Annotated in this window: 95 protein-coding genes and 3 tRNA genes; 29 read left to right on the top strand and 69 right to left on the bottom strand. The window is 53.5% G+C overall.

Features of this window, described 5'->3' with window-relative positions; genetic code table 11:
- Positions 1-718: 718 nt before the first annotated feature.
- From cysQ to cysG, 6 genes are read right to left on the bottom strand one after another with little or no spacing between them, the layout of a single operon-like run.
- Positions 719-1,462, bottom strand: coding sequence for a 3'(2'),5'-bisphosphate nucleotidase CysQ (cysQ, locus tag SPK40_RS19025; protein ID WP_330961547.1), 744 nt, complete (start codon positions 1,460-1,462; stop codon positions 719-721).
- 15 nt (positions 1,463-1,477) lie between these two features.
- A complete protein-coding gene (gene cysC / locus SPK40_RS19030) occupies positions 1,478-2,095 on the bottom strand; it encodes an adenylyl-sulfate kinase (RefSeq protein WP_248144879.1) in 618 nt (205 codons plus the stop codon).
- A 24-nt stretch (positions 2,096-2,119) separates the two neighbouring features.
- Positions 2,120-3,847, bottom strand: a complete 1,728-nt coding sequence (locus SPK40_RS19035) for an SLC13 family permease (RefSeq protein ID WP_330961548.1) — start codon at positions 3,845-3,847, stop codon at positions 2,120-2,122.
- 6 nt (positions 3,848-3,853) lie between these two features.
- Entirely contained in the window at positions 3,854-5,278 is a 1,425-nt protein-coding gene (gene cysN / locus SPK40_RS19040; RefSeq protein WP_330961549.1) for a sulfate adenylyltransferase subunit CysN, read from the bottom strand.
- An 11-nt stretch (positions 5,279-5,289) separates the two neighbouring features.
- Positions 5,290-6,198, bottom strand: a complete 909-nt coding sequence (gene cysD, locus SPK40_RS19045) for a sulfate adenylyltransferase subunit CysD (RefSeq protein ID WP_330961550.1) — start codon at positions 6,196-6,198, stop codon at positions 5,290-5,292.
- Positions 6,199-6,211: 13 nt separating this feature from the next.
- Positions 6,212-7,624, bottom strand: coding sequence for a siroheme synthase CysG (gene cysG / locus SPK40_RS19050; RefSeq protein WP_330961551.1), 1,413 nt, complete (start codon positions 7,622-7,624; stop codon positions 6,212-6,214).
- 406 nt (positions 7,625-8,030) lie between these two features.
- Between cysG and SPK40_RS19055 the strand changes: the two genes are divergently transcribed.
- From SPK40_RS19055 to SPK40_RS19065, 3 genes are all read left to right on the top strand, one after another.
- Positions 8,031-9,986 carry a bifunctional 2',3'-cyclic-nucleotide 2'-phosphodiesterase/3'-nucleotidase gene (locus tag SPK40_RS19055; protein ID WP_330961552.1) on the top strand — a complete coding sequence of 652 codons (1,956 nt, stop codon included), beginning with the start codon at positions 8,031-8,033 and terminating at the stop codon, positions 9,984-9,986.
- 90 nt (positions 9,987-10,076) lie between these two features.
- Positions 10,077-10,652, top strand: a complete 576-nt coding sequence (locus SPK40_RS19060) for a Crp/Fnr family transcriptional regulator (protein WP_330961553.1) — start codon at positions 10,077-10,079, stop codon at positions 10,650-10,652.
- 73 nt (positions 10,653-10,725) lie between these two features.
- Positions 10,726-11,190 (top strand): GNAT family N-acetyltransferase, encoded by a 465-nt coding sequence (locus SPK40_RS19065; RefSeq protein WP_330961554.1) that lies wholly within the window; start codon positions 10,726-10,728, stop codon positions 11,188-11,190.
- A 39-nt stretch (positions 11,191-11,229) separates the two neighbouring features.
- Here the strand turns inward: SPK40_RS19065 and SPK40_RS19070 are convergent, their stop codons facing one another.
- Positions 11,230-11,907 carry a LysM-like peptidoglycan-binding domain-containing protein gene (locus SPK40_RS19070; RefSeq protein ID WP_330961555.1) on the bottom strand — a complete coding sequence of 226 codons (678 nt, stop codon included), beginning with the start codon at positions 11,905-11,907 and terminating at the stop codon, positions 11,230-11,232.
- A gap of 137 nt (positions 11,908-12,044) precedes the next feature.
- On the opposite strand from SPK40_RS19070, the gene SPK40_RS19075 reads away from it, so the two are divergent.
- Together SPK40_RS19075 and SPK40_RS19080 are read left to right on the top strand one after the other, a co-directional pair.
- The gene (locus SPK40_RS19075) at positions 12,045-12,665 is read left to right on the top strand and encodes an FKBP-type peptidyl-prolyl cis-trans isomerase (RefSeq protein WP_248144870.1); all 621 of its coding nucleotides are present in this window, start codon (positions 12,045-12,047) and stop codon (positions 12,663-12,665) included.
- 176 nt (positions 12,666-12,841) lie between these two features.
- Complete coding sequence (locus tag SPK40_RS19080) at positions 12,842-13,330, top strand: DUF2780 domain-containing protein (RefSeq protein WP_330961556.1); 489 nt, start codon at positions 12,842-12,844, stop codon at positions 13,328-13,330.
- A 158-nt stretch (positions 13,331-13,488) separates the two neighbouring features.
- On the opposite strand, the gene SPK40_RS19085 is transcribed toward SPK40_RS19080, so the two are convergent.
- The 7 genes from SPK40_RS19085 to dusA all read right to left on the bottom strand — a co-directional run bounded on the left by SPK40_RS19085 (position 13,489) and on the right by dusA (position 20,553).
- The gene (locus SPK40_RS19085; protein ID WP_248144869.1) at positions 13,489-14,250 is read right to left on the bottom strand and encodes a phosphoadenylyl-sulfate reductase; all 762 of its coding nucleotides are present in this window, start codon (positions 14,248-14,250) and stop codon (positions 13,489-13,491) included.
- Positions 14,243-15,934, bottom strand: a complete 1,692-nt coding sequence (gene cysI, locus SPK40_RS19090) for an assimilatory sulfite reductase (NADPH) hemoprotein subunit (RefSeq protein ID WP_330961557.1) — start codon at positions 15,932-15,934, stop codon at positions 14,243-14,245. The genes SPK40_RS19085 and cysI overlap by 8 nt, the downstream gene beginning before the upstream one ends.
- A complete protein-coding gene (locus tag SPK40_RS19095; RefSeq protein WP_330961558.1) occupies positions 15,934-17,754 on the bottom strand; it encodes an assimilatory sulfite reductase (NADPH) flavoprotein subunit in 1,821 nt (606 codons plus the stop codon). The genes cysI and SPK40_RS19095 overlap by 1 nt, the downstream gene beginning before the upstream one ends.
- A 155-nt stretch (positions 17,755-17,909) precedes the next feature.
- Positions 17,910-18,143 carry a hypothetical protein gene (locus SPK40_RS19100; RefSeq protein WP_036755575.1) on the bottom strand — a complete coding sequence of 78 codons (234 nt, stop codon included), beginning with the start codon at positions 18,141-18,143 and terminating at the stop codon, positions 17,910-17,912.
- A gap of 109 nt (positions 18,144-18,252) precedes the next feature.
- Positions 18,253-18,909, bottom strand: a complete 657-nt coding sequence (locus SPK40_RS19105; protein ID WP_330961559.1) for a TIGR04219 family outer membrane beta-barrel protein — start codon at positions 18,907-18,909, stop codon at positions 18,253-18,255.
- A 131-nt stretch (positions 18,910-19,040) separates the two neighbouring features.
- Positions 19,041-19,289, bottom strand: coding sequence for an envelope stress response protein PspG (pspG, locus tag SPK40_RS19110; protein ID WP_248144865.1), 249 nt, complete (start codon positions 19,287-19,289; stop codon positions 19,041-19,043).
- Positions 19,290-19,524: 235 nt separating this feature from the next.
- Positions 19,525-20,553, bottom strand: coding sequence for a tRNA dihydrouridine(20/20a) synthase DusA (gene dusA, locus SPK40_RS19115; RefSeq protein ID WP_330961560.1), 1,029 nt, complete (start codon positions 20,551-20,553; stop codon positions 19,525-19,527).
- Between the two features lie 313 nt (positions 20,554-20,866).
- On the opposite strand from dusA, the gene SPK40_RS19120 reads away from it, so the two are divergent.
- Entirely contained in the window at positions 20,867-21,040 is a 174-nt protein-coding gene (locus SPK40_RS19120) for a S24 family peptidase (RefSeq protein ID WP_442957594.1), read from the top strand.
- A gap of 200 nt (positions 21,041-21,240) precedes the next feature.
- On the opposite strand, the gene SPK40_RS19125 is transcribed toward SPK40_RS19120, so the two are convergent.
- Complete coding sequence (locus tag SPK40_RS19125) at positions 21,241-22,242, bottom strand: DUF4917 family protein (protein ID WP_330961561.1); 1,002 nt, start codon at positions 22,240-22,242, stop codon at positions 21,241-21,243.
- 891 nt (positions 22,243-23,133) lie between these two features.
- Here SPK40_RS19125 and SPK40_RS19130 point away from each other — a divergent pair.
- Positions 23,134-24,099: a GlxA family transcriptional regulator gene (locus tag SPK40_RS19130; RefSeq protein ID WP_248144236.1), complete on the top strand. Its 966-nt coding sequence runs from the start codon at positions 23,134-23,136 to the stop codon at positions 24,097-24,099.
- 51 nt (positions 24,100-24,150) lie between these two features.
- Here SPK40_RS19130 and SPK40_RS19135 read toward each other — a convergent pair whose 3' ends face one another.
- The 20 genes from SPK40_RS19135 to SPK40_RS19230 all read right to left on the bottom strand — a co-directional run bounded on the left by SPK40_RS19135 (position 24,151) and on the right by SPK40_RS19230 (position 49,763).
- Positions 24,151-25,128, bottom strand: a complete 978-nt coding sequence (locus tag SPK40_RS19135; RefSeq protein ID WP_330961562.1) for a hypothetical protein — start codon at positions 25,126-25,128, stop codon at positions 24,151-24,153.
- On the bottom strand, positions 25,125-25,742 hold the full coding sequence (locus SPK40_RS19140; RefSeq protein ID WP_330961563.1) for a protein kinase domain-containing protein: 618 nt from the start codon (positions 25,740-25,742) through the stop codon (positions 25,125-25,127). The genes SPK40_RS19135 and SPK40_RS19140 overlap by 4 nt, the downstream gene beginning before the upstream one ends.
- Positions 25,742-29,197: a type VI secretion system membrane subunit TssM gene (tssM, locus tag SPK40_RS19145; RefSeq protein ID WP_330961564.1), complete on the bottom strand. Its 3,456-nt coding sequence runs from the start codon at positions 29,195-29,197 to the stop codon at positions 25,742-25,744. Before tssM ends, SPK40_RS19140 begins: the two co-directional genes overlap by 1 nt.
- Position 29,198: 1 nt before the next feature.
- Entirely contained in the window at positions 29,199-30,341 is a 1,143-nt protein-coding gene (icmH, locus tag SPK40_RS19150; RefSeq protein WP_248144240.1) for a type IVB secretion system protein IcmH/DotU, read from the bottom strand.
- A 6-nt stretch (positions 30,342-30,347) separates the two neighbouring features.
- Entirely contained in the window at positions 30,348-31,664 is a 1,317-nt protein-coding gene (gene tssK, locus SPK40_RS19155) for a type VI secretion system baseplate subunit TssK (RefSeq protein WP_248144241.1), read from the bottom strand.
- Positions 31,664-32,149 (bottom strand): type VI secretion system lipoprotein TssJ, encoded by a 486-nt coding sequence (tssJ, locus tag SPK40_RS19160; RefSeq protein WP_371929354.1) that lies wholly within the window; start codon positions 32,147-32,149, stop codon positions 31,664-31,666. Before tssJ ends, tssK begins: the two co-directional genes overlap by 1 nt.
- Entirely contained in the window at positions 32,146-33,078 is a 933-nt protein-coding gene (locus tag SPK40_RS19165; protein ID WP_330961565.1) for a type VI secretion system-associated FHA domain protein, read from the bottom strand. Before SPK40_RS19165 ends, tssJ begins: the two co-directional genes overlap by 4 nt.
- A 34-nt stretch (positions 33,079-33,112) precedes the next feature.
- Complete coding sequence (locus SPK40_RS19170; protein WP_248144366.1) at positions 33,113-33,814, bottom strand: transporter substrate-binding domain-containing protein; 702 nt, start codon at positions 33,812-33,814, stop codon at positions 33,113-33,115.
- Between the two features lie 23 nt (positions 33,815-33,837).
- Positions 33,838-34,977 (bottom strand): ABC transporter substrate binding protein, encoded by a 1,140-nt coding sequence (locus SPK40_RS19175; protein ID WP_330961566.1) that lies wholly within the window; start codon positions 34,975-34,977, stop codon positions 33,838-33,840.
- The gene (locus SPK40_RS19180; protein WP_330961567.1) at positions 34,974-37,232 is read right to left on the bottom strand and encodes an MFS transporter; all 2,259 of its coding nucleotides are present in this window, start codon (positions 37,230-37,232) and stop codon (positions 34,974-34,976) included. The genes SPK40_RS19175 and SPK40_RS19180 overlap by 4 nt, the downstream gene beginning before the upstream one ends.
- Before the next feature lie 3 nt (positions 37,233-37,235).
- On the bottom strand, positions 37,236-38,396 hold the full coding sequence (locus SPK40_RS19185; RefSeq protein ID WP_330961568.1) for a D-alanine--D-alanine ligase family protein: 1,161 nt from the start codon (positions 38,394-38,396) through the stop codon (positions 37,236-37,238).
- 160 nt (positions 38,397-38,556) lie between these two features.
- Positions 38,557-41,166, bottom strand: coding sequence for a type VI secretion system ATPase TssH (tssH, locus tag SPK40_RS19190; protein WP_330961569.1), 2,610 nt, complete (start codon positions 41,164-41,166; stop codon positions 38,557-38,559).
- An 8-nt stretch (positions 41,167-41,174) separates the two neighbouring features.
- Positions 41,175-42,158: a type VI secretion system baseplate subunit TssG gene (locus tag SPK40_RS19195; protein WP_330961570.1), complete on the bottom strand. Its 984-nt coding sequence runs from the start codon at positions 42,156-42,158 to the stop codon at positions 41,175-41,177.
- On the bottom strand, positions 42,140-43,933 hold the full coding sequence (tssF, locus tag SPK40_RS19200) for a type VI secretion system baseplate subunit TssF (protein WP_330961571.1): 1,794 nt from the start codon (positions 43,931-43,933) through the stop codon (positions 42,140-42,142). The genes SPK40_RS19195 and tssF overlap by 19 nt, the downstream gene beginning before the upstream one ends.
- On the bottom strand, positions 43,926-44,342 hold the full coding sequence (gene tssE / locus SPK40_RS19205; protein ID WP_330961572.1) for a type VI secretion system baseplate subunit TssE: 417 nt from the start codon (positions 44,340-44,342) through the stop codon (positions 43,926-43,928). Before tssE ends, tssF begins: the two co-directional genes overlap by 8 nt.
- Positions 44,339-45,700 carry a type VI secretion system contractile sheath domain-containing protein gene (locus SPK40_RS19210; RefSeq protein WP_248144250.1) on the bottom strand — a complete coding sequence of 454 codons (1,362 nt, stop codon included), beginning with the start codon at positions 45,698-45,700 and terminating at the stop codon, positions 44,339-44,341. Before SPK40_RS19210 ends, tssE begins: the two co-directional genes overlap by 4 nt.
- A 48-nt stretch (positions 45,701-45,748) precedes the next feature.
- Entirely contained in the window at positions 45,749-47,230 is a 1,482-nt protein-coding gene (gene tssC, locus SPK40_RS19215) for a type VI secretion system contractile sheath large subunit (RefSeq protein ID WP_248144251.1), read from the bottom strand.
- Positions 47,230-47,739: a type VI secretion system contractile sheath small subunit gene (gene tssB / locus SPK40_RS19220; protein ID WP_036755496.1), complete on the bottom strand. Its 510-nt coding sequence runs from the start codon at positions 47,737-47,739 to the stop codon at positions 47,230-47,232. Before tssB ends, tssC begins: the two co-directional genes overlap by 1 nt.
- A gap of 70 nt (positions 47,740-47,809) precedes the next feature.
- Positions 47,810-48,328 carry an Hcp family type VI secretion system effector gene (locus SPK40_RS19225; protein ID WP_248144252.1) on the bottom strand — a complete coding sequence of 173 codons (519 nt, stop codon included), beginning with the start codon at positions 48,326-48,328 and terminating at the stop codon, positions 47,810-47,812.
- 31 nt (positions 48,329-48,359) lie between these two features.
- Entirely contained in the window at positions 48,360-49,763 is a 1,404-nt protein-coding gene (locus SPK40_RS19230) for a type VI secretion system protein TssA (protein ID WP_330961573.1), read from the bottom strand.
- Between the two features lie 970 nt (positions 49,764-50,733).
- Here SPK40_RS19230 and SPK40_RS19235 point away from each other — a divergent pair.
- From SPK40_RS19235 to SPK40_RS19245, 3 genes are read left to right on the top strand one after another with little or no spacing between them, the layout of a single operon-like run.
- Positions 50,734-52,725: a type VI secretion system Vgr family protein gene (locus SPK40_RS19235; protein ID WP_330961574.1), complete on the top strand. Its 1,992-nt coding sequence runs from the start codon at positions 50,734-50,736 to the stop codon at positions 52,723-52,725.
- Complete coding sequence (locus SPK40_RS19240; RefSeq protein ID WP_330961575.1) at positions 52,725-53,288, top strand: DUF6931 family protein; 564 nt, start codon at positions 52,725-52,727, stop codon at positions 53,286-53,288. Before SPK40_RS19235 ends, SPK40_RS19240 begins: the two co-directional genes overlap by 1 nt.
- 8 nt (positions 53,289-53,296) lie before the next feature.
- Positions 53,297-53,593 (top strand): PAAR domain-containing protein, encoded by a 297-nt coding sequence (locus tag SPK40_RS19245; protein WP_248144256.1) that lies wholly within the window; start codon positions 53,297-53,299, stop codon positions 53,591-53,593.
- Between the two features lie 63 nt (positions 53,594-53,656).
- Here SPK40_RS19245 and SPK40_RS19250 read toward each other — a convergent pair whose 3' ends face one another.
- Both SPK40_RS19250 and SPK40_RS19255 read right to left on the bottom strand, forming a co-directional pair.
- On the bottom strand, positions 53,657-54,517 hold the full coding sequence (locus tag SPK40_RS19250) for an MBL fold metallo-hydrolase (protein ID WP_330961576.1): 861 nt from the start codon (positions 54,515-54,517) through the stop codon (positions 53,657-53,659).
- A gap of 19 nt (positions 54,518-54,536) precedes the next feature.
- Entirely contained in the window at positions 54,537-55,733 is a 1,197-nt protein-coding gene (locus SPK40_RS19255; RefSeq protein WP_330961577.1) for a hypothetical protein, read from the bottom strand.
- A 260-nt stretch (positions 55,734-55,993) separates the two neighbouring features.
- Here SPK40_RS19255 and SPK40_RS19260 point away from each other — a divergent pair.
- The 4 genes from SPK40_RS19260 (at position 55,994) to SPK40_RS19275 (ending at position 58,472) form a co-directional block, all read left to right on the top strand.
- Positions 55,994-56,090: transfer RNA gene (locus tag SPK40_RS19260), tRNA-Leu, on the top strand.
- Positions 56,091-56,135: 45 nt separating this feature from the next.
- A complete protein-coding gene (locus SPK40_RS19265; protein ID WP_248144259.1) occupies positions 56,136-57,053 on the top strand; it encodes a hypothetical protein in 918 nt (305 codons plus the stop codon).
- Positions 57,054-57,452: 399 nt separating this feature from the next.
- Positions 57,453-57,549, top strand: a tRNA-OTHER gene (locus tag SPK40_RS19270).
- Between the two features lie 197 nt (positions 57,550-57,746).
- Positions 57,747-58,472 (top strand): hypothetical protein, encoded by a 726-nt coding sequence (locus SPK40_RS19275; RefSeq protein WP_330961578.1) that lies wholly within the window; start codon positions 57,747-57,749, stop codon positions 58,470-58,472.
- Positions 58,473-58,559: 87 nt separating this feature from the next.
- Here SPK40_RS19275 and yqfB read toward each other — a convergent pair whose 3' ends face one another.
- From yqfB to SPK40_RS19295, 4 genes are all read right to left on the bottom strand, one after another.
- On the bottom strand, positions 58,560-58,877 hold the full coding sequence (gene yqfB / locus SPK40_RS19280) for a N(4)-acetylcytidine aminohydrolase (RefSeq protein ID WP_330961579.1): 318 nt from the start codon (positions 58,875-58,877) through the stop codon (positions 58,560-58,562).
- Positions 58,874-59,284: a hypothetical protein gene (locus SPK40_RS19285; RefSeq protein ID WP_330961580.1), complete on the bottom strand. Its 411-nt coding sequence runs from the start codon at positions 59,282-59,284 to the stop codon at positions 58,874-58,876. The genes yqfB and SPK40_RS19285 overlap by 4 nt, the downstream gene beginning before the upstream one ends.
- A 73-nt stretch (positions 59,285-59,357) precedes the next feature.
- On the bottom strand, positions 59,358-59,741 hold the full coding sequence (locus tag SPK40_RS19290; RefSeq protein WP_330961581.1) for a hypothetical protein: 384 nt from the start codon (positions 59,739-59,741) through the stop codon (positions 59,358-59,360).
- Between the two features lie 37 nt (positions 59,742-59,778).
- Positions 59,779-60,102 carry a hypothetical protein gene (locus SPK40_RS19295; protein ID WP_330961582.1) on the bottom strand — a complete coding sequence of 108 codons (324 nt, stop codon included), beginning with the start codon at positions 60,100-60,102 and terminating at the stop codon, positions 59,779-59,781.
- 376 nt (positions 60,103-60,478) lie between these two features.
- Between SPK40_RS19295 and SPK40_RS19300 the strand changes: the two genes are divergently transcribed.
- The 7 genes from SPK40_RS19300 (at position 60,479) to SPK40_RS19330 (ending at position 74,539) form a co-directional block, all read left to right on the top strand.
- The gene (locus tag SPK40_RS19300) at positions 60,479-64,114 is read left to right on the top strand and encodes a DUF4132 domain-containing protein (RefSeq protein WP_330961583.1); all 3,636 of its coding nucleotides are present in this window, start codon (positions 60,479-60,481) and stop codon (positions 64,112-64,114) included.
- Between the two features lie 77 nt (positions 64,115-64,191).
- Complete coding sequence (locus SPK40_RS19305) at positions 64,192-67,845, top strand: DUF4132 domain-containing protein (protein WP_330961584.1); 3,654 nt, start codon at positions 64,192-64,194, stop codon at positions 67,843-67,845.
- Positions 67,846-67,953: 108 nt separating this feature from the next.
- Positions 67,954-69,051: an ATP-binding protein gene (locus SPK40_RS19310; RefSeq protein ID WP_330961585.1), complete on the top strand. Its 1,098-nt coding sequence runs from the start codon at positions 67,954-67,956 to the stop codon at positions 69,049-69,051.
- Positions 69,044-71,458 (top strand): DUF5682 family protein, encoded by a 2,415-nt coding sequence (locus SPK40_RS19315; protein ID WP_330961586.1) that lies wholly within the window; start codon positions 69,044-69,046, stop codon positions 71,456-71,458. The genes SPK40_RS19310 and SPK40_RS19315 overlap by 8 nt, the downstream gene beginning before the upstream one ends.
- Positions 71,455-72,573: a VWA domain-containing protein gene (locus tag SPK40_RS19320; RefSeq protein WP_330961587.1), complete on the top strand. Its 1,119-nt coding sequence runs from the start codon at positions 71,455-71,457 to the stop codon at positions 72,571-72,573. Before SPK40_RS19315 ends, SPK40_RS19320 begins: the two co-directional genes overlap by 4 nt.
- Complete coding sequence (locus tag SPK40_RS19325) at positions 72,549-74,234, top strand: hypothetical protein (RefSeq protein ID WP_330961588.1); 1,686 nt, start codon at positions 72,549-72,551, stop codon at positions 74,232-74,234. Before SPK40_RS19320 ends, SPK40_RS19325 begins: the two co-directional genes overlap by 25 nt.
- Positions 74,231-74,539 carry a hypothetical protein gene (locus SPK40_RS19330; protein ID WP_330961589.1) on the top strand — a complete coding sequence of 103 codons (309 nt, stop codon included), beginning with the start codon at positions 74,231-74,233 and terminating at the stop codon, positions 74,537-74,539. The genes SPK40_RS19325 and SPK40_RS19330 overlap by 4 nt, the downstream gene beginning before the upstream one ends.
- A 76-nt stretch (positions 74,540-74,615) precedes the next feature.
- Here the strand turns inward: SPK40_RS19330 and SPK40_RS19335 are convergent, their stop codons facing one another.
- Entirely contained in the window at positions 74,616-76,187 is a 1,572-nt protein-coding gene (locus SPK40_RS19335; protein ID WP_330961590.1) for a S8 family peptidase, read from the bottom strand.
- 517 nt (positions 76,188-76,704) lie between these two features.
- Between SPK40_RS19335 and ypfJ the strand changes: the two genes are divergently transcribed.
- Entirely contained in the window at positions 76,705-77,595 is an 891-nt protein-coding gene (gene ypfJ, locus SPK40_RS19340; RefSeq protein ID WP_330961591.1) for a KPN_02809 family neutral zinc metallopeptidase, read from the top strand.
- 97 nt (positions 77,596-77,692) lie between these two features.
- Here ypfJ and SPK40_RS19345 read toward each other — a convergent pair whose 3' ends face one another.
- Positions 77,693-77,851, bottom strand: coding sequence for a hypothetical protein (locus SPK40_RS19345; RefSeq protein ID WP_248144274.1), 159 nt, complete (start codon positions 77,849-77,851; stop codon positions 77,693-77,695).
- 140 nt (positions 77,852-77,991) lie between these two features.
- Here SPK40_RS19345 and zur point away from each other — a divergent pair, with 140 nt between their 5' ends.
- From zur to SPK40_RS19360, 3 genes are all read left to right on the top strand, one after another.
- Entirely contained in the window at positions 77,992-78,438 is a 447-nt protein-coding gene (gene zur / locus SPK40_RS19350) for a zinc uptake transcriptional repressor Zur (RefSeq protein ID WP_248144275.1), read from the top strand.
- Between the two features lie 36 nt (positions 78,439-78,474).
- Positions 78,475-78,939 carry a chemotaxis protein CheX gene (locus SPK40_RS19355; protein WP_036755449.1) on the top strand — a complete coding sequence of 155 codons (465 nt, stop codon included), beginning with the start codon at positions 78,475-78,477 and terminating at the stop codon, positions 78,937-78,939.
- Positions 78,940-79,187: 248 nt separating this feature from the next.
- Positions 79,188-79,397, top strand: a complete 210-nt coding sequence (locus SPK40_RS19360; protein WP_036755448.1) for a cold-shock protein — start codon at positions 79,188-79,190, stop codon at positions 79,395-79,397.
- Between the two features lie 76 nt (positions 79,398-79,473).
- Here the strand turns inward: SPK40_RS19360 and pgi are convergent, their stop codons facing one another.
- The 4 genes from pgi to SPK40_RS19380 form a co-directional block, all read right to left on the bottom strand.
- A complete protein-coding gene (gene pgi, locus SPK40_RS19365) occupies positions 79,474-81,126 on the bottom strand; it encodes a glucose-6-phosphate isomerase (RefSeq protein ID WP_330961592.1) in 1,653 nt (550 codons plus the stop codon).
- Positions 81,127-81,514: 388 nt separating this feature from the next.
- Complete coding sequence (locus SPK40_RS19370) at positions 81,515-81,976, bottom strand: EVE domain-containing protein (RefSeq protein ID WP_330961593.1); 462 nt, start codon at positions 81,974-81,976, stop codon at positions 81,515-81,517.
- Between the two features lie 2 nt (positions 81,977-81,978).
- A complete protein-coding gene (locus SPK40_RS19375) occupies positions 81,979-82,356 on the bottom strand; it encodes a VOC family protein (protein ID WP_330961594.1) in 378 nt (125 codons plus the stop codon).
- A gap of 64 nt (positions 82,357-82,420) precedes the next feature.
- A complete protein-coding gene (locus tag SPK40_RS19380) occupies positions 82,421-83,122 on the bottom strand; it encodes a helix-turn-helix transcriptional regulator (RefSeq protein ID WP_330961595.1) in 702 nt (233 codons plus the stop codon).
- A gap of 218 nt (positions 83,123-83,340) precedes the next feature.
- Here SPK40_RS19380 and SPK40_RS19385 point away from each other — a divergent pair, with 218 nt between their 5' ends.
- Positions 83,341-83,760 (top strand): secondary thiamine-phosphate synthase enzyme YjbQ, encoded by a 420-nt coding sequence (locus SPK40_RS19385; protein ID WP_330961596.1) that lies wholly within the window; start codon positions 83,341-83,343, stop codon positions 83,758-83,760.
- On the opposite strand, the gene SPK40_RS19390 is transcribed toward SPK40_RS19385, so the two are convergent.
- Positions 83,741-84,853 (bottom strand): GNAT family N-acetyltransferase/peptidase C39 family protein, encoded by a 1,113-nt coding sequence (locus SPK40_RS19390; RefSeq protein ID WP_330961597.1) that lies wholly within the window; start codon positions 84,851-84,853, stop codon positions 83,741-83,743. The two genes, SPK40_RS19385 and SPK40_RS19390, sit on opposite strands and share 20 nt — an antisense overlap.
- 75 nt (positions 84,854-84,928) lie before the next feature.
- Here SPK40_RS19390 and SPK40_RS19395 point away from each other — a divergent pair, with 75 nt between their 5' ends.
- Positions 84,929-86,395, top strand: a complete 1,467-nt coding sequence (locus SPK40_RS19395; protein WP_248144283.1) for a RimK family protein — start codon at positions 84,929-84,931, stop codon at positions 86,393-86,395.
- 142 nt (positions 86,396-86,537) lie between these two features.
- Here the strand turns inward: SPK40_RS19395 and alr are convergent, their stop codons facing one another.
- Together alr and SPK40_RS19405 are read right to left on the bottom strand one after the other, a co-directional pair.
- Positions 86,538-87,617, bottom strand: coding sequence for an alanine racemase (gene alr, locus SPK40_RS19400; RefSeq protein ID WP_330961598.1), 1,080 nt, complete (start codon positions 87,615-87,617; stop codon positions 86,538-86,540).
- 23 nt (positions 87,618-87,640) lie between these two features.
- Complete coding sequence (locus SPK40_RS19405) at positions 87,641-89,041, bottom strand: replicative DNA helicase (RefSeq protein WP_248144285.1); 1,401 nt, start codon at positions 89,039-89,041, stop codon at positions 87,641-87,643.
- Positions 89,042-89,356: 315 nt separating this feature from the next.
- Here SPK40_RS19405 and SPK40_RS19410 point away from each other — a divergent pair, with 315 nt between their 5' ends.
- Positions 89,357-90,094, top strand: a complete 738-nt coding sequence (locus tag SPK40_RS19410) for a DUF481 domain-containing protein (RefSeq protein WP_330961599.1) — start codon at positions 89,357-89,359, stop codon at positions 90,092-90,094.
- A gap of 90 nt (positions 90,095-90,184) precedes the next feature.
- Here SPK40_RS19410 and rplI read toward each other — a convergent pair whose 3' ends face one another.
- From rplI to SPK40_RS19500, 18 genes are all read right to left on the bottom strand, one after another.
- On the bottom strand, positions 90,185-90,637 hold the full coding sequence (gene rplI / locus SPK40_RS19415; RefSeq protein ID WP_036755427.1) for a 50S ribosomal protein L9: 453 nt from the start codon (positions 90,635-90,637) through the stop codon (positions 90,185-90,187).
- A 35-nt stretch (positions 90,638-90,672) separates the two neighbouring features.
- Positions 90,673-90,900: a 30S ribosomal protein S18 gene (gene rpsR, locus SPK40_RS19420; protein WP_002539422.1), complete on the bottom strand. Its 228-nt coding sequence runs from the start codon at positions 90,898-90,900 to the stop codon at positions 90,673-90,675.
- A 16-nt stretch (positions 90,901-90,916) separates the two neighbouring features.
- Positions 90,917-91,219, bottom strand: a complete 303-nt coding sequence (gene priB / locus SPK40_RS19425) for a primosomal replication protein N (RefSeq protein WP_330961600.1) — start codon at positions 91,217-91,219, stop codon at positions 90,917-90,919.
- A 7-nt stretch (positions 91,220-91,226) separates the two neighbouring features.
- A complete protein-coding gene (rpsF, locus tag SPK40_RS19430; protein WP_248144288.1) occupies positions 91,227-91,613 on the bottom strand; it encodes a 30S ribosomal protein S6 in 387 nt (128 codons plus the stop codon).
- Positions 91,614-91,854: 241 nt separating this feature from the next.
- The gene (gene rlmB / locus SPK40_RS19435; RefSeq protein ID WP_248144289.1) at positions 91,855-92,592 is read right to left on the bottom strand and encodes a 23S rRNA (guanosine(2251)-2'-O)-methyltransferase RlmB; all 738 of its coding nucleotides are present in this window, start codon (positions 92,590-92,592) and stop codon (positions 91,855-91,857) included.
- Positions 92,592-95,135, bottom strand: a complete 2,544-nt coding sequence (gene rnr / locus SPK40_RS19440; RefSeq protein ID WP_330961601.1) for a ribonuclease R — start codon at positions 95,133-95,135, stop codon at positions 92,592-92,594. Before rnr ends, rlmB begins: the two co-directional genes overlap by 1 nt.
- Positions 95,136-95,393: 258 nt before the next feature.
- Positions 95,394-96,020 (bottom strand): flagellar protein MotX, encoded by a 627-nt coding sequence (motX, locus tag SPK40_RS19445; RefSeq protein WP_330961602.1) that lies wholly within the window; start codon positions 96,018-96,020, stop codon positions 95,394-95,396.
- Positions 96,021-96,210: 190 nt separating this feature from the next.
- On the bottom strand, positions 96,211-97,509 hold the full coding sequence (locus tag SPK40_RS19450) for an adenylosuccinate synthase (protein WP_330961603.1): 1,299 nt from the start codon (positions 97,507-97,509) through the stop codon (positions 96,211-96,213).
- 122 nt (positions 97,510-97,631) lie between these two features.
- The gene (locus tag SPK40_RS19455) at positions 97,632-97,826 is read right to left on the bottom strand and encodes a DUF2065 domain-containing protein (RefSeq protein WP_248144293.1); all 195 of its coding nucleotides are present in this window, start codon (positions 97,824-97,826) and stop codon (positions 97,632-97,634) included.
- Positions 97,827-97,921: 95 nt separating this feature from the next.
- A complete protein-coding gene (gene hflC / locus SPK40_RS19460) occupies positions 97,922-98,920 on the bottom strand; it encodes a protease modulator HflC (protein ID WP_330961609.1) in 999 nt (332 codons plus the stop codon).
- A 2-nt stretch (positions 98,921-98,922) separates the two neighbouring features.
- On the bottom strand, positions 98,923-100,077 hold the full coding sequence (gene hflK / locus SPK40_RS19465; protein ID WP_330961604.1) for an FtsH protease activity modulator HflK: 1,155 nt from the start codon (positions 100,075-100,077) through the stop codon (positions 98,923-98,925).
- 55 nt (positions 100,078-100,132) lie between these two features.
- On the bottom strand, positions 100,133-101,422 hold the full coding sequence (hflX, locus tag SPK40_RS19470) for a ribosome rescue GTPase HflX (protein WP_248144295.1): 1,290 nt from the start codon (positions 101,420-101,422) through the stop codon (positions 100,133-100,135).
- A gap of 25 nt (positions 101,423-101,447) precedes the next feature.
- Positions 101,448-101,714: an RNA chaperone Hfq gene (gene hfq / locus SPK40_RS19475; protein ID WP_036755395.1), complete on the bottom strand. Its 267-nt coding sequence runs from the start codon at positions 101,712-101,714 to the stop codon at positions 101,448-101,450.
- An 86-nt stretch (positions 101,715-101,800) separates the two neighbouring features.
- Positions 101,801-102,736 carry a tRNA (adenosine(37)-N6)-dimethylallyltransferase MiaA gene (miaA, locus tag SPK40_RS19480; protein WP_330961605.1) on the bottom strand — a complete coding sequence of 312 codons (936 nt, stop codon included), beginning with the start codon at positions 102,734-102,736 and terminating at the stop codon, positions 101,801-101,803.
- Positions 102,729-104,843, bottom strand: a complete 2,115-nt coding sequence (gene mutL, locus SPK40_RS19485; RefSeq protein WP_330961606.1) for a DNA mismatch repair endonuclease MutL — start codon at positions 104,841-104,843, stop codon at positions 102,729-102,731. The genes miaA and mutL overlap by 8 nt, the downstream gene beginning before the upstream one ends.
- Before the next feature lie 14 nt (positions 104,844-104,857).
- Positions 104,858-106,555 (bottom strand): N-acetylmuramoyl-L-alanine amidase, encoded by a 1,698-nt coding sequence (locus SPK40_RS19490; RefSeq protein WP_330961607.1) that lies wholly within the window; start codon positions 106,553-106,555, stop codon positions 104,858-104,860.
- Positions 106,556-106,559: 4 nt separating this feature from the next.
- The gene (gene tsaE, locus SPK40_RS19495; protein WP_248144299.1) at positions 106,560-107,024 is read right to left on the bottom strand and encodes a tRNA (adenosine(37)-N6)-threonylcarbamoyltransferase complex ATPase subunit type 1 TsaE; all 465 of its coding nucleotides are present in this window, start codon (positions 107,022-107,024) and stop codon (positions 106,560-106,562) included.
- Positions 107,025-107,038: 14 nt separating this feature from the next.
- Positions 107,039-108,544, bottom strand: a complete 1,506-nt coding sequence (locus tag SPK40_RS19500) for an NAD(P)H-hydrate dehydratase (protein ID WP_330961608.1) — start codon at positions 108,542-108,544, stop codon at positions 107,039-107,041.
- Between the two features lie 186 nt (positions 108,545-108,730).
- Here SPK40_RS19500 and queG point away from each other — a divergent pair, with 186 nt between their 5' ends.
- Positions 108,731-109,864: a tRNA epoxyqueuosine(34) reductase QueG gene (gene queG, locus SPK40_RS19505; protein WP_330961610.1), complete on the top strand. Its 1,134-nt coding sequence runs from the start codon at positions 108,731-108,733 to the stop codon at positions 109,862-109,864.
- A gap of 786 nt (positions 109,865-110,650) precedes the next feature.
- Here queG and SPK40_RS19510 read toward each other — a convergent pair.
- Positions 110,651-110,726: transfer RNA gene (locus tag SPK40_RS19510), tRNA-Gly, on the bottom strand.
- Positions 110,727-110,830: the final 104 nt, after the last annotated feature.

The following is a 110,830-nucleotide window of genomic DNA, read 5'->3' on the forward strand; positions in this document are numbered from 1 at the left end:
CTTCAATTAGAATTTTGTTGCCTTTCCGAAGAAAAGCGGCTCAGTGATTACTGATAAATTGACTGTGCCGGTAACCCTTTCGAAAAAGTGCTACCAATTGGTCACTCAGTTCACTGATAAAATCTTTTTGACTGTATCATTGTCGAGTGCCCACACAGATTGCATGGTCAAATTGTTAAAGAACGTTGACTCAACGTTTATCTCGTTGGTCAGAGGCTGCGTATAATACCGAGCCTTTTTTCTTAGTCAAGCATTATTTTTAAAATAATTTTCAAAAACCTTCTTAACCAAGCCCTCACTAAGGAAAACATCAAAGTTTAAAGCTTTGAATCAATTCTCAAGTGAGGATGCGCATTTTTCAAAAAGAAAAAACACTGTCAACCAGATTTTTCTCTATTTTTGCGCTCCTTTCAGTTCACCACAAGTTATACACAAGTTACGAAGAACTTATTCAAACACTGTCTTGCCCTGTCAGTGAGGCGGCATTATAGGGAGTAATTCAGATGCAGCAAGTGTTTTTTTATTATTTTATTACGAAAGGCGATCTTTTGACCCGAACCAGCCAAAAAACACAGAAAAGCAGCAATAACGGTATTCAGAAAGAAAACGACGCGTTTTGTACGAGTCCAGAGATGCAGATATTCCCGCTATATAGAGACTGATAAAGGAGAGGTTCAATACAAAAAAGTCCGCCGTGATACCCGGCGGACAGAGTCGATTACTTGTAAGAAACAAGAAAGAAAGGATTCAACAACTCCTCACGATGATATTGCAGGGGTGCGTCGTTCAATAAAGTGACCTTCGCGCCTGCACTTTCTGCGATACACTGCCCTGCAGCGGTATCCCACATCATGGTTGGTCCCAAACGCGGATAGAATTGTGCCCGTCCTTCAGCAACCAGGCAGAACTTCAGAGATGATCCCACTTCCGTCATCTTATGCTGGCCCAGCTTTTCCAAAAAGTCAGCCATATCCGGGCTGGGATGAGAGCGGCTTCCGACCACTGTCGGGACGATTGCTTCTCTGGTTCGGATCGGTTCACGTCCGCCTTTTGTTTGCATCCAGGCTTGATGACTGTCGCCCAGCCAGGATTTATCCAGCGCCGGCGCATGGACAACCGCCAGTACCGGCCTTCCCTGCTTTATTAATGCAATATTCACGGTGAACTCTCCGTTTCTGCGGAGGAACTCTTTCGTTCCGTCCAGCGGATCCACCAGCCAGAAGGATTCCCAGTGTTGACGCTGTTCCCATTCGGTATGGGCCGACTCTTCAGAAAGAATGGGGATCTCAGGGGTCAGTTCTGACAAGTGACGAACAATCACTGCGTTCGCGGCCAGATCCGCTTCCGTCACAGGGCTACTGTCTGCCTTTTCTTCAACCTGAACATTGCTGTGATAGAAATCCATAATGACTTGCCCGGCTTCCAGGGCAATCTGGTAAACAGACTCCAGTAGTGCGCTCACGCTTGACTCCTTGTCTTATATAATACGGCGTTGCTTTAACGCTTCCATGCACAGAGTGACCAGCGTATCCACTGATGTATCTCCCGCGTGAAGATGAATCTCTGGCGTTTCAGGCGGCTGATACTCCGAGTCGATGCCGGTAAAATCTTTAATCTCACCAGCCCGGGCTTTTTTATACAGACCTTTCGGATCCCGCTTTTCACACTCGGCTAATGGTGTATCAACAAAAACTTCGATGAACTCGCCTTCAGGCAAAAGATCCCTTACCAGTTGACGTTCAGCACGGTGAGGAGAAATAAATGCGGTCAAGACGATCAGTCCGGCATCCGCCATCAGTTTTGCCACTTCACCGATGCGGCGGATATTCTCTTTCCGATCCTCTGATGAGAAGCCGAGATCCTTACACAGCCCATGACGAACGTTATCACCATCCAGCAGGTACGTATGAAATCCCTGACCCGCAAGACGATTTTCCAATGCGCCTGCAACTGTCGACTTGCCTGCACCACTCAATCCGGTAAACCAGAGCACACAAGGTTTCTGATTTTTCAACTGAGCACGCTGTGCTTTATCTGTCTGGTGATTGTGCCAGACCACGTTTTCATTTTCATGGGATTGAACGACAGCGGTCATTGTACACTCCGTTGCTAAAACACATTAAAAAGGGAAAAACTGCGGGATCAGGGTCAGTACGACCGCTGAATACATAATAGAAAAAGGCAGTCCGATTCTCAGATAGTCACGCAGTTTGTAATTACCTACGGTATAAACGAGCAGATTCGTCTGGTAACCATAAGGTGATATAAAGCTGGCGCTGGCCCCAAACAGAACGGCCATAATAAACGGCATCGGATCAACACCGTAACTCAGTGCCAGGCTGTAAGCCAACGGGAATGATAAAGCCGCGGCTGCATTGTTGGTTACCAGCTCGGTCATCAGTAAGGTCAGCAGATACACGGCCACTAACCCGCCGTAAACACCCCAGCCGTTAAAAGATGTCATCATCAGGTTACCCATCCGCTCAGACAGGCCGCTGGTCAGCATTAACTGCGCTAACGATAATGCTGAACCAACAATGACAACAATATCAATTGGGAAGCGACGGCGAATTTCAGCAAAACTGATAATGCCGGTTGCCAGCAGAACCAGCAGATAACCAGCCAGCCCTTTAATCAGCGGCAGAATATCCAGTAAAGCGGCTGCGATGACGGCAACGAAACCACCCAAAACCGCCATGCTTTTTGAACTGTCCAGACGGGCGCTGGAGTCCAGGCCATTAATCAGAACAAACTCGCGGTTCAGCGTTTGTTTTTTCTCCTGAAAGGTCTTCCCGGGAACAATCACCAGCGTATCTCCCGGATGCAGCTCTATATTGCCTAACCCGCCCGCCAAACGTTCATGCCCGCGACGAATCGCAACTACAACAGCATCAAAGCGCTCACGGAACCGGACATCTTTGAGAGATTTACCCCGGATCCCCGCGGAATGACTGACAATCACTTCCATCATCGACTGACCATTCAGATGATGCTGGCCGAATAGCTTTAACCCTTCAATTTCCTGCAGAGTTGTGACACTTTCGACATCGCCGCAAAACAGCAGATTATCACCGGCGTGCAATACCGTATCCGGACAGACGGGCGCAATGGTTTGGCCATCCCGGATAATTTCAGCCAGAAACAGACGTCGCAGGGCACGCAAACCATTTTCTGCCACCGTTTTCCCGGCCAGCGGTGAAGTCTCAGTGATCCTGGCTTCCAGAAAATAAGGCAGTTCATCCTGATTGCTGTCGTCATAATTCGGCAGCAGGTGGCTCAAAGGCACCAGAACCGCCAGACCAGTCAGTAAAACCGCCAGCCCGATCATCGAAGGGGCAAAAAATCCCAAACTGGGTAAACCCGCATCTTCAACGAAGCTGTTAACGATTAAATTTGTCGAGGTACCAATCAAAGTCAGGGTACCGCCTAAAATGGCGGTATATGACAGCGGGATCAACAGGCGTGACGGCGCATGACGCTGATTGCGTTTTACCGCACCAATCAGTGACACCACCACAGCCGTATTATTGGTAAAAGAAGACAGAAACGCCGTCGACAGGCCAAGTTTGGCGACGACCGACGTTTGTCCTCCCTGAGAGATCTGGCGCCCGACCCAACTGATCAGGCGCGTTTTTTCCAGTGCAATAGAAACAAGGATCAACAAAACCAGAGTCAGCAACGACGCATTCGTGAAGTTACCAGCCAGGGTCGACAGCTCGATCATCCCGGTTTGAAAGCCGACAAAAGCCGCGCCTGCGAACAGAAATGCAGGTTTAATCCTGGTGGTGATCAGACAGGTAATGATCACCACCAGCATGGCAAGTACCAGGGCTTGTTCCCATGCCATAGGCAGTTACCCCAGCAACTTACTGAGATCTTTGGCACCCCAGTGCGGGAAGTGCTTACGGATCAGGGCATTCAGTTCGACTTCAAACGCACTGTAACCGTGCTGAGCCGGTGCCGATTCTGCCAGTGCTTCCCGCACCATACCGGCACCCACAGTCACATTGGTCAGACGGTCGATCAGAATGAAGCCACCGGTGTCAGCGCAATCCTGGTATGAATCAATCGCAATCGACTCATTCAGCGAAACTTCACACAAGCCGATCCCGTTCAGGGGCAGCACATCTGTACTGAAGGTTTCCAGATTGTTGATATCCACCTGATGACGAATCGCACTCACCGAACCCACCGTTTTCTTACCTGCGACTTTGATGTCGTACTGACGGCCGGATTCCAGTGGCGCCTCAGCCATCCAGACAATATCAGCCAGAAGCTGGTTACTCAGCGGCACTGTATCTTCCGCGTGAACAATAGTGTCACCACGGCTGATATCAATTTCGTCGTTCAGTGTCAGCGTGATTGCCTGACCTGAATGCGCTTCAGCCAGATCACCATCGAAAGTGACAATGCGGGCAACGGTTGATGTCTTACCGGACGGCAGCACTTTCACGGCATCTCCGACTTTGACTGTGCCTGAAGCCAGTGTGCCGGCGAAGCCGCGGAAATCCAGATTCGGACGGTTCACATACTGAACCGGAAAGCGCAGTTCGCCATCATCTTTCTTATTAACTTCCACGTCTTCCAGTAATGACAGCAGCGACTCCCCCTGATACCAGGGCGTCTGTTCACTGAGCGTCACAACGTTATCTCCGTCCAGTGCAGACAGGGGCACCAGCTGGATGTTGATATCCGCATTCAGTTTTTCTGCGAATGCCAGATAGTCATCGCGGATCTGCTCAAAACGCGCTTGCTCGAAGCCCACCAGATCCATTTTATTCACGGCAACCACGAACTGACGGATCCCCAGCAGGCTGGCGATATAAGAATGACGACGGGTCTGATCCAGCACGCCTTTCCGGGCGTCGATCAGAATCACCGCCACATCACAGGTTGAGGCACCGGTCGCCATATTGCGGGTGTACTGCTCATGTCCCGGCGTGTCGGCAATAATGAATTTGCGTTTCTGCGTCGAGAAATAACGGTAAGCAACATCAATGGTGATGCCCTGCTCACGCTCCGCCTGCAGGCCGTCCACCAGCAAAGCCAGATCCGGTTTGCTGCCCGTGGTGCCTACTTTCTGGCTGTCCGCATGAATTGCCGCCAGCTGATCTTCATAAATCTGCTGAGAATCATGCAGCAGACGGCCAATCAGCGTACTTTTGCCATCATCGACTGAACCGCAGGTCAGGAAACGAAGCAGAGACTTGTTCTGGTGCTGATCGAGATAGGCTTCAATGCCCAGCTCAGCCACTTGTTGTTGAATTGCACTGTTCATGTCCCGACTCCTTAGAAATAACCCTGACGTTTCTTCAATTCCATGGAACCAGACTGATCGTGGTCGATCGCCCGTCCCTGACGCTCACTGGAGGTCGCGACCAGCATTTCTTCAATGATTTCCGGCAGAGTACCAGCCTCAGATTCAATCGCGCCGGTCAGCGGGTAGCAGCCCAGCGTACGGAAACGAACACTCTTCTGCTGGATCTCTTCGCCCGGACGCAGTTTCATACGGTCATCATCGACCATGATCAGCATGCCGTCGCGCTCAACGACAGGACGTACCTGAGACAGATACAGCGGCACAATCTCAATGCCTTCCAGATAGATGTATTGCCAGATATCCAGCTCGGTCCAGTTGGACAGCGGGAACACACGGATACTTTCGCCTTTATTGATCTGGCCATTATAGGTCCGCCACAATTCAGGACGCTGGTTCTTCGGATCCCAGGTATGGTTTTTGTCACGGAAAGAATACACACGCTCTTTCGCACGGGATTTCTCTTCGTCACGACGGGCACCGCCGAAGGCAGCATCAAAGCCGTATTTGTTCAGTGCCTGCTTCAGGCCCTGAGTTTTCATGATGTCCGTATGCTTGGAAGAACCATGCTCAAACGGGCTGATTCCCATCGCAATCCCTTCCGGATTTTTGTGAACCAGCAGGTCAAATCCGTATTTTTTTGCTGTGGCATCACGAAACTCGATCATCTCGCGGAATTTCCAGTCAGTATCGACGTGCAGCAGCGGGAACGGGATTTTTCCCGGATAAAAAGCTTTACGGGCCAGGTGCAGCATCACCGAAGAATCTTTACCGATGGAGTACATCATCACTGGGTTATCGAACTCAGCGGCGACTTCACGGATGATATGAATACTCTCCGCTTCGAGCTGCTTAAGGTGGGTAAGGCGTTTCGGATCCATCTTTCTCTCCATGTTAAGCCAGGCTCACGACAGCGGGGTGTGGTTGCCCTTGTTGTTCCTGCTTTCCGAACCAATGTAATTTCTGCGCGAGGTTCACCACTTCACCCACCACAATGAGTGACGGTGATTCCGCGTGCTCTGCCAGCTGAGCCAGTTCACTCAGCTGACCTTTGTAAATTTTTTGCGATGCCTGTGTGCCTCTCTCAATGATAGCGATCGGCGTTTCTGCTGCCCGGCCATGTTCAATCAGCTGTTGCTGGATATGACTCGATTTCATCAGGCCCATATAGATCACCAGCGTCTGCTTGCCGCGCGCCAGTGTTGACCAGTCGAGGGTATCGCTGTCCGGCTTGGTGTGACCGGTAATAAACAGGGCACTCTGAGCGTAATCGCGATGTGTCAGCGGAATACCGGCATAGGCGGTCGCGCCGGCAGCAGCGGTAATTCCGGGTACGACCTGGAACGGAATCCCGGCATCGAACAGCACTTCCAGTTCTTCACCACCGCGTCCAAACATGAAAGGATCACCGCCTTTGAGGCGCACGACTCGTTTCCCCTGACTGGCATATTCCACCAGCAGGCGATTGGTTTCTTCCTGAGGCACACTATGGAAACCAGCACGTTTGCCCACGCATACCAGCTCAGCATCACGACGGACCAGATCCATGATTTCATCAGAGACTAAATAGTCATAGAGCACCACATCGGCCTGCTGCATCAGCTGCAGGGCACGCAGTGTCAGTAAACCTGCATCTCCCGGACCCGCACCAATCAGGGCCACCTGGCCCTGCGTGGCAACGTGCTGGGACTGACGGATCAGTTCTTGCTCGGCTTCCTGCTCTCTGCCTGCCGCAACCAGTTCCGCAAAGCGACCATCAAAGGCCTGCTCCCAGAACAATCGGCGTGCCGTCAGGCTTTGAACGGTATTTTTCAGGCGATCCCGGAAATTTCCCGCCAGTGACGCCATTTTGCCGAGGTGCTGAGGCAGCAGTGCCTCCAGCTTCTCCCGGACCAGACGGGCCAGCACCGGCGCTTTACCAGAAGAGGAAATCGCAACAATAATCGGGGAACGATCGACTATCGACGGAACGATAAAACTGCAGCGCTGGGTGTCATCCACCACATTCACCAGTACCTGGCGTTGATTGGCAGACTGGTACACCAGTGCATTGATGGCTTTGCGATCCGTTGCTGCGATCGCCAGGAAGATGCCGTCGAGATGGTCAGGCGTAAATTGATCAGCCAGAAGCGTCACCTGACCGTTTTTGACCGCCTGTTGAAAATCTGCATTCAGCTCAGGAGCAATCACACGGACGTCGGCACCGGCTTTCAGCAGCATCCGGGTTTTACGCCAGGCCACTTCTCCTCCACCTACTACCAGGCATGGACGACGCTTTAAATCGGCAAAAATTGGTAAATAGTCCATAGTCGCTGCTCATACTCGCTGTAATTAACAGCACTATAGACGGGGCAAGATATTACCTGAAATTCTAAAATTTCATTTTTTATTCCCAAAAGTTTAGCTTGCTCTACTTTCAGGAATTTCAGGAAGCATGGGCATGGTTTCGGCCTGAGAGATGGGGTAACACCCTATAAAACAACTCTTTTTTCGGCTCAACGCTTACGGTGATTGCTTATCTTATGCCTTTCTGTTCTAACGCTGAGGTACTCCTGAGGCGAGCTCCGTGCCGATCAGAGCCGCCCACATCTTCAACAGGTTACATCTGCAGCAAACGAAACTCGTGTCACATATCTGACAAGCACTTGCAATTCAGGAACTGTATTTTTGCTACCTTTAGCGCGTTCCTATTGTTCATAACACGGTGAAAATCATGCCCTTAAGAGCCAAACCACTTTCCATCGCCGTACTGGGTGCCCTGCTGACTACGGCAGGTCCTGCACTGGCAGACACCATTCAGCTGCGTATCCTCGAAACAACTGACATTCACGCCAATGTCATGGACTACGACTACTACAAAGATAAGGCCACAGAGAAAACCGGTCTGGTACGCACTGCAACGCTTGTCGAGCAAGCCAGAAAGGAAGTGACCAACAGTGTGCTGGTCGATAACGGCGACCTGATTCAAGGCAGCCCGATGGGCGATTACATGGCCGGTAAAGGGCTCAAAGCTGGTGATGTTCACCCCGTGTATAAAGCCATGAATCAGCTGAATTACGAAGTGGGGAACATCGGAAACCACGAGTTCAACTATGGCCTGGACTTCCTGAAAACGGCCCTGTCTGGGGCAAATTTCCCGTATATCAATGCCAACGTTTATGACCTCAAGACAGGCAAAAACCTCTTCAAGCCATACCTGATTAAAACCTACCGCCTGAAAGATACAGACGGGAATGAGCATGACATCAAAATTGGCTACATCGGTTTTGTCCCGCCACAAATTCTGATCTGGGATAAAAAGAACCTGGAAGGCAAAGTCGAAGCGAACGATATCAAGCAGACCGCTGAATATTTTGTGCCGAAGATGAAAGCCGAAGGCGCGGATGTGATCGTGGCAATCCCCCACTCAGGCGTCTCTGCCGACCCATACCATGCCATGGCTGAAAACTCGGTGTACTACCTCACCGAAGTCAAAGGCATTGATGCCATTGCCTTTGGTCATTCTCATGCCGTGTTCCCGAGCAAAACTTTCGCCAGCCTGCCGCAGACTGATCTTGCCTCCGGTACCATCAACGGCGTGCCGTCGGTCATGCCGGGCCGCTGGGGCGATCACCTGGGCGTGATCGACCTGGTGCTGACGCAACAAAACGGAAAATGGGCAGTGACACAAGGCCAGACCGAAGCCCGCCCGATCTTTGAAAACGGCAAATCTCTGGTGGCAGCCGACCGCAAATTGCTGGCAGCCGTCGCCGATGACCATAAAAATACCCGTAGCTTCGTCAATCAGCCGATCGGTAAAGCCAGCGATGTGATGTACAGCTATCTGGCACTGGTTCAGGATGATCCGACCGTGCAAATCGTCAACATGGCACAGAAGGATTATGTGGAACGCTTTATTCAGGGCGATCCGAATCTGGACGGAATTCCGGTTCTGTCGGCAGCGGCGCCGTTCAAAGCCGGTGGCCGGGCCAATGATCCGGGCAACTACACCGAAGTAGAAGCCGGTCAGCTGACTTTCCGTAATGCAGCCGATCTTTATCTTTATCCGAATACCCTGGTCGCCCTGAAAGTGACCGGAAAAGAAGTCAAGGAATGGCTGGAATGTGCTGCCGGCCAGTTCAATCAGATTGACCTGACCTCCAGTGCCCCGCAGTCGCTGATCAACTGGGAAGACTTCCGCACCTATAACTTTGATGTGATTGACGGCGTTCAGTATCAGATTGATGTATCACAACCCGCACGGTATGACGGTAACTGTCAGCTGATCAATCCAAAATCAGAGCGCATCAGTCAGCTGACGTATCAGGGGAAAGCCATCGACCCGGCGCAGCCATTTATGATTGCCACCAACAATTACCGGGCTTACGGCGCGAAATTTGCCGGGACCGGTGAGCAGTATGTCGCCTTCTCGGCCCCGGATGAAAACCGCACCGTTCTGGCAAACTACATCAGCCGGGTCAGTAAAGACAAAGGACAGGTCGTACCGAGTGCCGATAACAACTGGCGTTTTGCCCCGCTGAAGAGCGCAACCAAGCTGGATATCCGCTTTGAAACCTCGCCAAGCACCAAAGCCAGCGACTTTATCAAAGTGAAAGGCCAGTATCCGATGAAGCAGGTTTCAACCAACGCTGAAGGCTTTGCGGTTTACAGGATTGATCTGCAAGGCTGAGTCTGACCGCTCACCTCATTGAATACCGCGACACTTGTCGCGGTATTTTTTGATAAGCTTTCATTAAACCATCACCAACGACGCACCATCATGACCTCACCACTCGCGCAATTTCTTGAACTGCACGGGGCCGATCCGGCCACCATTGAACAGGCTTTAAATCTGGCTGAAACGCTGGAGTTACCGACCCGGCATATTCTGATCAATCAGGGTGAACTGGCAACTCAGGCCTTTTTCCTGCTCGACGGCCTTTGTCATGCCTGTTATCTCACGGCGGAAGGAGATGCGATCACCCGTGACTTTTACTGGGAACAGGAACTGCTCATCGGCTTTGAAAGCCTGCTGACGGAAGAAGGCTCACCTTATCTGCTGGAAACGCTGTCGGCCTGCCAGATCCTGACGCTGCCCACAGAACTGATCCTCAGCTGGCGTGCACACTGCCCTGAGCTTTATATCGCGCTGACTGAAAGACAACTGCTGTTCCGGGAGCAAAAAGAACAATTCATGCGGCTTTACAGTCCGGCCCGACGATATGCGTTATTCACCGAAAGCCTGGGAGAACTGGCCGACGCAATTTCCGAACCACAACTGGCTTCCTTTCTGGATCTCTCCCTGAGTCAGCTCAGCAGTCTGAAACGGCACCTGCATAAACCATCATCTCAGTAATCCGGGGATTGCATCGCCAGCCGTCACCCCATATTCTGATTGATGATAAATGTATTGATAAAGAGGACAAAGGATGCAATGGCAATGCCTTGGGTTTGACCAGCTCACGACGGATCAACTTTATGACATCCTGAAACTCCGGGTCGATGTTTTCGTGGTGGAGCAGAACTGTCCTTACCCGGAAATTGACGGCCACGACCGAGTTCAAGGCACCTACCATGTCGTCGCTTATGAAAATGGCATGCTGATGGCTTACCTGAGACTATTACCGGCCGGATTGACTTATGACGGTGTCAGCATTGGCCGGGTGATCACTTCAGAATCTGCAAGAGGCCGGGGGCTGGGCAGCGAACTGCTCCGTCAGGGACTAGCTTACGCCGAGCAGCTGTGGCCGGGAGAGAACATTGAGATTGGTGCACAGTCACACCTGCAAAGCTATTACAACCGCTTTGGCTTCACCGCCTTTTCCGAAGAATACCTGGAAGATGGGATCCCTCACATTGATATGCGGCTGACCAAAAATCAGTCCGCCGTCTGAGATCAGCCCCGGCTATTCCAGAAATAGCCGGGGCTGTGATTATTGGCCGCGGGCAAAACTGCCGTCAGAGCGACGGAAGAACATCACCGGATCGCCGCTGCGGCTTTCAATCTGCAACACATCCAGATCGCCATTGGACCGTTGTTTGTAACGCATCAGTTGACCCGATTTGATCTGGCTCAGCGGCTTATCTTTCCCTTCGATGGCCGCAATCGCGTACAGATCTGTCAGCGGCAGGGAACGGGCACGGAAAATCGTCGCCAGAGTTTCACCCTGCTTCACTTCATAGCTCTGCCAGCCTGCCGATGCCGACGAAGTCACCTGAGTCTGAGGCTGCTCAATGGATGAACGGCCGGGCTCCGGACGGACCGGTGATGGCGGTTCCGGACGCTGTCCGACCGGTAAACGGGGCGCTTCTCCGAGATTCAGATCCACTTCCTGACGAACCGGCTGGTTGCCGGGAATATTGAGTTCAGGTTCTGAAGCAGGCAGCAGCAACAGGATGAAGACAACCGGTACCAGCACCATGAGTGCTCTGCGGTGAAACACAGGCATCTGCTGCCAGTAAGGTGCAACATGCTGTCTGGCCATCTGCCATTTCGCCTGACACGCCGCACGCCAGTTCAGATCACCGAGCCGGTTTTTCCATTCTGCCCACGGCACCTTGGGCAGTGCCGGTGCTGTTTTTTTCCTGTTACGGCGTTTCGCTTGTCCCATAACAACTACTCTCCATCACTCTGCGCCAAAACTTCGGGATCACGCTTTGTTGCGACCCCTGTTCACAAAAGTTTACCCCTGAGGGCTGAAACTGTTATCCTGCCCGCTTAATTCACTCGACATAAAGAGACGACACTATGTCTGACGTTAAACTAGATACAGTTGAAACTAAAGCGAGCTACGGTATTGGTCTGCAAATGGGCCAGCAGCTTGCTCAAAGCGGCCTGGAAGGCCTGAACGTTGCTGCTATCGCCAAAGGCATCGCAACCTCGCTGACTGGTGACATGCCAGAAATTCCTGTCGACGAGATCAACAACGCGCTGCGTGACCTGCACACCCGTGCGGAAGAAGCTCGTCAGGAGCAAGCAAAAGCCGCTGCAGCTGAAGGCGAAGCCTTCCTCAAAGATAACGCACTGCGCCCTGAAGTAACAGTCACTGACTCTGGTCTGCAGTACGAAGTTCTGGTTGAAGGCAACGGCGAAATCCCAACGTCTGACAAACAAGTCCGTGTTCACTACCACGGCGAACTGACTGACGGCACTGTGTTCGACAGCTCCGTAACCCGCGGTCAGCCTGCAGAGTTCCCGGTTACCGGCGTTATCGCTGGTTGGGTTGAAGCCCTGCAAATGATGCCTGTCGGCTCGAAGTGGAAACTGTACATCCCGCAAAACCTGGCCTACGGCGAGCGTGGTGCCGGTGCAGCGATTCCTCCTTTCGCAGCGCTGGTCTTCGAAGTTGAGCTGCTGGACATTCTGTAAGTCCTGCCGCCTTCTCAGAAAAAACGGTGCTTCGGCGCCGTTTTTTTGTCTCATATCAATCACATGCCCTGACAATAAACTGACAAAGTGCCCTCTTTTTTCTTTTCCCGTCTACGCTTAGAGTAGCTGTGGCTTCCCCCGCGGGAAAACCTGATAACGATTCTAAGGAGAACACTATGATCCGAGCTTTAGTCCAACGCATGTGGCTGGTTGCGTTACCTTTAATGGCCTCTCTGGCCATCACCCCTGCTGCCCACGCCTTCAGTCTTTCCGACATTTTCGGCGGCGGTGACGACAAAATGGAAGCACTGGCCGACAACCCCCTTGCCAGCATGCTCACCGACCAGCTGGGCGTCAGCACTGAACAGGCTGCGGGCGGTGCCGGTGCACTGCTGTCCATGGCTGCCAGCCAGTTGAGCGGCGATCAGGCTTCTGAACTGACCAAACTGATCCCCGGTTCCGAAAACCTGATGGATGCGATTCCGGCAGGTCTGGGCGGCATGCTGAACAACATGGATGCGCTGGGCCCGGTATTCACCGCTTTAGGCTTGGACGCAAGCATGATCAGCCAGTTCGTTCCGATTATCACTCAATTCCTGGGCACCCAGGGCGCCAGTGCGGGCCTGATTGATACCCTGACCAAAATCTGGACACCCGCTGGCTAACTGACCCAAGTCAGACAACGGGCGAGCGTAACGAGTTCACTCATTTCAGCTGTCAGACGCAGGTCAATTTTCTGATTCTCAAATAAAAAAACCTGACCGGTTTCCCGGTCAGGTTTTTTCATATCTGCAATGTAAAGTACGACGGTTCAGGCTCGGGCTTAAATACCGGAACCATCGCTCTCCACGTCATTTTCGTGCAGGCCGCATTCCCGTTTCAGACCGAAGAAGCGCGTGTCTTCTTCTTTCATTCCCGGTTCCCACTTCGCCGTGGTATGCACATCGCCCATAGAGCGGTATCCCTGCTCTCGCAGCGGGTGATAAGGCAAATCATGCTTCATCAGATACGCATCAATATCCTGCTCGGTCCAGTCGATCAGCGGCAGAAACTTGAACTTCCCGTTCTGAATCGCCAGTACCGGCAGTGTTGCACGGGAGGACGACTGCTCACGGCGCAGACCGGAGAACCAGGTATTCACCTGCAGCTCATCCAGCGCACGGCGCATCGGCTCCACCTTGTTGATCTTATTGTATTGCTTGATGCCTTCCACACCCTGCGTCCACAACTGACCATAACGGGCTTCCTGCCAGGCCGGATTCAGTTCAGCACGATAAACCTTCAGGTTCAGCGACAAGCGCTCGGTCAGAAAATCGATGAACTGATACGTTTCCGGGAACAGATAACCGGTATCCGTCAGGATCACCGGAATATTCGGTGATTCCTGCGTGACCAGATGCAGCATCACAGCAGACTGAATGCCGAAACTGGACGCCAGCGCATAATTGCCGTCAAGAAATTCCAGCGCCCAGCGAACCCGCTCCCGGGCGGTCATCTGCTCCAGCTCGGCGTTAATTTCCGCCAGCTGAAGGATCTGCTCAACTTTCGTTGCATTCAGCAGATCCGCCAACGCATATTTAGGCATAAAAATCCCTCACAGAGACCTCAACCGGAGCGATGATGCCAGCGCGAATGGTAAAATCACCAAACCCTTCACCGGCTTCCCGCTCAGTCGCCCAGCGGCCGACCAGTTGGTCTAACTCAGTCATGATTTCATCAACCGTGATGTTTTCACGGTACATCTTCGGAATACGCGTCCCGTTTACATTCCCGCCCAGATGCAGGTTGTAACGGCCCGGCGCTTTACCCACCAGACCAATTTCCGCCAGCATGGCGCGGCCACAACCGTTCGGACAGCCGGTGACCCGCAAAATGATGTGCTCATCCTTGCTCAGACCATGTTTTGCCAGCAGACCTTCGAAATCAGTGACGAAATCAGGCAAGAAGCGCTCGGCTTCGGCCATCGCCAGCGGACAGGTCGGCAGTGACACACAAGCCATCGAATTCTGACGCTGAACGCTGACACCGTCGTCGATCAGGCCGTGAGCACGGGCGATCTGCTCGATCGTCGCTTTGTCTTCCGGCGCCACACCGGCAATAATCAGGTTCTGGTTAGACGTCATGCGGAAATCCCCTTTATGGATCTTCGCAATCTCAGCCACACCGGTTTTCAGCGGCTTGTCCGGATAATCCAGCAGACGGCCGTTTTCAATAAACAGCGTCAGGTGGTACTTCCCATCAATGCCGTTGACCCAGCCAAAACGATCGCCACGGCCGGTAAATTCATACGGGCGGCTTTCTTCGAATGCCACACCCGCACGTTTCTCAACCTCAGCTTTGAACACGTCAACACCCACACGATCCAGCGTGTACTTGGTTTTCGCATTCTTCCGGTTTGAACGGTTCCCCCAGTCACGCTGCGTGGTCACAACGGCTGCGGCAACATCCAGAGTTTTCTCCAGCGGCACAAAACCGAAGTCGTCAGCACGTCGCGGATACGTCGCAGTGTCGCCGTGCGTCATCGCCAGACCGCCGCCAACCAGCACGTTAAAGCCGACCAACTGACCGTTTTCCGCAATCGCAACGAAGTTCAGGTCGTTCGCGTGGACATCCACATCATTCTGCGGCGGGATCACGACCGTGGTCTTGAATTTACGCGGCAGATAGTTCGAGCCCAGAATCGGCTCTTCATCTTTATGGCCTTCCAGCTTCTCACCATTCAGCCAGATTTCCGCGTAGGCGCGAGTTTTCGGCAGCAGATGCTCACTGATTTTCTTAGCCCACTCGTACGCCTGCTGGTGCAGCTCAGACTCAACCGGGTTCGAGGTACACAGAACGTTCCGGTTTACGTCCCCGGCGGTCGCAATCGAGTCGATGCCGTAGTCGTTCAGCGTCTGATGCATCAGTTTGATGTTCGGTTTCAACACACCATGAAACTGGAACGTCTGGCGGGTGGTCAGACGGATACTGCCGTACATGGTTTTGTCCTGCGAGAACTGATCAATCGCCAGCCATTGTTTTGGCGTGATGATCCCGCCCGGCATCCGGGCACGCAGCATCACGTTATGCAGCGGTTCCAGTTTCTGCTTCTGACGCTCAGGGCGAATATCGCGGTCATCCTGCTGATACATGCCGTGGAAACGGATCAGCTGGAAGTTGTCTGCGGTAAAGCCACCGGTAATGCGGTCCTGAAGATCCTCTGCAATAGTCCCGCGCAGGAAGTCACTTTCGCGTTTCAGACGTTCGTTATCGGACAGTTTCTCAGTCATTAGTACACATCCTTCTGGTAGCGTTTGGCTTTACGCAAATCATTCAAATATTGCTCTGCATCTTCACGGCTCTTGCCGCCCTGCTGCTCGGCCACAGTGATCAGTGCTTCATGCACGTCTTTGGCCATCCGGTTCGCGTCACCACAGACATAAAGATGGGCGCCATCCTGCAGCCATTGCCATACTTCCGCCGCGTTCTCCAGAATGCGGTGCTGGACATAAACTTTTTCTTGCTGGTCACGGCTGAAAGCCACGTCCAGTCGGGACAGAACACCGTCTTTCAGGTATTTCTGCCACTCCACCTGATACAGGAAATCATCCGTAAAGGTGCGATCGCCGAAGAACAGCCAGTTTTTCCCTTCTGCGTCACGGTTATCCCGTTCCTGGATAAACGCACGGAAAGGTGCAATACCCGTTCCCGGACCAATCATGATCACCGGCGTATTATCATCAGCCGGCAATTTGAAGTTGTTGTTGCCTTCCACAAAAACCCGGACATTCGCGCCTTCTTCCAGACGGTGTGCCAGATAACCTGAGGCCCCGCCGAAGCGGCTTTCTTCGCCCTGCTGGTATTCCACCAGACCGACTGTCAGATGCACTTCCTCACCCACTTCTTCCTGGCTGGAAGCAATGGAGTACAGCCGCGGCGTCAGACGGCGCAGCAAACCTTGCAGCTGTTCGGCCGTCAGCTCAGTTTTCTTCTCGGCAAAGACATCAATCACCTGAGTGTTTGCCGCGTATTCGCGCAGTTTGTCTTTGTCTTCTACCAGTTTCAGCAGTTTTTTACTGCCGGACAGTTCAGCGAATTTTTTCACCAGTTGCGGGTTGGCAGCCGTGATTTCATATTTGCTGACCAGTGCGTCTTTCAGGCTCAGGGTTGCACCGTCCACCTCGACACTTACATCAGCGCTCAGGCCAACCTTGGCGGCCAGAGCTTCAGCCAGTGCCGGATCATTGTCATACCAGACACCCAGTGCATCACCCGGCTGATAGGTCAGGCCGGACTCACCCAGGTCAATCTCGACATGGCGAACATCCTTGCCTGAATCACGGCCCGTGATCTTCTGGCTCAGCAGCAGCTCAGCCGGATACGGATTTTGCTTGTTGTACTGAGAAACGGCCGCCTGCGCACTCTGCCCGACCGGCAGTTGCACCACTTCCGCATCACCGCCGCCCAGCAGTTCGTCTTTAATGGATTCCAGCGCCTTGGCACGCCATTCGGCAGCAGGTGCATCGTAATCCACATCACAGTCGATCCGATCCACAAAAGGTTTGGCACCCAGCTTGCTCAGATAGCTGTCGAAATCTTTTGCCGTCTGGCAGAAAAATTCATAACTGGAGTCGCCCAGACCCAGCACGGCGTAGTTCAGGTTCGGCAGCTTCGGTGCACGCTTGGACTGCAGAAATTCATGCAGTTCCATGGCGTCATCCGGCGCTTCCCCTTCACCGTGGGTGGAAGCGACAATCACCACATGCGTTTCTTTGGTGAGGTTTTTGCCTTTATAGTCACCGGCTGCAAATACATCCGCCTGAATACCGGCTGCAACTGCTTCCTCCTTCAGCGCCTGAGCCACGCCTTTGGCGTTCCCGGTCTGAGAGGCATAAATAATGGTCAGTTTGCCAGCCGGTTTGGCAGCCACCGCGGCCACAGGCTGACCGGCAGGCTGCTGACCTGCCGACTGGGTTTGACTGAGTCCCCAAAAATAACCGCTGATCCAGGCCAGCTGCTGGGATGACAGTTCTGCGACTGCCTGTTGCAACTGACCAATCTGCTGATCATTGAGAGGGCTGGCTAAAGCCGAGAGTTCCTTAAGTAACATGACACGACGATCCCTTTACATTGCGTAATGGGTAGATTAGCTATTCGACGAAATAACAAGAAAGAATAGATAAGAATGTTTTATAACTTTTTGGAAGAGAGAATCAGCAGAGAAGAAGAAAACGTGCCCAATCCGGAGACTGGGCAACACAGAGATCAGAAATGATCAGCGATCCGGACCTGATGGAAACCGACTTCAAACGCCCGCTCAGTGGCGGTATCAATGTCCCGGTAGCACTTTTCACTGCCAGCACCGTCGGTCAGGGTGACAAAGCCACCTCGGCGATGACGAAATTCCACCACCCAGCCGTTTGCCTGGAGAGATGGCTCAATAACCGCTTCTACAATTTCACTGTTGGCGTATAAACGCTGTAACTCGGTAATTGTCATCGGCCTGATTCCTGCGTGATTGCCCTTTTAAACATGGCTCATAACTGGAAAAACAGGCAACAAAAAAGCCATGCAAGGAGCATGGCTTTTTTCAGCATTGATAGGTCGATCAGAAATCGACTTCGACACCGGCAAAGAAACCGTCCAGTTTCACTTTGCCACCCAGCGGGTTGTTGATCGCGTCAAAATCGTAATCCATCACACGGTAACCACCGCGCAGGTTCAGATCGGCTGCTACCAGCGGAATCGTGTACTTCAGACCGGCTTTTGCATCCAGCGTGCTGGTGCCGTCGAATTCACCCACGTTACCTTCAGCAAAGGCAGTCAGCGGTGTCATCGGGAAACCAATCTCGACATTCCCGTAAACAGCAGGCTGCCACTCATCGTCGAACGTCTGAATATGGCCCTGAGCATTGTATTCACCATTGGTGAATTTGATCAGAGATACACCCACATCGACAGAAACCAGATCGTTATCCAGGATCTCGTAATAAGCAGTCAGGTCTGTTTGTTTAAATGCCACTGCATCCGCTTCGATATTGGCATAAGCAATTCGCGCATTTGGAATCAGTGGAACAAAATGTTCAAACGAGGCGTAGAACGAAGGAACTGTGTTATCGCCACCGTCTACAGCGTCGTTAATTTCAGCACTGCTAAACCACGCATCCGCGCCCACAGTACCGCCTAACAGCATATCAGCCTGGGCTGGTACAGCTGTCGCCAGCGCCACTGCTACGGCCGCTGCTGAAAGCATCGTTTTTTTCATTTTTGAGTCTCCGCTCGTTATCTTTTGCTTTGCTTTTGCTGCGCCAGACTATACCAGATGCTGTTTAAGAAAACCGCATTTCGTCAATGAGAATCAGGGATTTGGGTCAAGCTCACTTTTTGAACACGCTGTTATTTGCGTCTATGCATATCGCGATAACGACCGCTGCGATACGGGTTATCCCGACGTGCATTTCGATAGATCCAAACGCCAATCGCAATCAGGATAATCCATGGCAACAGCTTGATGACCACCCCCAGCAAACCTGCCAGCGCCATCACCACAAATCCGGCCGCGATGGCAACCATCATGCCCAGCAGACTGACACCCGTCATCACCAACACACCGGCAAATACCAGCAGAAATAAAATTTCAACCATTCCAATCTCTCCATTTACACCAGAAATTCTCAGACAGAACACAGTTCACCATGTTTCTGAGGATGATAATACAGATAACTTAGCAGGTTTCGGGCCAACCTCCCGAATTGAATCAAATCTTTATCTATCAAGCAGATACAAAAACGCCGCAACCCGAGGCTGCGGCGTCTTCAGCACAGATTAGCGAATTTCACCAGACCCTTCGGTTAAATTCACCAAATCGCTTTCATCCGGATCACACATCCAGATGTGCAGGAATCTTGTCCAGCGCCTGCTGTACCACCTCAATGCCTGCGCCCGGTTTGTGGGCATTCTCACTGATATGGCGACGCCACTGGCGTGCACCCGGCATATTCTGGAACAATCCCAGCATGTGGCGTGTGATATTGCCCAGATAGGACCCGTTCGCCAGCTGGCGCTCAATATAAGGATACATGGCCTCGACCACTTCGCGGCGCTTCTTGATTGGGCGATCACAACCAAAAAGCTGCTGATCCAGTTCGGCCAGCATATATGGATTCTGATACGCCTCGCGACCCACCATGACACCATCCAGATGTGCCAGATGCGCTTCAATCTCGGCCAGTGTTTTGACACCGCCATTGATTGCCATCGTCAGATGCGGAAAGTCCTGCTTCAGCTGATACACACGCGGGTAATCCAGTGGCGGAATTTCGCGGTTTTCTTTCGGGCTCAGGCCACTCAACCAGGCTTTACGGGCATGAATGGTGAAATTGTCGCAACCGCCTTTCTCAGACACAGTGCCGACAAAATCAACCAGGAACTGATACGAATCCTGCTCATCAATCCCGATCCGGGTTTTCACCGTCACCGGAATATCGACCACTTCACGCATGGCAGAAACACACTGTGCCACCAGATCCGCCTCGCCCATCAGACAAGCACCAAAGCGGCCGTTCTGAACACGGTCCGACGGGCAACCCACATTCAGGTTCACCTCATCATAACCGCGCTCCTGCGCCAGCCTGGCACAATGCGCCAGATCCGCCGGATTCGAACCACCCAGCTGCAATGCCAGCGGATGTTCTTCCTCGTTATACGCCAGAAAGTCGCCCTTGCCGTGAATAATGGCCCCAGTGGTCACCATCTCGGTGTACAGCAGCGCATGCTCAGACAGCAGCCGGTGGAAGTAACGGCAATGGCGGTCAGTCCAGTCGAGCATGGGTGCGACGGAAAAACGGCAGGAAGGGTAATCACCGGCAGTACCGTGATTTTGCTGTGTTTTTTCAGTTTCTTGCGTCATTCTGAATTTCCTGTAACTTCATTGAAATTGCCCGAATTCCGTTCACAGTACCCCTCACAGGCCCCCTTTCAGCATAGGACAGTGCCACCCCGATTCAGGTCAAGGCAGTCCATCCCGCCCCCGGCAGGCTGCGGTACAAAGCAACTCTCTTCGTTCAAAGCAGGGGCGCATTATACATACAGACAAGGAAAGTTTCAGGAAAAAGGAGAGGGGCTGGCCGCGTGCCAACAGTGGTTGCATGCACCCAACGCTCAAGAATGGCTGTCTGATGATGGTGAACTAAGTTGACCATTTTACTGAGGATGGAATTTATGTGTTTCACTTTGAAGGTCAGCTGATGGTGAAACGTCTGCAATTCTCCAAACATGGATTGCCAGTCACAAGCGACAACGACAACTACCAGCCGTGGGAACTAAGTAAAGAAGAGATCATGAGCAGTGATTTTGAAGTGATCGGTGAAGTGGTTTGGTCTGGGCAAAGGATGTAATTATTTCACAAATATAATAAATGCAAGTAACGTGAAAAATATTTCATTTACTTTAATCTCCTGATTTATTTATAAAACACAAGGCCTGCTATTAACAGACCTTTATACATGACACGTTAACACTTTATTTGTTTTAAACCTTTCAAATTTAAACATCCACCATAGATATATGGAAAATATAGAAACGACAGGCATACTTCCTAAATATTTTGGTTCCATGCCCCTGGACTCAAACAATTAAAGAATACTACATCAACATGGTTTCCTAGATAATCCATGATCATTTGATGCACTCGATTACAATATGCTTGATTATTGCCAAATACAGATACAGCGACTCTATTTATATTAGATCTAGAAAGTCTATTTAAAATATGAATATCATGCTCACCCAACCCCCAACCATAAATTGTTAAACTTTCACCAGAATTAGGAAGTACTTCACGATATACAGTGTTTAAGTAATGACTATTTTGTATGGATTTAATTTTTTGCCTTGATGTTCCCTCACTGACAAACAAAGGAATAAAATTACTTGACTCCCATTCACGTTGTATAGAACGTAATAAATCATGACCTCTTGCTTCTAGTTTAACTTCATTTTCTAGTACATCTCTAGCTAAAACTAAGCTACCATGAGGATAAAAAATCAAAGTGTTTCGTTGTTCAATTCGGCCAAATGGCTCTCTAAATCTTTGCCAATCTTCATCAAATTCACCATCTATAAAGCAATCTTTAAAAGTATGTCCATTTGCTTCCCTATTGGATTTCATTATTACCCAATAAAGCGATAAATCATAGTTGAGAGAAAGCACCGTTCTAAATGGGCTCAAAAAACCAGATATATTGTCAAATTGGTCTTCTACTTCATTATACTCAGGGTGAATGCTTCTCACTGCTTGAATCAAGCAATTACGAACGTGCTCATAAGCATGTCTAGTTTCATCATCAACGATATTTAATGCTAAATTCACTCGATTTGATTGCCATACTAAACGTAGAATCAACTCAAAATCATTAGTATCAAAATAGTCGAATAACTGCTGAACTTCTTGAATAAGCAACCCATTATCAATTGCATGCTGTCTCAAAGATCCGTAATCGAATACGTTATCGATGGCTATTGATGCCCCATTTCCAAGTAAAACAGTATCTTGAAATTGTTCAGATATATCTAACCAGTTAATAATTTCATAAGGCATTTTATATCCTCCTTGACCTTTATAGCTTTATTCGACTCGTTCAGAGGACGAATAGAAAACTGATAGTGTAAATGAAATATATTACACAATCCTTATAAATCAAGCAGGATAATACTCAAAGGCGTATTGAGTTAACATTTATGCAATTTAACATTGAGACAGATTTCAAAAAACGGATAGTTCAATATTCGCATCTTAGTCAGTACCCCTATAGTACCACTCAAAACACCTAAAACCGCTAATAGTCTGAAAGTCCGTTCAATCGAGCATTGAATCGATAAAACGGAAAGATACATTGTGATATAGGTAAATCTTTTCAATCTCTCACATCATTAATATTCCCCAACGCTCCTCTCCCTCCTTCAGCGCAGAACAACGACCGTCGAACCACACGCCACTGGCAACATCCACCGACGGGTTAGTCGTTCAGAAACGGGCGTTGTGAACAGTCAGGTCATCAAGCTCGCGATCAAAGATAAAGCAAAACCAAGCTTTGGTGCCTCCCGCTTTCTTGATATTATAATCAGTAGCTTAGACAACAGAACGCCAGTGAGATGCTTCAATATGCACGCATGCTTTTGCTGTTCTGACAATCAAATTTGGTCGTTATGTTGAAGCTGTGGGGGAATTTGATAAAAAACGGGATTTTTCAGGTTCAACTTTCAGATTTTCGTGTAGAACAATTCATTGTCGTGATGAGTCATCTTCCGGACATATCTATGCAAAATGTGACCTGAAAGCGGGAAATTCGTGTGTTGTCATGCTCCGCCATTCACCCTTTGCTTCAACAATGATGGGAAGAAATGCACGCTGAAGGGCTTTTCCCTTGCTGCACCGCCGGGATTTCACGGCAGGAAGGCATAGGGTTTCTCTCATTTGACAAGGTATCCTGTGGAAAGAAAAACAATAACACTCACCGCCCTGGCTTTCGCTGATGCACCCACAACATCGATTTCCGGGCCCATTGAAGTTTTGTCTGTTGCTGCGCAGCTTGCCGGCGCACCTGAGCCGGTCATACACATTGTCACTCAGGACAACCAGCCTATCCGGGGACTTGGCGGCGTCATTGTCTCTCCGACCATTGACATCGAAAAAGTCCGACAGACCGATATCCTGTTGGTCGGCTCCCTCGGTTTTCCGGACACCAACTTAGAGACGCTGGAAGATGCCACCCTGGACTGGCTGAAACAATTTGAGTCGCACGACATTCCGATCGTGTCGATCTGTTCCGGGGCGTTTGTGCTGGCCAAAGCAAAAATGCTGGAAAACCGGACCGCCACCACGCACTGGCACTTTGCCAATCTGTTTCGCGATATGTTTCCGAACACCCGGTTGCAGGTGGATCGACGCGTGACCTGTGATCATAAGCGTTACTGTACGTCGGGGATCAGTGGCTATAGTGATGTGATGATGCTGATCGTCGAGCAGGTTTTTGGCCTGACGATCCGTGAAAGCTGCCATCAGTTTGTCTTTGGTGATACCGATCAGGTTCAGCAGAAAGCGCTGGCGAACTTCATCCCCTATCGCCAGCACAACGATACGCTGATTCATCAATTGCAGGACTGGATGCACAGCAGCCCGACACTTGAATTTTCGGTCAATGTGCTGAGTCAGCGGGTTCACCTGAGTGAACGGCAGATGAAACGTCGCTTTAAACTGGCCACGGGGCAGACGCCGATTCAGTATATTCAGCAGATCCGTTTATCCATCGCAAAAGACAAGCTGGAGAAGACCAAGCAAACCATTGAGGACATCAGTCGTGAAGTCGGATACGAAGACGTCCGCTACTTCAGGGAGTTGTTTAAAAAGTCCAACGACATGACCCCGCTGGAGTACCGGAAGCGTTATCAGCGCTAAAGCTAACAACAAACAGAAAGGCCGTGATTCCTCACGGCCTTTGTTCTTTCATCAGAAGGTGTTCAGGATGTCTTTTTCAGACTGATCCGTGATCTGATCCAGACCTTCCATATAAGCGCCGATCGTAAACGCGGTCGCTTCCATGGCTTTACACATGGCCGTTATCTTTTCAACGTAGTGCTTCACTTCATACAGACTCATCGCCGCATCTTCCCGGCTTTTCACCAGAGCACCCAAAGCGGCTGCATTGGACGGATCCTGCAGATACTTCTGACTGCTCAGGTTCATCTGCTCTTTCCGTGCGTTCAGAATCTCCACCGACTGTTTCAGCTTATACAGGTTACGCTGAATCTGCGGCCCCAGATCAGCAATGTCTTTTGCCTGCCATTTGGCCTTTTTACGGTTGTACTCCTGCTTGCCCAGTTTGGCTTCCAGCACCTGATTGTTGCCCGAGGTATACTCACCCTTTTTCCGCGCACGGCGTTTCGCGGTGAATTTACCGACCGCGTACTCTCCGGCTTTGATGCCCAGTTTGGCGATCTCTCCCAGCGGTACCACGCTCAGCGGTACTTTCGCCAGTTTCATCGGATTCTTCTTCAGCGAGCGGGCCATATCCTGGGCTTTACGCTGCATTTTGTAGAGGCGCTCTCCCTGATGCTTGGCATAGATTTGCTGTGCGCCGGTCAGCCAGGCCTGACCTGTCTTGCCCTGCAGCTGTGAACTCCGGTCCGCAGCCAGCACACTCGGCGTGGTAAACGCAGAGACGCTGTTGGCCGTTTTCTGGCTGACGTACATGTGGAACTTCTGCTTGACCTCTTCCACCGCTCTGGTTTTTTCTAATTTGCTGAAACCCAGCTCAATTTTTTCTACCGGAATATCAATGGCCTGACCGAGCGGCGAGTTGTCAAACACCCCGGTCGTGAAATCAAACGCGCTGTCTCCGATGGCGACGCCGTTAAACTCACCGGTCGTCGCCTGGTCGTAGATGGTTTTGCCTAAGGAAGTCGCATTTTGTAAATCATCTATCATATCGTTGTTCTCTCAGAATATTGAAAATCGGCTACAACACCGGCCCGGACGCCCCGAATCGTCCGGAGTAAAAGGCGGTCATGCACCAAAGGCATGACCTGATCGATGATTTTCATCAGCGCGTACCAGTCATCTCCCGTGTGCACCAGCCCTTCCCCATTCATCTGCTGCGGCGAGGCGAACATGGGTGTCGCCTGCCACTCAGAGAGCGCTTCCCGGGAAGTACCGATGCGATGACTTGCACCGAAATCGATCAATCGAATCGTTTGTGTTGCGGGAACATAAAGTATGTTCGAGGGCTTGATGTCCCCGTGTACCCAGCCCCGACCGTGACAGTGCTGAATCACTGACACGATCGCGGGCAAAACTTTCATAAACAGCACCAGATCCGCTTCGCCGAACGTACTCAGCGGCACCGCATCGGGATCAAAGGCCAGCGTTAACATCTGCGCGTCCGGATCGATTGAAATCACACGCTGTATACCGGGTCCGCGGCACTCATTCAGTGCCGCCCATTCCTGCCACATGGCTTCCGGTGACGCATAGCGCTTCACGTAAGTTTCTGTTTCACCAGAAGACCCGGCATGTCTCAGCGTTCTTTCAACCGCATTCATCACAACTGCTTCGGCAGGTTAAAGTGCGTGAACAGAGATTTATCCAGCGTCTGGCCGGAATCACGCAAGGTGTAATCCAGCACGATATTGTTCTCACTGATCCTGTAATTCAGCTTGCGCACCAGACGGCTCGCCGTCGCGCTGCTGTCCCCGTCAAACAGTGCCCGGAACAGCGCCCACTGCCCGGTGTACGATTGTGTCGCCACCCGGTTATCGCCTTTATAGAAATTCGCGCTCAGATACCCGTCGACCCCGGTGGTCGGCCAGTCCACCTCACGCCAGACCCGTGGGCCGTGTTTGTAAGTGAACACGCTTTCGGCTTCGCGCAGCTGAAACTCGGTGACATCCGTGCTCATCGAGCTGGCTTTCAGACTCAGTTTCAGCGCCAGTTCCTGACCGGTCGGGCCAAAGAACGTTTTGCTCAGTTTCTGTGCCCGTTGCAGCTGCTGACGGCTGTTCTGGCTGATCGGCAGTGTCTCGCCATCCACTTCGTGCAGCTTCAGAGCGCCGTTATCCCAGTAGACAAACGGCTTGAGGAACTGATCCACGAACTGCTCCACCCGACCCTGCGGTTTGAAGAACAGCGCAAAATCGTTCAGATTCACTTCGCCACGCCCCTGCAGTGCGAACGGGAAGCGGCCTTCAATGGCAGCCACATAGAACTGATACACCTGTTCGTCCCACTGCTTGTTCAGGTAACCCGCGCTGCCGGTCACCACCTGATGCCACGCCTGAGCGCTGATGTTTTTGGTCCACTCGGCAACCGGTCCCGGCGCTTTGCTGCCCAGTCGCTGGAAAGCCACAATCGCATCCTGGCTGCCTTCCGCATGCGCCAGTGCATAACCGTGGAATGCCTTGCCCGGATTGGCACTGGACAGCGCCGAGTCATAGTAGGTGTTGAGCCCGTCAAACTGTTCAATCAGACCATCGAGCGGCACGGCATCCCCGGCTTTACCGCTGCCGTTGACATAATTGGCAAACGACAGGAAAGCCTCATTCACCACAAACGAAGGCTGCAAACGCAGCAGCTTCTCACCGACGGCACGGTTGAGTTTGTCCGCCTTACGCAGACCTTTGGCCGCCTTCTTCAGCCCCAGCTGACTGGCCACCCGCGCATTGCCTTTGGTATCAGGCTGCTCTTCAACGGCCAGCGTGGTATTCACCACCACAGCATCCAGCACATCCAGAACCGGGCTGGTCGCCGGTTCACGCGCACTGCGAAGCGCGTAGGCGAATTCCACCGGGCTGTTGAACTGGCGGATATGGATGTTGTTGATCAGATCTTTCCAGTAATAGATGTAATCTGCGAAATAGAGTCGCTGAATCTGTTTGCTCAGATCGGTCAGCTCTGTGATTGACGCACCGGACATATCCCCCTGAATCGCTTTGAACTCGCTCAGTTGCCGACGCAGCAGCTCAGACTTGGCGCTCAGATCGATCTGGCTGTATCCCTGTTTGGTAAAGATTTCCGGGATCAGATAACCGTGAAAACCGTCAGAGAAAGCGAACATGCTGTCGAATTTCTCTCCCAGCTGGCGGCGGATATCCACCTGAGCACGGTATTCCGGCAGGCTTTTAATCCGGGCATAGATCAGGCGCTCAGGCGACAGCCCTTCCAGATTATTGGTCGCGACGGCAATCAGCTCATCGTTCGGTGCCAGACGCTGGTCGTAATCACTGTTGAACAGATCTTCAATCAGCAGAGACAGCGTATTGATATCGTCTGAAGACACATTGCCCTGATCTTTCAGGTTATCCAGCAGATAGGTCTGCATGCCCTCAATATCGAGCTGCTGACGGTCAAACAGCATCTGGTAGTAACGCAGGATCTCAAAAATTTTGCTCGGGTTGCCGAGGTTGACGTAGACATACAGCTCGCTGCTGATCAGCTCTTCCAGCTTCGGCAGCAGGATCAGGTTCAGCTGCTCCTGATAGGTCCGGTAAATACGGGCCGCAGTATCGCCCTGTTTGATACTGACCCGCTGATACCAGGCTTTCGGCTGGATGCCTTCTACGGCCACCGTCCGCAGTTCATTCAGCACAGCGATCATATCCGCCATGGCGTAGTTCTTTTCCAGACGCTGCAGGTCACTGCCGTATAAACGCAGCTGAGTCATCGCGTCGGCGCGCCACCGCTCATCCTGATTCCAGTTGTCTTTCAGGACCAGACTCGCCGCAGACAACACGCCGACGACAGCCACAACGGCCAGTGAACGGAACGCCAGATAACCGGTATGACGCCATTCATTCACCCCGGTAATAGTTCTCTCCGGCAAAATCACATTCCGGAACAGGCGCGAGGTAAAGAAACTGCGACGGCCCGGCAGCTGCTCCCGGGTGCTCTGCGAGTTGAACTCGGCACGTTCGGCCACTACCTGAGTCAGCAGGTCGTGTTCCGACCCTTTCTGTCCGGATGAAAGCAGGTAAGCACCGCGAATCCAGACCGCTTCACGCACCCGGTTCTCACGGCCGATGTCGGTCAGCAGTTCATTGACCCGCTCAAAGAAAATCCGCAGCTGATAAGGCAGCGCAATCACGGAACCGGACTTCTCGCTGCTGATATTCCGCAGCAGTTCAAACTGCTGTTCCGCCAGCGTTTTCAGCAGCGCTTTGCCTTGCAGTTCAAAATCATGCTTGTTGTAACGACGATCGGCATCGCAGGCGAATGTCACGCCAAACGGGTTCTCAACATCACAGCCGGAAAATCCTTCGAAGAATTCGATAAAGTCGGCAATCGCGTCCGCTTTGGAAAAGACACTGTAGACCGGCAAATGAATGTTGAGCGCGCCGCCCATCGACAGCGCCGCTTCCTGATAAATACTGGCCAGCTTCTGACGGGCTTTGCGGTCCCCTTTAAGCAGACGGTCGCAGCCAATCACGGTTACGATCCCGTTCAGTCCCTGACGGGGCCGGTACTTCAGCAATTGCTGAGCCAGCACCTGCCACAAAGCTTCATCAACCCCTTCGCTGTCGAAAATGCGGTGACCGGCTTCGATCACCACCGCATGGTCGTTACTCCAGAACCGCAGATACTGCTCGGTATCGCTGTCTTCCAGATGACGCTCCGTCACCGGCTCAAAACCGTTTTGCAGCAGCATGGCGCTTTTGGCGTCTTTCTCACCGCCCAGCAACAGATACCACGGCAGGCTGTACACACTTTCCAGCTTATTCCGGCCGTGGCCGCGAATTTTCTTCGTCGCCAGGCTGAAGAGTTGCTGGATCACGCTGGTGTCCTGTTTCAGCAGCACCTGCTGGTCGTGCAGCGCCTGATCCTGCGGTACATTGCGGGCCTGTTTCCACCACCAGAAGCTCACCAGCCCGATCCCCAGGAAGGTCACCGCCAGGGCGACCCACTTCAGCCACTGCGGTGCCGTCTCCGGCAGCCACAGCCAGAGCGCAGTGCACACGGCAACCATCACGACAGCCAGTATCAATGCGAGTATTTTCTTGATCATCTTATTTCTGCGCTCTTCTTATCGTCGCGTTGAGATCCAGGCGAACATTGAGCTCATTCTTCAGCTTACGGATCGCCGCCAGATTGTCGCCGGCGCGAATGAACAGCTCGATGCCGTGAGATGTTTCGCGGGTAAACGAATCGTATCCGCCCTGTTTCAGCTCGGATGCAAGACGCACCGCATCATCCGCACGGGAAAACACCGCCAGCACAATTTCCCACTGCTGGGCCGTCTCTTTCTCCGGTTTGGCGGCACTGGCCGTCAGATCCGGCGGGGCACGGCCAATGTCTTCATCCGTACTGAGATAAACCAGTTCCTGTTCCGACCGCTTGAGATTCACGCCGGACATATCAATGGTGCTGAACTGCTCCAGAATTGGCTGGCTGCGGTTGTAGTACCAGTATTCGGACGCACCATAGCCCGCCGCAGCAATCAGCGTCGCCAGTCCCAGGGTTTTCCCCATGCTCAGCATGCGCCATGGCTGTTTGCCTTCGAGCAGCTCCGGCGTCCGGGGCACCGGCAGCGCACTTTCACTGCGGTAATGACGGATCAGTGCATACACGTCAGATTTGATTTCGTGCAGCGGACTTTCGTCATCATGGCGGTAACGGCCTTTGAAACCAAGCATCAGCAACACGTACTGCAACTCAATAAAATCAACCAGTTTGCCCGGTTGCTGACTGGCTTTTTCCAGCAGCGCGAAAAAGGCTTCCCCGCCATTGCGCTGGGAAAACACTTTGCTGAGCAGCGAATGATTCTCCCAGCGTGCCCGCTCTCCCCACGAGGTGTAGAGAATGGCCTCATCAAAGGCGGCGCAGAGCACAAAGCAGCTTTTATCAATGATGCTCGGGTGATATTCCAGATACAGCCCGCGCTGACGGAACAGCGCAATGGCATCCAGCAGTTTCTGACGGAACCGGTCGATATCGCGCGGCGACCCCTGACGCGGTACCGTCACCAGAATTCCCAGCAGCTCCGTCGCAGCATTGAGTAACGGGCTGCCGTACACCGCAAAGCTTTCAATCAGACGTTCCGTCCCGGAGATGTCTGCCTGACTGGTTTTGGCCACGCGCTGCGTTCGTGCCGGATTGTCCGCGACGCGGCGGATCTGAACCGTGGGTTCTTCGTTAAAAAGTCCTGCCACAACGACCTACCTGATCACATGAAATTCAACGTGGATGTCTTCAATGCGCTCGTCGATATGGAGCGCAATCGCTTCATCTTTTTTGACCAGCGACTGCCACAGTTCCGACTTAGTATCGACTTCAAAATAAGCCGCATCATGACGGGACTTCAGCTCAGACGGCGCGTACGGCAAATGACGCAGTGCCACCCCGGATAAGGCGTTACGCACCAGACCGGCAATGTCACTGTTTCCGGCCAGTTTGGTGGCACGGGGAAACTCTTCGCCCAGCCGCGCGGCACCGATCGACGACGTCGCCACTAGAATAAAGCGTCCCTGATGGTACAGACTGCGGTCCTGAACCAGGGTTCGCAGCAGGCGACGGGTCACGAACAGCTGGCGATCCCACTTCAGCGTGGTCACGTTATCAATCTGTACTTCGCGAAGCAGCACCAGTAATTCCGAAAATACCGCAGAGAAAATCCCGTAGAGATCATGCTGATTCCAGAGCGGAAACGACTTCGGCATCTTGCCTTCCAGCCCCTGCATCTGCCCGGCCATCGACGCGCATTCCAGATACAGATGACGGGTCAGCAGCGTGCCGTCGCTGTTCCACTGCTCCAGCTTCGGCATCCAGGTGCCCAGCACCTGAAGCCACAGGTAATCACGCATCAGCGCCTGATAACTCTTACTGCTGGTTTCTGCCTGCAAGCGGGCCGAAATCGCCCGCGCCCGGTACTGCACCTGTGCAAACACGTCGGCGACGCAGTCTTTCAGATAGCTGGACACCCCAAAGTGCAGACTCTGCGGAATGAAGGCCTGATTCAGCACCACGGCCCCTTCCGATTTGTGTTCACTGATTTCCGCGACCGCAATCAGGGTGTAATCCTGCAGCTCATCGCCTTCCAGCTTGAGTTCGATATTCAGGGTCGCCAGTTCAAGCGGCACCGGATCGCTGTGCTCACGGCTGGTATCAAACACCGGATGTTCGCTGGCACTGTGGCGCAGGCGGCGATCCTCACCGACATCGACCGCACCGGGACGCGTCACCGGCAGGGCCAGATAAACTTTTTTGTGGCTGGTATTTTTGGCGACATCGAGGACCAGCGACTGCTGAATATCAAACGGAGTCCCGTCCGGGAAAATGCCGCGCGCACGGCGCACCGAAACCTTCCCGATGCTCAGCAGCGACCGGTCCAGCGCCAGTTGTGTCAGACCAAAAGACTGCGGGCTGATCTGCCCGGCAAACTCACGGGCAAAATGCTCGATATAGCGCTCTTGCTGCTGAAAATGTTGCGGAGAAAGGAACATCCCCTCACTCCAGACGACTTTATTGTTATCCATTAGTCTTCCTCTTCACCCGATACAGACAGGTTGATGCCGTCAATGTCGATGTTGATGGCCGCCGAGCTGACCACCAGCGGCTTGTAAATCACCTTGTTTTTCGCTTCACGGTAATCCGCAAATCCGGCAATCACGCCGATGTATTTGGTTTCTGCCGCCAGCGGCAGCACTTCCTGACGACTTTCACCCTGCAAGACGCTGGACAGCTGACGCGTCAGCAACAGCTCCGCTTTCAGGACGCCCTGTTCATCGTTGTAAATCTGAAGAAAATCCGCCTGATTGAAGGCCTGGCTGTCGGTCAGCTGATACAGGCGCAACTCGACCGGTGACGGCTTGCCTTCCACATTCGGGTTAATGTTTGACGCCGCCCGGATATTCACCACCAGTTGCGGCGCCGTCAGGTCCTCACTCCAGAGGCTGCATCCCGACACCATCAGGGACAGCAACATCAGGGGCAGCATCCGCAGGCTCAGCTTGCGCATCATGATTTCTCTCCTTCCAGGTTGCGTTGCAGACGCAGTGCGTCCTGAAAATAGGCGTGGAACTTCACCTGCCAGTCCCGGTTCTCGACCTGACGCGAAAAATAACGCTTGTACATCTCCCAGTACTTGGGTTTGCGCGGCCAGAAGCCGGAACCGGAGAGATCGTCGAACATCGACTCCATTGCCTGCGGCGAGATATCCGCCAGCAAACGGGTCAGCGCCATTTCCAGCGCTTTATCGGTCTGTTGCTGCAAGCGTTGCTCATGCTGGCGGTATTCCGTCAGCGCATACTGAACCGGCTGCGGAGCAAACGGAGAAGCCTGCAATGCAGTCTGAGGCCATGCCGTCTGATAAATATCCTCGGCCAGCGGGTCGTCTTCTTCGGTCTGAAATTCCAGATCGAGACTGAGCCGCTGACGTTCCCGGGTGACATCCTCGCTCAGGAACGGATCGTCATCGACGACGTCAAAATCCGAGCGGGTCAGTTCAGGCGCTTCCGGCTCAACCGCCTGAACCGGCGCAGCGGCAACCGGCTCTGTCCGGAACGGATCATCCCCAAAAGGAGACTGGGCTGCGGCCTCCTGTAACGGCTGTGCTTTGGCTTTTTCCGGAATAAAACACGACACCAGCAGGCGATAGCGGCCGATGTCCAGCACATCACCATCACTGAGGGTGGACTGATTGCCTTTCCCCAGCGGCTCGTCTGAACCATTGATAAACACCCCGTTCGTGCTGTTGTCGGCAATCTGATAACCACGCGACGTCTTGCGGATGATCGCGTGCGTCCCCGACACTTCCCGGGTGGCATCGCTGAGCTGCATCGTCGCGCCGAATGAACGGCCGATATCACCCCCTTCCTCAGGAAAAGCCTGATTCCACTGCGCAATACTTTCGCCGTCCGGAGAACTGATAATTCTGATTGATAGCGGCATATGATTTACCTTTGCTTTAATTCCGCGACGCCGCTTAACGACACTGGCTGGCAGCGAGGTTAAACTCCGTCAGAAAACGGGGATACTGTTGAATAAATGCTTTGGAGAAGTAGACGCCCAGCGGCTGCGACTTCACCCGGGTCCGGGTGATTGCCCGGTAACTGATGCCCATTTTCTGAATGGTCTGTTCAATTACGGCATCGTTGCCGAGGATGGCGCCAACATCGCCGTTGAGCATCAGTGCCAGCAGGGCTTCCGGTGTGCGCGGCTTTTTAGTGACCTGATAGCCATTCTTCTGCAGCCAGTACCATTTGTTGGAACCGAACAACGCCGCCACTTCCACCTGCGACTTAAACATCGAACTGTTGAATTCGACGGAATCAGACAAAGAAAACCAGCTCCACTTCTGCTCAGCCAGCGGTTCAGAAGACACCGCGTACTCATCGCGCTTGCTGTTATGGGACGCCAGGAAAAATCCGTGCTGAGAGCCGACTTCCGTTTGCAGCTGTGCCCGGTCCCAGGAAGTCATCGTCAGTTGATAGGGCTGCGCCATCACACGCATCACACACTTCACTTTCTCGATCCCCGGCCCTTTCATCACGCCGTTTTCCTGATACTGGTAAGGGAACCACGACTGCGTCGCCAGCAACAGCCGCTCCGGGCGGTTGTATGCCAGCGAGCCGGGACTGAATACACACAGACTGATCACTAACAGGTTGAACACACACAGCCCCATCAGGGTGCTCCAAAATCGGTCATTCATGGCTGCGGATTCTCCATACTCATGCCAGCTGCCCGCACGCTGCTGCCGTCGCGGGCGTAGATATCACTCGCCATTTCAATCAGGACAAAGGGCACCGGTGTCTGAACCCGTTCCGCCTGTCTGAAACTGATCGAAATGTCCGGCGGTGACAGAACACCGACCGGCAACGCAGCAGGCTGTGTGTGATCCCGAAGAATGCGGATCCCGTACAGCGCGGCCTGATGCGCATTGTTTTCAAACCCGACGCCCACGGACATCAGGGCGCTCTGCGCCGAACCGTTCACCGCATCCGGCACCGCCGTCAGCAGGGGTAAGCCCCCGGAATGAGCGTTGATCGCACCGATCCGCTCCAGCAGGCTCGAACTGCCGGTCAGCCACAGCAGCGATTGCGCCAGGTGTTCGTCCTGTTTTCTCATGTCGGCCACCTGTTTTTTCAGGACTTTTTCCAGCCCCTGATCAGGGTGACTTTCATCCACCTCAATCGGGAACACCCGGACGCCCCGGCGTTCGGCTTCCGTTTTCAGCGGCAGATACTGAGTCAGATAGGCGCTGGTGTTCGCGCTGGCGTACAGCACGCCAATCTGAGTCAGTTGCGGACGAAAACGGCGCAAAAAGCTGAACGTGATATCCGCGGGTAAATTGAGCGACGTAAACGCAAAGTTGTTCCCGCTGCTGGCATACCCGTCGGACAGACCGAGCAATACCGGATCTTTCGCGTTCACCGAAACCACCGGCAATTTGCCTCCGGCATAGACTCGGTACAGGGACGCAGTGGCCTGGGAGCCAACACTGTAAATCAGGCTGGCTTCCTGCTCCGCGCGCTTTGTCCAGCGTTCCAGTTCTGATGGCTCCTGCGGCAGCACAAACACCCGGAACGAGGCGCTGGGCAGGTCACGGCGAAACGTCGTCAGTAAGGAAGACAGTGCGGTGTCGTAAGCGCTGGCCTTGCGCGACATCAGTACCCATACCTGCGGATGCGCACCGCGCGGTGTGAACGTGACCGAATCGGCTCCGGCTTCAATCTCCCAGCGCTGCTGATGTTGCTCATTCAGCTGCTCACCCAGCCACTGCGGCCACTGCGCCCACCCCAGTGCGGAAAACAACATCCCGGCGATCAAAATTAACGGTCTGATCATGCGGTCGCCTCCTGCGTCGGTGTGCGGTCAGCACCCCACATCAGTAACCCGGCCAGCGCAAAGAATGCCGCCAGACTCCAGAAGGCTGCCAGTTGGCCGAACTGCGCCAGCAGCGCACCGACAACAACGGCCCCCGCCACATGCCCGATCCGCTCGAGAAAGCGGTAGGTCGATGCCACGGCGTTGGCGTTGCTTTCTCCGGCCACCGACACCACATGCGTGACCACCGGTGCGTTGATCAGGCCATGCGAGACGCCCATGATCAGCATTGCAGCCGTGGCGGTTGCCACCAGCGCGGTAGTATTTTCAAACGAGAATGCTGACGCCAGCACCACCAAAGACACGGCAGCAACGCCATTGCCCAGACACAAGGCCCATTTCGCCGAACCCATCCGGTCAATCAGCGGGGAAACTTTCCCGCTGACAAACAAAACAGCAAAGGCGTAAGCCATCAGTACCTGGCCGATACTCTCTTTCGCCACGCCCTGCTTTGAAAGCAGAATCGGCACCGCAAACGACACCACGCCGGTCAGCATCATCTTGGTCGGAATCCCGACCAGCAGCATGGTCCGGACAAAAGACGGCACGCGGATCAGCGCCACCGAGTCCTGCACCATGACCCGCAAGTTCTCGGCCAGTGAGCCGTGAGACGGCGTGGCGCTGTGCCCTGGATACTGGCGCCCTGTATTCTGAGACCCTGTCTTCTGAGAACCTGTCTTGTGAGAAATAGACGGCAGGCTCAGGGCGAACAGGAACATCAACACCCCGACCGCCGCTGAGAGCATAAAGATCCCCTGAACACCCAGTGATTCTGCCAGCAGGGCCCCGATTGCCGCTCCGGAAATAAAGCCGGCGTTAAAACAAAAAACGATGATGCCGGCGGCCCGGGTTTTGTTGGATTGATCACTGAACCGCAGCAGATACCCCTGCGCGGCAATAAAAATCATCGCCTGGCCCATGCCGGAAATCAGTCGGGCAGCAAGCACAGACCACAGCTGCGCGTCAAAGGCCAGCATCAGACAGCCGACCGCGGAACAGGCGATCCCTGCGTTCAGCACGCGGCGGATATCAAACAGGTCCACCATACGTGCTGCCGGCAATAACATGGCTGCAAATCCGACAAAATACAGCGTGAAGAAATACGACGACCAGCTCGCTGTGCCGCCGTTCTGCACTGCAATCTCAGACAGGTACTGCGGTAATACCGGCGCCATCAGCGCTTCCATCAGCACCGTCACCAGCAGCAAGGGCTTGATTTTTGCCAGCACCTGCTCGCTGCGCGACTGTGTTCCGGCATGACTGAGCAACCGGACAAACGCAAAACAAATCAGGGCACACCCGGCGAACAGGATGGCGAAATTTTTCAGAATGTGCGCCAGCTGAGCCAGTATTGCCTTCGGATAAAACGCAATGGTCACCAGATTACCCCGGTGATCTGCCACCGAAAACTGCGCCATCCCCTCCGCCGACAGCATGTCTGACGGGCTCTGGCTGCGGGCAATCATGACCTCATTGTGCGTAACCGTGATGCGGGAGACTTCCGGATTGGACTGACGAAAGCTGTCCAGCATGGTATCCATCCCGCTGACCTGATGCGGGCTGATCCCCAGCCGGAGGACAGGCGCCAGTCGCTGCGTCACGATGTTGGCCATCGAGTCTGCTTTATGCTGCAACCCCGACTGATAGAGCACGCCTACCATAAGGATCACACTGAGCGACATCACCGCAAACACCAGGCCAAAGGCCGTCAGATAGCTGTTCGGACGGGTGCTGCGCAGCACCCGCCAGACAAACAGCCCGGCCAGCAATGCCACCAGCAGCAACATGGGCTGAAAGTGTGCATCGATGACTTTTTCGGTCTCGTCATTGCTGAGCAGAATTTCCAGCACGCCCGCCTGCGCAAATTTATTGTTGAGCGGAATGCTCACCAGACTGCCTTCCATCTGCTCGGTGGTGTAGCGATACAACGCCTGCTGACCCGAAACGACCCGTAAATCCACGACCGAGGCATCCGACTGCGCAATCGGCGCCAGCACTTTTTCCAGCCCGGCAATCTCGTGCAGCGGCACGCCCGAGCTCAGGATCTGCTCGATACCGATTCTTGCCGCTTCCGTCTGGGCCAGAATCGCATCGCGGCTTTGCTGCTGATAACTTTTCTGCGCCTGTGCGTAACCAACCACCCAAATCAGTGACAGAGACAAAACCACCAGCAGTGCACCGAGCAGCAGTCGGCTGTATTGCTTCATCACGTTCAATCATCACTCCTGAACATCGGCCAGCGCATCAAACTGCGCCGTCAGACAATGGGCCAGCGCCAGCGGACGTCTGGCTTTCAGGAAAGACAGGCGGTTGAACACCAGCGACTGAACCAGATCCGTATAGCTCATCCCCTCACGCGCCAGATCGTGGCAGACCAGACTGACTTGGTTCCCTGCCGGGCGCTTCAGATCAGGTTTCGGATTGGTTTCCAGCACATACAGATTGCCCTGCTTGTCCATGCGTAAATCGACACGGACCAGCGTCTGCAAGCCAAGCTGGCGGTAAATCTTCTGACCGATCGCCGCCAACTGACCGCGCAGCGGCTCTTCGTCGACCGCCACCAGACGGTCCTGCGTGATCGGTTTGACGTCCATCGACGTGAAAATCGGCTCGTCCGCGTCGAGCAAACGCTCGGTGATCGAAAACGCCAGCGGCGTCGTCGACTGCATCAGCCTGCCGTCTTTAAAGACGAACTCTCCGGCGACCGCGACCACAAACTCACGTCCGCCGAGAAACGGTTCAATCATCACCGTGTTGTTGGTTGCCAGACGGACTTTTTCCACCACCGAAGCCAGCTCACGACGGTCAAACACCGGGTAGACATGAACCGAAGCGCGCCCCGAGACCGGCTTGACGATATATCCCTCGTGAAAGCCCGCCGCAATCTCATCAATGGCGGACTGCTTGCCCGGGTCATCGAAGCTTTCATCAATGCCGACAGTGACAAACGGCGCCGTCGGTAGCCCGGCCGCTTTGATCTCATGCTTGAACAGATGTTTGTTATCGAGAATCCCGGCGGTCATCGGGGAATGCCCGACGTACGGCACGCCCAGCATCTCCAGCATGGAAGGCAGATGACACATCGAGTCAAACCCTTGCAGGCCGCCACTGTTGGTGATCACCAGATCAATGCTTTTTTCACGCAATTGCTGAGCCAGATGAATGTCTTCCGCTAGCACTTCAACATGACAAAAGCCGGATTCCGATAGCGCCTGAGCAATATCATGGGCGACCGGTGCATAGGTTTTGGTTGAACGCGGGCTCAGGTTTTCAAAAATAAAACTACCGGTTTGCGTTTTGTCGCCCCCATGAATCACGGCCACTTTCAGATGCCGGCGTATCCACGCCAGTTGTGTCTGCGAAAAAACTGAATGTGTCATGTCATCTACTCGTCGTATCCGTTGCTCAATTAATCAGACGTCTGGCATCTGGTGCGGCAACAATTGGTGTTTTGGTTCTTGTTATCTGGTGCTTGCTTTCTGGTGATTGTTATCTGGTGATTGCAGCTGAGCGCGGGTTACCCGGGTAACCCGCTGGTGATCAGTCAATCTGAATCCGGAACCGGCCGTCTTCGACATCGACCCGCACCGCTTTGACCGGCTTGCTTTCGCTCATGCGCACGATGCACTGATTCGCCAGTTCCGGCATCAGTTGCCGGTTGATCAGTTGCTCAACCGCACGGGCACCGGTTTCCGGAGACTGATTCAGCGCGACCAGCAGTTGCACCACGTCCGGATGGTATTCAAAGCTGGCACCGTAATGTGCCGCGACGCGTTTGCGGATGCGGTTCAGGGACAGAGTTGAAATCTGCGCCATTTCCTCATCATTGAGCGGGAAATAAGGCACGATGGTCGCCCGGCCCAGAAACGCCGGTTTGAAGAACTTCTGCAGCTCCGGGAAAATCGTCTGCGTCAGTTCCGGGACCGATGGACGGCCATCCTGGCATGCATGGACGACTGCACCATCGGCAGCATTCGACGTCATGATGATGATGGTGTTACGAAAATCGATTTCGCGGCCTTCACTGTCGGAGATCGTCCCTTTATCGAAGATCTGATAAAAGATGTCGTGCACCCCAGGGTGCGCTTTTTCCATCTCATCCAGCAGCAGTACGGAGTACGGATTTTTACGCACCGCTTCTGTGAGCACACCGCCTTTGCCGTATCCGACATAACCGGCCGGTGAACCCAGCAGCATCGACACTTTATGTTCCTCTTTGAACTCGGTCATATTGATGGTGGTGATGTTGCGCTCACCGCCGTACAACAGATCCGTCAGCGCCAGCGCGGTTTCGGTTTTACCCACCCCGCTCGGGCCGCACATCAGAAAGACGCCGACCGGTTTACGCGGATCAGTCAGCCCGGCCCGGGCCATGCGAATCGCCTGAGCAATTTCCGCAATCGGCGTCACCTGACCAATCACCCGCTGACCAATCTGAGATTCGAGATGCATCAGGCGCTCGACTTCCGCGCTCAGCATGTTGCCGACCGGAATCCCCGTCCACAGCGCCACCACTTCGGCGATGGTCTGCTGCGAGACCTGCGGCAGTACCAGGGGCTGCTCGCCCTGAATGGCATGCAGCTGCGCCATTTTTTCGGCCAGTTTCGCCCGTTCACTACCGGCTTCCAGGTCTTCGCCAGCCAGGAACTGCGTATCCAGAGCGGACTGAAGCGCGAGAATTTCTTCCACCAGCTGAGATTCCTGCGCCCAGCGGCGGGCAATATCATCGTGCTGCTCAGCCAGCGTTTCACGGCGCAGCTTCGCTTCCTGCAGACGCGGATCCTCCAGCGACCACAGCGCCGCTTCATGGGTCAGGGTTTCAATTTCGTTATCCGCATAGCGAATCTGCTCCGCAATGGATTCCATCTGACGCGGCGTCGCGCTCTGGCTCAGGCCGATCCGCGAGCACGCGGTGTCGAGCAGGCTGATGGCTTTGTCCGGCAGTTTGCGCTCCGGCAGATAACGTACCGACAGGGACACCGCCGCATCGATCGCTTCCTGCATCACCTTGACGTTATGGTGCTGCTCCAAGCTCTTTTTCACTCCGCGCAGCATGTGCACGGCATCGGCTTCGCTGGGCTCGCCGACCGCCACCACCTGAAAACGGCGGGTCAGTGCCGCATCGGATTCAAAATACTGTTTGTACTCAGCCCAGGTGGTCGCCGCGAGCGAACGGAACTCTCCGCGCGCCAGCGCAGGCTTGAGAATATTAGCCGCATCGTTCTGGCCTGCAGTCCCACCGGCACCAATCAGGGTGTGCGCTTCATCAATGAACATGATGATCGGGGTACTGGATTGTTTGATCTCATTGATGACATCTTTCAGGCGGTTTTCGAACTCGCCTTTGATACTGGCACCGGCCTGCAGCAGCGACAGATCCAGACTGCGCAGTTCCACATTCGCCAGCGCCGGCGGCACGTTGCCGTCAACGATTTGCTGTGCCAGACCTTCGACAATCGCCGTTTTGCCCACGCCCGGATCGCCAACCAGAATCGGACTGTTCTGACGGCGGCGGCACAAGATATCGATCGCTTTGCGGATCTCATCGCCCCGACCCGAGATCGGATCCAGACGGCCACTTCGCGCCGCTTCGGTCAGGTTTTGTGAGTATTTGTCCAGCGCCGGTGTCGCGGTGTCCCCATGCTCAGCGGCCGTCTGGGAAACCGCACCGGTGTTCATCTCACTGGGCGCGCTCACCGCCAGCGACTGGCTGCGCAGCCATTCCGAAGACAGCACGGTGACCCACTGACTGAGCAGACCGTTGTAAGCGCCTTGCTCACGGCGCTGCTTGAGCACCATCAGCAAATGAAATTCATTGACACTCAGTTGCTGTTGATTGAGTGAGGCGATCATCCAGGCATCTTTCAGCAGCTCCACCAGCTCAGGTGACAGGGACGGTGACGCATCATTGCCCCGCGTCAGACCGGACAGATAGGTGTTCAGACCTTCCAGCAACGCTTCTTTGGCCACCGAGGCCTGATTCAATGCGGCTTCCCAGCCTTTGGACTGTTGCAGCAGATGCAAAAACCAGTGTTGTGGCTCGATGGAAAAATGGCCGCGGCTGACGCACTCGCCTGCTGCCGCTTCAAGCGCGTTTTTCAGCAACGGGGTCAGCCTTTTGACCAGACTCTGTAATTCGATATTGATCATGGGTTTTCCTAACTTAACGTCAGTGGCATCTCGACAAACTGCCGGTGCTCCGTCTGATGATTCATCCAGGCCGACTGGCCGATACGTAATGCGCTGTCACTGCGCCCGGACAGTCTCACGCGCGGCAGATACTCGCTGTTCACTTTCATATACAGGGCGTACTTGGTATTGACCCCCATGTAACTGCGCACCAGATGGTCCAGCGCACGGATCATGGCTTTGTCATGGCGAATCGCCAGATAGTGGTCATAATCTCTCGGGCAGATTTTGATCTTCAGTTTCTGTCCGGCCATCGGCGTGGTTTTCCCGACCAGCGCGCCCATACCCAGTTGCCGGTTCTGTCCGGTCAGCCCGATCTGCGTCAGGGAACAGGGGGTCAGCGGCAGGTATTCCAGCGCGCTGCGCTCAATCGCAAATTCCGCCGAGAAGTAATCTTCCAGCATGGCTTTCAGTGCCAGCGGGCAGGTCAGCTTCATCCCCAGCAGCCCGGTATACTGAATCAGATGGCTGGCCGGGATCGGACTTTCTTTACCGCTTTGTCCGGCCAGATTAGCCAGCATCCCGGTCACCGACAGCCGATGACGGTTCCAGCTGAACGACGCTTCTTCAATCTGGGCCGTCAGATCATGCTTGTGCTGGACCTGGCAGTAGAGGCGAAAATAGCGGTTGTTGAAGGCGTCGAAAAAATCGAGCGGTGCCTGCTCCCCCAGATCAAAATTCGCGCTGAGCGCCTCTTTAAACATGGCGCGGGGCATGGTGCTCTGGCTGCCGGACAAGGCCGGCAGTGACGTCTTCAGGGTGTAATCCGAGACCGCATTCACGGCCACTCCGGTCACTTCACTGGGGTAGTAAGCCGGTAACAGTTCCGCACTGAAACGGACCTCCGGACGACGGCCGGACAGCGCCGCCTGATGCTTGAACACCTGCCAGGCCTTCTCCAGTGCAACGCTGAACTGACCGCTCAGCAGGCGGTTTACAGCAGACTCTTGCATCCGGTTCTCCTCGGAAACGCCATAAACACCCCGTCCTGGCCTTCCAGACAAATATCGACCTGCGTGAAGCTGTTAAACCCGGCAAAGTAAGCAAAAAAGTGGTCCAGCAGACGGCTGAACAAGGCGATCCCGCCGTTCACATTGCCCGGTGCCAGGGTCACGGTAATCTTGGTGCCGTACGCAAAACAGGTTTTCCCTGAAACCCGGATCGGGGCCACGACCTGTTCCTGCTCTATTTTCTGCACCGACTCGATGTACAGATAGTTTTGTGCACTCTGATTGTGGTTATAGAGATCGAACACGTTTTTCAGCGTCGCAGCCGGATTCTCCGTCCCCAGAATGGCGTGGTAGTTAAAATGCAGGTGGCACAGCAGCGCCCACACATTCTGATTCGCATCCCGGCTTCTGACCGGCAGTGCAGGACGACGCAGCAACTGCATGCGCGCCGGAATCGTCAGCGACTCACGGCAGGTGACGCGGCTGTTGACCGGCAGCGAACCGGCCCGGACGCCGTCGGTGGCCGTGGCACTGACCTGCCACACGCGTGGCGATCCCGTCGCATGATAGTGTTCCGGATCTGCCACTTTCAGGCTGCTGTCGAGCACGCCCCGTTCATGAAAGTTCTGCACCAGCTGCCAGCGCAGCCCCGTTTCCGCACGGTCAAATTTTTCGCTGTAAATCTGCGGCACGCTGACCGGATCACCCGCGGTGACATCGAGCACTTCGTCCACGGAAAACACTTCCAGGACTTTGCCCTGACTGGCATCCAGATGGACAGGGTACTGTTTATGGAAAAAGTCGATCTGCAAGGGTTCCGACGCTTGCTGGTGCAGGTTGACCAGCGGCGTCGAGAACAGAGAAAAATGCTGGGCATTCAAGGTCCGGGCCAGCTCGACACTCAGCTCTTCGACAAAAATCTGCACCCGGAACTCACTGCCCGTGATCTGCTGCAATGCGTCCCGCACATCAATGCTGAACCCGTGAAAACGCTCGGGAAACATAAAAAACTCGGTCAGGAGCTTAAAGCCGCCAAAGCTGGCAGCCTGATACGGCAGAACGGTATCTTCGGCATCAAAACCCACCGGACGCAATGCCGTCGGCCCCAGATCAACCCGGGTGTCCGTTCGGGTCGCCGCACTGCAGATCCGCACTTGCGACGTGCTCTGAGACAGCAGGTCATACAGACGCAGGGTAAAATGGCTGTCCCCTTTGAGGTGCAGCCTCAGTTCACCGATGTCCAGCGCCGACAGATCACAGCCCTCATCCGTCGCAGCGATGGTCAGCTCGATCATCGCTTTGGCATCCTCTGCCCCTGCCGGTTTAGCCATTTCAAACGGCGCAAAGGTCACCTCTGCACTGCGGATGGTGACCGGCAACAGCGCGACGGTTTGGGTGGAACGAAAGATGGCACTTTCGCCCTGTTCATCCGCCAGCTCAAACTCGGTGCCTGCCGGAATCCGGTGCACAGCATTCGCTTCCGGTGAAATCTCGAAATCCAGCACGGTATAGGACGGCACCGGGCGCAGATAATGGGGAAACAACAAACGGACCAGACTTTCCGTCAGCTCCGGAAAGGAATCATCCAGTCGCTGCTGAAGACGACCGTTCAGCAGCGCGACGCTCTCCACCAAACGGGCGATTTGCGGATCATCGATGCTGTCTTTGCGAATGCCGAGCGCACGCGCCGCGCCCGGATGACGCGCCGAAAACTCAGTGGCTTCATCCCGGATGAAACGCAGTTCCTGTTCAAAATACGAGAGCAGAGAATCAGACAAGATTCGATTTCCTTACATCTAGTTTGTTGCTGCTGAGATCCAAAAAGGAGTCCAGCACAATCGCTTCTTCACCCAGCTCAGAATGCACCACCGCTGAGAGACGAAAACACAGCTGGTTCTGGGCCGATTTATTCTCCTGAACCTCGATTTCAACCTGACTCAGACGGGGTTCATACAGGCGGATCAGACTGGCAATCTCTGCCGCGATCACATCACTGTTCGACTTACTCTGCGAGCGGGCCAGATTACGCATCCCCAGATTGGTGATGGTGCCCTCCCCGCTGCTGTAAACGGCCGGCCAGATAGGGGCGCGGCTGGAGATCAGCGTGCAGACGTTGTCGACAATGGCATCACGCACACTGTCGATGTCGTCGTTCCAGCGCTGCGTCAGCTTGGCAATCAGGCTCATGGGCGCGCTCCGATATCCTGGCCAGAGACTGAGGTAGTCAGCACCACCTGGGCATCCATCATTTCGTACTGATATTGCGGCTGAAGCATGATTTCACACAGATAACGGGTCCGGTCCTGAGGCGATTCCTCTATCCGGACCTGACAGGACTTGAGCGGATAACGCGCCATGATCGAATCTTCGCCGTAATCCACTTCACTGATGTAATTCTGCAGCCAGCGCTCCAGGCTGCGCTTACAGTCTTCCGCGCTGTCATAACGGCCGATCTGATCCCGGATCTGCGCTTTGATGTAGTGGCCGAACCGGCACGCCATCAGATTCGTCTGCAGCATGCCCAGCTGACGCGTCGCTTCATTCGGCGCACGCCAGACCGACTGATTACTGAAAAAGCCTTTGTGTCCGCTCAGATATAAACTGGTCAGCGGGATAAATCCCTGTTGCGCCCAGAAGCCGTCATCTTCGCTGTACAGATCGACTTTGGCCTGAACCGACTCCGACGACGCCACAATTGCGCCGAACGAAGCGAACTCATCGTATGAACGCAAGAAACCAAACCAGCTGATGCGGTCAAATTCCCGGATGACATTGCTGGTCAGCAGATAGGCACTGTTGCCCCACAGCGCCTGATCGCGGCCCTGCATTTCACTGAACAGAAAGCCCGCGGGGTACTGTTGATAAGGCGGACGCTGCAGATATTCCGGCATCACCAGATGCAGAAAGCGCGCAGATGGTTTGTCACGCAGCAGTTGCCAGGAGGCAAAATCACGGCTGTTGACGATCCGCTCCGCTCTCGCACTGTCATGCAGCTGACGGCTCTGATCGTCACCAAAAAAGTGTTCATCCACGCCCATCACCACAGGACACAGTGCCAGCTCGCCGAGTTCGGAGAGCAACTGCAGGGTATAGAGATCGTCGTAACCCAGCTCGTCCCCGTAATCGGAAGTGACTTTGTGATCCACCATCACCATGCCAAACGGCGTCCCGCCTGCGGTATCAAACTCTTTGGCATAGAGTTTTTTGTACAGCGCACTCTGTTTGAGATCGAACGAGTAATTGAGGTCGCTCGAAACCATGTGCCAGCTCAGATCGAGCAGTTTGATTTTGACCCGGCGTTGAGAGACCGGCAGTGCCGTCAGTGAAGCCAGTCCGAGCCAGGACGCTTCCAGCTGCTTAAAATGTTCATGCTGAATGACGGCCGACAGCTGTTCACTCACGGCTTGATCCAGCTCGGCAATCAGCCGGATCAGTTGTGCTTTGAATTGAGCCGTCGACTGGTTCCTGGCGCATACCAACAGCTCCTGCCAGGCCAGGTTCGCAAGCATCGGGGGCATCGCTGTGTGCTGAGGGTGTGTTTTCATCGACTGCTCAATTCAAAACATTCGGAGGCGATCTGCCTCCGAATCGGATTAACCCGGAATATTGGCGACCATACGAAGCGAAGTCGTCAGTTCTTCCATCTGTAACCACGGGCGAAGATAGGCAACCGCAGAATAGGCACCCGGACGACCGGCCTGCTCTTCAACGGTGACTTTCGCTTCCACCAGCGGGTGACGCGCTTTGGCTTCGTTGCCGATAGCGTTCGGGTTCACGTACTGGTGAATCCAGGTGTTGAGATCTTTCTCAACATCATTCGGATCCAGGTTCGAACCAATCCGGTCACGACCCATCACCTTCAGGTACTGGGCGATACGGCTGCTGGCCATGGTGTACGGCAGACGCGCCGAAATCGCGGCGTTGGCAGTCGCATCCGCGTCGGTATAGGTTTTCGGCTTGTGCGTGGTCTGTGCACCCATAAACACCGCGTAGTTGGTGTTTTTGTAGTGAACCAGCGGCAGGAAGCCCAGATCGCTGAGCTCTTTTTCACGCTCGTCGGTCAGGTTCACCTGCGTCGGACACTGCTGGAGCAGATCTCCGGCATCCGAGTGGTAAGTGAAGTTCGGCAGGTTTTCGACTTTACCGCCGTTTTCCGTTCCGCGAATGGCCGTACACCAGCCGTACTGGGTGTATGCCTGCGTCAGCAGCAGACCAAATTCGTATGCCGCGTTACTCCAGACGAAATCTTTGTCTGAAGAAACGATTTGCTGACCGTTGTCGCGGGTCTTCAGCTCTTCAAAATCGAATGACTTCACCGGGATGGTCGCAGAGCCATACGGCAGGCGCGCCATGGTTTTCGGCAGCGTCAGCGCGACATAGCGAGAGTCATCGCTGGCGCGGAATGCGTTCCAGCTGGCGTAAGCCGGTGAGTCAAACCCAGCGGCGACCGGTTTCCCGTCTGCAAACGTGGCAAACGAGTTGAAATCAAACATGCTGGCATTGGCGGCGGCGATGAAGGGTGCATGAGATGCGGAAGCCACTTCGCCCATATAACGCAGCAATGCGACGTCTTCGTCGCCGTAACCGAATTCGTAATCACCCAGCAGGACGCCGTAAGGCTGACCGCCCGCGGTGCCGAACTCTTCCTGATAAACCATGGTGAAGAAGCGGCTGCGATCGATCGCCGGCGCGTCTTCAAACTGCTCAAGCAGCTCATCTTTGGTGTAGTCGGCCAGCTTGATTTTCAGGTCCGGACCCAGTTCGCTGTTTTTAACCAGCTTTTGCAAGCCCAGCCAGGTGCCTTCCAGTTTCTGAAAGTCATTGTTCTTCATGACCGAAGACAGCTGCTCAGAAATTTTCGCATCCAGTGCGCTGATGGCTTTCTCAATCGTCAGCGTCAGGTTTTTGTCCCAGGTGACCGTGCCTTCCAGTGCCTGCGACGTCAGAATGCTCAGCAATTCTTTGGTGGTATCCACCGGTGTTTGTGCGGTCGCGGTGATGGCACGATCAAGAAAACTCAGCGACGCTTCAGCTTCAGCAGCGCCCTGCGTTGCGGTTTGTTGTTCGACAGACATTATTCCGCTCCCTCTTTATCCAGACCCAGTTCCTGCGCAAGCCCTTGAATGGCATCCGCACTTTGCAGCACTTCCTTCAGCAAACGCTCCAGATCGCGCGAACGATCCGCTTTGCTCAGCAGTACTTTCAGTTGATTTCGGGTTTCAACCAGTTGTTTCAGCGGATCAATCTGTTCAACCAGATTCTCCGGGTGGAAATCTTTCATCGAGCGGAAGCTCAAATTCACTTCGAACTGGCTGTCATCATTGGCCAGTTTATTGTCGACTTTGTACGAAAGACGCGGATGGATGGTGCCCATCACCGTATCGAAGTTGTCTTTATCGATACCGGTAAACTCACGCTCTTCAAGATCCACTTTTTCAGATTCTGGTTTGTGGCCGGAGAAGTCACCGATCACGCCGACCACGAACGGCAGCTCTTTGGTCTCAACAGAGCCATTCGTTTCAACATCATAGGTAATGCTGACGCGGTTTTTGCTGACGCGTTTATGTTGTGAGTTCAATGCCATAACGGTGTCCCTAGTTCAGAATTTGCATCGAGAGAAGAAGCTCCATCTCAGATGGAGCTTCCGGCGAATATTATTTAGAGCCTGACAGCAACTTGCCCTGTGGCAGGTTGTAAGTCACGATGCCGCCATCTTTGACTTCACCGCCTTCCAGCTCATAGTTGTGCTTCTGAGAAATCTCAACGTAAGACAGAGAAATGCTCTCGTATGGCTGAGAACCATCGCTGCCGCTGACGTTGTAAGACACCAGACGTGCATTCGTCAGTTTCACCTGGAAGTACAGTTTTGCACCTGAGCCGTCTGATTCTGGCTTGGTGAATGCGATCTCAACGGTTTTCCCTTCTTTACCCGGGTTAAACAGGAAAGACAGCAGGTCTTCTGAAGCACCGTCAACCTGTTTGGACAGGTTCACTTCGCTCATGGCCACCATGCCTGAGTCCGCGTTGTTACCGTTGCCGATGTCCATCGCGACGTTACGAACGCCGCCCCAGGAATAGGAAGAGATAGCGAACCAGCCGTTACCTTCCAGACCTTCAACCGTTGCGCCGCCTTTGACATCAACGCCATCAATACGCATGTAAATACTTGCCATATTCGTTCTTCCTTCTTTTCAGGATATGCACTTACCAACGCAGGGCAGTTGAGCCCGGTTGTTCGTGACTTTCACTTTTTTGTTGAGGTTGGGTATCAGCAGCGGAAGTCTGTGATACATGCTTTTCAATACTCATTGACTCAGTCACGGGAGGAGTCTTTTCGGGTACCGAAATGTTTTCAATGCCTGCCTTCGGCAGTTCAACATCGGGCAGCCGTACCTGATCAAGATGATTCAGTCCGGCGGCATGAAAAATTTTGCTTAAGGTGTCTCCGCTCTGCTCGGCCATCATTTCCTGCAGCAATTCCGGCAACGGCAGATAGCCCCAGCGGATGGCTTTTTCCAGCAAAAATGACACCGGGCTGTGCGGCTCGCTCTGGCGGAAATAGTCTGAAATTTCACGCAGCTGGTGAAACGCCAGATCGCGGTTCATATTGTTTGCCGATGCGACCTGCGCAAGATTACCGGCACTCAGATTCAGCGGCGCGCCAGACACGGCAGAAGACTGCGCGGCCTGAGATGGCGTGGAATCATGCACAGCGTTTGTCACGGCCATGTTTTCCGCCAGGGAAGTTGTTACCGCGCTTGACGCTGCAGTCACCGCCGCAACCGGCTCGGCTTTATGGGACGGTTTCATCCCGGTCAGCTGATGCAGGGCCTGCTCGAATCGGGTAAACAGGGCTTTGACGAAGCCAAAATTGGCCGCGGCTACACCGGCGCTTTGCGTGTGCTTTTGTACGGCAGCGCTTAAGCGGTCTACCTGCTCACAACAACGAACGGTGTTCTCCATGCGTTGCTGAATGTCCGCCCGTTGCTGCGCCACCACACCGGCAACCTGTGCTTTGAGCTGGCTCAGTTCGCCTTTGCGTTCCGCACTCTGGTAGTCGTAAAACGAAATGCTGCCAGCCAGCGTCTGTTGCAACAGTGGCGCATACAGAATCGAGCTTTCTTCACTGTCGCCAATCAGCTGAAAAAAGGCTTTCACTTTGGCTTCAGCCTGCTCACGCTGCTGTTGGTCCGCCGCTTGGGATTTCAGTTTTTCCTGAGGCAGGACGGGGTTCAGGTGATCCCAGTGCTGCTCAGCCAGATCCGCCAGCCATGCCAGCGCGTTCGCCGCACTGTCCAGCGAAGCATCCAGCAATACCTGAGCAGCAATGAACCAGGCGATCAGCTCAATATCACGAGTCGTGGTCTGAAATTGATTCAGCAGGCTCGCAGACAGGGTCTCCCAGCTGGCCAGACACGTCTTTTGCAGCGCTTCCACTTCATCTTCGCTTGGATTCTGGCTCAGCTGACGCAATGCAGTCTGTGCCACATTGAATTCATTTCTCAGCGGACGAAAAGCGCTTTTATCCAGCTTCAGGTAGCTTCCGCAAATGGATTCTGATGAGATCGGGGCCGAAAGCTGTTCAATCTGTTGTTTTGAAAACGGCATGCTTTACCTGCGTACTCTTGTTGTGAATTGGCGTTGTGAAATTGCAAGACAAGTCCCAGTCAGCATTTGAGCAAAAGGCCCCCTCAAGCAGTGATGACAGAAATCACAGCTTGCCGATCGGCACGCGCCGTACTTTTGGTTTATCGAATAAATGAATATATAAATAATATAAAAATCAGCACATCGAAAGACGAATCGATATCACTCCCGCAACACCCCATATCTCGTCATCAATCAGGACAAGCCAATACTAAAATCAATATAAGCAAACTCTAATTTATCGAGATTTTCGTACGCCGGTGATGGATATATTAATCAAGTTCGAAATCATACTTTTCGGTCAAAACAAATCAGACCAGACAAATCATTTTTTATTTCATCAGTTTTTAATTTTTTAATTCAGGCAAATTTTGGTTCGCCATTTAAAGTCAATTATATCCAGAGATGGCACATTAAAAAGACACATTCACGCCACATTTAGGTGGCATTTAGGCCATACAAAACAATTAAAACGGACAGAAAACATGAGAAATAAACACGCAAATAACTGATTTAAAATACAAAAAATACACAATCACGCATGTCCATTTTATACATCCTTCCCGCAGCATAAGCGAAGGAACGAATATCTAATGGATGAAATTTCATATAAAGATTGTTTAAAGGTAATCCATATAGCGTATTTATTGTTAATGAAGTTAATTTAGTGCATTTACTCGATTTGTTCATAAATCGATTACATTTGAACCTCACCCCATAAAATAGCAACAAGTAAAAAACAAAAGACGCTTTATGACTTGAATTCCAAAGACACAAACAATAAATTAAATCCCTATTGTTCTTTACTATTTTACCTTCACTCTCTTCCAGCACTTATTCACCCAAGTGTTTATCAACGCACTTTATTTGATGTTGATTCGATTTTTATTTAAGCAAAAAACCACTTTTCGCTTACAGGAAATGAGGAAATATGACCAGCAGTGAATTGCTCTCAAAAAGTCGTCCGCTGACCGTAAAACTCGCGGACAATAAAAATTATGTTGTCACCCATTTCACGGGTGAAGAAGCAATTTCTGAAGGTTGCCGATTTTCCTTGTCTGTTGCTTCAAGCGCAGAGATCAAAGAGAGTAACCTCGGTAAAAACGTCTCCGTCTCTCTGGAGCAGTCTTTAGAAACCCGCTGCTTCTCCGGGCTGTGCACTTCGGTCGAATTCACCGGGTTCAGTCAGGAAAAACAGCTTTACTTCTATCAGATCGAAGCGGCTGATCCGATGTCCTTGCTGGCTTACCGCCGGAACCGTCAGATTTTTCAGAACATGACCACCCGGCAAATTCTGGATACCCTGCTCGGCGACGCTGACTTTAAAAACTATTTTTCCTATGCCGTCTCAGGCAGCGGAAAACAGCATGAATACTGCGTCCAGCTAGACGAAACCGATCAGCAATTTATCCGCCGCCTGCTCGCCAGCGAAGGGTGGCATTTTCATATCCGTCATGAGTCCGGCAAACCTTCCGTCGTGATTGCAGATTCAAACCAGCGTTTTGAGTCCATGCCAGAACCGACGCTGTATTATCAGGACGGCAGTCAGGCATCGCACCGCGCACTCAGTCACTGGAGCCACGCCACACACATGGGCAGCGCCAAAGTTTCTCTGGCTGATCACACCCAGGCACTGGCCGAGGTCTTTGAAAGCGGGGAACGGAAAAGTGCGTTTGACAGCGCACCGGCTGGTCTTGAGCAAGCCTGGTTCGGTTTGGGTCAGGACAATAAGAACGAAGCCCGCGATGCGGCCAAACGCCAGATGGAGGCTCTGGACGCAGCAAAGTCAGTCTCCAAAGCCAGTTCCAGTATTGCGGCCGTCGCCTGCGGGTATAAGTTCCGCCTGAATAAACACCCGCTCAGCGCGATGAATCAGGAATACATCGTCACGCGACTCACCCATCATATCTCAACGGAAGAATCGGGGTCGGTGCCAGTCTATCGCAATCAGTTCAGCTGTATTCCGGCGTCTTCGGTGTACCGCCCGCTGGTTCAGGAAAAACCGAAAGTCCACAGCGTGCACACGGCGTCGGTGACCGGGCCCAGCGGCGAGGAAATTTACCGCGACAAAGCCGGACGCATCAAAGTCCAGTTCCACTGGGACAGAAACGGGAAAAGTGATGAGAACAGTTCATGTTGGTTGCCGGTGTCGCAAGGTCTGGCCAGCAAAGGCTTTGGCGCACAGTTTACACCCCGCGTCGGAGATGAAGTCCTGGTGCAGTATATTGACGGCGATCCGGACCGTCCGGTCGTCACCGGCTCTCTCTACAACACGAAAAACGCCGCGCCATACAGCGCAGCCACCCAAAGTGGCCTGAAAACCCGCTCGACCCCCAAAGGGAACAGTAAACAGGGCAATGAACTGCGCTTTGACGATCAGAAAGACAAAGAGCACATCTTCCTGCATGCGGAAAAAGACCTGCAGGTTGAGGCCAACAACGATCATCTGACGACCATCAAAGGCACGAAAAACACACAGGTTGAGAAGACGGTTACGCTGAGTGCCAAAGATGCGATTCTGGTTGAAGGCGACAAAACCATCACCACCAAAAGCAAGGAAGACTGGAAGGGCGACAGCGGAAAAGATCTCAACCTGAAGGCGGGCGCCAGTATGGACCTGTCCGCCAAATCATCAGTCACTGTTGACGGCAGCACCATCTCGCTCAGCGGAAAAAGCAAGATTGAACTGAAAGTCGGTGCCAGCAAAATTGAAATCAGCGCCAGCGGCATCAAGATCGATGCGCCGCAGGTCGCGATCACCGGCAAAGCAAAAGCCGAAATGAAAGCGGCCATGGTCACGGTCGAAGGACAGGGAAAAGCCGATGTCAAAGCCGCAATTGTGACCGTAAACGGCAGCGCCATGACCCAGGTGAAAGCCGGCGCCATGGTGCAGATTCAGGGTGCGATAGCCAAGGTAAACTAATGACTTTACGCAAAATTCCATACCAAAACGCCAGCGACATCATCGGGTTGTACTCACCCAGTGATCCGTTCAGCCAACTGGCGGCAGAAGGCCATGCTCCCGGGGACCTGATTGAAGCGGCCATGACGCAGGAAATGTTTGCTGATGCTGTCACATTTCTCGCTCACGCCCTGCCTGTGCGCGAGTGCATCTGGTGGGCCGCCTGCTGCGCCGCGACGCGCAGTGACTGGAATGAACACGAAGCCAATGCAGTGCGCGCCGCAAAAGCCTGGGTTCATACCCCGGACGAAACCAGCCGTCGTTACGCGGAACAGATGGCCGAACTGGCCGGACTCGAATCAGGCGCCGGATGGGCGGCTCAGTCGGCTTTCTGGAGCGGTGGCAGCATGACCAGCCCCAAAGATCCGGTCGTACCGCCGCCACCCTACCTGTACGCACAGGCCGTGGCAGGCTGCATCAACTTAAGCGCCGTCCTGCCGGATGGTGAAGATGCCAAACAACGATACCGTGATTTTATCAACATGGGTCTGAATATTGCCGCTGGCGGCAACGGCGAGAATTAGGAGTTCCGATGTTACCTGCAGCCCGTGCTACCGATATGCACATGTGTCCGATGCAAACCCCGGCGCCGGTCCCTATTCCGCACGTCGGCGGTCCGCTGCTGCCGTTGCCGACCACGGTCCTGATTGGCAACCTGCCCGCCGCCACTCTGGGGCAAATGTGCGTTTGTGTCGGCCCGCCGGACAGTGTGATCAAAGGCAGTGCCACCGTGCTGATCAACAATAAGCCAGCCGCCCGGATGGGCGACCAGACCTCACACGGCGGGGCCATCGTGATGGGGATGCCGACCGTGCTGATTGGTGGCTAATTGGTAGCGAATTGGAAGCTGATTGGTAGCTGATCGTCGGCTGATCCATTCAGACGGACGGACTCAAATGCGGAGACAACTGCCGGTCGGGATATGCTCGATGCGATCGCCGAGCACCTGTTTCAGGATCCGAAATGCTTTCATACCGGTGCAATGGCCGGTGTAGAGGCGATCAATGGGGTAAGCGCTGAGTTGCTCCCCGATTTTCCGGATATCGGCCTCACTGCCACCCAAAGTATTGAAAAGCGGCAATCCCACCAGATGAAACCCGCCGACAACGGCTTTGATCCGGACACCCGGAAACATCTCCACCGCCGTCTCAATCATATTTAACACGCCGGAATGAGCACAGCCGGTGAAAATCACTAGCCCATCCGGCTCCTGTATGATCATAAAGAGTTCATGCTCAAAAGGATCGGGCCTCAGACTATGTTTTTCCCCTGCGAACAAGTACCGGTTGCCGGCAGGCCGCGGATACTTTTCACTGATGTTCACGACACAGAACACATTGGGACAAATCTCCGTGGTCTGACGAATCAGCCAGAGCCTGTCTTTAAAGACTTCCAGCGGCGTGACATCCAGGCCGACCTCAAACTGAAGTGCAGTGTATTTGAATATCGGGTATTTAAAAAAGTAAGACTCGGTCGGACACGCACGTAAACAGACCCTGGCGTGCTGATTCTCGCGCAGAAAAACAGGTAAGCCGTTGCCATGATCATGGTGCCGGTGAGACAGAACAGCGACATCGACACGTGCAATATCTAAATCCAGCTGCCGGGCATTCTGCAAGAAAGTCTGTCCGCCGCCGACATCAAAAAGGATGGCACACCCCCCGGAGCTGACGTGATAAGACAGACCTTTCTCCGCCTTCAAATCTGTTCTGTTGGCAATCTTTTGATTATCAGCCAGGACATGAATGATCATGTACGCCTCCTTTCTCCGCTTACATCAACAAGCCGACGGCAAGTGTGAGCAGGCTGATCCCGATAGCCACAAAGTAAATCAGCTGATAGTGTCGGTTTTTAATCATGACAATCGCCGGGAACAGCATCCCCACGGCGATGACTGCCGGACCGCTGATCATTTTAATCAGGTCAATGATATTCGGATTCAGGATCCCGATGCCGACGAGCGCAACCGTCACCAGAACCATCAGGCCTTTTTCGTCGACTTTTTTGCTAAGAGGGGAATCCTTTAATCCGTCCTTAACACCAATGACCGTGCCCATGAGCGCACCAAAAGACGCGGCAGCCACGATAAAGAAACCAACAACGTTGAACCAGCCGCCTCCCATCAGCTGTGCGACCAGTGAAATTGAGTTGGCATTATTATCCGCGCTGTCGAGCAATGTACTGTTCAGAGACATCGAAACAGAGAACGAAAAGAACATCACCGTCACTGCAATTGCGGAACAACTGGCAAGCAGAGTCCGGGACGCAGATTGCTCACACACAGTTTTATTGTTATTGCTGTCTCGCATACTGGATTCGATGTACCCGGAGACGCAAGGAGAGAAATTCATGGCAAAGATGATGATCGGAATAAACGTGATGATCTCTTTCAGATGAAGTTCGGAAGGAGCAGACACAAGCTGCCAGTCCCATTTGGGAATTAACAAGCAGGACAGAAACAGAAGTACCAGAGATAAAGGCACAGCAATGTATTTCGTCAGCGACACGATCCGCCCGTGTCCTTGCGCCGAAAACAGATAAATAACAAGACCGATGCCAATCGCAGCAGCAATGCGTGCAATGTCGGTGTATTCCGGCGGTACACTCTGGGAGATGGCAGCCACCAGTGCGATGAAGTTAATCATGCAGATAGAAAAACTGGAAATAAACAACAAAGCGGCGTAAAGAAGCGAGGCCTTTTGCCCGGCCATGGATTTAATGGTCGCCACGGAGCCCCCGCCAGTTCCGCCGGAAATAATTAATCCGGAAAGTGTTTTATGATTCAGATAAGACAGCGGAATGCATAAAACAACCATGACCAAAAAGGCTGAAATACCGATGGTACCTGGTCCCAGCGCTTGCGGCACAAACAGCACCCCAATACCCATTGCAGTTGCGAAATGTGTTGCGACCCAACGGGAATTGACCCTATTGCGGGTGGCGGGGTGACTCACTGCAGACAAACTCACGTTTCATGCCTCCTGAATCGTCTTCTCATTCAACCGATGCCCTAGTGTTTGATACAAAAAAAACATCAAACCGCCATCAATCATGGAAGACAAACATTTCACTCAATAACCAATATGAAACAAAAAGCATTAAATTAGACGACAATATCAGTCAATTCAACCAAATGAATGATTGAGTTTAATATTTGTGACAACTACATATATTCCACATAAAGAGTGTGGAATATATACATCTAGATTGATATAAATCCCTCCATTGCGGAGGGGTGCCTGAGTGGTCTAAAGGGAATATCTTCTTTCAGGGAGTATTGAGTGCATTCTCGCGCTCCGTAGGTTCAAATCCTGCTCCCTCCGCCACTTCGACCCTCACCAGTCTGTGTCGCAACATTGATGTGAGGTCTTATGTCTAAAGTATCCAGCCAGTTCAAAGCATGTCATTTCCGGGATGAGTTTCCTGACATCAAGCGGGAGATACACCCCGGGTACCAGTTCTCTTGCCTGAAAGGCATCAATGATGGCGTGAATCCCTTTCTTGTGTATCGGACCCTGAACGGCCAGGTCGACAAAATCTTCCACGAGGCGTCTTTCGACGACACTTGCGTCGATGCCTTTGTTCAGCTCATTGCCAATGAGTCTGTCATTACGGATAAACTGCTGGTTGCCGGAGCGCACACTGTGGTTAACCTGAAAGACCGGCTTGAGATCGGAAAAGAGCCCATCGTCTCGCTTGATTTCAGCCTGAAGGCCATCGATAAAATCAACCAGCAGATCGGTATTGAGGCCGATTTCATGATCCCGCTGAACGATTTTTTCATGGAACATGACCCGTCAACGACCTCAGATCAGGCGGATAATAGATATCGTCAGGATGCCGTGTCCGAATATATTCTGCCGACACAAGCTGAGGAAATGTTCAAAGCCCACGCACGTCAGAGTGGCCGGAGCATTCAACCGTTTTATTGCAGTGAAAAAGGTATGGCTGACCGGTTTAACCGGCACATCAAAAATAAAAAGAAAGACTCTGAGCTTTTCGTTAGTTCGGATTCCGGGGCGAACTGGTACATGAGAATTGAAGATCAGTTCATTCCTGTCATTGAAAATAACAAACCCAACTGCGTTGCAGGCAACGCAGCCACGGAACGAGCCACCCGCTATCACATCACGCCAAACAAACAGTTCGATCACTACACGTCCCGGATCGGAATCTATCCACGCTGCTCCATGAACAACGTACTGAACGGATACCGGGTTGCCTGCAAAACGTATGATCACTTTGATATGCCTGGGTATTTCGTGTTCTTTGGAGGCTCATGTGCTTAACGAAGACAAAAGCATCTGCATAATAAAGTAATGTCACGAGCATAAAGGTCACAACAGTGGCCTTTTCTGATTTTTCTCTCCCGGCAACTTCCACTCAGATACCTTTTTCCCGCCAGTGTCTCGATCCTGAAAGCTGAAAAACTCTTGCAAAAAGCTTTCTGCCCGACCAAGAGATCGGTGAAATGCAACCGATGGCTTCCGCCGCATCCATCCAAGAAAAATAAATAGCAATAAAACCCACTAATTGATCAATATTAAGTCAAATAAGCAATTACAACCGATTATGATAGGTAATTTCACCTTTCATCATTCAATCAGCAATATTTGTGACCAGTGAGTTTATTCAGGATATTTCCGCTGGATGGTATGAAATTGAATTGATATAAATACACCCATCGCGGAGGGGTGCCTGAGTGGTCTAAAGGGAGTATCTTCTTCAACAGGATATTGAGTGTTACCATGCGCTCCGTAGGTTCAAATCCTGCTCCCTCCGCCACATTTCTCTGCTTTGGAGCAACCGGGTTAGCGAATACCGTTTCCGTTCCGGGTACCAGTTGTCGAGTGTTATCCTTCTTGAATCACATCCCTAAAATCAAGCACTTTCGTTCCCTGTATTCTTCGTGTTTTCAGCCCATGCTTTTGATTAATATGCTTTCCTCAAATTTTACTGACGTGTAGAAACCTAAGAAAAACATGCGACATTTACTGATTTTGGTCCTGTTTCTGGGACTTTCAGGGTGCTCGACCCTTGGACAGCCGACATTCAACGTGGTGGTTGATTCTTTGACATCCGGTACAGCGCAGCATCAAAAAACCTATGTACTGCTGCCCGGAAATGCGGGGGTTTCGGTGAATGAACTTCAGTTCAGAGAATACTCGGCTTATCTGGTGCGGGTGCTGCAAGCCAAAGGCTACGTTGCCGCAACCACCCCTGAATCCGCGGAACAGGCGATCTTTTTGTCTTACGGCATTGGTGAACCCCAAACCCAGCACTATTCGTATCAGCTGCCGACATGGGGACAAACCGGCGTCGCCTTTGCTAACAGCTACAAGACCACCAGCACATTCGGCAGTATGACATCGCAGACCGGGACGACAATGAACACCCCGTCCTACGGAATCACGGGATATCAGACTTACACAGCTTCCGAAACCACTTACCTGAAATATGTCCAGATCGAAGGCATTGCTTTCGACAAAAACAGCCGCTCAGAAACACCGGTTCCGTTGTGGAAAACCACAGCGACCAGTTCAGATGCCAGTGACGATCTCCGTCGGGTATTCCCGGTTTTGGTGGCTGCATCGGCGCCTTATCTGGCCACCAACACAGGTCAGAAAGTCCATGTCGCTCTGACGGAATCCGATGCGGCCGTCAGTTCAGTGAAAGGCCTGTCAGTGAAAGGTCTACCGCTGGAATAAACCCCCTCGGAATTGCCCGTCTGTCAGACGGGCTTTTCTGAAGCACGGCTTCTGATATCCTGCCCCACCTGCCTACTCAGGAAAGAATCACGGCACCAGCCGGTAAGTAATGACATATAGCTGATCATCATCCGGATAAATCTCCCGAATCACGGTTTTCAGCTCAGCCAGCGTCATATTTTCCTGCCGGGCATGAAATTCAGACAAGTCCTGAAACAAAATGGGTTCGACGGAAAGAATCTCAAGCCGGCAAAAGTCCCGGCCCTCTTCCAGCGTTGAGACCTGCACAACACTTCCCGGCACATAATGGCTTTCAGAAACATCCCGGATGGTGATGGTTTTCCGGCCCGACAGAATATCGGCTTCAAAACGGGCGAAAAATGTCATGGTCGTGGTCGCAATCATCGATGTCTCCCGAATTCAGATTGATCGGTGTGTTTCAGTGGTGTCAGGCACATGGCAATCCCGGCTGCATAAATCAGAGGCAGCACGGATACCGCTATCCCCACCAGAATTGCCGACGCATCAGTCATCGCGCCTGTCACAATATCATAGGACGTGAAGGTCCGGACCAGCCCAATCAGAGCCGCAAAAAAGCCACTGACCCAGGCCATTTTCTCCGCACAGGCCAGTTTTTCCTGAAATGATTTCCCCTGTGAAGCCGCATAACCGGCAACAGAAACAGCAACGACATAACAAAGCGCCTGCGGGTCCAGTAACATCACAAGATCATCGAAAGGGATGAGCAGACTTATCAGGAAAACAGGGACCATGGCATTCAGGCAATACGACGCAGACCATTTCATGTTCATCAACTCGCAGTGCAAAACTTCAGCGGTTCAACCACCGCAAACCTGCGGTGCCTGTCAGTAAAGCGCTGTTGCATCATGATTGATATTCCCCTGCCAGTAACTGCGCTGGAGACAATGGGTCTCCCTGCCAGACATAACGGTGACGGCTTTTGATCAAACCCGAGAGTTCAAGCAGAACCCTTTCTTCCACCAAGGATAAGCCGTCTTCACATAAATACTGCTGATGCAGCACAATGATAGGTTCCAGAAAAGAGAAAGAGCGCGGGTACACCTGCCGGTAAGCACGCTTCAGCGTATCAGCCGCCAGGTAAAAGTGACCGACAGCCAAACGCCGGCTGGAAAAAGGGGCCTGCGAAATTTCCGTGGCACTTTTTCCGGTTCTGGCATCCGTGACCGTCACCTGATCCTGAGCGACCTGAATGTAAATCACCCGTCGATATTGACGCAGTCTGTTCATACCTCGATCCTTTCTTCACGCACCCGATCTCATCAGATCAAGCCTGATCCTTTTTCTCTTCCAGCAGGAATTTCCCGGACTGCACAAGGATCTTTCCGACACTGATCCAGATTTTCAGAATATAAAAACCGAAGAACAAAGCGATGATATTCATGAACGACTGCGAGACTCTGATTTCATGGCTGCCAAAAGCCAGAAAGAACCCCTGTTCCTGCGTATCAATCAGGTACTGATGCACCGGGCTGCCCGGAAACTCCTGAATATAGTCGTTCAGGTTCAGCGCCAGCAGCATCAGAACATAAGCGCCCATCACCAGCAGGCCACCGCCGATGATCAGCTGAAACAGCCGGGACAGACTCACCTTATTGCCTCGTGGCTGTGCGCGTTGGGGCCCCTGCGTTTGTGCGTGTTGCGAATTCGACTCGATGTGATGTATGCCGGCCTGCCGCATCGTAAACCATCCTCTGAGATCCCGACGTCCTTCGGAATCGGAATAAATGAAAACAGTTACGAGCGGCGACCAATATTGAAAAGATAAATAAAGACAATCGGTTATCTGAGTTTTTTGCGAGCTCTATTCAAAAAAAGGCACTTCATCACGGCACCGTGCACAAGGTTTTATAGATTCTGACGTTTTACTAATACAGAAGACAATGATGAATAGCTGTATCCAATACAGCAGAACCCACCCGTTTGCCTGAAAAACACGGCAAATGAAGCATTCTAAGGGACAAACAATGAATATCAGTCAGGTGATTGACGCACTGCGAGAGAGCGGCTACTACCAGCGCTTAGTTCCCGAGCAAAGTGCGATCAACATTCGCAACTTTGTCTACGGCGACATGGACTACACCGATTTTCAACCGAATCCGACCCTGCCCGGATTTTTCATGTCCAAGTTCTTCAAGGAAAATCTGAAAGACCTGGAAGATACCCCGGAACAGATCGCCCGGTATTTACACGCGCTGGCCCTGTCGATGGAAGACAAGTCATGGGTCACCAGCGTCAACATCCGGAAACTAAGACAGTGGATGCCGACCTTCCATGACTACATCATGTCTCCGTCTCAACTGATGCAGCGCCTTTTCGCCGATGAGTATGATGCAGAAGATGGGATCGAACGACTCAGGAAGGAATTCTCAGAAACCGAAGTCCGAGAATTTCTCCAAAGTGACCACCTCAAAACAGACGGGCACTACAACGATGAACATCATCTGTACTGCCGCTATGTGTGGTTTCCTGAGCTCGAACAGGCGGTGGCAGAAAAAGATCCGGCCCGTTTCGAAGCACTGCTGCTCACTTACCTGCAGGCGCTGGCACACGATTATGCCAATGCCAGCTACATTCCCAACTTACGCAGAAGAAAACGCAAAGGGGACAACAACCAATACCGGACTTCGCTGCCGCCCGAAGCCATTCAGGCACTGACCGCGCTTCTGCAGGGACAGGGAGACTGGGATCAGGATCCGGAGCTGATCCGCAGCCATCTGAATCGCGAACCCATCTATAAACATGACCGGACCGCTTATACCCTGCTGGAAGCCGATCAGGATTTTTGTGCCCTGTTCCGCTGGATTTGCAATAGTGAAGACAAAATTATCCTGCAGTCCGGTGCGGCCAACAATCTGAAGCAGCTGGTCTTTTTACTGGACCCGAACGTATGGATTGAGCAGCATTTCCTGCAGGACTGCTACCACTATTGCAGCTGGTCTGATGAAGATGAGGTGATGGAGGAGCTGACCGCCGCAATCAAGGCTGCCCCGGACAAAAAAGATCAGCTCATTGCCTTTACCCTGCGCTACACCTTTGAACATTACGACTGCGCGTTCGGACGTACACCGGCAGGCACGCCGGAAAACAACCCGCATAATCAGCTGCTCCGCACGTTGATTTCGCAGTATGGTGCCCGCTACCTCTGGGAGACGTTCGAGCCCAGAAGCATTATTGAGCAGCGGCTGGGGTATTACACCCTCGCCTCCCTGGCAGAAGACGGCAGCCTGGCCGAACTGAAAAACGCCTATGATCGCCAGTGGCTGGAAGGGCTCAGTGCCCGGTTCACCCAAAACGACAAAGATGCTCAATTACTGTTTGATTATCTTCTCTCCGGAGAACACGAAAGCCAGATCAGCAAATTAGTGATCAATCCAGAGTGTCGTTTCGGGACGGTGTGTTATCTGGAAGACCCACTGCTGCAACGCCTCACCCGAGTGATGCTGAACGGCAAAAACACCAAACACTTCCCGCGCTATCTGATGGGTGCTCACCGGCTGTTCACGTCAGCACCGTTACGTCTGATTTCAGACGTGGTGCTTGAAAAACCGGCCTATCACGACATCGCTTTCAAAGCCTACGCCGAGTACGCCGAATCTTTTGCGGAGCGGAATGAGCTGGGGGATGACAGTTATCGCTGGCAGGGGATCGAGTTTACCGACCACATTGCCGCAGCAGAACTGGAATATCTGATGCAGCATGGTATGGCCTGCGTGCACCAGCTCTCCAAACAGTCCGCCAAATATAAAGGGATTCTGCTGCCCATGCTGAAAGGGCGGATCTCCGTCGCCGAAGAAGCCCTGTTGCTGGTTGATTTCCTGAAAGAAAAACAGAAAGGGGTCATTACAGCCACCAAGGCGTGTCTGAACGCCCTGCCGGAGGCACTCCGCCAGACCGTCCGCGAGAAAATCCTGACCGAACTTGCGACCTTCAATGCGCAGCAGGAAGTCCATGCGGTTGAAGTGCTGTGTGACCAAGGCATTGATTCAGACATGGCCCGTCAGCTGTTGGAACGGGTTCAGTCGACTGCTTCCCGCACCCTGCTGGTTGAACAAGGCAATCTCGATTTCACGCAATTATATACCGGCGCTGGGGGTCAGTTTGATCTGGATGCCTATCTGGCGGAAAGCTATACCGCACCGAAAAAAGCGCCGCTCGATCTCAGTCTGCTGCCCCTGCCGGAACGGACCGACGGCAAACCGGCAGACGACGCCGTCATGCAGCTGTGCCTGATCTATCAGAACCACGAAGGCTACAGCGTCAGCCAGGAAGCCCACGCGATTGCAGGCGCCTTTACGCCGGACTCTCTGTCGCAGTTTGCACACAGCCTGCTGAGCGGATTTGGCCCGAAAATCACCGCCAAAAATAAATGGCTGATGACGATCCCTGCAATTCACGGTGATGCCAGCGTGATGAAAGCACTGGCGGCCCTGACGGAAAAATTCGCCAACGGTTCCAAGCACCAGCTGGCCGGTCACCTGATGAAAATGATGGGGCTCAGCGGCCTGACGCAGGCCTACATGGAAATCGACCGCATCTGCCGCAATACCAAAAAGCAAAGTGTCAAAGATGCCGCCAACGAAGCCTTTGTCATCGGCGCGAAGCAAGCGGGGATCACCAAAGACGAACTCGGCGATCAGCTGGTAGACGATCTGGGCTTTGACGGAGACCAGATTCCACTCGAATACTGTGGTCAGACGCTGTCACTGATCCTCAATGAGGAACTGAAATTTGTCATCCGCAAACCAGACGGCAAACTCACCAAAACCCTGCCGAAACCCAAGCAGGACGATGATGCCGAGCAGGCGGAGCTGGCCAAACAGCATTTCAACGCGCTGAAAAAGCTGCTGAAAGACATGGTCGGCCTGCAGGTCAGACGCATGGAAGATGCTTTTGTGGCGTGGCGGATGTGGTCCCTCGACCGCTGGCAGGCTCTGTTTCTGGGGAATCCGGTGATGCACAAAATTGCCAGCCAGTTGGTTTGGGGGGTGTACGAAAATAACCAGCTGGTCTGTACCTTCCTGCCGAATCCGGAACCGGTCGACATGGAAGATGAACCGGTCGACCTCCCGGCCAACGGCAACATCGGGCTGGTCCATCCAACCGAACTGTCTTCCGGACAACTGGAAGCCTGGCAGAGTTACTTTGACGACTGGAATCTGGAACCTTTGTTCGGCCAGCTGTCGCGGGATGTCGTCGAACTGCAACCGGCCACGGGCAATCAGTACCATGTGCCGTGTTTCAGCCGCAAGTCGCCATCCACCGTCATTAACCGGCTGCGTAAAAACGGCTGGGCGGTCGGTTCCGTGCGCGACGGTGGTTCATTCGACGAACTCTACAAAGAGCTGGACGGGCTCAACGTCGGCATTGAAATCACCCTTGATGAAAGTGTCTGGCATGGCGGATACGGCTACGAAAGTGATGAATCGACAGTCACCGCGAAAACCGTCGAGTTCTACCGCACCGGTCGTCTGCACCGGGGCAGCTATATCTACGATGACTTGCAGGAAGAAGAATACGCCGATCTTCGCCTGACAGCTGACGACCTGCCGGAACGGGTTGCCCGCGAGCTGCTGCTGGAAGCCAAGAAAGCCTTCCTGTAACACTGCGTCTCTTCCAGCCAGCCCTCACCTGACGGGCTGGCTGGTTTCTCCGTTTTACTCACGCTCAGGACAAAAGAATGAATATCAGCACGGTACTCGATCAGCTACGGGACAATCCGCTGTACGATGAGCCGGAAGCCGGGCAGGTCATCAGCCAGATCCGGGATTTTGTATACAGCGATGCCGGTTTGAACCAATTCCAGGTCACGCCCTGCTTATCGCCCATTGATTTAGAAGTCTTTCTCAACCAGACCCTGGAGACGCTGGACGATACTCCGGACCACATTGCCCGATTTCTGCACGCCTTGATCCTGTCGACCGAAAATCAGCAATGGCTCAAAAGTGTCAGAATCAAAAAACTCCGCGCCGTCATGCCGACTTTTCAGGACTGCATCAGAGCCGATTTTACGCTCATGGCGGAGATATTCTCCGACTATTTCGGCAGTGATGCCGGGATCAGCCATCTCCGCGCCATCTTCAGAGAAGATGACCTGCGTCAGTTCTTCGCCGATGAGCGCCATAAAACCAAAGGACACTATCACGGCCCCCACCACCTGTACTGCCGGGGAGTCCTGTTCCCTGAAATCAGACAGGCGCTGGCGCGGCGTGACGCCGCGCACTTTGAAGAAGCGCTGATCACTTATCTGCAGGATTTAACCAGTGATTATGCCAATTGTGATTCGTTTCCCGATGCCGATGCGCTGGACAAGAACGACATCAGCCAGTACAGGGCTGCACTGCCGGTCGAGGCAATCACAGGACTCACCGAGCTGCTGCGCGGACGGGGCGACTGGGAGCAGACCCCAGCGCTGATCCGGGCGCATCTGCACCGGAAGCCTCTTTTCTATCATCAGCAGGCCGCATTTACGCTGCTGGAAGCCGACGAGGATTTCACCGATTTATTCCACTTTCTCAGTGACAGCAAGGATCCCATCGTCCACCAGTCTGTTGCGGCCAACCATCTGAAGGAACTCGTCTTTCGGCTGGAACCTTCGCTCTGGTTTAAGAAACAGCTCAAATTAGGCGGCTTCCCCGATTGCCGCTGGTCCAGCAAACGTGAGGTTCTTGAAGAACTCAATCAGGCCGTTGCTGCGAATCCGGACATTCAGGCGCCACTCATTGCATTCATTGTCCGCTACAGCATCGAACACTATGCCTGTTCTTTCTCTCGCATACCGGCCGATGCCCGAAAACCCAACCCGCACGATCAGATTCTGCAAGCTCTGATTGAAACCTACGGCGCCCAAACCATCTGGGAGAGTTTCGAACCGCGCGATAATACCGTCGCACTTCGGGGTTATTACACGCTCAACCGGCTCGCCGCTGACGATCAGCTGGCGGCTCAGAAAGCCGAACGCGATCGGCAGTGGATTCAATCGTTCAGCCCGGCGCTGACAGCCAATGCTCAGGATGCCGAGCTGCTCGCTGAATACCTGCTGACCGGGAAACACGAAGCAGCAATCGGCACGCTTGCACTTCAGCTTGCGGAAGACAGCAAGTTCCCGCCAGTCTGCTATCTGGAAGATCTGCAGTTGCAACGCCTGACCCGGGTCATGCTGAACGGAAAAAATGACCCGCTTTTCGCCGACTTCTTCAAGGCTGCGGAACGAAAATTTACAGCGACCCCGCAGCGGCTGATCTCAGCGATTGTGCTGGAGCGACCTGAATACCAGGCCATCGCTTTCCCGGTTTACGCCGACTTTGCCGAAACATTTGCTGAAATCAACGATCGCCGTTCAGACGAATATGAATGGCGCAACGTCAGATTCCGGCGTCATATTGCAGCCAATGAACTGCAGTATCTGCATCAGCATGGCGTGGCTGTGGTCCAACGGCTGTCAACCCTGTCCCCCCGGTTCAGAGCCATTGTGCTGCCGTTTTTCAAAGGCCAGCTCACGACTATTGAAGAAGCGCAGCTGCTGGTTTCCCTGCTGAAAGACAAACACAAAGGCGCCATTGCCGCGGTGAAGGAGTGCATTCTGGCGTTACCGCATCCGATCCGGGCTACCGTCATGAATCAGATGATCGAAGACCTGACGACCTTCAGTGCCCCGCAGGAAGTGCATGCGATTGAACTCATCTGTGCGTCTGGCGTGAATACGCCAACCGCCTGTCAGTTACTGGATAAGGTCAGTACCGCCGCTTCCCGCGCCCTCTTGATCGAACACGGCAAGATTGATCTCTGCAGCCTTTATACCAATTCTGCGGACACCAATGCAGCAGGCGGATTTGATCTGGATGCCTATCTGGCCGACAACTATCACCAACCGAAAAAATCACCGGTTGATTTCAGCCTGCTGACTCTGCCGGAACGTAGGGATGGTAAGCCGTCAGCCGATGCCGCCATGCAACTGTGCCTGATTTATCAGCATCACGACGGCGACCACAGCAGTCAGGAAGCGAACGCGATTGCCGGCACTTTCACTCCGGATTCGCTGGCACAATTTGCGCACAGTATCCTCAGTGCCTACGTCGACAAAATCACGAACAAAAACAAATGGCTGCTGTCGATTCCGGCCATCCATGGTGATGCCAGTGTGATAACCGCACTGGCAACACGGCTTGAAAAATTTGCCGGAGGTTCGAAACACCAGCTGGCCGGGTACGCGATGAAACGCATGGGACTCAGTGGCCAGAAGGTCGCCTTCATGGCCATTGACCGCATCAGCCGCAACAGCAAAAAGCAAAGCGTGAAAGATGCGGCCCGGGCAGCTTTTACCATCGGTGCCAGACAGGCCGGGATCAGCCCGGATGAACTCGGCGATCAGCTGGTGGACGATTTGGGTTTCGACGGCGACCACATTCCGCTCGACTACTGCGGTCAGACGCTGTCGCTGGTTCTCAATGACGATCTGAAATTTGTCATCCGCAAACCAGACGGCAAACTCAGCAAAACCCTGCCTAAGCCGAAACAGGGCGATGACGCCGCGCAGGCAGTGCAAGCCAAACAACACTTCAACACCCTGAAAAAGCTGCTGAAAGACATGGTTGGACTGCAGGTGAAGCGCATGGAAGATGCCTTTGTCGCCTGGCGGACCTGGTCCTTTGAGCGCTGGCACGCACTCTTTCTGGGCAATCCGGTGATGCACAAGATTGCCGGTCAGCTGATCTGGGGCGTCTATGAAGATGATCAGCTCATCCGCACTTTCCTGCCGAATCCGGAACCTGTCGATACAGCGGATGAACCGGTGACGATTCAGCCCGATGCAAGAATCGGCCTGGTCCATCCGACAGAGCTGTCTGACCCGCAACTGGGCGACTGGCAAAGCTATATGAACGACTGGAACCTGACGCCGCTGTTTGACCAGCTGACACGGGAAATTGTCCGGCTCGAACCCGCCACCAGCAATCAGTACAAAGTGCCGGGCTTCGGCCGCAAATCGCCCTCGACCGTGATCAACCGGCTGCGTAAAAACGGCTGGTCAGTTGGCTCCGTACGGGATGCCGGTTCTTTTGACGAAATCTACAAAGAGCTGGACGGCCTCAGTGTCGGGATTGAAATCACCTTCGATGAGGGCATCTGGCACAGCAGTGACGGCTACGAAAGCGATGAACCCAGGGTCACCGCCAAAACCATTGAGTTTTACCGTACCGGTCAGTTGCCGCGGGGCAGTTACGTCTACGATGACCTGCAGGACAAAGCATACGCCAACCTGCGTCTGGCCGTCGACGACCTGCCAGTCCGGATTGCCCGCGAGTTGCTGCTGGAAGCTCAAAACGCCTTCCGGTAATCCGGACCGAGCCGTCAGCCCTGGGCTGCTGACGGTGTTTGAATGTGAACCACGGCGCTCTGGTGAACAACACCTGTGCCACAAGCCATTTTCGACGAGATAATACCGATGCAAAACGCACAACGTTACCCTGCAGAAACCCTGTATGCCGCTGAGCTGGCTGCCCTGCGCAACGCCGATCCGGGCCAGAAACCTGCAGGCTGGCAGCTCAGCCCGCGTATGGTCCGTACCTTCATTCTGGGCAGCAACAACGAGCCGGTTCAGGGTACGACCATCAGCCGCAAGATTTACGGCAATGACGCCGTCGTCGAACGTGCCATTGTGACTTTAATGAGCCAACAGGGGCTGATGCTGGTCGGCGAGCCGGGTACCGCGAAATCCTTGCTGTCAGAGCTGCTTGCCGCCGCGATTTCAGGCCAGAGTACCCTGACCGTTCAGGGCAGTGCCGGACTGTTTGAGGAAAATATCCGCTACAGCTGGAACTATGCCGCACTGCTCAAGGACGGTCCGAGTCTGGCGGCCATGGTGCCCGGCCCGCTCTTTCAGGCCATGCAGCAAGGGCAGCTGATGCGGTTTGAGGAAATCACCCGCTGCCCGACCGAAGTTCAGGACAACCTGATCCCGGTGATGTCCGACCGCATCCTGCAAATTCCGGAACTCAAAGACAGCGACGCAGCCTACATGCTGTCCCAGCCCGGCTTTAACATCATTGCGACGGCCAACCTGCATGACCGCGGTGTGAATCAGATGTCTTCGGCACTGAAACGCCGCTTCAACTTTGAAACCCTGCAACCCATCAGCACCAAAAAACAAAAGACAGAGCTGGTGATGACTCAGGTCAACCGTCGTCTTCAGCAGGACGCCCTGGATGTTCAGATTGATCTGGATACCACCGAGCTGCTGATCACCGTCTTTGATGAGCTGCGCAACGGCAATGTCTCCGGGCTGGCCGTGACCTCACCGACCACCCTGCTGTCGCTGGCCGAAGCGATGAACGTTGCCTATAACGCGGCCATCAGCAGTCACTATTTCGGCGATCAGCAAGTCTCCGCCGAGCATCTGCCCCCCTTTATGCTCGGCACCATCATCAAGGACAATGAAAAAGACCGCGCCTGTTTCGAGGACTATATCCGGGTGATCAGGCGCAAACGGGCAGACGAACCCCACTGGCAGGCCTTTCTGGCCGGGTGTCAGAACCATGGCTGAATCGTCCGGATTACAGGCCTGCCTGGCGGCCCTGCATGCGAACCCGCAGCTGATCTGGGCGCCGGTCCGTCACCACAGCCCGATGTGCAGCTGGCAGCTTGGTCGTCTGTTCAGACAACATCAGCCTGAGGTGGTACTGATTGAAGGGCCGCAGGATGCCAGTTTCCTAATCCCCTTTCTGCAGGATGAACAGACGCAGCTGCCGCTGGCGATTTACAGCTATCTGCGGGATAACACCTTATCCGACCTTTCGCCGGTACCTGACAAAGAGACGGACGAACCTTCACCGCCAAGACTCAAATCCAGCCGGGTCTTTATACCGTTTGCGGAGATGTCGCCGGAATGGCAGGCCATCCGGATGGCCAAACAAACGCAGGTTCCCTGCCAGTTTATTGATTTACCCTATGCCACACGGGCAACTGATACGGCAGCCGATGCTGAACGGGATCAGTTGCTGTACGACAACAGAAAACTGGAAGAGGGCGAATATCTCGCGGCCCTGCTGGCCGACAGTGATTGCGACGATTTCGACCCGTGGTGGGATCGCCATTTCGAATCTGCGGGTCATACTTCCCCGGATGAATTTTTCACGCAGATGCACCAGTTTTGTCTGCTGATGCGAAACCTCTCTGTCGACAGCGACCCGGAAACCCTGCAGCGCGAACAGTTCATGGCACAGCAGATCCGGCCTTTTCTGGCTCAAGGCAAGCGGGTGCTGGTGGTCTGCGGCGGCTATCACTGTCTGGGCATTGCGCATTTTCTGGCATCCGGCGGAGCGGATTCGGTCTCAGTGCCGCCACGCCAGCCATTGCCCGGACACTGGGAGTCCGGCTCCCACCTGATCCCTTATGCTTTAAACCGTTTCAGTAAAAAACAGGGGTATCCGGCGGGCCTGACCGATTGCGGGTATTACCACCAGCTCTGGCAACGGCTGTCCCGGCAACCAGCTGAATTGCCCGGTGATTTCACACGCCGCTACCATACCGATCTGACGGCCGGATTCATGGCCTTCCTGCAGCAGAAAAACTACCCCGTGGCGCTGCCGCAACTGACCGACGCGCTGGTCATGACCGAGCAACTGGCAAATTTACGCGGCATTCCGGCCGGACGCACCGAATTGCGCGAATCGCTCACGGCTACCTTGCTGAAGTCCCACCAGCCTTCGGACACCTTTTTCCGCCAGTGGCTGGATGATTATTTTGATGCGCCAGCGATTGGCCGGGTGCCTGCCGGGCTGCCAGTCGCACCTTTAATTCAGGATTTCCGCATGCTCACTGCACAACTCGGTTTGCCCAGAGATTTTCTGGCCGGGGCGGTGAAAAAAGAGTTGTCGATCTACCGTAAGCCGAAACACAGGGCGGTGTCCCAGTTTCTGCACCGGCTGAATTTTCTCAATATCCCTTATGCCCGTCTGATTGCCGGGCCGGATGCCAGCGATCCCGGATCGCTGCATCTGGTCCGGGAGCGCTGGCAGTGCCAATGGCAGACAGAAACAGACGCGGCGCTGATCGAATCCAGCCATCTGGGTGCCAGCATTGTGGATGCCGCCCGTCACAAGCTGCAAGTTGCATTCGAGCAGGAAGATCCCGGTTCGGTTGAAATGGTGTCTCTGCTGCTTCAGGCGATGCAAATGGGCGTCCAGCAATGGCTGCGTCCGATTTTTCACCGGGTTCAGCAACTGCTGGAACAGGAAACCGATCTTGCGGCCCTGCATCAGTCGCTGCAAATGCTGCTGACCTGCAGTCACGGCGGCGGGATATTCAGTGCCGTCTCCACCGACGATTTGGCAGGTTTAATCCGGCACACCTTTATCCGGATCTGTACCCGTCTGCCACGCCTCGATAACAGCTACCCGACGGAAGCCTGTGCCGGATGGATTGCCGCTCTGTCTTTCATGACACGCCAGTATCCTGAACTTTGTCCGGCAACCTATTTCATCGATGCCGTCGAAGCCAGTTATCACCGCTCTCCCTCTGCCCTGCTGACCGGCGCCTGTGCCGGGGTTCTGATCCGGCATGACCGGCTCAGCGATCCGCTGGAAACCTGTCTGGAACAGGCTTTTGCCCGGCAACACAGTGATCCGGAAGCCGTCGGCGATTTCCTTTTCGGCCTGCTGACCACCAACAAAAGTCAGCTCCTGCAACCCGAACCTCTGCTGCCGGTGCTGAACCACCAGCTCTCACAGCTCGATGAAGCGACCTTTCTCACCTGTCTTCCGGCCCTGCGGCGCGCCTTTTCTCAGCTGACACCCAGAGAAGTTGCGGATTTCAGTCAGCTGAGCCTGACGGATACCGGCTCGGGTTTGCCGGTACAGACCCCGGCGGTTTCACAAGACACACTGCTTGCCACGCAACAGCTGCGTGAGCTGCTGCGCTCCAGCCAGACTCATTGGGGGATCAACGCATGAGTACTCACAACGCGCTGTCCCGACGCTGGCGGCTGATCCTGGGGAATGTCCATCCGCATGAGTTAACTGGCGAAGACAGAGCTCGGGATGAATGTCTGGAGACCCTGTATGCCCATGAATACCATGGCCGGGGTGGCAGCCAGCAAGGGAACGACCTGCAGGGCGGTACCGCCTCCGGCATGCCGAAACCGGTCACCTGGCTCAATCAGGTCCGGAAAGCTTTTCCGGTACCTGCAGCCGAAATCCTGCAAAAAGAAGGAATTGAACGCTACGGTATTCAGGAGTTGCTGCTGGATAAAAACATTCTGGCCACCATGAAACCAGATATCGGGCTGTTACAGACCATTCTGGCCTTTCGTTCCCAGATCCCGGCGTCGCTGGAAAAAGAAATTGAAGCCATCGTGACTCAGGTCTGCGCGGAACTGGAAGAAGTTCTGTCACAGCCGGTTCAGGCGCCGTTTGCCAGCCAGCGCACGCCGTTTCGCAGCAGCCGGAAAATGCCGGTCGCGCTGACGGACTGGCGCAGCAGTCTGATGCGCAACCTGAAACACTATCAGCCGGACGAGCAGGTGCTCCTGCCGGAGCGGATGTTTTTCTTCCAAAGCCAGGCCAGTCAGGTGTGCTGGGACATCCATCTCGTGGTGGATCAGAGCGGCTCCATGGTCAACAGCCTGATCCACGCCACGGTGATTGCCGCCATTTTCTGCCGGTTATCAGTGCTGAATGTCCGGCTGGTGCTTTTTGATACCCGGGTGGTCGACATGTCGGAATTTATTGATGATCCGATCAGAAATCTGCTGTCTGTTCAACTGGGCGGCGGCACGGATATCGGCAAGGCGATGCAATATACCCGGAAGCAAATCACCCAGCCGCACCGCGCCATCGTCGTGCTGATCAGTGATTTCTACGAAGGCGGCTCCCCGGCCAATCTGTATCAGCAGGTCGCCAAAATGCAGGAAGCCGGGGTCACTCTGCTTGGCCTCACCGCCATGGATTCAAACGGCGCTGCCAGTTACGACCATTCCGTGATTGATCGCTTACTGAAAATGGACATGCCGATCGCGTCGATGACACCGGAAAACCTGAGCCAATGGGTCGCCGATGTCATCCGGTAGCCAGTGCACAACACACAGAAGAGAAAGACACCATGCGTTTATCTGACTGGACCCGCCAGCTCACTGATGAATACCTGATCAACTGGACCAGCAAAGGGCTGTTCCGCCGGGCCGTGAAAATCGCGGAAAAACATCCGGATATCGTCCCGGCCGACCCGGCATTGCCCCTGACTTTGCCGATCGACAGTTTTGACGTCACTTTATCGGATACCGATCTGGCGCATTTCAGCTGCCAGTGCGGCACGTTGGGCAGTTGTGTCCACCAGCTTGCTTTTCTGCTGAAACTGCGCGAACTGAACGAGAATGAAAACGCACCGCCCGCTGAACCATTTCGGCCCGAACGCTGGTGCATAGCTTCCCGTGAAGCCCTCGATCAGGCTTATGGCCGCGGCAATGCCACGCAGGCGATCAAGCTTTACCAGAAAGGAGTACTGGTCACGTTTGAGCCGCAGGCGGATCACTGCGCCGTGAATCTATGCCTGCACAGCCAGAAATCCTTTCAACTGCTCTTGCCCGCCACCGGTGAATGGTCATCCGTACTGTGCAGCTGTAAAGAGACATCCTGTGTGCACCGTTCACTGGCGATTCTGGTTCTTTCCGTAAAGCACAAGACCTTTTCGGCGGAATCAGATGCCGCATTCGATACCCTGAATCCCGAACAGGCTGAACTGGTCAGCACTGCGCTCGACTGGCTTCAGGCCCTGATTCAAACCGGGACCATGGAATTTCTGGGTTCACAGATCGAACAGGGCAACGGATACTGCACCGAACTCAATCAGGCTGACCTGCCCAGACCGGCGGCCCTGCTCCGCGGTGTGACCGCAACGCTCAGCCTGATGCAGCAAAAACATCAGCAAGCCTCACACACCCGGCTGCTTGAACAAATCGCTGAAACCCTGTTGCATTTAAATGCCCTCAGTCAGTCCACATTGCCGCAGCCACTGAGTGCGCTGGCCGGTCAGCATCGCCGGCTCTACCGGCCGCAGGCACAGATGACGCTCGTGGGTCTGAATGCGGTGTACTGGGATGACCGGCATGGCGGACGGGGTTTCCGGTACTATTGCTATGATCCGCAGACGGCAGATTTCTACACCGTGTCTTCAAGTCGCAAACATGGTTTTGACTCTTCGTGGTCGCCGCATCAGGGATTCCACGACTGTCAGCTGAGCCGGTACCCGCTCAGCGCCCTGAGCTTCCGGGAATTTGAATTTGCCGGCGCGACCAGCGAGGACGGCAGCATCAATGCCTCACAAACCCGACACCTGAACCTGTTGCGGCCGGTTTCGCTGCAGAGGCTGCGTGAGCTTCCTGGCATTTCAATTCAGGCCCAGTGGCGAAGACTGGCAGCACGGCTTGCGGCTCCCACGGCCTCGGATCACCGGGATTATCTGGGCTGGGTTGCAGCAACAAGCAGAAAACCTCTCGTCTCTTTCCCGTCGCTGGGGATATGGCGGGCAGAATGCCAGAGCCAGTGCGGGCAGGCCGTTACCGTCGAAATACCGGCCCGTGAGCTAACCCCGGGTATCCAGAAATGCTGGGATTCAACAGCTGAAATGGTCCTGTTCGGCCGCTGGCAGACTGAGCTGGGCATCCCGGCATTCCAGCTCATCTCTCTGATTGATGACGACTTGATACAGGCGAACCGGAAAGAACACGCATGACTGAACTGACCCTCAACACTTTCATTCAGGACTGGCAATTCTGGGCGGAACGATATCTGGCCCAGGGGCTGAATGCCCCGGCCCCATATAATATTCAGCTGGCGCGGCAATGGCAGACACAGGCGGAACTGCTCGGCTTTTCAGATCTCGCTACACTCGCGGCGCAACTGACCGATGCCGAGCTGAGCCCGGCACAACAGGCACAGGCGTTCCGGCAACTGGTCATGCAGATGCATCTGCTGAAACGCCAGGCACTCGGGCAGCAGCTGGCTTTGCTGACAACGGACATGTCTGCGGAGCCATGACACATCCGGCATAAAAAACGCCCCGGTGATAAACATCCGGGGCGAAACAGTGAAACACATTATGAACCGATAGGACTTAGAAACTGGCCTGTAATGTCAGACCGCTATAGGCGCTGTAACCATGCAACATGACGTAGTAGCGGCCGGACTTGGATGGTGTAATGGTACAGGTTTCACCATTACCCGCACGGTAAGGACGGCAGTCCCAGCTGCTTCTTGTCGCTTTCTGACCGAAGCGGACGTACAAGTCTGCGTCACCGGAGCCGCCTGAGGTTTTCACCGTCAGCGTACGGCCGGCCGTCACATCAATGTAGAAGTGCTGCTCGCTGCCGGAGGTTCCGTTCAGACCCGTTACTGCTTTGCCGTTTTCCAGCTTGCCGTCCGTCGGGGTGCCCGGATCGCCCCCGTCGCTGTCGGTGCCGCTGTACGCCAGTTTGTTGACCGTATTACGGGTATCGCTCACTTTGCCGCTCGTACCGCGCAGGACCAGCAGCTGACTGAGCTGAGCCGGGCTCAGACCCGGATTTTCATCCAGATACAAGGCGCCGATCCCTGCAACGTGCGGCGTTGCCATTGAAGTACCGCTGATGGTTTTATAGCTGCCGTCATACCAGGCTGAAGTAATGGATGAACCCGGTGCAAAGAGATCCACACAGCTACCCCAGTTCGAGAAGCTGGAACGCTGATCTGAGCTGGTGGTGGAACCGACAGTGACACCTGCGGCAACACGGGCCGGAGACACATTACAGGCATCCTGATTCTCATTGCCCGCAGCCAGCATAAAGCTGACGCCTGAGCTGATCGCGCTGTTGATGGCGCTGTCCAGTGCGGTTGAAATCCCGCCGCCTAAACTCATGTTTGCCACAGACGGACCGTTCGCATTCTGTTTCACCCAGTCCACACCGGCAATGACGCCAGAGGTGGTACCCGAACCACTACAGCTCAGCACCCGGACGCCGACAATACTGACGTTTTTAGCAATACCATAGGTGGTTCCCCCAATCGTCCCGGCAACATGGGTACCATGACCGTTACAGTCGGTCGCATTGGAGTCATTGTCCACAAAGTCGTAACCCGAACGGGCACGGCCGCCAAACTCACTGTGAGTGGTCGTCACCCCGGTATCAATGACATAAGCGGTCACGCCGGTACCGTTGTACTGGGCGACATAGCTGCCATTCAGAGGCAGGTTGCGCTGATCGACACGATCCAGTCCCCAAGTCGCATTACTTTGCTGAGCATCAATGGCTTCCGCGTACACAGGATCCAGTGAGATCACCTGATCCTGTTCAATATAATCAACCTGTCCGTCCTGACGCAGCGCCGCCAGCTGGTCCGGCGTCAGCGCTGCCACAAACCCGCTCAGGGCCGCATCGAACACCCGCTCCGCTTTCACCGCATGACTTGCAGCCATGCTTTCCACAGTGCGCGTGACGAATTCGGCCCGGGCAGCCTGATCATTGCCGATAAAAGCCGGCTCTTTCAGCACCACGATATACTGATTCGCAACCGCTTTGTCTGGCGCAGCCTGAATCAGCGCCGCCTGATAGTCACCACTGACAGCCGTCTGAGCGTCCGCTGCCCAGACCGAGACACTGGCCAAGGCCAGCGCAGACGTGATACAGCAACCTAGCATTGTCTTATACATTATGATTCCCTTTCTCTGTTTATCCGTTTTGAGGAAATGCCTTACCACCGCAGGCACAAATAAAAGCTATACGCAATCAATTACTCATGCATAAGTGCGAAATACTGAATTTTCCGACTGAAACAGAGAGAATAGCTATTACATTCAAGTTGCGAGACACAACAAAAATCACTTAACGTCTTGTTTTAATTAGCAGCTGTTGTAAATAGCCAGAGTGAAATTGACAGGAATTCAGATGTAAAAAAATAGTGACAGAGAATTAAACCAACATATTTATCCTGAATATCAGCGCATTACGATAAAATCCACACATATTTTTAACAAAGTGCAGTCTTTGCAAATTTACATCAGAAAAAAATCAATTCAGACCCGGGTTTGTAAAGCACAATATTTCATCTATCAGCAGAACACTTTGTCCTGCCCGTGAAGTCATTTCATGTCTCAGTGTGTAACAGGCAAAATTCCCTGCTGTCGTTCAGACTAAGAGAGTTCCCGTCACCGATCTGAGGAGAGCTTCATGCGTTGGCGTAATACCCGGCAAAGCAGCAATGTTGATGACCGGCGTGGCCAGGGGCCCGCACAATCCGGCCTCCCCGCGGCAGCTTTACTGCGATTTATTCCGTTTCTGCTGAAAACTAAAGTCGGTAAGCTGATCCTGGTAGTCGGCGGGCTCTATCTGGCCTTCCAATACTTCACCGGCGGCCCGGGGATGGTCGGGGTTCAGCAGGGCTCCGGACCGCTGCAGCAACAAACCTCTTCAGGCAGCAAGCTGCCCGCCCGTGATGAAGATGCCCAGTTCGTCGCCGCCATTCTGGGCACCACGGAAACCGTATGGCGTCAGCTCCTCAACGATCAGTATCCGGAACCTCAGCTGGTCCTGTACGAGAACATGACCCAGACGGGCTGCGGAATGGGCCAGGCTCAGTCCGGCCCTTTTTACTGCCCGGCCGACAGCAAGGTCTATCTGGATCTCAGCTTCATGGACGAGCTGAAAAAGCTCGGAGCGCCCGGCGATTTTGCCTTTGCCTATGTCATCGCGCATGAAGTCGGACACCACGTCCAGAATGTCCTGGGTACCCATAAACAGGTGGCACAACAGCAGCAACAAGCCAGTGAAACCGAGGCCAACCGCCTCAGTGTGATGATCGAACTTCAGGCCGACTGTTATGCCGGGGTCTGGGGGTATTATGTTCATCACGACATGCAGTTACTGGAGCCGGGTGATATTGAGGAAGGATTGCAGGCTGCCAGTTCTGTCGGGGATGACAGATTGCAGGAAATGGCCGGACGGGCCGTCCAGCCGGATGCATTCACCCACGGCACGTCAGCGCAACGGGTCAGTTGGTTCAAAAAAGGCTTCGCATCCGGCAATCCCAAGGACTGTGATACTTTCCAGAGCCTGGAATAAAGCCGAATTCAGGACAGGAAAACCGGTTCCGGTCCAAACCGAAACACCCGTAACTGTCAACACCGACCAGATAAGCAACTTCACACATAAAGTAAACTCAGGCATACACCCGGGGATGACCTTTTTCCGTTTCCGGATACGACTCGGGAAATGCCATGATGCCGGATGAGAAGCATTTACCTCCACCGCCATGCAAAATGTCTGCAAATCGCAGCACCAGTGGGCCTGAAACCGGACCAATTGGGGTCTTTCTCATCCCTTCAACAGCTCAGAAACTGATGCGAATGTGATCAGTTACACGAAAATTTTGTCCATATGAGATCGATTGGGTCTCACCGAGATAGGTTTTCAAAATGCTATGATAGACTATGACGCAAGTCGCTTTTTTGAGGAAGTATGGCAAATCATATGCAACTGCTGAACCAGGCTCAACTGCTCTGTGAACAACGGGGAGTCCGGTTGACGCCACAACGTCATAAAGTACTGGAACTGATTCTGTCTCATCGCAGTTCGATCAGTGCTTACGAGCTGCTGGATTTGCTGCGGGAGTCCGAACCTCAGGCTAAGCCTCCGACAGTTTATCGTGCCCTCGACTTCCTGCTCGCTCAGGGATTTGTTCATAAGGTCGAGTCCACAAACAGCTATATTGCCTGTCATCTGCCGGATCATGCTGACCATTGTTCCCAACTGCTGATTTGCGATGAATGCAGTCATGTGGAGGAATGTCACGATGATGAACTGGCAAAAATGCTAAAACTAAAAGCGCAGCAGCAAGGCTTTCAGATTTCTCATCATGTTGTAGAAAGCCACGGCGTGTGCCAAGCATGCCAACGTAAGAAGTAGTCCGTTTCCGTACAACAACAAGGCAATCCAGATCCTATGCGAGCAGAATTTGTAAACCCATTTCTGGCCTCTCTGCTGAATGTGCTCAAGACCATGGCGTCAATGGAGCTGGCCCCGCAAAAACCTCTGCTGAAAAAAGATGAAATCGCCCGGGGTGATGTCTCTGGCCTGATTGGCATGGTGGGACCGCAAACCCGGGGCTCCATGTCTATCACTTTTGATGAAGGCCTGGCACTTGAGATTATGCAGCGTATGCTGGGCGAGCGTCCGAATGGTATTAATGATGAAGTCACTGACATGGTCGGTGAAATCACCAACATGGTCACCGGCGGCGCCAAACGTATTCTGTCAGAAAAAGGCTATGATTTTGAAATGGCCACACCCGCTGTCGTCTCCGGCCGGGGTCACACGATCACGCACAAGAGTGAAGGGGCAATTATCATCATGCCGTTTGAATCCGAATACGGCAAAGCCTTCATCGAGATCAGTTTCGACCGCTAATTTCCATCCAATTTCATCTTTTCTCGGGCCAGTTCAAACTGGCCTGACCTATTGATGCGAGCTGCATTGTTTTCCCTCACCTTTTTGCATATTTGACGCATAAAAGATTGCTCCTTGATTCGGTTACGATCTAGACTGGAAATGCTGTTGAGGTATCAATGCATATAAAAAGATGCTTATCAATAGTGTTCGTGTTGCCTGCCTTCGGGTAACGCAAGGAAATGAGATTACAAAGGAAAGATCGTCAAATGAGTAAACTGACAGGAACCGTAAAATGGTTCAACGATGAAAAGGGTTTTGGCTTTATCTCTGGCGCCGACGGCAAGGACGTTTTCGTTCATTTCAGCGCAATTCAGGCTCAGGGGCGTCGTACCCTGAAAGAAGGCCAAAACGTTGAGTTTATCGTTACTGACGGCCAGAAAGGCCCGCAAGCCAGCGAAGTGGTCGCCCTGTCTTAACCGAAAGGCATGCGCAACTCATAAAAAACGCCGCAACACTGCGGCGTTTTTTTATCTGTGAACAATCCGTCTGTTTTTACTGACGCCATTGTTTAAAGGCATTAATCAGACCATTCGTTGAACTGTCATGGCTGCTCACCGGCGTATTATCCGCCAGCTCTGGCAGAATCTGATTCGCCAGCTGTTTACCCAGCTCAACACCCCACTGATCAAAGCTGTAGATATTCCAGATCACACCCTGAGTGAAGATCTTGTGCTCATACATGGCAATCAGTGCACCCAGCGACAGCGGGGTGATCTGTTTCACCAGGATGGAGTTGGTCGGGCGATTCCCCTCAAAGACTTTGAATGGTACCAGCTCAGCTACGTCCGCCAGCGACTTCCCTGCAGCAATAAACTCTGCTTCAACCTGCGCACGCGTTTTCCCGAATGCCAGCGCTTCAGTCTGCGCAAAGAAGTTTGCCATCAGTTTCGGATGGTGATCGCTCAGCGGGTTATGGCTGACCGCCGGTGCAATGAAGTCACACGGGATCAGTTTGGTCCCCTGGTGGATCAGCTGATAGAACGCGTGCTGACCATTGGTGCCCGGCTCACCCCAAATGATTGGGCCCGTCTGGTAATCGACCGGATTGCCGCCACGGTCAACATACTTGCCGTTCGACTCCATGTTGCCCTGCTGGAAGTAAGCCGCAAAGCGGTGCATGTACTGGTCGTACGGCAGAATTGCTTCCGATTCCGCACCAAAGAAATTGTTGTACCACAGACCAATCAGCGCCAGGATCACCGGCAGGTTTTCGGTCAGCGGTGCTTCGGCAAAGTGCTTGTCCATCGCATGGGCACCCGCCAGCAAAGCTTCGAAATTATCGTAACCAACGGACAGGCAGATCGACAGACCGATCGCAGACCACAGTGAGTAACGGCCGCCAACCCAGTCCCAGAATTCGAACATGTTAGCTGTATCAATCCCGAATGCAGACACCGCATCAGCATTGGTCGACAGTGCTGCAAAGTGTTTTGCAACGTGAGATTCATCTTTGGCGTCAACCAGGAACCAGTCACGGGCAGAATGCGCGTTGGTCATGGTTTCCTGTGTCGTGAAAGTTTTTGATGCAATCAGGAACAGAGTCGTTTCCGGATTCAGCCCTTTCAGGGTTTCCGCGATATGCGTGCCGTCAACGTTCGAGACAAAGTGCAGATTCAGGCGGGTTTTGTAAGGGGCCAGCGCTTCAGACACCATGTAAGGTCCCAGATCAGAACCGCCAATGCCGATATTCACAACATCAGTGATTTCCTTACCGGTATACCCTTTCCACTCACCGCCGATGATGCGGTCAGAGAACTGCTTCATTTTCGCCAGCACAGCATTGACGTTTGGCATCACATCTTCGCCGTCCACCAGCACGGGTGTGTTGCTGCGGTTACGTAGCGCAACATGCAACACAGCACGGTCTTCGGTACGGTTAATTTTCTCACCGCTGAACATGGCGCCAATCGCTGTTTTCAGTTCAGTCTGTTCAGCCAGATCAAACAGCTTCGCCAGCGTGTCTTCAGTGATAAGGTTCTTTGAATAATCCAGCAGGATATCGTTGCCGAACGCAGCGGAAAACTTTTCAAACCGTGACGGATCCTGCGCAAACAGCTCACTGAGCTGCAGATCCTGCGCCTGTTCAAAATGGGCAGTCAGTGCCTGCCAGGCCGGGGTTTGCGTGGGGTTAATGTTTTTCAACATAATGACGTTCCTGATGTGTTATTTTTCACGACAGCGCGACCAATGCCACGGCCATGATTTCCCAATTCAACGGTGTAAGCACAGCCGTAAGCATGGCGATATTTTGGTAAATTTACAACTTAATGTTAATTATGCCGCCAGCAGCGTCCCCCCTGCTTTGCTCCAGGTCACGCTTTCAGCGTATCAATCATAGCGGCTGTGAACGGGAAGAATACAGAAAATCATGCTGCAGCTAACAGGTAATACCGTGATAACAACAACATGCAGCATAAAACCTGATGTCTCCGACCATATCCTCTGCACGAATGCAGCTATCTCCCTGATGAAATTGAACAACACCTGATCCGATACCGATCAAGATATCAGCCGCCCGCCGGACCACTGCCACTCAGATCACTTCAGGGAACAGGGACAACTGGGCCGCTTCGGGAGGCGAACACTGCATTGCCCCGGCAATCAGGTGAAAATCGTGTGCGGAGATCTCAAATAAACCGTATCGGAATCTGGCTCCCCAGTGACGACTTCCCTGATGAAAAGCAAGACGCGCCAGCAGAGGGTGAATCTGTATCGGTGTCGTCTCCAGCCAGCTGACATCACGCCGGAATGGCTTGAAACCATGCCCTATATCAACCTGATATGGGGCTTTGTCCTGCACACAACAGATCCCGGTAAACGCTTGCAGCTTACTTCTTTGCCCGTACGTTTGCGACGGTGAGTAATACACTACCCAATCCCCCGCTGACAGCCGTTTCAGCGGCGTACCTTTGCCGTGGCAAACCTGCATGATGCCCCACACTTTCCCGCGGTCGACGTGATCGGCTGACGCGGTCGCCACCCAGAACCGGGTCATGGTCAGCTCGCTACCAGATATCGGATCCGATTGCGGTCCGGGTCCAGCACCACAAAGGAATACCCGAACTCAGCCTCAGACGGCACCTGAGCAATGGCGAGTCCCTGATTCAGACAGTGCTGATAAGCCTGATCAACGGTCGCCCGGTGAGACTGAAGCAGGCACAGTTCACCGCTCTGCCTGACCGTAGCCTGCGATTCAGATAACGGCGGCAAAACACCCGATGCCGACCATAATCCCAGCATCGCGGATGAATTGAGTTGAAACATTGCAAATGAAGGGGATGATTCAATGGCGGCAGATCCCAGCAATTGCTGGTAGAACGCTTCACTTTGACTGATCTGGCTGACATACCAGATGTTCATTGAAGGGACTGACATAATGGTGGCGCTCCTTACTGTGATTTGATACAGCAAGGCTAATCGCACCGCGTGACAATTCTTGTCAGTAGGAAGATGCCCTTTCTTTAATTTTTTCTGCTTCCCGCCATCGCCTCAGCAACTGGTAACGGGGTTCGGGATATTTGCGCCCCGATTCAGTGAAAGACTGAATACGCTCAACCCGGAAATGCCTGAATGCCTGCCGTACTTCGCACCAGGCTACAAGCAGATAGCATTGCTGAAAAAAGCCGATCACCACGGGCCAGACATCACGCTGAGTGACCTGACCGTTTAAGTCGGTATAACCCATGGAAACCACAGACTCCTGTCGGATGGCTTTTCTGATGTCGGCCAGTTCAACCTGTAACTCAGGCGCCGCTGGCCCCGGTGCGACCCGCATCGTTTCCGTCGCCAGCTGGAGTTTCAGTTCGGTCGGCAGCACTGCCGATATTTTGGCAATTGCGTTTTGGGCCGCCACCGAAAATTCACCCTTGGCCTGACTGGAAATCCATTCCGCGCCCATCAGCAACGCTTCCAGTTCATCGACGGAAAACATCAGGGGCGGCAGCGTAAAGCCGGGTTTCAGGATATACCCCAGGCCCGCTTCACCTTCAATCTCGGCCCCTTGCGCCTGCAAGGTGGCTATATCCCGGTACACCGTCCGCACACTGACACCCAGCTCACGAGCCAGCGTCGCAGCTGACACCGGATATTTATGACAGCGCAAATGCTGAAGAAGATCAAACAGACGTTGACTACGGGACATATTCTTGAAGAAACAGTGAAAAATATACGGTGATTCTAGCCCAATCCCGTCAGATGACGAAAGAGCGTCGCGACAAAGAACCGGACCCGACGGCACAGAAATCACAAGCGGGGCTCCCCGTTCGGCGTCCGTTTTGGGTATCCTGTCTTCATCCATCAGGCTAGACGGGTGGGCATCAAGTGCCACCAGCCAATCATCTTTTACAGCGAGCAGAATCAATGTGGTTTCAAAAATCGATTCAGTTAAAACCCCGTTCCCGCGGATTTCACCTCATCACCGATGAAATTGAACGGCAACTGCCAGAACTCAGCAATTTTCAGATCGGGCTGGCGCACCTGTTTATCCAGCACACCTCCGCCAGCCTGACCGTCAATGAGAATGCCGACCCGACGGTGCGCAGCGATATGGAAGCCCACTTCAACCAGTCGGTGCCGGAGCGGGCTCCTTATTACCGCCACACTGACGAAGGTGACGATGACATGCCGGCCCACATCAAAGCCTCAACCTTAGGCAGCAGTGTAACCCTGCCGATTGCCAGCGGTCGTCTGGCGCTGGGGACCTGGCAGGGCATTTATCTGGGAGAACACCGCAACCACGGCGGCAGCCGCAAAGTAATTATCACGCTGCAGGGCGAGTAACGGCCTGATTCGGGTGGATCACCACGCAGGCCGTATGCTTCTGGCGGCCAAAGCCGAGGATCTGGCTCAGACCGGCTTTGTTCAGCGGAATATGGGCCCGATGACCAATATCGGTCTTGTCTTCCGCATAGGGGTCATGAAAGAAGAAGAACTGATCACTGACCCCGCTCAGCACTATCCAGTGCGGCTCTTTGCTGCCGTTGAAGCGATAGGTGCTGATCAGCATCAGCAGACAGCACCCCTGCTTGAGCCAGTCCTCAATTTGTTCTACCGCTGGCATGGCGTCAACCACAGGGACTCCGGCTTCATCCAGTTGCTGGCAGAAGTCCTGGTGCACCAGTTCAATGATGTCTTTCTTTTTCGGATCCCGAACACTGTCGATAAAAGGCGTGGAGAGGGACTGAGTCCAGAGTTCAACCCGGCATCCGCGGCGGTGTGCCGCCAGTGCCAGACCATGCCCGCTGCATCCCCCGTGGCCCGATGCCATAAAGATGGTGGTGGCCTCACGCCACAGCTGCATCTCTGCCTGCCGGCTGGGCTGATAATCAGGATCGAGATAAGACAGACTCATCATCAGACAGGATGGCCCGCAGGTAAACGGGGTCGTCTGGACATATAACGGTAACGGCAACAGCTGCTTTGCCTCAATGGGACTCAGACGCTTTTGCATCCGGATTCCATCCGCCAGATCATCGTAATAATGGATTAAAACTTTTAATGGTTTATATCCACATTTTTCATAGAGATTTCGCGCGGCGACATTGTCATTCCGCACTTCCAGCCTTAATGTATTGAAACCGTTTTCCAGTGCCGCCGCTTCACACGCAGACAGTAACTGCTGGGCAATGTGCCTGCCTCGGTAAACGGGATCGACGGCAAGGGAATACAATCGTGCCAGCTGGGTACCCCGGTGAAACAACACCAGCCCGTAGCCGGCAATTTGGCCTTCATCTTCCGCGACAAACAGCACACTCTGAGGTGATTTAATAAACCGCCGCATCTGACGGGGAGAAATTCGATCTCCGTCGAAAAGCTGAGCCTCGAGAGTATTTAAACTAACTAGATCATAAAGCTGTGCAATACGGACTATCATGGACTGATTCACGCTTGAGTGGACTAGTTCGATTTAATCCCAAAATTAGCCGCAAGGCTATAGGTGAATGAAAAGATGACTAAAGTCCTCATTATTACCGATAACGACAGTGACTGGCGGCAGTATTTCCCCTCCGACAGGGTCGTCACTGTCGATACCTATTTGCAGCAGGGTGCGTTTTGTGAAAACAAGGCGACGCAGGTAATCAACCTCTGCCGCGACTACGGCTATATGAGCAGCGGCTACTATTGCTCGCTGATGGCGGAAGCCCGCGGACACCGGGTGATCCCGAGGGTCATGACCATCAATGATCTGTCCCAGCCCTTCCTGTTATCCGTGCCGTCTGATCAGTTGGAAAAAGCATTTGCCCACCAGCTGCTGTCACCCGGAGAACAGCTGGAAGAGAAAATTTACTTTGGTCAGTCGAAGGTGCCGGGCTTTGAAAAAATTGCCCGCCGCCTGTTCGAGCATTTTATGGTGCCTGTCATCAAGGTGACGATTCGCCGTTCGGATGCGCACTGGCAGGTGGACCAGATCCTGCCGTTTCCCTTTCAGGATCTGACCGATCCGGAACAGGATTTATTTGCCGAGGCACTGGAGCGCTTCTCGAACAAAGTCTGGCGATCGCCAAAGCCAAACAAAAACGCCCGCTATGATCTGGCGTTGCTGATTGATCCGAGCGAGAAAATGCCGCCATCCGACAGCACAGCGCTGAGCAACTTCAAAAAGGCGGCCAAACGACTGGGGATGCGCCTGCAAACCATCACCCCGGATGATCTGTCACGGTTAGGGGAATTTGACGGCCTGTTTATCCGCGCCACGACCAATATCGGCAATTTTACCTACCGTTTCGCCAAAACGGCCGAGAAACTGGGACTGGTGGTGATGGATGATCCGGAATCCATCATGAAGTGCACCAACAAGGTCTTCCTGACCGAGCTGCTGCGCTTACACAAAGTGCCGACACCGAAAAGCGCGGTCCTGAAAAGTTTCGACCCCGGCTGGCTGGAGCAGGCTGAGAACGACATCGGCTATCCGATGGTCCTGAAAGTGCCGGACGGTGCTTTCTCGGTGGGCGTGGTCAAAGTGAAGAACCGCGACGAATTACTGACACAGATGGACACCCTGTTTGCTCGCAGTACCCTGATTCTGGCTCAGGAGTTTCTGCCGACAGACTTCGACTGGCGGATTGGTGTTCTGAACCGGCAGCCACTGTTTGCCTGCAAATATTATATGAGCCGTGGTCACTGGCAGATTTATCAGCACCACAACAGCGGCCGGGTCAGTTCCGGGGGCTTTGAGACCCTGGATCTGAAACAGGTGCCAAAGAACGTGATTGATGTGGCGCTCAAGGCAGCCAACCAGATCGGTTCTGGTCTGTATGGTGTCGATCTGAAAGAAGTGAACGGTCAGGTGGTGGTGATTGAAATCAACGATAACCCAAGTATTGACCATAAAGTTGAAGATGCATTTCTCGGCGATTTGCTCTACGACCGGGTGATGACTGAATTCCTGCGCCGGATCCAGCTGCGCGGCTTCTGACCCGGATTCATGGGCTCCCGTCTTTGACGGTATCTATGTCCGCCGAAAACAAACAAGCCGTGGCGGAAACCACGGCTTGTTTACTATCAGGCTTCGAGATTTCAGGAAACAATACCGCTTCCCGTCATCATACCGGTGATCATTACCGGTAAGCCATGGCGACCCGGGAAGTCAGTTTGGTGACCAGCTCATACGCAATGGTCCCCACATAATCTGCCACCACTTCGGCAGGCAGCCCCTGCCCCCATAAAACAGCCTCATCCCCGACTTTGTCTGTCGCATCCGGACCAAGATCAACCGTCAGCATGTCCATCGACACCCGTCCGGCAATCGGCACCTGACGACTATTGATCAGCACCGGCGTGCCGTTCGGCGCCGTACGCGGATAGCCATCACCATAGCCAATGGCAACCACACCAATTTTCGTATCCCGTTCGCTGACCCAGGTACCGCCATACCCGACGGCTTCACCCTTTTTCACCGTCCGCACGGCAATCACACTGGAGGTCAGTGTCATCACAGGGCGCATGCCAAGGGCTGCCGCAGAATGGCTCTTCTCAGCAAAAGGCGAAATGCCGTACATGATGATCCCCGGACGAATCCAGTCCAGATGGCTCTCAGGCCAGGCCAGAATACCGGCAGAGTTTGCCAGCGAACGTTCGCCGCGACATCCTTCCGTCAGCGACATAAATGTTTGGATCTGTGCTTTCGTTTCCGGACTGTCCAGTTCGTCCGCACAAGCGAAATGGCTCATATAACGCAGCGGTTGCGCCACGTTCGGGCTGGCGTGCAGACGGTCGACAAATGCTTCAAACTCTTCCGGCCGGACACCCAGCCGGTGCATGCCGCTGTCAATCTTCAGCCACACTTTCACCGGTGTATCCAGTGTCGCCTGCTCCAGGGCTTCCAGTTGTTCAAGCGTATGGACCACCGTCTGAATGTTGTTGGTCACCAGAACCGGTAAATCGGTTGGCGAATAGAACCCTTCCATTAACAGAATCGGCTTCACCACGCCACAGGCACGCAGTGACAGCGCTTCTTCAATCCGGGCAACCCCGTAACCGTCCGCATCCGGCAGCCCGGTCGCCACTTGCTCCAGCCCGTGCCCGTATCCATTGGCCTTGACCATCGCAAGTAACTTACAACCCGGTGTCTGCTGTCTGAGCAGACTGACGTTCTGGCGCAGGGCCTGGAGATCAATATAGGCGGTCGCGGCTTTCATTCATTTTCCTACTGCTGGGGATTTCAATACTCATCATCAAAAGCCGGGCCGGCATAGTTATCGAAACGGGAGAACTGGCCCTGGAAGGTGAGACGTACGGAACCAATCGGACCGTTCCGTTGTTTACCGATGATGATTTCTGCAATGCCTTTGAGGGCACTGTCTTCGTGATATACCTCATCACGGTAAATAAACATGATCAAGTCCGCATCCTGCTCGATGGCACCGGATTCACGCAAGTCCGAGTTCACCGGGCGCTTATCGGCCCGCTGCTCCAGCGATCGGTTCAGCTGTGACAGTGCCACCACCGGCACATTCAGCTCTTTCGCCAGTGCTTTCAGGGAGCGGGAAATTTCTGCAATCTCCAGGGTCCGGTTATCCTGCAGACCCGGCACACGCATCAGCTGAAGGTAGTCGACCATGATGAGGCTCAGACCGCCGTGTTCACGGGCAATCCGGCGGGCACGGGATCGGACTTCCGTCGGTGTCAGACCCGAGCTGTCGTCGATGTACATGTTTTTCTTTTCCATCAGAATGCCCATGGTTGACGAAATCCGTGCCCAGTCTTCGTCATCCAGCTGGCCGGTCCGGATTTTGGTCTGATCGACCCGGGACAGCGAGGCCAGCATACGCATCATGATTTGTTCCGCGGGCATCTCCAGCGAGAAGATCAGCACCGGTTTTTCCTGCTCCATCGCCGCATTTTCACAAAGGTTCATGGCAAAAGTGGTTTTACCCATCGACGGACGGGCAGCGACGATGATCAGATCTGAGCCCTGCAGGCCGGCAGTTTTTTTGTTCAGGTCAGTAAACCCGGTCGAAACCCCGGTCACACCATCCTGCGGCGACTGATACAGCAGCTCAATCCGTTCCAGCGTCTTTTCCAGAATGGTATCGACGTTCTGCGGACCTTCGTTCTCATTGGTGCGCTGCTCGGCAATGGCGAAAACCTTACTCTCAGCCATGTCCAGCAGATCTTCACTGCTGCGACCCTGCGGATCGTAACCGGCATCGGCAATTTCGTTCGCAACCCCGATCATGTCACGGATCAGCGCCCGCTCACGGACGATATCGGTATACGCGGCAATGTTCGCCGCCGACGGGGTGTTTTTGGCCAGCTCGGCCAGATAAGCGAAACCGCCCACATCATCCAGCTGGTCTAACTGCTCCAGCCGTTCTGACAGGGTGATTAAATCGAGTGGCTGACCGGATTCCAGTAGCCCGGCGGCCGCCTCAAAAATCATCCGGTGCGGACGACTGTAGAAATCGCGCGACACGACCTTCTCTGCGACGCTGTCCCAGCGCTCATTATCCAGCAACAGGCCGCCCAGTACCGACTGCTCTGCTTCCAGAGAATGAGGCGGCATCTTGATGGCGTCCATCTGACTGTCTTTTGCTCGATTGGATTTACTGTTTTCTGCCATAACCACTTGCACGATTAACCTGAATCCGGCCCGTTAGTATACCTGAACATCCCCGCCCGCAGGCAGCCATTGAGACAAAAAAGCCCCGCAAATAATCACCCTGCCCAATCTTACGGCACTTCCACAAAATATATGCCGAATTGGCTGACATTCTGACGATCAGCTGACATTTTTCGGCTACACTGCGCCGCTCATACGCAAGTCCCCCCAGAAAAACTTGCGTCTGTATTCATCTGCACTTTTTTGTGCCCCTTGTCGTTTCTTGTGTCGGTCGTTGGAGGGCACTTGGCAAATCAATGCATACTGCTTTGTGCAATGACAGCAGGACTGATTCTGGCCACGCCTGCCCGTGCTGAGGATGTCCCCGAACTCCCGCCGATCACCTCGCCCTGGAACAGTGAACTGGAACTGGGGTACCAATCGCTCTCCGGCAACTCGAATACGAAATCCCTGAACTCCCGCCTGGGCCTGACCTATGTGAAAGATCAGTTCAGGCAGCAGGTCGAAGCGAAGTATCTGCTGGCCGAGGAAGATAACAAAGAAAAGAAGCGCAAAGGCCAGATGGAGCTGCAGAGCGACTACATCATCAATGAGCGGGCCTATGTGCTGGGCAACACCAGTTACATTGATGACAAATACGGGCCTTACTTCAAGGATTTCACCCTGGCGACGGGTCTGGGTTACCGGGTATTCCGGCTGGAAAATCTGATGATGGAAGTTGAAGCCGGACCAGGCTACCGCCATCAGGAGCCCAATGTTGACGAGATCGACGATGATGACATCGTCGTGCCGGAAACCGTCGATGAACTGATCCTGCGGGGCAGCACCCGGATCATCTGGAAACCGTCCAAGGACGTCGAGCTGAGCCTCAAACTGACCGGCATTGCCGGAAACAGCAACAGCACGCTGGAAACGCAGGTTTCAATGACCAGTGCGGTCTCCGAGCACATTGCCATCAAACTCAGTAATACCCAGAAGTTCAACAGTTGGGTACCGGAAGGGCTGCAAAAGCGAGACGGCACCATGACCGTCAATCTGCTGTTCCAGTACTAAATTACTTACCGCATTATTTCATCTGGCAGATTTCAGAGACAAAAAAACCAGCCCGGAGGCTGGTTTTTTTCGCAGACGCGTGGCAACTGATTACTCAGCAGCAACAACGTTCACGTTTACTGTTGCGAATACGTCAGAGTGCAGCTGCAGGCTGATCTCGAATTCGCCAGTAGTGCGCAGTGCACCTTCTGGCAGACGTACTTCGCTCTTCGCTACTTCAACGCCAGCAGCAGTTACTGCATCAGCGATGTCACGAGTACCGATAGAACCGAACAGTTTACCTTCGTCACCCGCTTTAGAAGCAATCACTACTGCTTCCAGAGCGTTAACTTTCTCAGCGCGCGCTTGAGCAGCAGTCAGTTGCTCAGCAACTTTCGCTTCCAGCTCAGCACGACGTGCTTCGAACATTTCAACGTTCGCTTTGGTAGCCATAACAGCTTTACCCTGAGGGATCAGGAAGTTACGAGCATAACCAGCTTTAACGCTTACCTGATCACCAAGGCTGCCCAGGTTACCGATTTTATCAAGTAGAATAACTTGCATTATCTTGTCCTCTTAAACTTAATGAAACCGGCCAATTACTGATGTTTGTCAGTGTATGGCAGCAGAGCCAGGTAACGTGAACGCTTGATAGCGCGTGCCAGCTGACGCTGATACTTCGCACGAGTACCAGTGATACGGCTTGGTACGATTTTACCAGCTTCAGTGATGTAGTTTTTCAGAGTTGCTACGTCTTTGTAGTCAATCTCTTGTACGCCTTCTGCAGTAAAACGGCAGAATTTACGACGACGGAAGAAACGTGCCATGGGCTTATCTCCTGAACTAAATTTTTTCAATGTGATCGGCGTGCAACACTAACTTACCAATGCCATTCCGGCCGGTTTGCCACGAGATAAATCCCCCGGCTGTAATGTTGCTTCCGACAGCTAAATCTTGAGTGAGTATTTGCTGACCTTTGCCGCTGACTACCACGTTGATGTAGCAATACACCTGACGGGGTAAGCCCGCTTCCACCTGACTGGAACGATGCTCAAGCACAAAGTAACAATGAGGCACGCCAGCCGGGGACTGACTTCGTTTGGGGTGTTTGGCAACTGTGCCAGACAACTCCAGACGATTGGTCATTCAATGATTACTCAGCTGCAGCTTCGTCTTCAGATTGTGCTTCTGCACGCTCGTCACGACGTGGGGCACGCTCTTCTTTAGCCTTCATCATTGGAGATGGCTCAGTGATAGCGCCTTTAGTGCGCATGATCATGTTACGGATCACAGCGTCGTTGAAGCGGAAGTTAGACTCCAGCTCGTCGATAACAGACTGCTCTGCTTCAACGTTCATCAGAACGTAGTGAGCTTTGTGCAGTTTGTTGATTGGGTAAGCCAGTTGACGACGGCCCCAATCTTCCAGACGGTGGATCTGACCGCCAGAATCTTTGATAGCACCAGTGTAACGCTCGACCATGCCAGCAACTTGCTCGCTTTGATCTGGGTGCACCATAAATACGATTTCGTAATGACGCATTTGTTGCTCCTTACGGATTATTCAGCTTCCCTGTTCGGCTCGGTCATCCTGGGGAAGCAAGGAACTAAGGGTATAAAACCGAGAATTTAGGCGCGAGATAGTACAGAATTACACCGGCGAGCGCAACTAAAACTGTGACGGCAGACCCTCAATCAGCGATATTTTTCCATCGCATAAAAAACGCCACCCGAATGGGTGGCGTTTCAGTCAAACTCCAGGCAAACGCTGCGCTGCGGATTTGTTATCCCTGACGCTGACGCACCGCCTCAAACAGGCAAATTCCGGTCGCTACCGAGACGTTCAGACTGGACACAGAACCGGCCATCGGGATTTTAATCAAATCGTCACAGGTCTCACGGGTCAGACGTCGCATGCCTTCCCCTTCAGCCCCCATCACAATGGCCAGCGGTCCGGTTAGTTTGCTCTGATACAGGTCATGTGTTGCTTCACCGGCAGTCCCGACAACCCAGACGCCTTTGTCCTGCAATGCGCGCAGGGTACGGGCCAGGTTCGTCACCCGGATGAGCGGCACGACTTCTGCGGCGCCGCAAGCCACTTTCGATGCTGTCGCATTCAGCTGCGCTGCGCGATCTTTCGGTACGATCACTGCCGCCACGCCCGCTGCATCAGCATTTCGCAGACAGGCACCCAGATTGTGCGGATCGGTCACGCCATCCAGCACCAGTAACAATGGGTTTTCCTGCCCGGCCAGAAGGTCGTCCAGATCATTTTCATTGTACTGTTTGCCCGGTTTGACCCGCGCCACAATGCCCTGATGACTGCCACCATCGGATTTGTCATCCAGTGCCTTACGACCCGCTTGCTGAATGGTCACACCCAACCGTTGCAGTTCATTCAACAGCGGCAGCAAACGCTCGTCCTGACGCCCTTTCAGCACAAAGACTTCAATGAAACGTGCCGGGTCGGAACCCAGCACTGCGCTTACGGCATGAATGCCGAAAATCATATCATTACGCATTATTTTTTCTTCTTCGCCGCCCGTTCTTTCTTACCGGCCCGCTGCTTGCGGGCCTTGACCGATTTCTTTTTCGCTTTATCTTTTTTCTTGGCTTTTTTGCCTGGCTGACCGTCGTCACCTTCCGGCCGCGGCACCATACCTGATTTCAGTTGCTGACGCACGGATGAACGCTCTTTTTTCGATTCCGCTTTGTGCTCTGGCTGGGCTTCCCCGTTCTCGACCCGGAACACTTTCAGACTCTGACGTTGCAAGCCTTCCGCCTTACGCATCCGCTGTTGCTTATCACGGGTCTGGGCTGTTTTCCCGGGTCTGCGTACCTTACGGCCGCCACCGACCAGTTCAAAATCAATCTGGCGATCATTGAGGTTGATTGCCGCGACTTTGACCTTCACAGCATCACCGAGTCGATAAATCTTGCCGGAAGCATCGCCAATCAGCCGCTGGCCGATCGGATCATACTGGTAGTAGTCGTTGTCCAGATTCGAGATATGTACCAGCCCGTCGATGTTCAGCTCATTGAGGCGGACAAAGAAACCAAAACCGGTAACATTGGCAATCACACCGTCAAACTCATCACCGACGTGGTCCTGCATGTATTCACACTTGAGCCAGTCCGCCACATCACGGGTCGCATCATCAGCACGGCGCTCAGTCATCGAACACTGCTCACCCAGCACATCCATATCGTCGAAGGAATAGTGGTAGCCACCCGTTGGTGTCCAGCGATCAGTGTTCGTGCCGTTTTCTTTCGCAATCAGATACTTGAGTGCGCGGTGCAATGCCAGATCCGGATAACGGCGGATCGGCGAAGTAAAATGCGCGTACGAATTCAGGGCCAGACCAAAGTGACCAATGTTATCCGCCTGATAAACAGCCTGCTTCATGGAACGCAGCAGCATGGTCTGAATCAGTTCTTTATCCGGACGATTCTGGATCGCCGCAGCCAGATGCGCGTAGTCGCTCGGCGCAGGTTCCAGCCCGCCGGTCAGGTTCAGACCCAGCTCACCCAGGAAATCCCGAAAGCCGGTCAGACGCTCTTCACCCGGGGTGTCATGCACCCGGTACAAGGCCGGCTCTTTGGCTTTTTCCACCAGCTTGGCTGATGCGACGTTCGCCATGATCATACATTCTTCGATGATCTTATGGGCGTCGTTGCGCTCTGCGGGCACAATGCGGTCGATCTTCCGGTCAGCATTGAAGATGAACTGGGTTTCCACCGTTTCAAACTCAATGGCACCCCGCTCTTCCCGGGCCTGCTTCAGCACCTTGTACATTTGGTACAGCTCTTCCAGGTGCGGAACCAGTGGCGCATAACGCTCACGTAGGGGTTCATCCCCTTCCAGCATCTTGCTGACTTTGGTGTACGTCAGACGGGCATGAGAGTTCATGACCGCTTCATAGTGTCTGTATCCCGACAGCTTACCCGCTGCTGAGATGGTCATTTCACAGACCATACACAGACGATCGACCTGCGGGTTCAGCGAGCACAGTCCGTTCGACAGTACTTCAGGCAGCATCGGAATCACCTGAGACGGGAAATAAACCGAGTTACCGCGCTGGATCGCTTCTTTGTCTAACGCTGAATCCGGACGTACGTAATAACTGACGTCGGCAATGGCAACCCACAGGCGCCAGCCGCCGGACTTTTTCTTCTCACAGTAAACGGCGTCATCAAAGTCGCGGGCATCTTCACCGTCAATCGTGACCAATGGCAGTTCTCGCAGATCAACCCGCCCTTTTTTGGCTTCTTCCGGGACTTCTTCCGAAAGGTGAGCGACCTGTTTCTCGACCTCTGCTGGCCACACATGCGGAATGTCATAAGTGCGCAGTGCAATTTCGATTTCCATGCCCGGCGCCATATTTTCGCCCAGCACTTCGACCACTTTACCCACAGCGTTGTACTGACGCGTGGCACGCTGGGTGATCTCGACCACCACCACGTTCCCCATCCGGGCACCCAGACGGGCATCCTGCGGAATCACGATATCCTGTGCGATACGTGAATCATCCGGCACGACATAACCCATGCCGTCTTCAATAAAATAGCGGCCGACGATCTGACCGCTGTATTCCTGCAGCACGCGTACAATCCGCCCTTCACGGCGGCCGCGCTTATCGACTCCGGCAACCTGAACCAGCACATAGTCACCGTGGATCACGCCACGCATCTGGTGGGCTGGCAACAGCAGGTCATCCTGGCGGGCAGTACCGCTGCCTTCCGGACGCAGGAAACCAAAGCCGTCTTTGTGACCAATCACATGGCCTTTGATCAGATCCAGCCGCTCCGGCAGGGCATAACACTGACGGCGGGTATACACCAGCTGGCCATCGCGTTCCATCGCCCGTAAACGCCGACGCAGGCCTTCATACTGGTCTTCACCTGCCAGCTGCAGTGCTGTAAACAGCTGATCACGGTTGACCGGGGTGCTGAAGCCACGGATGACTTCTAAAATCAGTTCACGGCTGGGGATGGGATTTTCGTAATTTTGAGCTTCCCGCTCGCGGAAAGGATCGACAGGTAAATCAGTTGTACCTTTGGACATAAAATAATCCGTATTGGCAGCTAATGAACCTAAGTATATAACTGCCATCAAAAATTAGTGGGGAGCAGGTCAAGTTCCGCTCCAATCAATGAAAACTATCAGTGCGTGTAAATCTGTCGCTTGCACGCTTTTTCTATATAGCTGCCTGACACTGGGCAACGTTGGCTACGCGACAAAACAGATGCCGCTCAGATCACATTCTAAGCGCTCACTGCCTGAAAAGATACCGCGGCCCAAAAATCGCCGCGATCAAGGGGATTACCAGAAGTTCTCGCGGCGTTTGGCGCGGGCAACCACATTGGACGGCATACGCTGTTCTAAGTCGTAGCGTAATTTGGTGATCTTACGATGTGTATGGCGATCTGCCGTTGCAGACTGATACAGCCAGCGATAGGCATCTTCATAATCCAGCGGGCTGCCGTAATCCTGGATCAGTAACTCGGCCAGCTCGATACGTGCGGCCAGATTTCCCATGGCCGCGGCTTCACGCAAATACGGAACAGCACGCTCTCTGTCCTGCTGCACCAGAGTGCCTTTGGCATAGTAACGGCCAAGCTGTTCCAGTGCCGACGGTAACCCTTGCCGGGCCGCCGATTCCATATAATACAGCCCCTGCTCAACGTCGCGTTTGACGCACACGCCCCAGGCCAGCATATCACCGTAGAGAAACTGGTAAGCAGGTGACTCCACTCGCTCCGCACGGGCTTCAATATCCTGCACCAACTGGCAGTCATCGGCTTTCACGCGCTGCAACTGCTGGTTGTCGTCAAACAGATGGATCAGCTCCGCCTCTGAATACAGAGGAACAGCATCACCAACATCTGTAATGGCGCTCACTGGCAAAGACACCAGCAGGGCTGAAAATACGGTTGCACGCAGAACCATTCCGCTCTCTCTTTTGATCGACACTTCATACAACTAAGCCGGTTTCACCTGATTCAGGTTCAGACGGAAACACAGCGTATGAAGTCTATCGGCAGTCATGTCTCAGACTTTAGCCAAAATTTCAGAAAGCAAAAAACAAAAAGCCAACCTGACGGCTGGCTTTTAATCATCGATTCAGTTTACCAGGCAATTAGCCTGCGTAAGGGTGAACCTTGATGATAGTTTCGTTACGATCCGGTCCAGTTGAGATCAAATCAATTGGCACACCAGTCAGCTCTTCCAGACGCGCAATGTAGTTCAGCGCAGTCTGTGGCAGCTCTTCCAGAGATTTCACACCGAAGGTGCTCTCTGTCCAGCCTGGCATTGTTTCGTAGATTGGCTCGACACTTTCAAACGCATCTGCAGCCATTGGAGAGACATTCAGGATCTGACCGTCTGGCATTTTGTAGCCGGTACAGATCTTAATTTCTTCCAGACCATCCAGAACGTCCAGCTTGGTCAGACAGAAACCAGACACTGAGTTGATTTGTACAGCACGACGCATTGCAACTGCATCAAACCAGCCACAACGGCGTTTACGGCCAGTGGTTGCACCAAACTCGTTACCTTTCACGCCCAGGTGTTCGCCTACAGCGTCATCCAATTCAGTCGGGAACGGACCTGCACCCACACGAGTACAGTACGCTTTCGCGATACCCAGGATATAACCCAGGTGACGCGGACCGAAACCAGAACCAGCAGCAACACCACCAGCAGTGGTATTTGAAGATGTTACATACGGGTAAGTGCCATGGTCGATGTCCAGCAGTGTGCCCTGCGCACCTTCGAACATGATTTTGTCGCCACGCTGACGCGCATCATCCAGCTCCTGGGTCACGTCAATGACCATAGAAGTCAGGACATCCGCCTGAGCCATCACACTTTCCAGCACAGCTTCATAGCTGACAGGTTCAGCGTTGTAGTAATGCTCCAGCTGGAAGTTATGGTAAGCCATCACTTCCTTAAGCTTCTCGGCAAATGCTTCTTTATCGAACAGATCGCCAACACGCAGACCACGGCGAGCGACTTTATCTTCATAGGCAGGACCGATACCACGACCCGTCGTACCGATAGCTTTCTTGCCACGCGCCAGTTCACGCGCCTGGTCCAGAGCAATATGGTACTGAAGAATTAGCGGACAAGCTTCTGACAGGAATAAACGCTCACGAACTGGAATACCACGGGCTTCCAGGGGTTCCATTTCTTTCAGCAGCGCATCAGGAGAAAGGACGACACCGTTACCGATAATGCATTTCACGTTTTCACGCAGAATGCCTGAAGGGATTAAGTGCAGGACAGTTTTCTCACCGTCAATGACAAGGGTATGACCCGCGTTGTGACCACCCTGGTAGCGAACCACATACTGTGCATCTTCAGTCAGCAGATCAACGATCTTGCCCTTACCTTCGTCACCCCACTGGGTGCCGAGAACGACTACATTGTTTGCCATCTTTCTTCATCTATCAGTTGTTAAAAATGGATTCTAGCACCTTCCAAAATTGCTTGCAGTCATTTTTTGACCATGAGCCAGAAATTCCTAAGGCGGGCTTCACGATTAGCTCAGGCTGAGATTTACAGCCGGGTGAACATGATATATGCAATGACAGCACCGGCGACAACCAGACAACCGCCAATCCGGCGTAAAGTCGGATCATCCTGACGACTGAGCTGACTGACCATCTCCCGCCAGCCTCTGGGTGCCAGCAACGGCCCTAGTCCCTCTAAAATCAAGACCAATCCGACGGCCAGCCAGAATACTTGGCTCATTCTGTATCTCCTTTTGCATCAAACACCTGTCTCCCGGGAGACAGGCAAAAAAAAGACAAGGCAATTGCCTTGTCTTTTTGTCAGCGCCAACGGACTTAGTTCAGGCTGTTCGATTCCTTCATGTACTTGAAGAATTCACTGTTCGGATCCACAACCAGAATATCCTGCTTAGAGCTGAAGCTGGTCTCATAGGCTTTCAAAGAACGCAGGAAGCTATAAAATTCCGGGTCCTTATTAAAAGCGGTTGCGTATATTTCAGCAGCCTGAGCATCGGCGTTACCACGCTGAATACGGGCAACTCGTTCGGCTTCAGAGATAATCTTCGCCACTTCCAGCTCAGACTGAGCTCGAATCACTTCAGCTTTCTCACGGCCCTGAGAACGGTGCTTACGGGCTACCGATTCACGCTCGGCACGCATCCGGCGATAAATCGATTCACTGATCTCATCCGGCAGGTTGATCTTCTTCATCCGGAAGTCGACCACTTCAATCCCCAGGTCACGGGCACTGATCTGTGTTTCCGCCAGAACGTCTGCCATGATCTTGTCACGCTGACCTTCCAGTTCTTTCTTCGGAGCGACTTCTTCGACGATTTCCGAAGCGATGGCAACACTTTTATCTTCGTCAGGCACTGCACCTTCATCGACATTGTTGCCGCGATCCGGACCAGATACGATCTGCTTGATCTCTTTCGAACCGATCTGGGCACGCAGGCTATCCACCACCTTACGCTTCAGCAGGCCTTCAGCCGTCGAAGTATTGCCGCCGCCGGTTGCCAGATAGTACTGACCGAAATCCTTGATACGCCACTTCACGTAGCTGTCGATGATCACGTCTTTTTTCTCAGACGTGACAAAACGGTCAGCCTGATCGTCCATCGTCTGGATACGGGAATCCAGCGTACGCACACGGTCAAATACCGGCACTTTAAAGTGCAGGCCCGGTTCATACACCAGTGCCATATTGGTTGTGTCATCTTTAATGATTCGGCCAAAGCGAACCACGATTCCACGCTCGCCTTCTTTCACCACGAAGACGGACATCAACACCACAGCGATGAGAATGACCACGAGCGGGATAATTAACTTACGCATCATTAATATCTCCCCTGACGACCAGTGTCAGCACGCGGTGCCGAGGAAGAGGAAGACGTATCTTCAGACTTCTCCAGCTCAATGCCGTAGGTACTGGATGGGCTGACCTGCTTCTTCGTCTGCTCTGTCTGATTCATCAGCTTATCTAGAGGCAGATACAGCAGATTGCTGCCCGACTTCGAATCCACCATGACTTTACTGGTGTTCCCATAAACACGTTCCATAGTTTCCAGATACAGGCGGTTTCGGGTCACTTCTTTCGCAGCATGATACTCAGGTAACAGTTTCTCAAACTGAGCAACTTCACCCAACGCACCATTGACCACTCGCTCCGTGTAACCTTCAGCTTCTTTCTTCAGTCGCTCAGCACGACCTGTTGCTTTCGGCAGAATGTCGTTGCTGTAAGCTTCCGCTTCACGGACAAAACGCTCTTCATCCTCACGCGCTGCAATTGCATCATCGAAAGCATCTTTCACTGCTTCCGGCGGACGCGCAGACTGGAAGTTCACATCCACAACCAGGATACCCATATCGTACGTTTCGATAATCTTATCGATGTCCGTCTGGGTATTCGCACGAATTGTCTGACGGCCACGCGTCAGGGCTTCGTCCATGGTGGAGTCACCAATGACCGCACGCAGCGCTGAATCCGTCGCCTGACGCAGGCTGTCGTCTGCATTGGTCACGCTGAACAGGTATTTCTGTGCATCAGACACTTTGTACTGAACTTCCATTTCAACTTTCAGTACGTTTTCATCTTTCGTCAGCATCAGTCCGGAGCTGCGCAGAGAACGAATTGCCTGCACATTGACCAGCTCAACATCATCAATGAAGGTTGGCTTCCAGTTCAGACCCGGATCAACCATTTCATAGAATTTACCGAACCGCAGTACCACACCACGCTCGGCTTCGCCGACGGTGTAGAAACCGGAAAAACCCCAAATCGCAGCAGCGATAACAGCAATCACCCCAAGACCGGCAGCACCACCGCCACTTGAAGGTCCACGCTTATTCCCAAAAATACCACCAAACTTACGACTCAGTTTTGCAAACACTTCATCGAGATCAGGCGGCCCTTGATCACGGCCACCACGATTCTTGTTCCCCCAAGGGTCCTGATCGCGGCCACCGTTGTTTCCAGGCTCATTCCACGCCATTATAGAACTCCATCAATATGATATGACGACAGTTTTTTATTACTCTAGCAGTCCATCAGGCAAGGATAAAGTCATCCAGCCCCTGCTCTTCTCTTTTTTGCAGCCGTGCCCAGTCCGTCATGGGCAGGCGGACATCCAGCAACAGGCTGCCATCCTGCTCATACTCTTCCCGGACAATAGCCCCCAGCTGATAGAACTTGCTGCGGATACGCCCAATGACTGCAGGCGGCAAGCGCAAGGTATGCGTCACCATAGTGCCCGCAAGGCGTTCTGTCAGTGCGGTGAAGAGAAAATCAATCCCCAGCCCGTCCCGGGCAGACACCCAGACCCGGCGCGGAATACCGTCTTCGTCGCGTTCAATCCGCGGTTCAGCGTCTTCCAGGTTATCGATCTTATTCATGACAACCAGTACTGGTACGTCATTGGCCTCAATTTCTTCCAGAACGGTGTTTACCGCATCAATATTTTCACGGTAACGCTCATCACTGGCATCCACCACATGCAACAACAGGGTCGCTTCCTGCGTTTCTTTGAGTGTGGCTTTAAATGCAGCGACCAGATCATGCGGCAGATGGCGGATAAAGCCCACCGTATCTGCCAGAATGCTGGTGCCAACATCTTCCACCTCAATTTTCCGCAGCGTAGGATCCAGCGTTGCAAACAGTTGATCCGCCGCGTATACCCCGGCATCCGTCACCCGGTTAAACAGTGTCGACTTACCGGCGTTGGTATAGCCCACCAGCGAGATCGTCGGAATATCCGCCCGGCTTCGGGCTCGACGCCCCTGATCACGCTGCTTGGAAACTTTATCCAGACGTCGCAGGATCGCTTTGATCCGCTCCCGCAGTAACCGGCGGTCGGTTTCCAGCTGAGTTTCACCCGGGCCACGCAGACCGATCCCCCCTTTCTGTCGTTCCAGGTGGGTCCAGCCTCGGATCAAACGGGTAGAAATATGACGTAGCTGCGCCAGCTCGACTTGCAGCTTACCTTCATGGGTACGCGCACGCTGAGCAAAGATGTCCAGGATCAATCCGGTTCTGTCCAGAACCCGGCATTTGCACAACCGTTCCAGGTTTCGCTCCTGGGCAGGCGAGAGTGAATGGTTAAAAATAACGATCTCGGCACCTTCGGCTCTGACCGCATCGGCAATTTCCTGTGCTTTACCTTCTCCCACGTAATACTTAGGGTGGGGAGCCTGTCTGCTGCCTGTGATCACACGCAGCGTATTGACTCCCGCCGAGGAGACCAGCATCTCGAACTCGCTGAGATCCTCCCACTCCCCTTCTTGCGTGAAGTTGATATGAACAAGAATTGCCTGTTCACCGGCTTCATAACGGTCAAACAAGCAATCAACTCCTTATCGAAGAATTTTATTCTTCTGTTTTTTCCTGGCCACGTTCGGACGCCTGACGCTCACCGGAATGGTGATGATTGACCGGACGGGCCGGTACAACAGTCGAGATAGCGTGCTTGTAAACCATCTGGTTTACGGTGTTTTTCAGCAGGATCACGAACTGGTCAAATGACTCAATCTGGCCCTGAAGCTTAATACCATTGACCAAGTAAATAGAAACCGGGATTCTTTCACGACGCAGCGCATTCAAAAACGGGTCTTGTAGAGATTGCCCCTTAGCCATTCTTTCTTTTCCTTATTTGTTTGTAGTTGTATGTTTCAATGAACAAAATTAACAATACGCAAAGCAGGGATGAGTATACACGCTAATCAAACCTCACGGCTAACGGAGTTTGTGACTGTTTGTAACGCCTTCTCTACATCACTGCTATCCAACCAAGTCAAATCTTTCCAGCTGCGAAGCCAGGTGATTTGCCGCTTGGCTAACTGACGGGTTGCACAGATACCACGATAAATCGCTTCATCCAGTGTGCAATTGCCATCAAAATAATCCCACATCTGACGGTAACCTACACAGCGAACGGACGGAAGATCCGGATGCAGATCCCCTCGTTCATACAACGCTCGAACTTCCTGTTCAAAGCCTGCTTTGATCATGTTGTCAAAACGCTGCTCGATCCTCTGATGCAGAATAGCCCTATCCTTGGGTGTTATCGCAAATTGGTGAACCTGATAAGGTAATGTTTCCCCCTGCGTTTGGGTCAACTCAGTTAAAGTTTTACCTGAAATTCGGAAAACTTCCAATGCCCGCGACAAGCGTTGGGGATCATTTGGATGGATCCGTGTCGCAGAGACAGGATCAATCCGTTGTAATTCCTCATGCAGAGACAGCCATCCCCGCTCTCTGGCCTGCTGCTCAATTTCAGCACGAATGTCCGGGTCCGCCGCAGGTAACGGCGAAAGCCCCTCCAGCAGTGCCTTGTAATAGAGCATCGTGCCCCCCACCAATAATGGTATGCGACCAGCTTTTACAATATCTGCCATTTCTTTGAGAGCATCTTCACGAAAATCCGCCGCAGAATAACTTTGTGACGGATCCCGGATATCCAGCAGACGGTGCGGCGCCTGTGCCAGCTCATCAGCATCCGGTTTGGCGGTACCGATATCCATACCCCGGTAAATCAGGGCTGAATCAACACTGATCAGCTCGACGGGCAGCTGCTGACGCAGGCGAATGGCCAGATCCGTTTTGCCTGAGGCCGTCGGCCCCATCAGAAAAATAGCCTGAGGAAGAGATTTAGTCATGATTAAATGCTTCTAAAGCCGGCTGCAGGTCAACCGGACGCAGCAACCGGGAATAATATGTTTCCAGGGCATCGCCCCAAAGCTGTTCGAGTTCACCCAGTAAGGTGATGGCCTGAGACAGGCTGAAGCTGTCACTGCCAGCTGCCAGTTTAACCGATAACCACTCCAGCAGCGCCTCCCAGTAGTCACTTTCACTCAACTGGTCACCCGCTTCGGACAATTGGCTCAGATGTTCCAGCAATGCAGGGATCACTCCTTGCAGATTCTGCTGACGCAACGGCTGACTCACCGCCAGAATCACCAGCTTGTCCTGACCTTTGCCTCTCAGCTGAATCCCCAGCTGATTCAGCAAGGTGCGGTGCTGCTCTGCGCTCCGGGACATTTCCGGGGTGGTCGGTATGGCCAGCGGGATCAGCAATGGCTGAGGTTTGAGACCGTCCTGACGCGCAAACCGCAACTGGCCTTTCATGCGCAACTGTTCAGCGTCTGCCAACGACAACAATGCCACCCCGGCTCCCTGACTGACCAGCAGATACCGGCCTGCAATCACAGACAAGGCCTTGCCTAATCCCTGTTCCGGCTGAGAATTCAGCACCGGACCGCGCTGTACTGGTGCGGGAGTCTCCCGCCAGACATTCACGTTCTTCACCGGCTGAGCAGATGCAGAAGACGTTTGAGCCTGCTCGGGGGAACGTTTTTCCTGTACCGGAGTCTGCATCAGGGCCTGATAAGCCGCAACTTCCGCTTTCGAGGGGGCCTCGCTGCCAAACTGACGTGGTGCAGCACTGCGGCTACTGGCAGAGCGCTGAGCCGAAGATTGAGCTGGAACTGGAGACATCATCTCACGCGACGAACCTTGTTCCCGAGTATAAGCCTCACTGCCCGCTGTTTCCTGCCCAGCAGGCCGACTGGCTTCGGATGACTGACTGAACCAGGCTTCGGCCGGTGCCTGACGCGGGTAAGCCGGGGTCTTGGCAATTGCATCCAGCGCAGCGGACGCGGGCGGCTGTGAGGGGCTGTCCTGAGACCCGCCAGCGGGTGCTGGTTCTTCAACCTGATAAGACCGGGCAGACGCCCTTTCCGGGGCAGTGTAGATATCACTCTCCGCCGCTGTTTGTTGCAGCGCACTCTGCACGCCCTGATAAATAAAATCATGAACCAGGCGGGCATGGTGAAACCTCACTTCGTGTTTGGCCGGGTGGACATTCACATCCACCTGATGGGGATCGACCTCGATAAAGAGGACATAAGCCGCATATTGTTCCGGCGCCAGCGCACCTTCAAAAGCCTGACGAATCGCATGATTGATGAGCTTATCTTTCATCATCCGGCCGTTCACGTAGCAGTACTGAAGGTCGTTCTGAGCCCGGGCTCCCTGTGGCGTACAGATCCAGCCCGACAACCGCAGATCACCGTGACCCAGCTCCAGCGAAACGGCATGCTGCAGGAAACCCTGACCACAGACGGCCGCCAGGCGGCGCTCTTTCTGAGCCTGGGTTTCTGCCGCACGGTACTGCCGGATCAACTTGCCGTTATGGCGCAGCAAAATACTGACATCAAACCGACTCAGCGCAATACGCTTGAGTAACTCATCAATATGGGCAAATTCAGTTTTCTCGGTACGCAGGAACTTACGGCGGGCCGGGGTGTTGAAAAACAGATCCAGCACCTCCAGCGTCGTTCCCACCGGGTGGGCGGCTGGCTTGAGCTGTACCTGCATGTCCCGGCCTTCCGCATACGCAGACCAGGCTTCCGGTTGCGATTCAGTCCGTGACGTTAAAGTCAGTCGCGACACCGAGCTGATACTGGCCAGCGCCTCTCCCCGGAAACCAAGGCTGGCAATCGCTTCCAGATCATCCAGGGTCGCGATTTTAGAAGTGGCATGGCGGCTCAGCGCCAGTTCCAGTTCGTCTTTCGGGATCCCCTGACCGTTATCACGGATCCGAATCGTCCGGCTGCCGCCTTTGTCGATATCGATTTCAATTTTGGTCGCACCGGCATCCAGACTATTTTCCACCAGCTCTTTCACGACTGAGGCTGGACGTTCAACCACTTCACCGGCGGCGATCTGGTTCGCCAGTCTGGCGGGTAAAATCTGAATCGGCATAATCAGACCTACAATTAACTGCTTGGAATCTTGAGTTTCTGGCCCACGGCTAATGTATCTGAACGGAGCTGGTTCACTTCACGGATACGATTGACGCTGACCCCGTAGTGGGTGGCAATCTTGCCCAGGAATTCACCCCGGCGCACAGTGTGCTCCACCTCTTTTCGCTGCACCGGAATGACAAGTTTCTGGCCAATCGCCAGCTCATCAGAGCGTAGCTTATTGACCTGGCGAATGCTGTCTACCGGCACATTATACTGGCCGGCAATCTTACCCAAAAATTCACCCCGCTGCACGGTATGCATCACATTGCTTTTCACAAGAGTTGCAGCCCCTGAGCCCGGATTCCCACCGGCAGTGTTGGCCGCCGGGATCCGTAATACCTGACCGACTTTCACCACGCTGGATGACATTTGGTTCATCTGGCGAATCGCTTCAACAGAAGTCCCGTAGCGATCGGCGATCACACTGAGTGACTCCCCACTGGCGACCTTGTGCTTAATCCCGTGCTTACGGGCTGCAAACAGTGTCCCTTCCGGCGGTTTGTCATCGAAATAGGCCAGCACCCCTTTGTAAACAGCTTCAGATATCTTGATCTGATGACTGCTGCTGTTCAGCAACCGCTCTTCCTTCGGGTTGGTGATAAACCCGGTTTCCACCAAAAGCGAAGGAATATCCGGTGATTTCAAAACTGCAAGACTGGCATGCTCAGGTTTCGACTTATGTAACTGAGTCACTTTCGCCAGCTCCCTCAGGACCCGGCTGGCTACGTCATACCCTTCTTTCTGGGAGTGACTGAACTGCAAATCCAGCACGGCCATACTCAAATACTGGTCATCCTGCCCGCCCGACAGTACGTCACCGCCACCCAGCAGTTCCGACTGCTTCTCGTGCTGTTCCAGCCAGCGGCCGATCTCGGTATTTGCCCGGCGGGTATTGAGCACCCAGACCGATGCGCCGCGTGGCTGCGGCTGATGGAAACCATCTGCATGAATAGAAACCAGCAGGTGCGCTTTATTCTTCCGGGCAATTTCCGAACGTTTATTCAGATTGACAAAATAGTCACCGCGCCGAGTGAGCACAGCCTTCATCCCGGGTGTCGCATTGATGCGATCGGCCACTTTCCTGGCAATATTCAGGGTGACATTTTTTTCGTACTTACGACTCGGACCAATGGAACCCGGGTCTTCACCGCCGTGCCCGGCATCAATCGCTACGATGATATCGTCGGTGCCATATGGCAGATGAATACTGTTGACCGCCTGAGACCCAGCTTTATCCGGGGCTGGTTTCACCTTCTCCGGCTGGGCCGCGTGGGGCAGATCCAAGACCAGACGGTGGCTGTAGTGACCGTCTGGCGTCGGTGCCAGTTTAAAAATCTTTGGGGAGGTGGTGGTCCGGGTTTCAAAAACCAGCCGGAAGGTTCCTGTCTCCGGCGGACTGCTGCTGCGGATCTTTTTCAGCACTTCACTGTCTTTGACCTGGACAGGTAAAGCGGCCTTCAGTGACGTGGCTTTCAAATCGACGACCAGGCGATCCGGCTTCGTCAGTGTGAAATAGGTGAAAGTCGGCTCTTCCTCCATGTCCAACACGACCCGGGTTTCATCCGGGGCTGGCCATACACGAATCCCTTCAATTTCATTCGCCAGCACAGCAGTGCTGCTTAGCCCGGCGAACAGAACCAACAAAGAAAAACTTCTGCGCCAACCCATGGATTCAACTCTGCTCCAGTTTCTGAATTAACGCCAAGCCGTAACCATTGTTGGCCGTGACTTCGACCTGACGGTGCTGGTCGACATAACGAAGCTCTACATCCAGATCAGGAGACGGCAGCAAACCGGTACCTTTCTCCGGCCACTCCACCAGACAGATAGCGTCTGTGGTGAAGTAGTCACGGATCCCCATAAATTCCAGCTCTTCCGGATCGGCCAGACGATACAGATCGAAGTGATAGACCTGCCAGGGCGGCAGCTCATAAGGTTCAACCAGCGTATACGTCGGACTTTTCACATTGCCCTGATGACCCAGTGCACGAATGAACCCACGGCAAAATGTGGTTTTTCCGGCTCCCAGATCACCATGCAGGTAAATCGTGGTTTGTCGTTCACAGGCCTGCGCCAGCTGTTGTCCAAACGAAACGGTTGCCGCTTCGTCGGCCAACATTAATTTCAAAGTCTGCATTGTTGTCGTTATCTTTATCTTAGATTTATCAATTGTCGAATATACGCAAAGAGATCGCCGGCCAGCAAGCCTCGTTCTCCTGCTTCTGCAGCCAGATCAGCTGCTCGACTGTGAATCCACACGCCAGCCCGGGCTGCCTGCGACAGCGTCAGCCCCTGCGCCAGTAAGCCCCCAATCAGGCCCGCCAGCACATCGCCCATCCCGCCGGTCGCCATCCCCGGATTCCCGGCCAGGCAAATCATATGCCGATGACCGTCAAACACCACAGTACCGGCACCTTTCAGCACCACCACACCGCCATACCGGCGTTGCAGTAACTCGGCAGCGGCAAAGCGATCCGCTTCCACGTCAGCTACGGATATATTCAATAATCGGGCTGCCTCTCCTGGATGAGGCGTCAAAATTCGGTTCTTTTTATAGTCTGGTGAGCAGGCTAATAAGTTCAATCCATCTGCATCAAGCACCAGAGGCTGTTCATCGCCAATCAGATTCAGCTGGCGATACAGTGCCTGTCCCCAGGCATTCTGCCCCAGCCCCGGTCCCATCACAATCACATCGGCCCATTGCATTCGCTCAGACAGTGCCCGGCCAGATTCATCTGAATCCGGCTGCCAGTTCTGAGCCATTATCTCAGGGCGTGCAGCCAGAATTGCCAGCACATTGTCAGCATGTGTGACGGCTGCCGTCAGACCGGCACCACTGCGGGCACTGGCTTCAGAGGCCAGTCGAATGGCTCCGCCCATCCCCTGATTGCCCCCCAGACACAGAACCCGGCCATTGCTGCCTTTGTGAGCCGTCCGTGCTCTGGGGGGCAGCAGACGCTGAATCTCAGATGGCTGGATAATGCTGACTTCTGACTGCTCGGCCTGTTCCAGGGCTGCTGCAGCTCCCAGACCGGCAAAGACTAATTCTCCCCGGTGCTGTGCAGCCTGTCCGGTCAGCAACCCCCGTTTCACACCAATAAAAGTCACCGTCTGATGCGCCATGACCGTCTCGCCCAGACTGCGGCCGGTATCGGCACAGAGGCCAGACGGGATATCCACGGCAATCACAGGTTTTCCGGCTGCATTGATGCTCCTGATCAGCATCGCGATGTCGGAACGAACCGTGCCGGTCAGACCGGTGCCGAGCAGCGCATCAACAATCAGCCCGATTTCTGCCGGGAGCTGCGCCGTCGGAGATTCAATCGATCCGCCGCAGGCCAGCCAGGCATCTCTGGCTGTGGCGGCATCCCCCTGTAAGCGGGCAGCATCACCTGATTGCCAGAGCGTCACGGCTAGTCCGTGCAATCTGGCCAGACGGGCCACAATATAACCGTCGCCGCCATTGTTCCCTCCGCCGCAGCACACCAGTATATGGCGCACCGCCGAATATTCTTGGCGGAGACAGTCATACACGGCCATACCGGCACTTTCCATCAGCTGATACATAGGCCAGCCCAGCTGCCGTGCAGCCTCCTGCTCTCCCTGGCGGACCTGCGCGGCACGAAAGGCGACCTGAGGTAAGCGCTGATGTGTCATCTCGATGGTTTCCCGGTGTTCAACGGTTAAAAGAGGCACGTCTGTCAGACGTATACTCTAAAATAGTGCCGAAAAGCGCAAAAAGGCACAACGACCCGTGCGTTATTTTTCGCCATCCCGAATTATTTTTCCCGGTCCGAACTGTGCTACACTCCGGCCCCGATTTATCCATCAGACGCCATGACCATGACCATCGACTTCCACCAACTGGCCAGCGACATCAAACAATGGGGCAAAACGCTCGGTTTTCAGCATGTCGGGATCTGCGATGTGGATTTGTCGAAGCATGAAGCACAGCTCCAGCGATGGCTGGATGCCGGGTACCATGGTGAAATGGACTGGATGGCCCGTCACGGTATGATGCGCGCCAGACCGGCCGAACTTCTGCCGGGCACAGTCCGGGTGATCAGTGTCCGTATGAATTACCTGCCGCCGGAAGCCGGCTTTGCCCAAACCCTCAAACAACCCCACAAAGCCTATATCAGCCGATACGCACTGGGACGTGACTACCACAAACTGGTTCGCAACCGGCTGAAACAACTCGGGCAGAAAATTGAGCAGGCCGTGGGCAGCTTTGGCTACCGGCCTTTTGTCGATTCCGCCCCGATCCTGGAACGGCCATTGGCGGAAAAAGCGGGTTTGGGCTGGACAGGGAAACACTCGCTCATTCTCAGTGAGGATGCCGGGTCCTGGTTTTTTCTCGGCGAACTGCTGATTGACCTGCCGCTGCCGGTAGACGCCCCCGTCGACAATCAGTGCGGAAAATGCGTCGCCTGCATGACCAGCTGCCCGACTCAGGCCATTGTGGCCGAAGGCGTGATCGATGCACGTCGTTGTATCTCTTACCTGACCATCGAGCTGGATGGTCCTATCCCGGAAGAATTTCGCGAAGCCATGGGCAACCGGATTTACGGCTGTGATGACTGCCAGTTAGTCTGCCCCTATAACCGGGCAGCAGATGTTACGGACGAACAGGACTACTATTGCCGGCCACAACTCTACCAGCAAGATTTACTGACCCTGTTTCAATGGGATGAAGCAACGTTTCTGAAACATACTGAAGGCTCGGCCATCCGGCGTATCGGCCACATTAAGTGGCTCCGTAATCTCAGCGTCGCAATCGGCAACGCACCTTACGATCCGGCACTGCTTGATGCACTCATAGCGCGCAAAGGCTTAGACAACATGCTGGATGAACACCTGGACTGGAGCATCACCCGTCAACAGGAAAAACGAGCGGCGCTCAAGGTCGATGTCCTGCCGAACAAAACCAAACGCCTGATCCGCATTGTGGAAAAGGGCCTGCCTCGTGACGCCTGACCCCCAACCTGCTCTCCACATGTCTCAGGGAGACTCACGGGCTACAAAACGCGATCCTGATCAGCATTTCTTGTATGTGGAAAACAATTTCATTTGCACCATTTTGGTTCTGAACACTGGTTATTAAGCACAACCCTCCAGCAATCCCTAAAATAATGTTATTCACCATGATCATAATATGATCAGGCTGTTCACAAACCTGGGGGGAACCAAATATAACCAATTAAAAACAACAACTTATCATGTTGATGGAAATTTAATATTTTTGGGATAATGGGGATATCTTCAGAAGTACACAGAGTTATACACAAGAAGACAGCACATGTAATCAACCGACTTACCCACAAGCCAGGAAGTGTGGATAAGTCTGTGCATCATACTATGCAACGAAACGATCGGGATGTGTTTGCAGCAGACTACAGGCAAGTATATCGCCCAGGTTCAGTGCATTAGATTCTGATTCGCGATCAAAGCAACAGGATAGGCCCAGGGCATTCTCATGCTTTGATTGTCATCATTGATGGTCGCCAATACTTCTCAGTATGGGAGTACAGAGCATCTTCTTCTCAGACAAAAAAAACAACCTTACGGCTGTCTTTCACTGATTCAGGATGATGTTGATTTCTGCTCACGAATACTGTCATGAGCTGAGGTGGCCCGGACATTGTCCTGTTGAACCTCACGAGGCAAAGTTCAACCGGCCTCAAAGACAATTACTTCACAGTAATGTTTTGATTCTACAGATTTGAAATGCTCAAACTGAGAGCTTCCTAATCGGTAGGAAGTTGGAGCGACACACGAGGTTCGAACTCGTGACCTCAACCTTGGCAAGGTTGCGCTCTACCAACTGAGCTAGTGTCGCATCTCTGTTTCACCGTCGGGCACGATGACAGCCGCTTTTACAAGCTGAGAATTTGGAGCGACACACGAGGTTCGAACTCGTGACCTCAACCTTGGCAAGGTTGC

This window comes from Photobacterium sp. 53610, assembly GCF_036409375.1.
Lineage (GTDB): Bacteria > Pseudomonadota > Gammaproteobacteria > Enterobacterales > Vibrionaceae > Photobacterium.

Excerpts from the sequence above, each read along its gene's own strand:
- cysC (WP_248144879.1), bottom strand. The coding sequence starts at position 2,095 with ATGACCGCTGTCGTTCAATCCCATGAAAATGAAAACGTGGTCTGGCAC.
- SPK40_RS19035 (WP_330961548.1), bottom strand. The coding sequence starts at position 3,847 with ATGGCATGGGAACAAGCCCTGGTACTTGCCATGCTGGTGGTGATCATT.
- cysN (WP_330961549.1), bottom strand. The coding sequence starts at position 5,278 with ATGAACAGTGCAATTCAACAACAAGTGGCTGAGCTGGGCATTGAAGCC.
- cysD (WP_330961550.1), bottom strand. The coding sequence starts at position 6,198 with ATGGATCCGAAACGCCTTACCCACCTTAAGCAGCTCGAAGCGGAGAGT.
- cysG (WP_330961551.1), bottom strand. The coding sequence starts at position 7,624 with ATGGACTATTTACCAATTTTTGCCGATTTAAAGCGTCGTCCATGCCTG.
- SPK40_RS19055 (WP_330961552.1), top strand. The coding sequence starts at position 8,031 with ATGCCCTTAAGAGCCAAACCACTTTCCATCGCCGTACTGGGTGCCCTG.
- SPK40_RS19060 (WP_330961553.1), top strand. The coding sequence starts at position 10,077 with ATGACCTCACCACTCGCGCAATTTCTTGAACTGCACGGGGCCGATCCG.
- SPK40_RS19065 (WP_330961554.1), top strand. The coding sequence starts at position 10,726 with ATGCAATGGCAATGCCTTGGGTTTGACCAGCTCACGACGGATCAACTT.
- SPK40_RS19070 (WP_330961555.1), bottom strand. The coding sequence starts at position 11,907 with ATGGGACAAGCGAAACGCCGTAACAGGAAAAAAACAGCACCGGCACTG.
- SPK40_RS19075 (WP_248144870.1), top strand. The coding sequence starts at position 12,045 with ATGTCTGACGTTAAACTAGATACAGTTGAAACTAAAGCGAGCTACGGT.
- SPK40_RS19080 (WP_330961556.1), top strand. The coding sequence starts at position 12,842 with ATGATCCGAGCTTTAGTCCAACGCATGTGGCTGGTTGCGTTACCTTTA.
- SPK40_RS19085 (WP_248144869.1), bottom strand. The coding sequence starts at position 14,250 with ATGCCTAAATATGCGTTGGCGGATCTGCTGAATGCAACGAAAGTTGAG.
- cysI (WP_330961557.1), bottom strand. The coding sequence starts at position 15,934 with ATGACTGAGAAACTGTCCGATAACGAACGTCTGAAACGCGAAAGTGAC.
- SPK40_RS19095 (WP_330961558.1), bottom strand. The coding sequence starts at position 17,754 with ATGTTACTTAAGGAACTCTCGGCTTTAGCCAGCCCTCTCAATGATCAG.
- SPK40_RS19100 (WP_036755575.1), bottom strand. The coding sequence starts at position 18,143 with ATGACAATTACCGAGTTACAGCGTTTATACGCCAACAGTGAAATTGTA.
- SPK40_RS19105 (WP_330961559.1), bottom strand. The coding sequence starts at position 18,909 with ATGAAAAAAACGATGCTTTCAGCAGCGGCCGTAGCAGTGGCGCTGGCG.
- pspG (WP_248144865.1), bottom strand. The coding sequence starts at position 19,289 with ATGGTTGAAATTTTATTTCTGCTGGTATTTGCCGGTGTGTTGGTGATG.
- dusA (WP_330961560.1), bottom strand. The coding sequence starts at position 20,553 with ATGACGCAAGAAACTGAAAAAACACAGCAAAATCACGGTACTGCCGGT.
- SPK40_RS19125 (WP_330961561.1), bottom strand. The coding sequence starts at position 22,242 with ATGCCTTATGAAATTATTAACTGGTTAGATATATCTGAACAATTTCAA.
- SPK40_RS19135 (WP_330961562.1), bottom strand. The coding sequence starts at position 25,128 with ATGATAGATGATTTACAAAATGCGACTTCCTTAGGCAAAACCATCTAC.
- SPK40_RS19140 (WP_330961563.1), bottom strand. The coding sequence starts at position 25,742 with ATGAATGCGGTTGAAAGAACGCTGAGACATGCCGGGTCTTCTGGTGAA.
- tssM (WP_330961564.1), bottom strand. The coding sequence starts at position 29,197 with ATGATCAAGAAAATACTCGCATTGATACTGGCTGTCGTGATGGTTGCC.
- tssK (WP_248144241.1), bottom strand. The coding sequence starts at position 31,664 with ATGGATAACAATAAAGTCGTCTGGAGTGAGGGGATGTTCCTTTCTCCG.
- tssJ (WP_371929354.1), bottom strand. The coding sequence starts at position 32,149 with ATGATGCGCAAGCTGAGCCTGCGGATGCTGCCCCTGATGTTGCTGTCC.
- SPK40_RS19165 (WP_330961565.1), bottom strand. The coding sequence starts at position 33,078 with ATGCCGCTATCAATCAGAATTATCAGTTCTCCGGACGGCGAAAGTATT.
- SPK40_RS19170 (WP_248144366.1), bottom strand. The coding sequence starts at position 33,814 with ATGGGGCTGTGTGTGTTCAACCTGTTAGTGATCAGTCTGTGTGTATTC.
- SPK40_RS19175 (WP_330961566.1), bottom strand. The coding sequence starts at position 34,977 with ATGATCAGACCGTTAATTTTGATCGCCGGGATGTTGTTTTCCGCACTG.
- SPK40_RS19185 (WP_330961568.1), bottom strand. The coding sequence starts at position 38,396 with ATGACACATTCAGTTTTTTCGCAGACACAACTGGCGTGGATACGCCGG.
- tssH (WP_330961569.1), bottom strand. The coding sequence starts at position 41,166 with ATGATCAATATCGAATTACAGAGTCTGGTCAAAAGGCTGACCCCGTTG.
- SPK40_RS19195 (WP_330961570.1), bottom strand. The coding sequence starts at position 42,158 with ATGCAAGAGTCTGCTGTAAACCGCCTGCTGAGCGGTCAGTTCAGCGTT.
- tssE (WP_330961572.1), bottom strand. The coding sequence starts at position 44,342 with ATGAGCCTGATTGCCAAGCTGACGCAGCGCTGGAACGACGACATCGAC.
- SPK40_RS19210 (WP_248144250.1), bottom strand. The coding sequence starts at position 45,700 with ATGAAAACACACCCTCAGCACACAGCGATGCCCCCGATGCTTGCGAAC.
- tssC (WP_248144251.1), bottom strand. The coding sequence starts at position 47,230 with ATGTCTGTCGAACAACAAACCGCAACGCAGGGCGCTGCTGAAGCTGAA.
- tssB (WP_036755496.1), bottom strand. The coding sequence starts at position 47,739 with ATGGCATTGAACTCACAACATAAACGCGTCAGCAAAAACCGCGTCAGC.
- SPK40_RS19225 (WP_248144252.1), bottom strand. The coding sequence starts at position 48,328 with ATGGCAAGTATTTACATGCGTATTGATGGCGTTGATGTCAAAGGCGGC.
- SPK40_RS19230 (WP_330961573.1), bottom strand. The coding sequence starts at position 49,763 with ATGCCGTTTTCAAAACAACAGATTGAACAGCTTTCGGCCCCGATCTCA.
- SPK40_RS19235 (WP_330961574.1), top strand. The coding sequence starts at position 50,734 with ATGACCAGCAGTGAATTGCTCTCAAAAAGTCGTCCGCTGACCGTAAAA.
- SPK40_RS19240 (WP_330961575.1), top strand. The coding sequence starts at position 52,725 with ATGACTTTACGCAAAATTCCATACCAAAACGCCAGCGACATCATCGGG.
- SPK40_RS19245 (WP_248144256.1), top strand. The coding sequence starts at position 53,297 with ATGTTACCTGCAGCCCGTGCTACCGATATGCACATGTGTCCGATGCAA.
- SPK40_RS19250 (WP_330961576.1), bottom strand. The coding sequence starts at position 54,517 with ATGATCATTCATGTCCTGGCTGATAATCAAAAGATTGCCAACAGAACA.
- SPK40_RS19265 (WP_248144259.1), top strand. The coding sequence starts at position 56,136 with ATGTCTAAAGTATCCAGCCAGTTCAAAGCATGTCATTTCCGGGATGAG.
- SPK40_RS19275 (WP_330961578.1), top strand. The coding sequence starts at position 57,747 with ATGCGACATTTACTGATTTTGGTCCTGTTTCTGGGACTTTCAGGGTGC.
- yqfB (WP_330961579.1), bottom strand. The coding sequence starts at position 58,877 with ATGATTGCGACCACGACCATGACATTTTTCGCCCGTTTTGAAGCCGAT.
- SPK40_RS19285 (WP_330961580.1), bottom strand. The coding sequence starts at position 59,284 with ATGAACATGAAATGGTCTGCGTCGTATTGCCTGAATGCCATGGTCCCT.
- SPK40_RS19290 (WP_330961581.1), bottom strand. The coding sequence starts at position 59,741 with ATGAACAGACTGCGTCAATATCGACGGGTGATTTACATTCAGGTCGCT.
- SPK40_RS19300 (WP_330961583.1), top strand. The coding sequence starts at position 60,479 with ATGAATATCAGTCAGGTGATTGACGCACTGCGAGAGAGCGGCTACTAC.
- SPK40_RS19305 (WP_330961584.1), top strand. The coding sequence starts at position 64,192 with ATGAATATCAGCACGGTACTCGATCAGCTACGGGACAATCCGCTGTAC.
- SPK40_RS19310 (WP_330961585.1), top strand. The coding sequence starts at position 67,954 with ATGCAAAACGCACAACGTTACCCTGCAGAAACCCTGTATGCCGCTGAG.
- SPK40_RS19315 (WP_330961586.1), top strand. The coding sequence starts at position 69,044 with ATGGCTGAATCGTCCGGATTACAGGCCTGCCTGGCGGCCCTGCATGCG.
- SPK40_RS19320 (WP_330961587.1), top strand. The coding sequence starts at position 71,455 with ATGAGTACTCACAACGCGCTGTCCCGACGCTGGCGGCTGATCCTGGGG.
- SPK40_RS19325 (WP_330961588.1), top strand. The coding sequence starts at position 72,549 with ATGGGTCGCCGATGTCATCCGGTAGCCAGTGCACAACACACAGAAGAG.
- SPK40_RS19330 (WP_330961589.1), top strand. The coding sequence starts at position 74,231 with ATGACTGAACTGACCCTCAACACTTTCATTCAGGACTGGCAATTCTGG.
- SPK40_RS19335 (WP_330961590.1), bottom strand. The coding sequence starts at position 76,187 with ATGTATAAGACAATGCTAGGTTGCTGTATCACGTCTGCGCTGGCCTTG.
- ypfJ (WP_330961591.1), top strand. The coding sequence starts at position 76,705 with ATGCGTTGGCGTAATACCCGGCAAAGCAGCAATGTTGATGACCGGCGT.
- SPK40_RS19345 (WP_248144274.1), bottom strand. The coding sequence starts at position 77,851 with ATGAGAAAGACCCCAATTGGTCCGGTTTCAGGCCCACTGGTGCTGCGA.
- zur (WP_248144275.1), top strand. The coding sequence starts at position 77,992 with ATGGCAAATCATATGCAACTGCTGAACCAGGCTCAACTGCTCTGTGAA.
- SPK40_RS19355 (WP_036755449.1), top strand. The coding sequence starts at position 78,475 with ATGCGAGCAGAATTTGTAAACCCATTTCTGGCCTCTCTGCTGAATGTG.
- SPK40_RS19360 (WP_036755448.1), top strand. The coding sequence starts at position 79,188 with ATGAGTAAACTGACAGGAACCGTAAAATGGTTCAACGATGAAAAGGGT.
- pgi (WP_330961592.1), bottom strand. The coding sequence starts at position 81,126 with ATGTTGAAAAACATTAACCCCACGCAAACCCCGGCCTGGCAGGCACTG.
- SPK40_RS19370 (WP_330961593.1), bottom strand. The coding sequence starts at position 81,976 with ATGACCCGGTTCTGGGTGGCGACCGCGTCAGCCGATCACGTCGACCGC.
- SPK40_RS19375 (WP_330961594.1), bottom strand. The coding sequence starts at position 82,356 with ATGTCAGTCCCTTCAATGAACATCTGGTATGTCAGCCAGATCAGTCAA.
- SPK40_RS19380 (WP_330961595.1), bottom strand. The coding sequence starts at position 83,122 with ATGTCCCGTAGTCAACGTCTGTTTGATCTTCTTCAGCATTTGCGCTGT.
- SPK40_RS19385 (WP_330961596.1), top strand. The coding sequence starts at position 83,341 with ATGTGGTTTCAAAAATCGATTCAGTTAAAACCCCGTTCCCGCGGATTT.
- SPK40_RS19390 (WP_330961597.1), bottom strand. The coding sequence starts at position 84,853 with ATGATAGTCCGTATTGCACAGCTTTATGATCTAGTTAGTTTAAATACT.
- SPK40_RS19395 (WP_248144283.1), top strand. The coding sequence starts at position 84,929 with ATGACTAAAGTCCTCATTATTACCGATAACGACAGTGACTGGCGGCAG.
- alr (WP_330961598.1), bottom strand. The coding sequence starts at position 87,617 with ATGAAAGCCGCGACCGCCTATATTGATCTCCAGGCCCTGCGCCAGAAC.
- SPK40_RS19405 (WP_248144285.1), bottom strand. The coding sequence starts at position 89,041 with ATGGCAGAAAACAGTAAATCCAATCGAGCAAAAGACAGTCAGATGGAC.
- SPK40_RS19410 (WP_330961599.1), top strand. The coding sequence starts at position 89,357 with ATGACAGCAGGACTGATTCTGGCCACGCCTGCCCGTGCTGAGGATGTC.
- rplI (WP_036755427.1), bottom strand. The coding sequence starts at position 90,637 with ATGCAAGTTATTCTACTTGATAAAATCGGTAACCTGGGCAGCCTTGGT.
- rpsR (WP_002539422.1), bottom strand. The coding sequence starts at position 90,900 with ATGGCACGTTTCTTCCGTCGTCGTAAATTCTGCCGTTTTACTGCAGAA.
- priB (WP_330961600.1), bottom strand. The coding sequence starts at position 91,219 with ATGACCAATCGTCTGGAGTTGTCTGGCACAGTTGCCAAACACCCCAAA.
- rpsF (WP_248144288.1), bottom strand. The coding sequence starts at position 91,613 with ATGCGTCATTACGAAATCGTATTTATGGTGCACCCAGATCAAAGCGAG.
- rlmB (WP_248144289.1), bottom strand. The coding sequence starts at position 92,592 with ATGCGTAATGATATGATTTTCGGCATTCATGCCGTAAGCGCAGTGCTG.
- rnr (WP_330961601.1), bottom strand. The coding sequence starts at position 95,135 with ATGTCCAAAGGTACAACTGATTTACCTGTCGATCCTTTCCGCGAGCGG.
- motX (WP_330961602.1), bottom strand. The coding sequence starts at position 96,020 with ATGGTTCTGCGTGCAACCGTATTTTCAGCCCTGCTGGTGTCTTTGCCA.
- SPK40_RS19450 (WP_330961603.1), bottom strand. The coding sequence starts at position 97,509 with ATGGCAAACAATGTAGTCGTTCTCGGCACCCAGTGGGGTGACGAAGGT.
- SPK40_RS19455 (WP_248144293.1), bottom strand. The coding sequence starts at position 97,826 with ATGAGCCAAGTATTCTGGCTGGCCGTCGGATTGGTCTTGATTTTAGAG.
- hflC (WP_330961609.1), bottom strand. The coding sequence starts at position 98,920 with ATGCGTAAGTTAATTATCCCGCTCGTGGTCATTCTCATCGCTGTGGTG.
- hflK (WP_330961604.1), bottom strand. The coding sequence starts at position 100,077 with ATGGCGTGGAATGAGCCTGGAAACAACGGTGGCCGCGATCAGGACCCT.
- hfq (WP_036755395.1), bottom strand. The coding sequence starts at position 101,714 with ATGGCTAAGGGGCAATCTCTACAAGACCCGTTTTTGAATGCGCTGCGT.
- miaA (WP_330961605.1), bottom strand. The coding sequence starts at position 102,736 with ATGACTAAATCTCTTCCTCAGGCTATTTTTCTGATGGGGCCGACGGCC.
- mutL (WP_330961606.1), bottom strand. The coding sequence starts at position 104,843 with ATGCCGATTCAGATTTTACCCGCCAGACTGGCGAACCAGATCGCCGCC.
- SPK40_RS19490 (WP_330961607.1), bottom strand. The coding sequence starts at position 106,555 with ATGGGTTGGCGCAGAAGTTTTTCTTTGTTGGTTCTGTTCGCCGGGCTA.
- tsaE (WP_248144299.1), bottom strand. The coding sequence starts at position 107,024 with ATGCAGACTTTGAAATTAATGTTGGCCGACGAAGCGGCAACCGTTTCG.
- SPK40_RS19500 (WP_330961608.1), bottom strand. The coding sequence starts at position 108,544 with ATGACACATCAGCGCTTACCTCAGGTCGCCTTTCGTGCCGCGCAGGTC.
- queG (WP_330961610.1), top strand. The coding sequence starts at position 108,731 with ATGACCATCGACTTCCACCAACTGGCCAGCGACATCAAACAATGGGGC.